Genomic DNA, 111,696 nt, shown 5'->3' on the forward strand with positions numbered 1-111,696 from the left:
CGCCGCCCAGTAGCGCACAGCGTCGGAGCCGTGCTTCTCCAGGATGTCGGCCGGCGTGACGACGTTGCCCTTGGACTTCGACATCTTCTTGCGGTCGGGGTCGACGATGAAGCCGGAGATCGCGGCGTTGGACCACGGCGCGACGCCGTGCTCGAGCTGCGAGCGCAGCACCGTCGAGAACAGCCAGGTGCGGATGATGTCCTGGCCCTGCGGGCGCAGGTCGAACGGGTAGACCGTCTGGAAGAGCTCGGGGTCGTCCACCCAGCCGCCCGCGAGCTGCGGGGTCAGCGAGGAGGTCATCCAGGTGTCCATCACGTCGTGCTCGCCGACGAAGCCGCCGGCCTGCCCGCGCTGCGACTCCTGGAACCCCGGCGCCGCGTCGGAGGACGGGTCGACAGGGAGGTTGTCCTCAGCGGGCAGGATCGGCTGGTCGAACAGCGGGTTGCCGACTCCGTCGAGCGGGTACCAGACCGGGATCGGCACGCCGAAGAAGCGCTGGCGCGAGATCAGCCAGTCGCCGGTGAGCCCGTTCACCCAGTTCTCGTAGCGGACGCGCATGAAGTCGGGGTGCCAGTCGAGGCTTCGGCCGAGCTCGATGAGCCGCTCGCGCAGCTTCTCGTCGCGGGCGCCGTTCTTGACGTACCACTGGCGGGTCGAGACGATCTCGAGCGGCTTGTCGCCCTTCTCGAAGAACTTGACCGGGTGCTGGATGGCCTTCGGCTCGCCGACCATGTCGCCGGAGGCGCGCAGCAGCTCCACCACGGCCTGCTTGGCCGAGAACACGGTCTTGCCGGCGAGCTGCGCATAGGCCTCCCGGCCACCGTGGCTCTCGATCGCCGCGGGCGGCTCGGTCTGGATGCGGCCGTCGAAGCCGATGATCGCCCGGTTCGGGAGGTCGAGCTCGCGCCACCAGGTCACGTCGGTGATGTCGCCGAAGGTGCAGATCATGGCGATGCCGGTGCCCTTGTCGGGCTGGGCGAGGTGGTGGGCGACCACGGGCACGTCGACGCCGAAGACCGGGGTGCGCACCGTCGTGCCGAACAGCGGCTGGTATCGCTCGTCGTCCGGGTGCGCCACGAGCGCCACGCACGCGGGCAGCAGCTCGGGACGGGTGGTCTCGATGTAGATGGGGCCGTCGGCGCCGTGGAAGCCGACCCGGTGGTACGCGCTCGGCTGTTCGCGGTCCTCCAGCTCGGCCTGGGCGACGGCGGTGCGGAAGGTGATGTCCCACAGCGTGGGAGCGAGCGCCTGGTACGCCTCGCCGCGGGCGACGTTGCGGACGAAGGCGAGCTGCGAGGTGTGCAGCGCCTCGCGGCCGATGGTCCGGTAGGTCTGCGACCAGTCGACGGAGAGCCCGAGTGTGCGCCAGAGCGCCTCGAACTGCTTCTCGTCCTCCACGGTCAGCCGCTCGCACAGCTCGATGAAGTTGCGGCGCGAGATCGGCTTCTGGTCGGCTGCCTTGGCGCTCTTGTTGTCGCCGCCCTCGAACGGCGGCACGAAGTCGGCCTCGTACGGGAGTGACGGGTCGCAGCGCACGCCGTAGTAGTTCTGGACGCGCCGCTCGGTGGGCAGGCCGTTGTCGTCCCAGCCCATCGGGTAGAAGACGCGCTTGCCGCGCATGCGCTGGAAGCGGGCGACGATGTCGGTGTGCGTGTAGCTGAACACGTGCCCGATGTGGAGCGAGCCGGAGGCCGTGGGCGGCGGGGTGTCGATCGAGTAGATCGCGGCGCGGCCGGCGGCGAGGGCGCCGTCCCGATCGAATTCGAAGGTGCCGTCCTGCTGCCAGCGACCGCCCCAGACGGCCTCCAGGCCTTCGAGTGCTGGCTTGTCGGGCACGGGGTTCGCGGCGGTCATGGCTCTCCGATTCAATATGTGCGGCACCGCGTCAGGGGTGCCTGAGTGTAGGGATCCCTTAAAGCGTACCGGAGCACGCCGAAGGGCACGTCGTTGTCACTTCCGGGCGCGGGAAGTGACAACGACGTGCCCTTCGCGGGTCAGGCTGCTGCGGCTTCCACGGCCTCTATGGTCTGGGCGTCGGTGGTGCCCTCGTCGATGATCGGCGTGCGGCGGGCGGCAGCCCACGCGGCGACCAGCGTGATGATCGACATGACCGCGAGGACCACACCCGGGTGCCACCACGCGTTGTGGACGGCCTGCCCGAACACCAGCGTCAGCGTCGGCACGAACGAGGTGACCAGCGCCGCGACGCTGTACGCGACCGAGAGCGCGCTGTAGCGGATCGGGCTCGGGAACAGGTCGGACATCAGCCCGCCGAGGCCCGCCCACGACAGGGTGGGCAGGATGCCGCCGATGATCATGCTGGCGACGAGCACGCCGAACGACGCGCTCTGCAGCAGGAAGTACATCGGGAACGCGACGACGAGCGTGCCGATCGCGCCGATGGCGACGACGCGGGCCGAGCCGATCTTCGCCGCCCACAGCCCGAACAGCGGGATCGTGACGAGCTGGAGGAGGCCGCCGATCGTGGTCGCTACGAGCAGGTCCTGGAACTTGAACCCGAGCACGGCGGTGCCGTAGTCGACCATGTAGGTGTTCATCAGCGAGTAGGAGCCGATGCCGAGCACGGCGGTGCCGATCGCGATGACGAACGCGACCGGGGCCTTGGTGAAGACGTCGAGGACCGGGAAGCGGTCGCGCCGGCCGGTCTCGATGAGCTTGCGGAACACCGGCGTCTCATCGATCGACCAGCGCAGGTAGAGGGAGACCAGCAGCAGCGGGAACGCCGTGAGGAACGGGATGCGCCAGCCCCACGAGGCGATGTCCGCCGGCGACATGGTCAGCGTCAGGACGATGAAGACGACGGCGCTCAGGATGGAGCCGACCGGCGATCCGAGCTGGGGGAGCGCGGCGTAGAAGCCGCGGCGCTTCGGGTTGGCGTACTCGGTCGCCAGCAGGATGGAGCCGCCCCACTCGCCGCCGAGCGACAGGCCCTGCACGAGACGCAGGACGATGAGCGCCACGCCGCCGAACCAGCCGGCGGCCGCATAGGTCGGCAGGAGGCCGACGAGGCCGGTGGAGATCCCCATCAGGAGGATCGTCATGAGCAGCACCGGCCGCCGGCCGATACGGTCGCCCAGGTGGCCGAAGACCACCGCGCCGACCGGGCGGATCACGAAGCCCGCGGCGATGGCCAGGAAGCCGGCGAGGACGCCGCCGAAGGCGCCCAACGGGGTGAAGAACAGCGGGCCGACGAAGAACGCGGCGAAGTACGCATAGAGGTAGAAGTCGTACGATTCGAGGGAGGTCCCGACGAACGATGCGATGGCGACGCGGCGAGCGGTGCCCGGCGTGATGCCAGGGCGATCGGTCTCGTTGACCGCGAGCGTGGGGGTGGAGGTCACTGGTGTCCTTCTGACGGGGGTATTTGAACCGGGTCCAATATTAGGCGTGAGGAGACAACGCATCGTGACGCCGCACCATTCCAAGCTGACGGCACAGCCCGTGCAGCCCGGGCGCCCGCGGGCGTCGTCCCGCGGGATGCTCGCGGAGGCCGCGGGCGAGCTGTTCCTGGAACAGACCTACGCCGGCACCACCGTCGACGACATCGCCCGCCGCGCAGGGGTCAGCCGGGCCACGTTCTTCAACTACTTCGCCGCCAAGAGCGACCTGCTGTGGCTGGAGGTGGATGAGTCGCTCGCGGCGTTCCCCGCCATGCTGGCCGAGGCCGACGACGACGTGGAGCCGATGGCCGCCGTCCGGGAGGCCGTGGTCCGGCTCGCGGAGGGCTTCGGCCCCGATCGGCTGCCGCTCGCCGTGACACAGGTCGAACTGATGGGCACCGACGCCGAGCTCCAGGCCTCCGCGCTGCCGCGCTTCCTCGCGGTCGTCCGGCTGGTCGCCGCGGCGATCGCGCGCCGGGCGGGGGAGGACCCGGACGGACTGCTTCCGCGCGCCGCCGCGACGGCGGTGGTCGGGGCGGCGGTGGCGGCCGCGGGCGTCTGGGCGCGGGCGGGCGTGCGGCGCGGGCCGCTGGCGCCGCTGGTGCGCGCGGCGGTCGAGCCGGTCTGCGCCGGCTACGCGACCGCCTTCGGGTCCGAATAGCGCCGATCACCGGATAGAATGGTGCGAACGACGTCGACCCGGCCATCACCGGCGAGTCTTCGGAAGAACGGCGGGCCCTCGCCCGCTCACTAGAACCGAACGGGGCAGGCCCGTCACAGCCGCAGAACGAGAGGCTTCATCCGGCGCCGCAGGCGGAGGGGGCAAGCGGGGTGGTACCGCGACGGGCGTGCAAGCGTCCGGCGTCCTCGTGCAGATGACGACTGCCAGGAGAGAGATGCCGTACCCCAAGTCCGCACCGGACGGTGCGCCCGAGCCCACGGGACCCGACGCCGAGCAGCGCCGCCCCCAGGACGTCACGCCCTCCCCGGCCTTCCCGGAGATCGAGACCGACGTCCTCGCCTTCTGGGCCGAGGACGGCACCTTCCGCGCGTCCGTCGAGAACCGCGAGGGCGCGCCGGAGTGGGTCTTCTACGACGGCCCGCCGTTCGCCAACGGCCTCCCGCACTACGGCCACCTGCTGACGGGCTACGCAAAGGATGTCTTCCCGCGCTTCCAGACGATGCGCGGCAAGAAGGTCGAGCGCCGGTTCGGGTGGGACACCCACGGGCTCCCGGCCGAGCTGGAGGCGGAGCGGCAGCTCGGCATCACCGACAAGAGCCAGATCGAGGAGATGGGCCTCGCCGCCTTCAACCAGGCCGCGAAGGACTCGGTGCTGCGCTACACGCGCGAGTGGCAGGAGTACGTCACCCGCCAGGCGCGCTGGGTGGACTTCGACAACGACTACAAGACGCTCGACACCTCCTACATGGAGTCCGTGATCTGGGCGTTCAAGCAGCTCCACGAGAAGGGGCTGGCGTATGAGGGCCACCGCGTCCTCCCGTACTGCTGGCGCGACCAGACCCCGCTGTCGAACCACGAGCTGCGCATGGACGACGACGTCTACAAGATGCGTCAGGACCAGACCGTCACGGTCACATTCCCGCTGACCGGCGCGAAGGCGGAGGCCCTGGGCCTCACCGGCGTCCGGGCCCTGGCCTGGACGACGACGCCGTGGACTCTGCCGACCAACCTGGCGCTCGTCGTCGGGCCGGACATCGAGTACGCGGTCGTCCCCGCCGGACCCAACGGCGCAGCGGACGTGCACGGGCGCGCGAGCGGCCGGCACAGCGCCGGGCTGCGCGAGGAGGACTCGCTGAGCGGCGAGTACCTCCTGGCGGTCGATCTCGTCGGCAACTACGCGAAGGACCTCGGCTACGGCTCCCCGGAGGCCGCGCGCGAGGCGGTCAGCCGCACCGTCCGCGGCCGCGAGCTGGAGGGCGTCACCTACGACCGGCTCTGGGACTACTACGCCGACACCGAGAAGTTCGGCACGCAGAACGCGTGGCAGATCCTCGTCGACGACTACGTGACCACCGAGGACGGCACCGGCATCGTCCACCAGGCGCCCGCCTACGGCGAGGACGACCAGCGCGTCTGCGAGGCGGCCGGCATCCCCGTGATCATCTCGGTGGACGACGGCGCGCGGTTCCTCGCCGAGGTGCAGGACGTCGCCGGCCTCCAGGTCTTCGAGGCGAACAAGCCGCTGACCACGCTGCTGCGCGAGGACGGCCGGCTGCTGCGCCAGGCGAGCTACGAGCACTCGTACCCGCACTGCTGGCGCTGCCGCAACCCGCTGATCTACAAGGCGGTGTCGAGCTGGTTCGTGCGCGTCACCGAGTTCCGCGACCGCATGGTGGAGCTGAACCAGGGCATCAACTGGGTGCCGGAGAACGTCAAGGACGGCCAGTTCGGCAAGTGGCTCGCCGGCGCCCGCGACTGGTCGGTGTCGCGCAACCGCTACTTCGGCTCGCCGATCCCGGTGTGGAAGAGCGACGACCCGGAGTTCCCGCGCGTCGACGTCTACGGCTCCCTGGAGGAGCTGGAGCGCGACTTCGGCAGGCTGCCGGTCAACGCTGCGGGCGAGCCCGACCTGCACCGCCCGTTCATCGACGAGCTCACCCGGCCGAATCCGGACGACCCGTCCGGACGCTCGACCATGCGCCGCATCCCGGACGTTCTCGACGTCTGGTTCGACTCCGGCTCGATGCCGTTCGCCCAGGTGCACTACCCGTTCGAGAACCATGACTGGTTCGACAGCCACAACCCGGCCGACTTCATCGTGGAGTACATCGGGCAGACCCGCGGCTGGTTCTACCTACTGCACACGCTCGGCACCGCGCTGTTCGACCGGCCTGCGTTCACGAACGTGATCTCGCACGGCATCGTGCTCGGCAGCGACGGCCAGAAGATGTCCAAGTCGCTGCGCAACTACCCGGACGTGAACGAGGTCTTCGACCGCGACGGCTCCGACGCGATGCGCTGGTTCCTGATGTCGAGTCCCGTGCTGCGCGGCGGCAACCTCATCGTGACGGAGGAGGGCATCCGCGAGGGCGTCCGCCAGGTGCTGCTGCCGCTGTGGAGCACGTGGTACTTCTTCTCGCTATACGCGAACGCCACCGGCTACGAGGCGACCCGATCGACCGCGTCCACCGACGTGCTCGACCGCTACCTTCTCGCCAAGACGCGCGACCTCGTGGAGGCCGTGACCGCCGACCTGGAGGGGCTCGACTCGACGCTGGCCGCGGCCAAGCTGCGCGACTTCGCCGACGTGCTGACCAACTGGTACGTGCGCCGCTCGCGTGACCGGTTCTGGACCGGCGTGGCCGAGGACGGTTCGGGCGCCGAGGCGTTCGACACCCTCTACACGGTGCTGGAGACCCTCACCCGGGTTGCCGCCCCGCTGCTCCCGCTGATCAGCGAGCGCATCTGGAAGGACCTCACCGGAGGCCGCAGCGTGCACCTCGCCGACTGGCCGGAGGCGGCCGAGTTCCCGGCCGACGACGCGCTCGTCGACGCGATGGACCGCATCCGCGCGATCAGCTCGACCGTGCTCTCGCTGCGCAAGCAGTCCGGCCGCCGCGTCCGCCTGCCGCTCGCCTCGCTGACCGTGGTCGCGGCCGGCGCGGACGCCCTGCGGCCGTTCGAGGGCATCCTGCGCGACGAGCTCAACGTCAAGACAGTCGAGCTGGTCGAGCTCGCCGACGACAGCGCGGACGCCTACGGCATCACCAGCAAGCTGACCGTGAACGCCCGCGCCGCGGGACCGCGGCTCGGCAAGCAGGTGCAGCAGGTCATCCAGGCCGCCCGAGCCGGCGACTGGTCGGAGCACGACGGAGTCGTTACCGTGGGCGGTGTGGAGCTGGTCGCAGGCGAGTACGAGCTGGTCCTGGAGACCGCTCAGGCCGACGACGAGGCCACCTCGGCGCTGGCACTGTTGCCCGGCGGCGGCTTCGTCCTCCTCGACACGGCCACGACGCCGGCGCTGGAGGCCGAGGGCCTGGCGCGGGACGTCATCCGCGCAGTGCAGGACACCCGCAAGGCCGCCGGGCTCGACGTGAGCGACCGGATCGAGCTGAGCGTCGCGTTCGAGCACGACGACGACGTGGCGGCCATCGCGCTCGCGGGCGAGGCCGTCGACATCGCGGCCGAGACCCTGGCACTGGCGTTCGAGTTCGTCTCGGCGGGCGACCGCGCCGGCGACGGCCGCGACGACTTCAGCAAGGACTTCGCCGCAGGGCTGTATGCGAACGCGGGCCGGTTCACGGTCGGCGTGACGAAGGTGGAGGTGACCCGATGACCGACGACGACGACCTGCGCGAGGAGGCCGAGGCCGTCTACCAGGCGCTCCTCGCCCGCGTCGGCGAGGGCGCCCCGGAGCGCCGCCTGGACGCGACCCGCCGCGCCGTCGAACTGCTCGGCGACCCGCAGCGGGCGTACCCGATCATCCACATCACCGGGACGAACGGGAAGACCTCGACCAGCCGCATCGCCGAGAGCATCCTGCGCGCCTACGGCCTCCGAACCGGACTGCTGACCAGCCCGCATCTGGTGCGCTTCAACGAGCGAATCATGATCGACGGCGTGCCGATCACCGACGAGGCCCTGGTGAGCAACTGGGAGGACGTCCGCCCGTACCTGGAGATCGTCGACGCCGAGCTGGCCGAGCAGGGCAAGGCGCCGCTGACCTTCTTCGAGGCGCTGACCGCGCTGGCGTTCGCCGCCTTCGCCGACGCCCCGGTCGACGTCGCCGTGATCGAGGTCGGAATGGGCGGCGAGTGGGACTCCACCAACGTCGGCGACGGCCAGGTGGCGGTCTTCACCCCCATCTCGCTCGACCACACCAAGCAGCTCGGCAACACGGTGCGCGAGATCGCGCGCACCAAGTCGGGCATCATCAAGCCGTCCGCCGACGTCGTGACCTCGGCGCAGGCCCCGGAGGCCATGACCGAGCTCGAGGAGGCCGCCCGGCTCACCGAGTCGACCCTCGCGGCCCAGCCGCAGGCGTTCGACGTGGTGAGCACGCAGGTCGCCGTGGGCGGACAGCTCGTCACCGTGCGCGGCCGCGCGGCCACCTACGAGGACGTCTTCCTCCCGCTCTACGGCGACCACCAGGCGCAGAACGCCGCGGTGGCGATCGCGGCGGTCGAGACCTTCCTCGGCCGTGGCACCCAGCCGCTCAAGACGGACCTGGTGGAGGAGGGCTTCGCCACCGCGACCTCGCCCGGCCGCCTCCAGCTCATCGGAGTGGAGCCGACCATCCTGGTCGACGCCGCCCACAACCCGGCGGGCGCCGCGACCCTCGCGGACGCCATGCGCCGGTACTTCGACTTCGACGAGCTCACGTTCGTGGTCGGCAGCCTGGGCGACAAGGACGCCCGCGGGGTCATCCGCGCCCTCACCCCGGTCGCGTCGCAGTTCTTCGTGACGGAGCCCGCGTCCGACCGCGCCCTGCCCGCCGACGACCTCGGCGACATCGTGCGCGAGGAGGCCGGCGACGAGGCGACGATCGTCTACAGCGACGGCCTGGACGCCCTGGAGGCCGCCCGCGAGTGGGCAGGCGAGGAACCGCGCCGCGCCGTGGTCGTCACCGGCTCCATCGTGCTGGTCGGCGCCGCGATGGCGTACGCCGACGAGCAGGGCTGGAAGGACGCGACCGCGTGAGCGACGCCAAGCAGCCGCGCGCCCGCCGGCAGCGCTCCCTGCGCGAGAGCCTCGGCTCGATCGTGCTCGGCTTCGAGCTGATCGTGGTCTTCCTCGGCGCGCTCGTGCTCTTCGGGCTGAACGCCCTGCCTGCCTGGGCCGCGCTCGGCGGGGGAGCGCTCGTCGTCGTGCTGATGATCGCGGCCATCGGGCTCATGCGGAATCGCGTCGGCGTCGTCCTCGGCTGGATCGTCCAGCTCCTCGTCGTCGCCGCCGGCTTCCTCCAGCCCGCCTTCTTCATCGTGGGGGCGATCTTCACGGCCATGTGGACCTACTGCATGATCGTCGCCTCCCGCATCGACCGGAACAACATCGACCGGAACAACCGAACGGAGACCAGATGACCACCGCCGTCGAAGAGACCCTCGTCCTCGTCAAGCCCGACGGAGTCGCCCGCAACCTCACGGGCGAGATCCTGCGCCGCATCGAGGCCAAGGGCTACTCGCTCGTCGACCTCCGCATGCTGCAGGCCGACCGCGAGCTGCTCGCCAAGCACTACGCCGAGCACGAGGGCAAGCCCTTCTACGAGCCGCTCGTCGAGTTCATGGAGTCCGGCCCCGTCGTCGCCCTGCGCGTCGCGGGCAACCGCGTGATCGAGGGTTTCCGCTCGCTCGCCGGCGCGACGGACCCGACCACCGCGCTGCCCGGCACGATCCGCGGCGACCTGGCCCGCGACTGGGGCCTCAAGGTGCAGCAGAACCTGGTGCACGGCTCCGACTCGCCCGAGTCGGCGCAGCGCGAGCTCGCGCTCTGGTTCGACTGAGCGCCGATCCCGACGAGAACGGCTCCCGACCTCATGGTCGGGAGCCGTTCTGCGTGTTCGAGCGGATCAGACGAACGCGCGGTGGATCCAGTCGAGCTGGATCTGAGCCAGCACCGCGACGATCGCGTAGCTGACGATCGTGATCAGCGGCACCCAGCTGTAGAGCGTGCCGAAGAACCGGCGCGCACGCTCGGGCACGGGGATGTGCCCCTCCTTGAGGTTGTAGAGCGTCACAGCCCAGAAGGTCGGGATGGTGACCGTCCAGGTGACCATGCACCAGGGGCAGAGCACATTGAGCACGGTCAGCGACTCGGTGATGAGGAAGATCACCAGCACCAGGGCGAGCACGACGCCGACGTTGAACGCGATCCAATACCAGCGGGCGAAGCGCCCGGCGGCGAACAGCCCGACGCCGACCGCGATGGTCGCCGTCCAGCCGGCCAGGCCGAGGAGCGGGTTCGGGAAACCGAGGAGGGAGCCCTGCCACGAGTTCAGGTTCTTGGCGCAACCGACGAGCACGTTGAAATTGCAGGAGAGCTGGGCGTGCGGGTTCTCGAGCAGGTGGAACTTGTCCTGGGTCAGCATGAACGCGGCCCAGAAGCCGATGAGGCCGGCGACGATCAGGAAGATCGCGAGTGCGGTCGGGCGGCGGTACGCCACGGGAGCGTGATCGGTCGTCTGGTCGGCGGTCGCGGTCTTCGAGGCAGGCACAGTCGGATTATGGCATGACGCGGCGCGCCCGTTCTGTGAACGCGGGTTGCGCCGGTCCACGGCCCCCGACATGCGATAATCATTGGATAAGTCGTCCCGGCAGCACGCCGGCCGACCGAACAGAAGGCTTGAGGGCGCCAGGTGCGCCCGAATGAGAAGCCGGCCGTGCAGGCCGGCACAAGACAAGGGAGAGCCGGACGCAGGTGCCACGAGCACCGGCAGTCCGAGCCAGGATTACGGCAGGCGCCGAGCGGCGCCTCCGACGGAGAGTACCCGGCGAGCGGGTTGCCGCCACCGGTCGAGGAGTGCACCAGCGATGGTGGAAAACGAGAATATCGACAGCACGAACAGCAACGATCAGGGAACGGGAGGACGCAGGCGCCGGGGCATCTTCGGCAGCAGACGGGTGACCCGTCCTGCCGGGACCGCCGAGACGCCGGTGTTCGCCGGTGAGCGGGAGATCGCCGAGCAGGAGGTCGTCGCGGAGCAGGTGGACGCCGTCGAGGAGTCCGCCCCGGCCGCGACCGACGTGCCCGCAGCGACCGTCGCCTCCCCGGAGTCCGCGGTCGACGTGGCGACGCTCGCCGCCGACGGCCACGAGCCCCCCGCGCTGCCCGAGCGCCACGACGACGAGCTGGAGGCGGCCGGCGCCGTCATCCCCGGCCTGCCGCCGACGACGCTGCTGTTCCAGGCCCCTGACATCCTTCCGCTGCCCCCGCTCCCGGACGAGGAGCCGACCGGAACGATGCGCCGCCGCTCGCGCCGCCGTGCGGGCGAGAACGGCCGCACCGAGGCGAACGACCCGGCGAACACCGTCGTCAAGGTCCGCACGCCGCGCGAGCCGGAGCTGATCACCGAGCCGCAGAAGGTCAAGGGCTCGACCCGCCTGGAGGCCAAGAAGCAGCGCCGCCGCGACGGCCGCGACGCCGGGCGCCGCCGCCCGGTCATCACCGAGGCGGAGTTCCTGGCGCGCCGCGAGTCCGTCGACCGGCAGATGGTCGTCCGCTCGAAGGGCGGCCGGATCCAGATCGGCGTGCTCGAGGACAAGGTCCTGGTCGAGCACTACGTCGCCCGTTCGCAGGAGGCGTCACTCATCGGCAACGTCTACCTCGGCCGCGTGCAGAACGTGCTGCCCAGCATGGAGGCGGCCTTCGTCGACATCGGCCGCGGCCGCAACGCCGTGCTGTACTCCGGCGAGGTCGACTGGGACGCCGTCGAGACCGGCAACCAGCCGCGCCGCATCGAGCTCGCCCTCAAGGCGGGCGACCGCGTGCTCGTCCAGGTCACCAAGGACCCGGTCGGCCACAAGGGCGCGCGCCTGACCAGCCAGATCTCGCTGCCCGGCCGCTACCTCGTGTACGTGCCGAACGGCTCGATGAACGGGATCAGCCGCAAGCTGCCCGACACCGAGCGCTCGCGCCTCAAGAAGATCCTCAAGGAGGTGCTCCCGGAGAGCGCCGGCGTCATCGTGCGCACGGCCGCCGAGGGCGCCACCGAAGAGCAGCTCACCCTCGACGTCACCCGGCTCACCGCGCAGTGGGCGGACATCAGCCGCCAGGTCGAGACGCAGCAGGCGCCCGCGCTCCTGCACAGCGAGCCCGACCTCCTGATCAAGATCATCCGCGACGTCTTCAACGAGGACTTCCAGAAGCTGGTCATCGCCGGCGACGACGCGCGCCAGACGATCGAGAGCTACCTGCGCCAGGTCGCCCCCGACCTGATCGACCGTGTGGAGGCCTACACGGGCGACCGCGACGCGTTCGACGAGTTCCGCATCACCGAGCAGATCGAGAAGGCGCTGGAGCGCAAGGTCTGGCTGCCCTCCGGCGGCTCGCTGGTCATCGACCGCACAGAGGCCATGACCGTGGTCGACGTCAACACCGGCAAGTTCGTCGGTTCCGGCGGCAACCTGGAGGAGACGGTCACCAAGAACAACCTGGAGGCCGCGGAGGAGATCGTCCGCCAGCTCCGGCTGCGCGACATCGGCGGCATCATCGTCGTCGACTTCATCGACATGGTGCTGGAGTCGAACCGCGACCTGGTGCTGCGCCGCCTCATCGAGTGCCTGAGCCGCGACAGGACCAAGCACCAGGTGGCGGAGGTCACCTCGCTCGGTCTCGTCCAGATGACCCGCAAGAAGCTCGGCCTCGGCCTCCTGGAGACCTTCAGCGAGGCCTGCGAGGTCTGCGCCGGCCGCGGCGTGATCGTGCACCACGACCCGGTCGTGAAGCACCGCCAGCCGCAGCAGCCGCAGAGCGAGCGCCGTCGCGGCCGTGGCGGCAACACGAACGGCAACGGCAACGGCAATGGCGGAGGCCAGCAGCAGGCCGGCGCGCCGCACACCAGCGGCACGCACGCGATCACCGACGACGCCAAGAACGCGCTCGCACAGATCGCGGCCTCGACGATCCATCCGCACCACGAGGGCCAGCCGCACCAGGACGGGGAGGCCGCCCCGGCCGCCGCACCCGCTGCCGAGACGCCTGCCGCGGACGCTGCGCCCAAGAAGCGCCGCCGCAAGGGCAAGGGCCCGCGCGACGAGCAGCGTCCGGCCGAGACCCCGGCCGCGGCCGCCGAGGCTCCCGCCGAGCCGGTGGCTGCGCAGCAGTCCGCTCCGGCGGCCGACGAGCACCCGCACCTGGACTTCCCGATGATCGAGCTCCCCGAGCCGACCGCTCCTGCGGTTCACGCTCCGGTCGCGACGGCGGTGGAGACCGAGCTGCTGCTCGACTCCGTGCTGGACTCCCTCCCGCAGCCGAAGGCGCCGGGCCAGGGTCGCCGTGGCAGCCGCCGTGCGAGCACGGCCGTCATCACCGGCGGCCAGATCGCCGGGGACCAGCGCGAGGACTGAGACCGTCTCCCGTGCGCCGTCGCCGACCCGGTCAGTGACGGCGCACGCGGTCGCGCGCCCGCACGCGCAAGCCGCTGGCGATGAGCCGGGCGACCAGCTCCTTGCCGCCGACCGCCTCCGCTCCCGCCGCCACGAGCTCGTCGTAGCGGCGGTCAGGAACGTCGTAGTGGTCGAGGTCGAACGCGCGCGCCGGGATGTCCGCCGCGGCGGCGAACGCGTGCAGCTCGTCCAGCGAAGAGTCGCTGACCAGGTGCGACCACAACATGCCGTGGGCGGGCCATGCCGGGGGATCGATCAGGACCGTCATACAATGATTGTAGGAACCGGTCCCGTCCAGGGTTCCGGTCGGTCTCGACGCCCCCTCGCTGAATTGACGGGTCGTGCGGCGTCGGGTAAAGTTGACCGTTGGTGTGTGCCGGTAGCCTGGTACACCTCCACGGTTTTCTGAGAGCCACCCGCCGCCATCGGCGGGCGAGAGCTCGCCAGTAACTCCCTGAACAAACAAGAGCAGGACAGGTCCACGGCATCGCCGGGGGAACTGGTCCCCGACGAAAAGGTACGTGAAAGTGGTTTACGCAGTTGTGCGCGCCGGTGGCCGGCAGGAGAAGGTCGAGGTCGGCACCATCGTGACGATGGACCGCATCAAGGCCGACAAGGACGGCAACGTCGAGTTGGCCGCTGTCCTGCTCGTCGACGGTGACAAGATCACCTCCGACGCGAAGTCCCTCGCCAAGGTGAAGGTGACCGCCGAGGTCCTCGACGACCTGCGCGGCCCGAAGATCCACATCCAGAAGTTCAAGAACAAGACCGGCTACAAGAAGCGCCAGGGCCACCGTCAGGAGCTCACGCGCGTCAAGATCACCGGCATCAAGTAGCCGACAGAGAACCTCTCGAGGAGAAGAAGAGATGGCACACAAAAAGGGCGCGAGTTCCACTCGCAACGGTCGTGACTCCAACGCGCAGCGTCTCGGCGTGAAGCGCTTCGGCGGCCAGACCGTCAACGCCGGCGAGATCCTTGTCCGCCAGCGCGGCACGCACTTCCACCCGGGCGCCAACGTCGGCCGCGGTGGCGACGACACGCTGTTCGCCCTGGAGGCCGGCGCGGTCGAGTTCGGCACCAAGGGCGGCCGCAAGGTCGTCAACATCGTGGCCGTCGAGGCCTGAGCCTCACCCCACGACAGCACTTCCACGGATGGGCGGGCTTCGGCCCGCCCATCCGTCGTTTCACCGATCTAGAGGAGCACCCATGGCCACGTTCGTGGACCGCGTGACATTGCATCTGCGCGCGGGCAACGGCGGAAACGGGTGCGTCTCGGTCCGCCGCGAGAAGTTCAAGCCTCTCGCCGGCCCCGATGGCGGCAACGGCGGGAACGGCGGCGACATCGTCCTCGTGGCCGACCCGCAGGTCACCACCCTGCTCGGCTACCACCGCGCACCGCACCGCTCCAGCGACAACGGCGGTTTCGGGATGGGCGACCACCGCAGCGGGACCACCGGCGGCGAGCTGGAACTCCTCGTCCCGGTCGGCACCGTGGTCAAGTCGGCCGACGGCCAGGAGCTCGTCGACCTGGACGAGCCCGGCATGCGCTTCGTCGCCGCCGCCGGCGGTCTCGGCGGACTCGGCAACGCCGCGCTCGCCACCACCAAGCGCAAGGCGCCCGGATTCGCGCTGCTCGGCACGCCGGGCTGGGAGGGCGACGTCCTCCTCGAGCTGAAGACCGTCGCCGACGTCGCGCTCGTGGGCTACCCGTCCGCGGGCAAGTCCAGCCTGATCGCCGCGCTCTCGGCGGCCAAGCCGAAGATCGCGGACTACCCGTTCACCACGCTGCACCCGAACCTCGGCGTCGTCCAGGCCGGCGACGTGCGCTACACGGTCGCCGACGTCCCCGGCCTGATCGAGGGCGCGAGCGAGGGCCGAGGCCTCGGACTGGAGTTCCTGCGCCACGTCGAGCGCTGCTCCGCCCTCCTGCACGTGCTCGACTGCGCCACGCTGGAGCCCGGCCGCGACCCGCTGACCGACCTGGAGGTCATCCGCGGCGAACTGGCCGCCTATCCGGTGCCCGAGGGGCAGGTGCCGCTCCTGGAGCGACCGCAGCTCATCGCGCTCAACAAGATCGACGTTCCAGAGGGGCGGGAGCTGGCCGAGTTCGTGCGTCCGGACCTGGAGGCGCGCGGCTACCGCGTGTTCGAGATCTCCAGCGTCAGCCACGAGGGCCTGCGCGCTCTGTCGTTCGCGCTGGCCGAGCTGGTGGAGGAGTCCCGTGCGGCCGAGGCGGCCGAGGCGGAGATCCGTCCCCGCATCGTCATCCGGCCCAAGGCCGTGAACGAGGCCGGCTTCACCGTCAAGGTCGAGGGCGGATCGGACGGCCCCGTCTACCGCATCCTCGGTGCGAAGCCCGAGCGCTGGGTCGCCCAGACCGACTTCGCCAACGACGAGGCCGTCGGCTACCTGGCCGACCGGCTCGCCAAGCTGGGCGTCGAGGACCGCCTGTTCACCGCGGGCGCCGTGGCCGGCTCCACGGTCGTGATCGGCCGCGACAACGGCGTGGTCTTCGACTGGGAGCCCACGCTGACCTCGACGGCTGAGCTGATCGCCTCGCCGCGCGGCACGGACGTGCGCATCGACGCGAGTGCGCGCCCCACCCGCAACCAACGCCGCGAGGAGTACTTCGAGCGGATGGACGGCAAGGCCGAGGCCCGTGCCGAGCTGCTCCGCGAGAAGGAGGCCGGGCTCTGGCAGGACGACGACTACGACGACTACGACGGCCAGGACTCCGGATCCCGGGGTGAGGCGGAAGGCAGGACGGGCAAGGAATGACGATCGACGAGCGCGCCCAGGTCCCCACCGCCCGACGGATCGTCGTCAAGGTCGGCTCGTCGTCGATCAGCGGCGACAACGCGGGGCAGATCGGCCCGCTCGTCGACGCCCTCGCCGAGGCCCACGGTCGCGGCTCGCAGGTCATCCTGGTGTCCTCCGGCGCGATCGCCACCGGCATCCCGTACCTCTCGCTCGATGGCCGCCCCACCGACCTGGCCACCCAGCAGGCGGCCGCCGCCGTCGGCCAGAACGTGCTCATCTACCGGTACCAGGACAGCCTGGATCGCTACGAGATCGTGGCGGGGCAGGTGCTGCTCACCGCGGGGGACATGGAGAACCCGACCCACCGCAGCAACGCCAAGCGCGCGATGGAGCGGCTGCTCGACCTGCGCATCCTGCCCATCGTCAACGAGAACGACACCGTGGCCACCCACGAGATCCGGTTCGGCGACAACGACCGGCTCGCCGCGCTGGTGGCGCTGCTGGTGGAGGCCGACCTCCTCGTGCTGCTCTCGGATGTGGACGCGCTCTACACGAAGCCTCCGCAGGAGCCCGGCGCCGAGCGCATCCGGCACGTCGGCTGGCAGGACGAGCTCGCCGGCGTCGAGATCGGCTCCACCGGGCTGTCCGGGGTCGGAACCGGGGGAGCGCTGACCAAGGTGTCGGCCGCGCGCCAGGCCGCCGAACGGGGGACGGCCGTCATCCTCACGGCGACGACCCTCGTGGCGGAGGCGCTGCGCGGCGAGACCGTCGGCACCTGGTTCGCGCCGGCGCCGAGCTCGGACGCCGTGGCGGCCCCCGCTCCGGCGCACGACCCCGAGGCCGCGGAGCCCGCCACAGCCTAGACTTGACCCATGTCCTCGACTGTCGCCGCCCCCACTTCGCTCGCCGATCGCCTGAGTGCGGCCAAGGCCGCGTCGCTGCCGCTGGCGACGGCGACAACCGAGCAGAAGAACGCGGCGCTGCGAGCGATCGCCGACGGTGTCGTCGCGGCCGAGCAGAGCATCCTCGCCGCCAACGAGCTCGACCTCGCCAACGGGCGTGAGAACGGGCTCTCCGCCGGCCTTCTCGACAGGCTCACGCTGACCCCGGCCCGGCTGCAGGGCCTCGCGGACGCGGTGCTGGAGGTCGTCGGACTCACCGACCCTGTCGGTCAGGTGGTGCGCGGCAGCGACCTCCCGAACGGCGTGAAGATCGCCCAGACGCGCGTGCCGTTCGGCGTGGTCGGCGCGATCTACGAGGCCAGGCCGAACGTCACCATCGACATCGCGTCGCTCGCGATCAAGAGCGGCAACGCCGTCGTCCTGCGCGGCGGCACCGCGGCGCTCTACACCAACGCCGTGCTCGTGGAAGTCGTCCGCGACGCCCTGGCGAGCGCCGGCCTCCCCGCCGACGCCGCGCAGACCATCGACGAGTTCGGCCGCGACGGAGCCGCCGAGCTGATGCGCGCCCGCGGCCTGGTCGACGTGCTGATCCCGCGGGGGAGCGCGGACCTCATCCAGGCCGTCGTCACGCAGTCGAGCGTCCCGGTGATCGAGACCGGCGCCGGCGTCGTCCACATCGTGCTGGACGAGAGCGCGCGCGAGGACTGGGCGATCGACATCGTCCGCAACGCCAAGGTCCAGCGTCCCAGCGTCTGCAACGCCGTGGAGACCCTGCTGGTGCACCGGAACGCGGCTGCGCGCCTGCTGCCCGCCGTGCTCGGCGCGCTGGCGGAGGCCGGCGTCACCATCCACGCCGACGAGACCGCGCTGGCGTACGCCCCCGGCGGCGTCCCGGTGACGGACGAGGACTACGCGACGGAGCACATGAGCCTCGACATCTCGGTGCGGGTCGTGGACGACCTGGACGCCGCGATCGCCCACATCCGCCGGTACTCCACGCAGCACACCGAGGCGATCGTCACCAACGACCTCGGCAACGCCGACCGCTTCCTCGCGGAGGTCGACTCGGCGGTCGTCATGGTCAACGCCTCCACCCGGTTCACCGACGGCGGCGAGTTCGGCTTCGGCGCGGAGGTCGGCATCTCCACCCAGAAGCTGCACGCGCGCGGCCCGATGGGGCTGCCCGAGCTGACGAGCACCAAGTGGATCGTGCGCGGGTCCGGCCAGATCCGCGGCTGAACGACCGCTAGACTGAGAAACGGCCTCGCGCCACCGCGCCTTCACCACAGCGCCCGAAAGGAACACCACCGATGTCCCAGTTGACGACCATCATCGCCGCGGCCGCCGCGGAGACCCACGTCGACCTGCCCATGCCCACCTGGGCCTACGGCACGATCGCGATCGTCACCTTCCTGGTCCTGCTCGGTGTCATGTTCAGCTTCCGCGACGTGGCCAACCGCCACGCCCACCGCTCGGCGCCCGACGCCGCGTCGCACGCCGCAGCCCCCGGCGCCACCCACCACGGCACCGGTCACCCGACCCAGGGGCACTGAGGCCTCACCGACGCCCACACATGGAGCTGACCGAGAAGAGCCGTCCACGCATCGGCGTGATGGGCGGCACGTTCGATCCGATCCATCACGGCCACCTGGTCGCCGCGAGCGAGGTCGCGCAGTCGTTCGACCTCGACGAGGTGGTCTTCGTGCCCACCGGTCAGCCGTGGCAGAAGGGCGAGGTCACGACCGCCGAGCACCGCTATCTGATGACGGTGATCGCGACGGCCTCCAACCCGCGGTTCACCGTCAGCCGGGTGGACGTCGACCGCGTAGGGCCCACCTACACGATCGACACCCTCCGCGATCTGCGTCGGGAGCGACCGGACGCGGAGTTCTTCTTCATCACCGGCGCCGACGCCATCGCGCAGATCCTGAGCTGGCGTGATTTCGACGAGCTCTGGAAGCTCGCGCACTTCGTTGCTGTGAGTCGCCCGGGACACGACCTCAATATTTCTGGATTGCCGAAACAGGACGTAAGCTTGTTGGAAGTTCCGGCCCTGGCGATCTCGTCCACCGACTGCCGGAGCCGGGTGAGCAGGGGATTCCCCGTCTGGTACCTCGTCCCCGACGGGGTGGTCCAGTACATCTCCAAACATCACTTGTATCGGAGCGTGGAATGACGTCATGGCCTGAACAGCCAGCGGAAGCGAGCCAGCCGCCGCAGACACGGCGACAGGCCAGAGAGAGTGAGCGTACGGCGGCTCGTCAAGCGTCGCGCCGTGCGGGCACCTCCGAGGCGACCCCGGCGGGGGAGATCCCCGAGACGTCGTCGACCCCCGGCACCGACGCTCAGCCCGCGGACGAGGAGCAGGCTCCCGCCATCCCCGCCTCGGCGTTCGCCGAGCCCGGCGTCTCGTCGGGCGGCAGCTTCGACAACCTCCTGTTCAGCGCCCCGAATCGTCCGGCAGCGGACCCCAGCGCCGACGCGTCGTCGTTCGACCTGTTCCGGCAGGCGCCGGACCCGGCCAAGCCCGAGCCTGTCACCCAGCCGATGTCCGTGCTGCCGGGGGCCGCTCCCGTACGCGCGACGTCGCAGCAGATGACCACGGCGCCGTCGACCGCTTCGGACGACGAGTCCGACCCGACCGGCGAGCGCACGCTCACCCGTCGCGAACTGCGGGCGATGCTGCAGGCGCAGGCCGCGAACCAGGCGAACCACTCGCCGGCCATCGCCGAGCCGATCGTCCCCGTGACGTTCACCGATGAGGCGGCCCCGGTCTCCGCGGCGCAGCAGACGGACGCCGCGGTGACGTCCTCTCCGACGTCCGTCTTCACCGGCTTCGGGTCGCAGGCCGCAGCCGCTCCGGCTGCCGCAGCAGCGCCCGCCGAGGCAGAGGACGTCTCCGCCCAGGAGCGCCGTCCCTTCACCCCGCCGACCGGTCACTGGTCGACGGCGGCCGAGCTGGAGGACGGCTCCGAGCCGATCACCTCCCGCAACGTCGGCCATTCGACCGCGGCCACCACGACCAACGCGCTCATCCTCCCGTCGCTGCCGCAGGCGGACGCGACCGGCCCGCTGACCAGCACCGGCGAAATCCTCGTCACCGGCTCGATCGACCTCCCGCGCACGCTCGGAGCGACCGGCGCGCACGACCGCATCGACTCCTCGGACATCGACCGACTCCTCGATAGCGAGGAGAACGAGTTCAACACCTCCGAGGTCGCGCCGGTGCGCGCATCGCGTGCGATCAGCACGCACACGTCGACGCGCGGCGTGATCGCGCCGCCGAAGAAGCGCGGCAACGCCCTCCCCGTCGTTCTCATGGTGACCGCGGGTGTTCTCGCCGTCGGCGTGATCGGCCTGCTGATCGCGGCGTACGTGCTGCACGTCTTCTGATGACCCGCGAACACCTCTGCTCGACCCGCACTCTTTCGAAGGACTCTTTGTGACCGCAACCCCGCACGCCCGGGAAATCCTCCAGCTCGCGGCCGAGGCCGCCGACTCGAAGGGCGGCGTCGATCTGGTGGCGCTCGACGTCTCCGGCCCGCTGCCGCTGACGGACGCCTTCCTCCTGGTCTCCGGCTCGGTCGAGCGCAACGTGATCGCGATCGCCGGCGAGGTGGAGGACCGCCTGAACGACGCGGGCGTCCGCACGCTGCGCCGCGAGGGCAAGTCGGAGGGCCGCTGGATCCTCCTCGACTTCGGAGACCTGGTGGTGCACGTCTTCCACGAGGAGGACCGGATGTACTACGCCCTCGAGCGCCTCTGGAAGGACTGCCCGGTCCTCCCGCTCGAGCTGCCCGTCCACAGCGCGGAGTAGCCACCTGCGCTCACACGCCCGGGCTGCACGGCCGATTTACGTTGCGCAGCACGGGTGTAGTACGCTTGATGAGTTGCCCGGGGGAGCCCGGTCAACGCGAACAAACTGAATACGGGTCTGTGGCGCAGCTGGTAGCGCACCTGCATGGCATGCAGGGGGTCAGGGGTTCGAGTCCCCTCAGATCCACTTCTGGAAGGCCGACTTCCGCGTGATCACGCGAAAGTCGGCCTTTTTGTTTTCCGGCCGCGCCGCCTCATTCTCACGCTGTCAGGCTCAAGTCACGGCGTACGACAACGCGGGCAGGTGAGTCCCGGGCCCGTCAGACGTCGCGGAGCGTCTGCGACGGCAGCACCCCGTAGGCCGCGCGGTAGCGGCTAGAGAACCGGCCCTGGTTGAAGAATCCCCAGGCCGCGCTGACCTGCGCCACGGTCGTCGTGCCGGGGACGCTGGCCACGAGCTCGCGATGGGCTCCGTCCAGCCTGGCCCGGACCAGGTAGGCGCCGGGGCTCGTGCTGAGGTGGTCGCTGAACCCTCGATTAAGAGTCCGGACGCTCGCCCCGACGGCCGCCGCGATGTCGGGCACCGTGATCGGTTGCTGAGCGTTCTGGTCGATGAAGTCGACGGCGCGCCGGATGATGGCCGGCGGCACGGGCAGCGCGGGCTGGTCGAGAGCGTCCCGGAACTGATGGGCGGTGGCCAGGAGCAGGCCCGTCATGAGCGCACTCGTCAGCTGTGCGATGAACAGCCGGTTGCCGGCGAGTCCGTCCGAGCTCTCGAGCGAGGCGAACAGCAGCCGGGCCAGTCGGGCCCATTCCGCGCCGCGGCCGGAGCGGAGGTCCATCAGGTACGGGAATCGGATCTCGCCGACCGGGTCGGTGCCGAGCATCCGGCTGAGCTCGGTCTCCAGCATGGTCCGGGTGAACTTGAGATGGGCGAGCCGGTCGTCCGGCGTGTCCCATCCGGTGGCTTTGAGCTCGCCGACGGGCCCGATGACGGCGGCCGCATCGGGTGACGCGATGAACTCGTCGGCGCCGATGTGGAGTTCGAGCGGTCCGCGCGTCGGCAGGCTGACGCCGTAGGAGCCCTCCAGGCCTCCGAACTCGACCGTCACGCCCGTGCCGAAGCCCACCAGCCCCAGGGTGGCGGATCCGAGCTGGGCGCCGGTCGCCACGTAGGAGAAGCCGGCCGCTCTCCCGGCGGGGAGGATGCGGTGACCGTAGAACATCCGCGATCCGACCTCGACGGCCTCGTCCAGGTCCGTCGTCGAGAAGGTCGGGAGGTGGCTACCGACCGCCACGGGAGTCCATCACGATCATGGCTCCATGCTGGGCGCAGGAGGCGCCGATGAGCTGGAGCTCGCTGGGGAACGATTCCATGCCACCAGTATGCCTCGCCGACCGGTTGCAGGCCCCGCTCACTCGGCCGCGACGGGCGGCACCCGGCGCGCGCCCGTGTGCCGGGACGGCGCCTTCTCCCGTCGCCGTCCGAACACGATCACCGCGACGAGGGCCGCCACGTACGTCGCCACCGCCGCGATGCCCAGCGGAGTCCTGGCCGCGAGCGCGATCGTCCCGGCGACCGGGATGACGCCGACGAAGCTGCCCACCGACGAGACCACGTACGGCAACGGGTCCGCTGTCGCGTTGGCGTCGCCCTTCAGGTGCAGCGTCGTGACGCCGCCCTTCGTGGTGATCTCCGTGATCCGGTGGGTGATGAGGCCCGTGCCGCCGTCCTGCCGCGGGACCGTCACGATGTCCCCCTTCGAGACCGCCGTCGCGGGGACCGTGCGGTAGAAGATCAGCGATCCGACCGGCAGCGTCGGCTCCATCGATCCGGAGATCACGACGACCGGGCGCAGGCCGAACACCGCGCAGACGGCGACCGTCACGATCGCGATCACGCCGAGGATGGCCGAGAACGTGAGCAGGGCGGAGCCGAGCCAGTGCCACAGCGAGCGACGGGGACGCTCACGACGTCGAGGCGCCATCGAACTCCACCTCCAATGCGGTCGCACCGAAGTTGTAGGCGACGGTGGCCGACGTGTCCGGGTAGTACAGACTGATCGCGAGGTCGTGCCGGCTGCCGGCGTTCCCGGCCGCCCACGTGCTCCCGTCGCTGAGCGCGGGCCCTCCGCGCGGTGCGAGCCGGCCGATCACGCCCGAGGCGTTCGCCACGGGGACGCCCTGGGTGGGGTCCGTCGCGCTGCCGCCCACCAGGACCTGCCCGGTCGTCGTGTCCACGACGGTGACGAGGATGAACCAGGTGATGTTGGGGCTGCTGCCCGATTCGCCGTACCCGTCCGGATCCGACGGCTTGACGGCGACCGTCACGGCCGCGGCGAGGTCGGGGGAGTTGTTCGCGACGCCGAGGTTCATCGTGATCGTGCGGCCGGGGACGAAACTGTCGTCCCCGGGGATCGGCACCGTAACGCCCTGGCCCGGGAGCGCCTGGGCGACCTGCTCGCCGGGGAGGACGGAGACGATGTCGAAGGGCTCGGAGCCGACGCCGTCCGGGCCGATGTTCAGCATGGACGCGTCCGTGAAGGCGCTCATGGTCTGTCCGGCCGTGAGCAGCGTGGCGGTCACCACCAGCGTGCCGGCGGCGACGGTGGCCAGAGCGATCCGTCTCCTCGTCGTCTTCCTGTGCTTCATCACGCCCCCGGTGGAATCATGGTCGTCAGCCCCTGGACAGCGTTCGTCGGGGCGGTGTTCGCCGCCCAGCTGTTGATGATGGACGAGTACGTGTTGTTGTTCCCGCCCGCGGTCCCTCCGCCCCAATTGACGTAGGAGCCGTCGGCGTTCAACGCCGTGCCGGAGTAGCCGAATGCGCCGATCGCGGTGACCGTGCTGCCGAGCGGGAGGATCTGCGCGGGGGCGACGATGTTCGTCGTCGACGGTGTTCCGAGGGTCGGGTCCGGCCCCCGGCCGAACGAATAGCGGCCGAACATGTAGACCTGACCGGATTGGCCGAGCACCTGCACGTAGTCCTGGCTGGGTGCGACCGCTTCGACGGGATCGTTGTTCGGCATGGTCAGCGCCAATGGCTGGGCGCTGACGGCACCCGAGACGTACGGCCGACCGGTGCCCTGGTTGCTCGCGTCGCCCCAGGTCACCAGGTGACCGCCGTCCAACACGAGCTGGTTGCCGAAGTAGTGGCCGGTGAGAGACCTGATCGTGCAGGTGTCGGCGGCCGAGCCCATGACGACGCCGACGGTGTCGCACCCGGACTGCGCGAACGGCGACAGGTTCGTCGATCGGAACGGGGCGTTGCGGTTCGTGCCCAGGTTGTCCCCGGACGGGTCGGACGCGTAGGACGATCCCGCGTTCGCCCAGCCCCACCAGAACACACCCGTGGTCGAGTCGTTGACATCGAAGTCGCCGCGGATCGCCCAGCCGTTCCACATCCCGGCGCCGATGCTGTGCACGCCCGACATGATCAGCGACGGCGTCGGCGAGGACGCGGTCGGCGTGCCCTGGCCGGTGATCCCGCGGCCCTGCGGATTGCCCCAGGTGTAGAGGTCTCCAGTGCTGGTGAGCGCCATGAAGACGCCGGACGACGAGCGCAGGTCCACGACGGCGCCGGGGATGGAGACCGGACCGGGCTGCGTGTACGGGATCGGCGAGCTCGGCCTGCCCATCACATTGTTCGTGCTGCTGCCGCCCCAGGTGTAGACCACGCCGTCGTCGGACAGTGCGGCCAGCCCGGTGTAGTTGATGTCGGTGGGGTAGTAGTCGTCGAGGCTCGTCCCCGCGACCCGCACGATGTAGCGGTGATTCGCTCCGGTGTAGCCGTCGTTGGGGAGGATGACGGGTGTCGGCGGCGCGGTCGACGGGACGGTCAGCGTCCCGTTCCCGGCGAGCCCGTTGCCGCGGAAGCCCCACACCCAGAGCGTGCCGTCGTCCTGGAGCGCGGTCGCGGTGTTGGCGAGATAGGTGTTCGTCGGCGTCATCCGCGTCGACGCGGTGAGCAGCGGCGACTGGTCCGCCGAGGTCTGCGCCTGAGCGGTGTCCCGGTAGGCGGCGGCCGTGGTCGGCACGAGGGCGAGTGTGGCGAACGCGACGGCGACGAGGCCGGCGAGACGGCTGACGCGAGGTCCTGTGCGTGTCCGCACCGGACGTCTCCGTTCCGCTGGACCGTTCGATGGGCGCTTCATAGCTGTTCACCGGCCTTTCGACGGCGGAGTCGGAGCAGGACGCCCGCGACGATGAGTGCGAGCGGGACGCCGACGCCGATCACCGTGAGCCCGGTGTCGGCGAGCGGAGGAGTCGGGGCCGGGGCGGCCTCCATCGAGCTCAGCCGGAGTGTGAACTGTGCGCTCAGCCCCAGGTACTCGTTGCCCGCGGCCGAGCTGAGGACCACGTCGCCCGAGACGGTCGTGACGCCTCCGCCCGCGACGGTCCCGAGTGGTACGGCGTCGCCTCCGATCAGCCGGCGCAGCGGGGTCTGCGGGATCACGGTCACTCCGTCGACCCGCACGCTGACCTGCAGCGCGTCGTCGATCCCGGAGGCGCCGCCGGTGACGTCCAGCACCGCGAGGGAGACCGTCGACGGGGAGGACGCGGGGTTCTGCACCGTGGTCGACCACTCGCTCTGGTGGCCCGGCCCCGGCATCTGCACGGTCACGAGCTGCGTGGCCCCTGGTTGCCCGGCGGCCGGCACGGCGGCGGCCGGCAGCGCGCCGGACAGGCTGAGCAGCGCGACGGCGGCGACGATGACGGCCCGCCTCACGAGGTGCTCCCGTCGAAGCGGACGCCGAGCACGAGGGTCCGGTTGAAGACGTAGGGGTTCCCGATCGCGTGCGGCACGGACACCTGAACCTCGATGGTCTTGGGCACCGACTGGGTCCAGCCCGTGACGAACGGCGGGGACGCGTTGATCGCGGCGGAGGTGGACGCGGTCGCGACAGGCGTCCCGTCGACCGTGATCGTGTAGAGCGCGTAGTCGTACGGGTCGGCGCCTGGACCTGTCCCGCCGGGGTCGCTCGGCCTGCTGCCGGGGTAGGCGTTGTAGAGCGTGATCCGGACAGGTCCGGTGGCCGGGGTCGTCGTGACGACCTGCATGTCCACCGTCGCGGCCGACGCGAGCGTGATGGCACCGCTTCCCGAGCTGTCGAGCGCGAACGGCGTGGGATTGCCCTCCTGGACAGCCCCTGCCGAGTCGAGGAACGCGATGTTGTAGCCGCCTCCGATTGCGCCGTTCGTCCCGAGCTGGGGAACCGACTGATCGGTGAACGCGGCGGAGGTGGTGCCGATCGCCGAGGCGCAGAGGACGACGCTGAGGCCCAGGAGGCCGGTCGCGGCCACCGCGCCGCGGCGGGGTCGGGTGGCCGTCGAGCGGACCCGCCGCCCGGTCACAGGCTCGCCCCCGTGAACATGAGCTGGATGGGGGTCGTCGAGCCGTTCACCGACGCCGGCGCGTCGGCCGGGAGGGTGACCTCGACGTCCAGCACCCGATCGCCGCCGGGCGCTGTGGCCCCGGTGAGCGGGATGTCCGCCGCCCCGGTGGGCGGTACTGCGGCCGCGTACACGTGGCCTCCTTCGGAGATGGTGAAGCGCAGCTCGGGGAACAGCGTGTTGGGGGACGCCGGGTCGACCAGGTGGACGCTGATCGCTCCGGCGAGTCGCGGACTGTTGTTGCGGACGGCCACCCGGGCCTGGACGGCCGAACCGGGTTCGAGCACAGTGGCCGGCAGCGCGACCACGACCGGGTCGGGGCGGCCCTGCTGCCATTCGGCGGCGGTCGGCGCCCAGCCGGGCAGGTCGCTGCCCGCCACCTGCAGATCGAAGGTGTTGTCGGTTCCGTCCAGTGCGACGGTGACGTCGGTCCAGTTCACGGTGCTGGCGGCGGTGACGGCGATCGCCGAGGCGACGCAGACTCCCACCAGCGACAGTGCAGGACGACGCCACCGACGCGCCGGCATGGTGGATGAGGGCATCAGGTCAGGGAGTCGAGGTGCCGTTGAACTGAGCCTGGATGTATGCCTTGGATCCGTTCAGGTCGTTGTCGGTGTAGGTGGACCCCGACTCCGCCTGGGTGAGCAGCCGCACCTCGATCGTGACATCCGACTGCTCGCCGGCGGCCAGGCCGTTGAGCGCGAGCGTGCTGAGCTGGGCGTACGTCTGGTCGGTCACACTGATCGGCGTCGCCCCCAGGGAGGTCGCCGGCTGCGTGATCGTGAACCGCAGGCTGGCCAGGTAGTTCGGATCGGTGATGTCCGTGGCGGTGTCCGGGAGCTGCATGAGTCCGAGCGACAGCGTCGAGTTCAGCGTCGCCGAGGCGTTCCTGACCGGGATGTCGACGGAGATCGGCGTGCTCCCGGGGAAGAGCGTGTTCGCTCCGACCAGCTCGATCGGCGCGCCGGCCGGGGTGTCGGCCTCCTGCCACGAGCCGGGGATCTGCGCTCCGGTGACGGGGTCCGTGTCGACCACCTGGATGTTGTACTGATCGGCGCCGATCCCGTTCGCCCCGAGGTTCAGGTTCGCGAAATCGGTGAAGGCGGCGGCCGTGACCCCGGCCGCGATGGCGACGACGGCGCCGAGGCCGATCACCGCCTTGGTTCTCCTGGACATTCCGCGCTTCTCGGGCGCGGCGGCTTGCTGCGTCATTGCTCTCCCTTGGTGTGTCTCGGACGGCCTCGCGGTCGTCAGGGACGTGACGGTAGCACCGCGTCTTTTCGGTGCTCCGGCGCGGAAATACGGGATTCTTCGGGGATGGGACGGGCCGCGATCACCAGCGGGAGGCGCGGGAATCGTCTGGGCTTTCACCCTCGCGAGCCCGGGCGTGTCGGCGGCATACCGCGTGCCCTCGCCTCGCCGGAAAGCGGCCATCGCTTAGGATTCACCCATTCCGTTCTCTTCGAACCGCACCGGGGGATCCGCATGACCGACCTGCCTCGCCGTCAGCAGCGTGCCCGCGGGCCCGCGCCGGTGCGGCACGGCAGGCTGCCGCGGCGGAGGCTGGTCGCGTCCGTCCTCAAGCTGCTCGCGGGCGTCGTCGCGGTGGTCGTGGTCAGCAGCTTCTCGGTGGCGGCGTACGCGGTGTGGGATGTCGCGCGCTCGGTGAAGCACGGCGTCACCCTCGTCACGCTGCCCGGGCACACGGCAATCCCGCAGGACATCCCGAATGTGGGGGCCATCCCGGGCGGCGTGAACCTGCTGCTGGCGGGCACCGACACCCGCAGCGGTCTCGGCGGTGTCTACAACTCCGCCGCGGAGCAGGACGCCAGCACAGGCGAGGGCAACAACGACGTCACGATGCTGCTGCACATCGCGCAGGACCACAAGAGCATGATGGTGGTCAGCTTCCCGCGCGACCTCATGGTGCGCATCCCGACCTGCCCGACACCGGACGGCAAGGACACGGTGAGCGGGTCGTCCTACGCGCAGTTCAACACCACGCTGTCGCGCGGCGGGCTCGCCTGCGTGGTGCTGACGGTCGAGAAGCTCACCGGTGTGACCATCCCGTTCGGAGCGGTGATCAACTTCGACGGCGTGAGCGCGATGTCCACGGCCGTCGGCGGCGTGACGGTCTGCCTGGCGACGAAGGTGAAGGACAACTACACCAACCCGCCGCTCAACCTCCCGGCGGGGGAGAGCACGCTCGTAGGGGACCAGGCGCTCTCGTTCCTGCGCAGCCGGCACGGCGTCGGAGACGGCAGCGACCTCGGCCGCATCTCCAACCAGCAGGTCTTCCTCTCCGCGCTCGCGCGCAAGATCGTCAGCGGGGGAGTGCTCGGCAACCCGGTGCAGCTCTACGCGCTCGCCAAGGCCGCCGTGCAGAACGTCACGCCGTCCGAGACGCTCACCAACCCGACGACGCTGGTGGAGATCGCGCTCGCGCTCAAGGACACCGGGCTGCAGAACATGGTCTTCCTGCAGTATCCGGCCGTGTCCGATCCGCAGAACGTCAACCGCGTCATCCCGGACGAGGAGGCCTCCACCGCGGTGAACAACGCGCTGGTCAACGACCAGCCGGTGACCCTGACCGGCTCGACCGGGCGCGCTGCGGAGGACCCGAGCGCGACGGCGACGCCGACGCCCACCGCGACGGAGACTCCGGCCGCGCCGGCCGCGCCTGCGACGCCGACCGGCACCGGGACGCCCGCGCCGACGAACTCGTCCGGCTCGGTCGATCTGCCCTCCAATGTCACCGGTCAGACGGCCGCGCAGCAGACCTGCACGAAGGGCAACAACTAGTCACACGGTCGGCGGCGTGACCAGGAAGTGCCAGCCGATCCACCACCAGAACAGCAGGATGGTGACCCGCGCCGCCCGGTCGGCCATCACGCGGTCGAGGAGGCTGCCGAGCGGGGCGATCCGGTCGGGGCGGCGCCGGGACTGGACGACGAGCGCCACGATCAGGAGGCCGCACAGCACGAAGCCGCCGATGGTGACCCACCTCATGACCGCCTCCCGTTCATGACCGCCTCCCGTTCATGCCGGCCTCCCGCGCTGAAGCAGCGCGTACCCGCCGAGCAGCCAGCACGCGACCAGCAGCACCCGCGCCGGCGGCCAGGCCAGCAGCGGGTCGATCAGGTCGGAGAGCGCCGGGTAGGCGGTCGTGCTCCCCGAGAGGTCGCGGCCGAGGAAGAACACGCCGATCTCCCACACGCAACCGGCGACGATGACGATCGACCACAGGACGGCCGCGCGGCGCAGGGCCGATCCGGGCGGCCCGGAGTCCGCTCGGGCTCGGTCGGCCCAGGCCACCGGCAGCAGCAGCACGCCGAGCCCGACGACGATCGCCGTGTCCGCCGGGCTGTAGAGCGGGGTGAAGCCGAGAGTCAGGGAGGCGACCGCGATCAGCGTCCCGGCGAGGACGCGGCGGGAGACGGTGTCACGGCCCGCGGGCATCCGGAGCGGGACGCGCAGCCATCCGAGCGCGTCGAGCGTGAGCACCACCGCACCGGAGACGTAGATCGCGGCGTCCACGGGCGCTCCGCGCACGGCGTGGAAGACGGCCGTGATCACGAGCACGCCGATCCAGCCGACCTGCATGATCGCGGTCGGGGTCGGTCGGCGCCGGCCGGAGGATCGCTCGGAGTGCGACAGCTCTGACACGAGGCAAACCGTACGCCCGGCGCGCGTGCTTGCGCGATCAGCACGCCGGGACGTTGAATGAGCACATGGCCACCGAGAAGATGACGTCCCTGCAGCTGCGTGTGCTGCTGATCGCGATCCTGGCCAGCTTCGTCGCGTTCCTCGACGGGGCCGTCATCAACGTGGCGCTGCCCGCGATCGACCGGGAGCTCGGCGGCGGCCTGCCGCTGCAGCAGTGGGTGGTCGACGCCTACCTGGTCACGCTCGGCTCGTTGATCCTGATCGCCGGGTCGCTCTCGGACGTGTTCGGGCGCAAGCGCATCCTGTACGTCGGGCTGATCGGGTTCGGGATCACGTCGCTGCTGTGCGCGTTCGCGCCGACCGGGGTGTTCCTGGTGCTGTCGCGGGCCCTCCAGGGTGTGGCGGGGGCGTTGCTCGTCCCCTCCTCGCTGGCCATCATCATCTCCCGGTTCGAGGGGCCCGCCCAGGCCAAGGCGATCGGGCGCTGGACGGCGTGGACCGGCATCGCCATGATCGCGGGCCCCGTGGTCGGCGGGTTCTTCGTCGACGCGCTGTCCTGGCGCTGGGTGTTCGTCATCAACGTGGTCCCGATCGCGGTGACGCTCGTGCTGATGTGGACGCTCGGCGACACCGACAAGGGGATGGGCGGCCGCGTCGACATCATCGGTGCGGTGCTCGGGTCGGTCGGTCTGGCCGGGACGGTGTTCGCGCTGATCGAGCAGGGCACCTACGGCTGGGGGAGCCCGCGGGTCTGGATCCCGTTCGTGGTCGGAGTGCTGTCGCTCGTCGCCTTCTTCATCGTCGAGACGCGGGTGAAGCAGCCGATGCTGCCGCTCGGCCTGTTCTCGGTGCACAACTTCTGGGTGGGCAACCTGGCCACGGCGTTCGTCTACGGCGCGCTGTCCTTCGGGCCGCTCATGGTGACGCTGTTCCTGCAGCAGGTCGCCGGGTTCTCGGCGTTCGTCGCGGGCTTCGTGTTCATCCCGTCGACGCTCTGCATGCTGCTGCTGTCCAGCTACTTCGGCGGCCTGGCCGGGAAGTACGGCCCCCGGTTCTTCATGGCCGCAGGCCCGATCGTCGCCTCGGCCGGCTTCCTCTGGCTGCTGATGGTCGGGACCGACGTGAACTACTGGTTCGAGCTGCTGCCCGCTGTCCTGCTGTTCGGCGTCGGGCTCTCGATGACGGTCGCGCCGCTGACCAGCGCGATCCTCGGCTCCATCCACCCGGGCCAGGCGGGCATCGGCTCCGCGGTCAACAACGCGGTCGCCCGCATCGCCGGCCTGTTGACGGTCGCGATGGCCGGTTTCGTGATCGGCGAGAAGCTGGACGTGGACGGGATGCACCGGGCGATGCTCGCGACGGCGGGCCTGCTCATCGTCGGCGGCGTGGTGTCGGCCATCGGCATCCGCAACCACGAGCCGGCCGCCGCGCCGATCGCGGTCGCGGCGGAGAAGCCTCCCGCTATCCCGAAGTGATCGACTGGCCGGCCAGGGCCAGCATCGCCACGTCGACGAGCGCGCAGGTCATGATGAGCTGCATGAGCAGCCGGGTCGGGCTGCGCCGCAGCAGCAGCACGACGCCCGCGACGACCGCCGCCAGCCCGATCACGAGGCCGACGAGGAGCAGCGGGCGCACCGGGAACCCGGGGCCGAATGTGATCAGCACGGTCGCCACCCCGAGGCAGCCGAACGCCAGCAGGCCACTGGCCCGCGCGCCGAGGCGGTGCGGAAGGCCGCGGATGCCGGTGCGGGCGTCGTCGGCGAGGTCGGGCAGCACGTTGGTGACGTGCGCCGCGACGCCGAGCAGCGCGCCGGCCGCGAGGACCCAGGGCGCCGGCCACGCCGGCTGCTCCTGACCGAGAGTCGCGATGGCGGGCAGGAGCCCGAAGCTCACCGCGAACGGGACGAAGGAGGCGGCGGTCGACTTGAGCCCCAGGTTGTACGCCCAGCCGCCCGAAATCGCGACCGCGTGCGCGATCAGCGCGCCGGCGCCGAGGAAGGCGGTGACGGCCAGGGAGAGGGCGAGCGCGACGAACGCTGACGCGCGCACGAGGCCGAGCGGGACGTCGCCGCGGGCCGCGGGCTTGTCCGCCCGCGCGACCTCCCGGTCCCTGGTGGCGTCGAGCCAGTCGTTGGACCAGCCGATCGAGAGCTGGCCGAGCAGGATCGCGAGCGCCAGGACGGCGAGCCGTCCGGGCGGGTAGCCGAGGCCGACGCCGAGGCCGACGGCGACGACCGTCACCACCGCGGTGGGCCCGGGGTGGCTGGCGAGCAGCAGCGAGATCGGCTTGGACGCCATTCCGCCATCGTAGGGCGCGTCACTGCGGGAGAGCGACGGCATGGCCGGGACTCGCGACAGGAGCACCAGTGCAAGCGATTTGCGTTGATCTGCAAGAGTTTGCGTACACTATCCCCATGTCGAAACGTCTGGCGGAAGTGGCGCGCAAGGTCGGAGTGAGCGAGGCGACGGTGAGCCGCGTGCTCAACGACAAGCCGGGCGTCTCCGACGCGACCCGGCAGGCGGTGCTGACCGCACTGGACGTGCTCGGCTACGAACGTCCGAGCAAGCTGCGCGGGGAGCGGGCGCGCCTGGTCGGGCTGGTGCTTCCCGAGCTGCAGAACCCGATCTTCCCGGCCTTCGCCGAGATCATCGGCGGCGCGCTCGCACAGAACGGCTACACCCCGGTGCTCTGCATGCAGACGGCAGGTGGCATCTCCGAGGCCGACTACGTCGAGCTGCTGCTGCAGCAGCAGGTGTCCGGCGTCATCTTCGTCGGCGGCGCCTACGCACAGCAGGACGCGTCGCACGAGCACTACTCGCGGCTCACCGAGCTGCACCTCCCGACGGTGCTGGTCAACGCGCCGGTCGACGCGCTGCACTTCGCCACGGTCTCCTGCGACGACTCCGTGGCCACGGCGCAAGCTCTCGGCCACCTGCGCTCGCTCGGCCACGAGCGGATCGGGCTGTTGCTCGGGCCGCGCGACCACGTCCCGTCGCAGCGCAAGCTCGCCGCCGCCCGGCGCATCTTCGCCGAGACCGGCCACGAGCTCGACGAGGAGCTGGTGGTGCATTCGCTGTACTCGCTGGAGGCGGGACAGGCGGCGGCCGCCCGGCTCCTGAAGGCCGGGGTGACGGCGATCGTGTGCGCGAGTGACCCGATGGCGCTCGGCGCGATCCGCGCCGTCCGGCGGGCCGGGCTGAGCGTGCCGCGCGACGTGTCGATCGTGGGCTACGACGACTCCGCGCTGATGAACAGCACGGAGCCTCCGCTGACCACCATCCGGCAGCCGATCGAGCCGATGGGCCGAACCGTCATCGAGCTCCTGCTCCGCCAGATCTCGAGCGACTCCGCCCTGCGCGACGAGCTGCTGTTCGAGCCGGAGCTGGTCGTGCGCGGGTCGACCGGACCGGCTGCGCACACGGTCTCGTAGCGCAATTCAGCGCAAAAGTACGCAAACAAATTACGTTCTGTTGAGTTCTTGCGTCATTCTGTCGCTATAGCTACATTCGGTGAGCAACGCGGCCCGCCCGGGCCGACTTCCGAAGCGAAGGGCTCACTGTGGACCTCTCCGTGCTGGCCGCGACGGCTGCGCATCCCTCACCGCCGGCCGACGATCCGGCGTGGTGGCGCAGCGCGGTCATCTACCAGATCTACCCGCGGAGCTTCGCCGACGGGAACGGGGACGGCGTCGGCGACCTGGCCGGAGTGCGGCAGCACCTCGGTTACCTGCGCGACCTCGGGGTCGACGCGATCTGGTTCACTCCCTGGTACGACTCGCCCCTCGCCGACGGAGGCTACGATGTCGCGGACTACCGCCGGATCAACCCCGCGTTCGGCGACCTGGCCGAGGCGGAGGCGCTGATCCGGGAGGCGCTGGAGCTCGGCATCCGCACCATCATCGACATCGTCCCCAACCACGTCTCCGACCGGCACCCGTGGTTCCAGGCGGCGCTGGCGGCCGGCCCCGGCTCGCCCGAGCGCGAGCGGTTCTGGTTCCGGCCCGGCCGCGGCGAGCGCGGCGACGGGCTGCCGACCGGCTGGGTGTCGAACTTCTCCGGCGACACCTGGACCCGCACGGCGAATCCCGACGGCACGCCGGGGGAGTGGTACCTGCACCTGTTCAGCCAGCAGCAGCCCGACCTCAACTGGAACCACCCGGACGTCCGGCGCGAGCACGAGGACATCCTGCGGTTCTGGTTCGACCGCGGCGTCGCCGGCGTCCGGATCGACTCGGCCGCCCTCCTGGTCAAGGATGCGGCGTTGCCGGAGGTGCCGGAGGCGCCCGGCCCTGGCGAGCACCCGAACCAGGACCGCGACGAGCTGCACGACATCTACCGCGGCTGGCGGGAGCTCGCCGACTCCTACGAGGGCACGCGGGTGCTCGTGGGGGAGCTCTGGCTGCCCGATATCGACCGGTTCGCGAAGTACCTGCGTCCGGACGAGCTGCACACGGCCTTCAACTTCGACTTCCTCGCCCGGCCGTGGGACGCCGACGAGCTGCGGGCGTCCATCGACCAGACCCTGGCGGCGCACGCTCCGGTCGGCGCGCCGAGCACCTGGGTGCTCTCCAACCACGACGTGACCAGGCCGGTGACCCGCTACGGGCGGGAGGACAGCTCCTTCGCCTTCGCGACGAAGCGCAGCGGGACCCCCACCGATCTCGAGCTCGGCCGTCGCCGCTCCCGCGCGGCCGCCCTCCTGACCGCCGCGCTGCCCGGCTCGCTGTACCTGTACCAGGGCGACGAGCTCGGCCTCCCCGAGGTGGAAGACCTGCCCGCCGACCGCATCGAGGACCCGATGCACTTCCGCTCCGGCGGCGTCGATCCAGGGCGGGACGGCTGCCGCGTGCCGCTGCCCTGGCGCGGTACGGCCGCTCCGTTCGGCTTCAGCCCGGACGGCGCGAGCGCAGAGCCGTGGCTCCCGCAGCCGTCGGGCTGGGCCGCGCTCACGGTCCAGGCGCAGCAGAGCGACCCGGCGTCGATGCTCTGGCTGTACACGCAGGCCCTGCGCATCCGGCGCGCTGAACCCGGCCTCGGCGACGGGCCCCTCACCTGGATCCCGGCGCCGGAGGGCGTGCTCGCGTTCGCCCGCGGCGACGCCTTCCTCAGCGTCACCAACCTCTCGGCGGCCCCGGTCGCGCTGCCCGCGCACGCCGCCATCCTGCTCAGCAGCAGCCCGCTCGACGGCGGGATGCTGCCTCCCGACTCCACGGCGTGGCTTCGAACACAGCACTGAGCCGCCGGAGACACCTCACCACACCCACTGAAAGGACAGTTACGACAATGAAGTCACCAAGGACGATCGCGGCCGTCGCCGCGGTCACCATCGCCGGGGTGGGGCTCCTGGCCGGATGCTCGTCATCCGGCTCGGACTCCAGCGACGGCAAGGTCCACATCACCGTCGCGAGCCTCATCCCCGGCAGCGACAAGGCTGCGTTCAAAGCCTTCGACGACCGGGTCAAGGAGTTCGAGAAGGCCAACCCGAACATCGTGCTCAAGTCCGAGGAGTACCAGTGGACCGGGCCGACGTTCGCGACGCAGCTCGCGGGCGGAACGCTGCCTGACGTGTTCAACGTCCCGTTCACCGACTCGCAGTCGCTGCTGCAGGCCGGCCAGCTCGCCGACATCACCGCCGAGGTGAACAAGCTGCCGTACGCGAGCAAGTTCAACGAGAACGTGCTCGCGGTCGCCAAGAGCGGGGACAAGATCTACGGGATCCCCTACGGCCCGTACGCGATGGGGCTGTCGTACAACCGCGACATCTTCCAGAAGGCCGGGCTGGACCCGAACAAGCCGCCGACGACCTGGGACGAGGTCCGCGCGGACGCCAAGATCATCTCCGAGAAGGTGCCGGGCGTCGCGGGCTACATGCAGATGACGCAGGGCAACACCGGCGGCTGGGAGCTCACCACCACGACGTACGCGCGCGGTGGCCGGATGGAGACCGTCGAGAACGGCAAGACGAAGGTCACCGCCGACAACCCGGTCACCAAGGACGCGCTGCAGTGGCTGCACGACCTGCGCTGGAGCGACAACTCGGTCGGCAGCAACTTCCTGCTCGACTGGAGCGGCATCAACCAGGCGTTCGGCGCGGGCCAGATCGCGATGTACCCGTCGGGCTCCGACGTGCTCACCGCCCTGGTGCAGCAGAACCACGTCGACCCGAAGAGCTACGGCCTCACGATGCTGCCCGTCGACACCAGCGACAAGAACGCGGGCGTGCTCGTCGGGGGCAACGTCGCGGCGGTCAGCCCGAAGTCGTCGCAGGCGCAGAAGGACGCCGCTGTGAAGTGGATCGACTTCTACTACATGCAGAAGCTCCTCAACCAGGACCAGGCCGTCGCCGACGCGAAGGTCCTGGCCAAGTCGGGCCAGCCGGTCGGTGTGCCGACGCTGCCGGTCTTCGACAAGGCCACCTACGACCAGAACATGCAGTGGATCAAGGACGAGGTGAACATCCCGCTCGACAACGTGGCGCCGTTCACCGACAAGATCTTCGACGCCAACCTGGTCCCGGAGCCGAACAAGCACACGCAGGAGCTGTACGGCGCGCTCGACTCGGTCGTGCAGGCCGTGCTGACGGACAAGAACGCGAACATCGACCAGCTCCTCAGCACGGTTGACAGCAACATCCAGAAGCTCGTCGACGCCGACAAGTAACGGCGCCGCCGGGACACCTCACCACGACGCCGGCGGGATGCGCGCACCACGCATCCCGCCGGCACCCCTGCACAGAAAGCCCCCCATGACTGCGATCGACAGACCCAGCTCCGTCCGCCGGAGGAGCCCCCTCACCTGGGTGCGCGGCGGCGGCCTCAGCACCCTGCTCTTCCTGACCCCGATGCTCGTCATCTTCGGCGTCTTCTCCTGGTGGCCCATCGTCCGCAGTGTGGTGATGAGCTTCCAGCACACCAACCTCGTCTCGCCGCCGACCTGGGTGGGCTGGGACAACTTCGTCCAGGTGGTGAACGACCCGCTGTTCTGGACGGCGGTCGGCAACACCGCCTGGTTCGCCCTCCTCGCGCTCATCCTCGGCTACCCGGTGCCGCTGGTCGCGGCCGTGCTGATGAGCGAGGTCAAGCGGGCGAAGGGCCTCTACAGCGCGCTGGCCTACCTGCCGGTGGTGGTGCCGCCGGTGGTCGCCGTGCTGCTCTGGAAGTTCTTCTACGACGCGCGGCCGGACGGCGTGTTCAACACGATCCTCGGCTGGGTCGGCATCCCGCCGCAGCCGTGGATCCAGTCGGCCACGCAGGCCATGCCCTCCCTCGTCGTCGAGGCCACCTGGGCGGCAGCGGGCGGCACCATCATCATCTACCTGGCCGCGATCACCGGCGTCGCTCCCGAGCTCTACGACGCAGCGGAGGTGGACGGCGCCGGGATCTGGCAGAAGATCTGGCACGTCACGCTGCCGCAGCTCCGCGCCGTCCTGCTCATCACCCTCATCCTGCAGATCATCGGCACAGCGCAGGTCTTCCTGGAGCCCTTCCTGTTCACGGGAGGCGGCCCGGTGAACTCGACGGTCACGATCCTGCTGCTGATCTACCGGTACGCGTTCCAGAACTCGCTCGGCGGCGACTACGGCGCCGCGACCGCGCTGAGCCTGATGCTCGCGGCGTTCCTGGCCGTGCTGTCGCTCGTCTACTTCCGTCTCACCAAGTCCTGGAGCCAGAATTGACCACCTCGACCCAGCTCCCGCCCGAAGTCCGGAAGGTCGTCACCGACGTCGTGGAGGACGGCGACCGCATCGAGCCGCGCCGCCGCCGCCCGCGGCGCCGGCGTGGCCAGGACTCCGCAGACCGCGGAATCCTCTCGATCTCCGACCGGCGCAAGCGGGGAGTGCGCTGGGGCAGCAGGAGCGTCAACACCGTTCTGCTGATCGTGCTGCTGATCGTCGGGCTCGGCCCGCTGCTCTGGCTGGCGAAATCGGCGATCACCCCGACCCAGGACACGCTGGCCACGCCGATGGCGCTCTGGCCGCACGGCGTCGACTGGGCCAACCTCTCGACGGCGTGGTCGACGGTGCACATCGACGTGCAGTTCATGAACACGATCTGGGTCGCGGCAGGCTCCTGGGCCATGCAGGTGCTCGTGGCGACGACCGGCGGCTACGCCCTGAGCGTCCTGCGGCCGAAGTACGGCGCGGTGCTCTATGGACTCATTCTCTGCACGCTGTTCGTGCCGTCCGTGGTGCTGCTCGTACCGCTCTACCTGACCATCCTCGACCCGCCGCTGCTCGGCCAGTCGCTGATCAACAGGTTCTGGGCGGTGTGGCTGCCCGCGGGAGCCAGCGCGTTCAACCTCGTGCTGGTGAAGCGGTTCTTCGACAACCTGCCGCGCGAGGTGTTCGAGGCGGCGCGGACCGACGGCGCCGGACCGTTCCGGCTGTTCTGGTCGATCGTGCTGCCGATGTCGAAGCCCATCCTCGGCGTCGTGTCGGTGTTCGCGATCATCGCGGCGTGGAAGGACTACCTCTGGCCGCTGCTCGTGCTGCGCGACCCGGGCATCCAGCCGCTGTCGGTGCGGTTGCCCACGCTGCAGGCGGCGATCGAGCTCGACGTGTACCTGGCGGCGCTGGCGATCTCCACGCTCATCCCGATCGTGCTGTTCCTGGTGTTCCAGGGGCTGTTCCTGCGCTCGGCCGGGCTCGGAGGGGCCGTCAAGGGCTGAGGGTTACCATCGGGTGATGCGCCGCGCCCGAGGGACGACGGCCGCCGCCCTCCTGGTGCTCGCGACGACGCTGCTCGTGTCGACATTGGGTGGATGCGCGGCCAGCGGTTCGGCGCACCCTCGTGAGGCCGCTCCGACCCCGTCGGCCACAGCGTCGGCGACGATCGACCCGGTTCAGGGCTACGCGGACGAGCGCCTCCGGAACCTGACGCTCCGCCAGAAGGTGGCGAGCCTGTTCATGCTGCACGCACCGGGCACCGATCCGGCCGCGCTGCGCCAGTTCGTCGACCGCTACGGGCTGGGCGGCGTCATCCTGATGCCGGACAACATCCCCGCCACGCCTCAGGCGCTGGCGGCCGAGACCGCGGCGACCCGGGCCTCCGATCCCGGCCTGCCCCCGCTACTCGGGATCGACGAGGAGGGCGGCGACGTCACCCGGCTGCCCTGGGACCGCCTGCCCGGCGCCGAGGCGCTGCGCGCGCTCCCGCCGGCGGCGACCCAGCAGGCGTTCGCGCAGCGCGCAGCGCTCCTGAAGCAGGCCGGCGTGAACCTCAACTTCGGGACCATCGCCGATGTGACGGCCGACCCGTACTCGTTCATCGCCGACCGCATCCTCGGGACCGATCCGGCCTCCGCGGCCGCACGCGTCGCCGCGTCGGTGACGGGGGAGCGGGGGACGGTGCTCAGCACGCTCAAGCACTTCCCCGGCCACGGCGAGACGGACGCCGACTCGCACCGCACCGTCCCGACCGCCGCCGCCGACCACGCCCGCTGGGCCGCGCAGGACGCGCCGACCTTCCGCGCGGGCATCGCGGCGGGCGCGGAGGTGGTGATGTTCGGCCACCTCGCCTACAGCGGGGTGGACGCGGCGCCGGCTTCCCTGTCGCCCGCCTGGCACCGGATACTCACGGACGAGCTCGGCTTCCACGGTGTGAGCATCACCGACGACCTCCGGATGCTGCAGGACACCGGCCTGCCGCAGTACCAGGACGCGGGCGCGAACGCGGTCGCCGCCGTTGCGGCGGGCAACACGATGGTCCTGATGATCCAGGGCGCCCAGGACCCGGACGCCCTCATCGACGCGGTCGTCGCCGCTGTGCATTCGGGACGCATCCCGCTCGCGCAGGTGGACAGGGACGCCCGCGCGCTGCTCGTCCTGCGGCTGTCGCTCGCAGCGCGCGGGTGATTTCTCCGGGCGGTCGGAGTCAATACTCGATGAGCCACATCGCGCGGTACTTCGGGAACCGCGGGAAGCTCCAGGTGAAGAACGCCGATCCGCCCGGGTTGGCGGTGTTCGACCGGATTCCGCGGACCGCGGGGACGACCCTCATCAGGATGAGTCCGCCTACGCTGGAGCTGCGTCCGGATTGGAAGGTGCCGCCGATGGGCATCCCGGAGAACGCGAAGCCGGCCTGCTCCTTCCAGCGCAGATTGGGGCTCGCCGTCGTGTGGACGTCCAGCCGCCAGTCGATGCTGCCGGTCAGCGCCTTGGGGTCGGCGAAGCCCCCCCGCCGAAGAGGGTGCCGGCCGGGGTGAAGGTGTTCGAGGCGGAGGTCGACGCGTACTGCCACCGTCCGGTCCAGGTGTCGGTGATCGTCCCGTCGCCCGAGACGGTGCGGGTTCCGGTCGAGGTCGTCGGGGTCAGCGTGTTGTTCGACGACGAGACGCCGAACGGAGCGTTGCGCGCCATGAAGAACAGGCCGTCGTCGAAGGTGACGGTCAAGGTGGTGGTGGCGGGCAGGTACCCGGGCGCGCTGACCGTGATCGTGGTGGAGCCGTTGCGGTCGAGGCCGGTCACGGGGAGGGCGATGAGGGTCGTGCCGCCGGTGGCGACGACGGTCGGGCCGTCGACGATGCCGGGCGTGCCGTACCGGACGGCGACGGTGGCCGGCGGCTTCTCGCCCGGCGCGGGGGTGAGCCGGACCGCGAGCTGTGCGGTGTGACCACTGCCGATCAGGTCCTCCGGGGCCACGAAGGCGATGACGCCGGGGGTCGACGCCGCGTGCGCCGGGGAGGCGGTCGTGAGCGCGATGGCCGGGGCGGCCCATGCGGCCGCGCCGACGATCGTCCGGCGTGTCGGTCGCGAAGCCGGGCTGTCGGGGAAGGGTGTCGACATGGTCGGTTCTCCTCAGAGTCATGTGGCATGAAAGATAACAACACTAGAAATAGTACGGATCGCGAACCGAGGCGCATCCGTCTCCGGGATGAGAATAGGTGTCGTGTCAACTTTTTTTGCCGAGTTCGGAATAGCCGATGAATCCATGCGGTTGCATGAACCTGACAGCGTCCGACAGCGCAAGCTTCGAGCAAGGAGAAACCGAATGAGCATCGACATCCCCGGATACAAGGCCGGCACCTGGACCATCGACCCCGTGCACAGCGAGGTCGGCTTCAGCATCCGCCACCTCATGATCAGCAAGGTCAAGGGCGTCTTCGAGAACTTCGACGCCACCTTCGTCACCGCCGAGAACCCGCTGGAGTCGACCGTCTCCGCCAAGGCGTCGGTGGCCTCCATCAACACCAAGAACTCCGACCGCGACGCGCACCTGCGCACCGGCGACTTCTTCCTCGCGGAGGAGTTCCCGACCATCGACTTCGTCTCGACCGGCGTGCGCCACGAGGACGGCGAGTTCCTGGTCGACGGCGACCTCACGATCAAGGGCGTGACCAAGCCGGTCACCTTCGAGTTCGACTTCGGCGGCTTCGGCCAGGACCCGTACGGCAACTACAAGGCCGGCGCGACCGCGAAGACCAAGGTCAACCGCGAGGACTTCGGCCTCACCTACAACGCCGCGCTCGAGACCGGCGGCATGCTGCTCGGCGACGACGTCACCATCACCCTCGAGCTCCAGGCCGTCCTCGCCCAGGCCTGAGCCTCGTCTCCCTTCCCGAGGGGCACGTTGTTGTCACTTTTTCCCCGTGAAAGTGACAACGACGTGCCCCTCGGCGTTTCCGGGGTCAGCGGAAGTCTCGGGAGGCGGTGCGGATGGCGGTGTCCAGGGGCTCCAGGCGGTCGGCGATCACGTTGACCACGCCCTCCTCGCTGCGTTCGAGGATGCCGCGCACGATCATCGCGGGCGCCTGCCTGGCGACCCGGCGGTAGTGGTTCCACACCCCGACCGGGCAGATCACGTTCACGAGGCCGGTCTCATCCTCCAGGTTGAGGAAGGTCACCCCCGCCGCCGTCGCCGGCCGCTGCCGGTGCGTGACCACGCCGCCCACCTCGATGCGGCGCCCCGACTCGGCGACCGCCAGCGTGTCCGCCGGCCGCACACCGCGGGCCGCCAGCGCCGGGCGCAGGAAGCGGATCGGGTGGTCGTCGGTGGAGATCCCGGTGGCCCACAGGTCGCTTGCGAGCTGCTCGGCGGGGGAGAGCATCGGCAGCAGCGGAGGCTGCACCGTGATCGCGGTGCCCGCCAGGAACTCCGGACGCTCCTGGGCGGCGTTGCCGGCCTCCCAGATCGCCTGCCGCGGGGACAGCCCGAACCCCTCGAAGGCGCCGGCCGCGGCGAGCGCCTCCAGCTGCGCCACCGTCAGCCCGACCCGGCGGGAGAGGTCGCTCAGGTCGCGGTACGGCCCTGAGGCCTCGCGCTCGGCCACGATCCGCCCCGCGAGCGTCTCGCCGATGGAGGTCACCCCGGCCAGGCCCAGCCGCACCGCGTGCCCGGCGTCGCGGCGGTGCGCGGCGAAGTCGAGCGGCACGGCGCGGTCGAAGCCGCCGACCGGGGGCTGGTCGCGCTCCAGACACGGGTCGGTGCCGGTCGGTCCCTGCCGCGCCGGGTCGATGGCCTCCAGCAGCGGGAACACCCCGGAGAGCTGGATGTCCGGCCGGCGCACCACCACGCCGTGCCGCCGGGCGTCGGCCGTGAGCGTGCGCGGCGAGTAGAACCCCATCGGCTGCGCGCGCAGCAGCGCCGCGAGGAACGCGCCGGGGTAGTGCAGCTTCATCCACGAGCTGACGTACACCAGCAGCGCGAAGCTGATCGCGTGGCTCTCGGCGAAGCCGAAGTTCGCGAACGCCTCGATCTTCTCGTAGATCGCGTCGGCGTCGTCCCCGACGATCCCGTTGTGCGCCATCCCCTCGTAGAGCTTCGCCCGCAGCGCGCCGATCTTCTCGACGCCTCGCTTGGAGCCCATCGCCCGGCGCAGCAGGTCGGCGTCCTCCGCGGTGCAGTCGCCGATCGCGACCGCCATCTGCATGAGCTGCTCCTGGAACAGCGGCACGCCCAGCGTCCGCTTCAGCACCGGTTCGAGCGCGGGGTGCAGGTAGGTCACCTCCTCCTTGCCGAGCTTGCGGCGGATGTACGGGTGCACGGCGCCGCCCTGGATGGGACCGGGCCGGATCAGCGCGATCTCGATCACGAGGTCGTAGAAGCTGCGCGGCTGCAGGCGCGGCAGCGTGCCGATCTGTGCGCGGCTCTCCACCTGGAACACCCCGATCGAGTCGGCGCGGCACAGCATGTCGTAGACGCCGGCCTCCTCCTTCGGGATGCTGTCCAGCGTCCACGCCTCGCCGAGCGTCGCCTCGATGGTGCGCATGGAGTAGTCGAGCGCGGAGAGCATCCCGAGCCCGAGCAGGTCGAACTTGACCAGGCCCATCCACGCGCAGTCGTCCTTGTCCCACTGCAGCACGGTGCGGTTCTCCATGCGGGCGTGCTCGATCGGGCACACCTCGCCGACCGGCCGGTCGGTGAGCACCATCCCGCCGGAGTGGATGCCCAGGTGCCGCGGGAACTTCAGCACCTGCTGGGCGAGGTCGACCACGGCCTCGGGGATGTCGTGCTCGTCGGTGGTGGTGACCTTGCTCCACGAGTCGATCTGCTTGCTCCAGGCGTCCTGCTGCCCGGTGGAGTGGCCGAGCGCCTTCGCCATGTCGCGCACGGCGTTCTTCGGCCGGTAGGTGATGACGTTGGCGACCTGGGCGGCGTTGTGCCTGCCGTACTTGGCGTAGACGTACTGGATGACCTCCTCGCGCCGGTCGGAGTCGAAGTCGACGTCGATGTCCGGCTCCTCCTCGCGCATGGAGGAGAGGAAGCGCTCGAACGGCAGGTCGTACTTGATCGAGTCGACCGCGGTGATCCCGAGCAGGTAGACGACCGCCGAGTTCGCCGCCGAGCCGCGGCCCTGGCAGAGGATGCCGCGCTCGCGGGCGAACCGGACGATGTCGTGGACGATGAGGAAGTAGCCGGGGAAGTCCTTGGCCTCGATCACGTCGAGCTCGCGCTCGATCCGCTCCCGCTTGGCCGGGTCGCGGTCGAGGTCGGGGTAGCGCTCCGCGGCGCCGCGCCAGGTGAGCTCGCGCAGCCAGCTCATCGGGGTGTGACCCTCCGGGACCTCCTGCTTCGGCAGTCGCGGCCGGGCGCTGCGCAGCCGGAACGCCAGGTCGTCGGCGATCTCCGCCGTGCGCTCGACGGCGCCGGGGTAGCGCGCGAACCTGGCGGCCATCTCCCGGCCGCTGCGCAGGTGGGCGGCGGCGGAGGCCGGCAGCCAGCCGTCCATCTCGTCCAGGCTGCGGCGGGCGCGCACCGCGGAGACCGCCGTCGCGAGCGGGTACTGGGCGGGCGTGGCGTAGTGGACGTTGTTGGTGGCGACGACCGGGAGGCCGAGCCGGCCGGCGATCCGGGCGAGCACGTCGTTGTCGGTGGTGTCGCGCGGGGCGCCCTGGTCGATCAGCTCCACCAGGACGTTGTCGTGGCCGAACAGCTCGGCGAGGCGGGCGACCTCCCGCTCGGCGGCGCGTTCGCCGTGCTCGGCCAGTGCGAGGCGCACGTCGCCCTTGCGGCAGCCGGTGAGCACCATCCACTCGCCGCCGGACTGCTCGGCGAGGCTCGGGAGGCCGTACACCGGCCGGCCCTTCTCCTCGCCGGCGAGCTGGCCCGCGGTGATGGCGGCGGCCAGCCGGTGGTAGCCGGGCTGCTGCCGGGCGAGGACGACGAGGTGGCTGCCCTCCGGGTCGGCCTCGCCGTTCTGCGGCCGGCTGAGCGAGAGCGACAGCTCGGCGCCGAACACGGTCTTGACGCGCTCGTAGGCCTCCGCGGCCTCGGCGAGGCGGACGACGCCGTACAGGCCGTCGTGGTCGGTGAGGGCGAGGCCGTGCAGCCGCAGCCGGGTGGCCTCCTCCAGCAGTTCCTCGGGCGCGCTGGCGCCGTCGAGGAAGCTGAAGGTGCTGTGCGTGTGCAGCTCGGCGTACGGGACGTGGCCCTCGTCCGGCTCGTCGGACATCGGCTGCGCGACGTACTTCTGCCGTTTGCGGGAGGAGGGCCGTTCCGGCTGCTCCTGCTCGCTGGTGCGGCGCCCGCTCAGCCGCCGCTCGAACTCGGCCCACGGGATCGGCGGGTTGTTCCAGCCCATCAGTCGCGTCCCCTCTGCATCCAACTGACAGGACATGCCGTCTCGACGGCCGTCCACGCGGCGTGTCCTGTCAGATAGGTGTCAGTCATAACGCGCCTCGGCGAACCAGGCGGTGCCGGTGAGGGAGAGCAGCCAGGCCGTGCCGTCGGCGTCGACGAGCTGGAAGCGGTGCATGGCGCGGGCAAGTGTCGCGTCCCACCAGCGCTCGCGCACCGGCCACGGGCCGGCCCAGGAGTCCACCGGGCGGGCGTCGCGGGCGGCGCCGGTGGGGGAGAACGCCGCGATCGGCGCGGTGACGTCGCCGCGGTCGGTGACCTCCACCGTCTCCCCGGACGCGTTCAGCACCGCCACCGGCCGCGGCACCTCGAACACGGTGGAGGGCGCCGGCGCTGGCAGCGACCCCGGCCAGGGCCGGTCGGAGCGGGCGACGCCCACCGGCCGGTCGCCCCACGGCACGAGCACCTGCCGGTCGGACAGCGCCCGGCCGCCGCCGATCGTCGCGGTGACGACGGCGTCGTGGCCGAGCATGCCCTGCACACGGGTGAGGCCGTGGTGGATGCGCTCGTCCGCCCCGCCGCCCCACAGACCGTCCTCGTGGTGGCCGATGTCGTCCACGGCCTCCGGGGCGACCGCGACCTTGGCGATCGGCGAGGCGAGCCCGGAGTCGATGGAGCCGGAGCCCTGCAGCTGCCAGCGCACCCGGTCGACCACGTCGGAGGCCGAGAACAGCCGGGGGTGCTGCCAGCTCCGCTCGCTCACCCTGCCGCGCTCGTCGGTGACCTCGATGCGCAGCGACGTGCACACCAGCCCCGCTTTGGTGAGCCCGGCCACGAACTGCTCGGCCGTGCCGCGGAACGCGAACGTCACCTGATCGACCCGGTCGAGGGGAGGCTCGAACTCGATCGCCCTGTCCAGGACCTTCGGCGGGGTGCGCGGCACCACGGCGGCGCCGTCCATCCCGCTGGCGAGGTCGTGGGCGTGCTCGCCGCGCTCCCCGAACCGCTCCCGGACGTCCAGCCGGTCGAGCCGGGCCAGGTCGCCGAGGGTGCGCAGGCCGAGCCGGCGCAGCAGCGGGGTGAGCTCGGTGAGGCCGAGCTGGGCGACCGGCAGCGGGGCGAGGAAGGCGGGGGAGCCGCCGGGAGGGATGATGCGGACGCGGGGCGCGGTCTGCGCGACCCCCGTCGAGCGTGCCGCCTGCTCGGCGGCGAACGGCCCGTCGGCGATCCCGATCCGCACATCGCCGAGCGCGAGGCCGAGCTCGTCCTCCAGCCCTTCCAGGCAGCGCAGCAGCTCGGCGGCCGCAGCCTCCTCGCCGCCGTAGTAGCGCGCGGGACCGCGCGCCCGCAGCACGCAGGTGCCCGGCCGCACCGCCTGGACGCCCGGCGTGATCTCCTCGATGGCGGTCAGCACCGGCTCGAAGGCGCGCGCGTCCAGCACCGGGTCGTAGAGGACGATCTCCAGCTGCGGGCAGCGCGACTGCGCCTCCCTGACCCGCAGCCCGCGGGTGACGCCGTCGGCGCGGGCGTGGGAGGAGCAGGCGAACACCATCCCCTTCTCGACCAGCGCCAGCGGCACCTCGGCCGGCAGCTCGAGACGCTGCCGGGCGGCGATCACCGGCCAGTCGGGGCACCAGAGCACGATCGCGCGGGTGACCTGCCGCATCTAACTCACCGCCTCCAGGCGCGTGGGCGCGGAGGCCCGGAACGTCTCGTCGACCGCGGGCAGCCAGAGCTCGGCCCTGCGCCGCGGTCCCGCCCCGCCGCGCGGCGCGGCCTCCACCGTCACCCGCCGGGCGGAGAGGTAGCCGGCGCCGGCGGCCAGGCCGTCCCAGCCGCTGCGGACGACGGAGAGCGCCGCCTCCGCCTGCGGCCAGTCGCCGGCGACGACGAGCGTGGCCTCCCGCTGCCGCAGCCGCGCGGTCAGCCGGGCGACGTCGCCGCTCTTCGGGCGCTCCGGGGGCGCGACGGCGATCACGCCGAGCACGTCGGCCATCGCGGCGGTGACGGTCAGCCACTGCTCCCCGGGATGCGGCACCAGCACGAGCCGCTCCAGGTCGATGCCGAACCGCCCGGCGGCCTCCGCCCCGAAGTCGGGCATGCCGACCACCCCGCACCAGGCGCCCGCGGCGCTCGGCCCGGCGAGCATCGCCATCAGGAGCGTGGTGGAGCCGTGCACCGTGTAGGCGGCGCCGGCCTTCAGCGCCCCGCCGGGCAGCAGCGCGGCGAGCGCGGGATGCGTCTCCAGCCGCCGCGCGTCGAGCTTCGTCGCCTGCATCTGCCGGATGCGCGACTGCAGCTCGTGCACCTGCGCCCGGTCGGCGACCGGGTCGGGGAAGGCGGGTGCGACGGCAAGGGACATACCTCTATTTTCGAACACATGTTCGAATACCGCAAATGTATTCTGGTGCGCTGAAGTGCGCGGCCGCGTTCGCCTTCTAGCGGGAGACGGGCTCCGTCACGAAGTCGATCAGCCGCTCCACCCGCCCGAGCAGCTCCGGCTCCAGGTCGGCGAACGTCCGCACGCGGCCGAGGATGAGCTTCCAGGCCCGCGCGATGTCCGCCTGCGTCTCGTGCGGCAGCCCGAGCGCCGCGCAGATGCCGTGCTTCCACTCGACGGAACGGGGGATCGGCGGCCAGGCCTCCAGCCCGACCCGCGCGGGTTTCACGGCCTGCCAGATGTCGATGTAGGGGTGGCCGACGACGAGCACGTGCGCGCCGAACGGGCCGCGGGCGACCTTCTCGGCGATCCGGCTCTCCTTGGACCCGGGGACCAGGTGGTCGACCAGCACACCGACGCGGCGGCCGCGGTCCGGCGCGAACTCGCGCACGATCGCGTCCAGGTCGTCCACGCCCTCCAGGTACTCGACGACGACGCCCTCCACCCGGAGGTCGTCGCCCCAGACGCGCTCCACCAGCTCGGCGTCGTGCCGGCCCTCCACGAAGATGCGGCTGGCCCGGGCGACGCGCGCCTTCTGCTCGCCGACGGCGAAGGAGCCGGAGGCCGTGCGACCGCGACCGGCCGGCGCGCGGCTCGGCACGACCAGCTTCACGGCCTCCCCGTCGATCAGGAAGGAGGAGCCGATCGGGAAGACGCGCTTCGCCCCGAAGTAGTCCTCCAGCTCGACGGTCTGCGCCTCCAGCCGGACGATCGCGCCGCAGAAACCGGTGCCGGCCTCCTCGACCACGAGGTCGCGCACGGCCTCCACGGTCGGGAGGGTCTTGCGGCCGGCGTTCTTCCAGTCGGAGGCCAGCACATCGGAGCCGTAGCGGTCGTCGTCCATCACGTTGAGAGAGGCTAGGGGATGGGTGGGGTCGGAGGGCGGAGGCTCCCCGCTGGCGGGTGGATCAATCGAAGATCCGCACCAGCCGCCAGCTCCGGTCGTCCGCGTCGTGCCGCACGTCGAACACGTGCGCCACCCCGCCGTCGCTGGTGGCCTGGAACCGCCAGCCGCCGATCTCCCGCGGAAGCGCCCCGACGCCGTACCGGTGTTCGCCGAAGGGCCGCCACCATGCGCAGATCTCCGCCCACACGGTCGGGGTGTCGCTCACCCGGTAGCGGGTGGAACGCCAGACCAGGCGGGTCGGGATGCCGTCCTCGGTGGTCCACACGGCCACCGCCTCGTCGATGTCGGTCATGAGCGCAGGTTCCTCTCGATCGAACGTATGTTCGAAATGCAAGTGTAAACCTGCGCACCGACGGAGTGCACCGTGAATACGGTCCGCCTGCCATACTGACCGCATGACAGACTTCGGGGATCCGTCGAACGCGTCGTTGCGCCTCAGCCACGACGAACGGGAGCGCGCCGTCGCGGCGCTGCAGTCGCACGCCGCGCAGGGGAGGCTGAGCGAGGCCGAGCTGCAGGCGCGCGTCGCCGCCGCACGGTCGGCCGTCACGCGCGGCGACCTCCAGCCGTTGTTCTCCGACCTTCCCGGTGTGCTGCACCTGGACGGCGAGGGCGCCGCACCGACCACGCCGGCCGCCGCCGCGTGGCAGGCGTCGCAGCCCGGGCCGAGCACGTGGGGCTACCCGCCGGCGCCCGGGGAGCACGGCCGGACGGTCAGCCGCTGGGGGCTGCTCGTCGTCTCGATCATGCCGTTCGTCGCGGTCATCCTGTTCTTCCTGACCGGGATGGCCTGGGGCTACGCGTACAGCTGGCTGTGGTTCCTGCTCATCCCGCTCGCCGGCGCTCTGGTGTACGGCGTCGACGGGGGAGACCGCAGGAGGCGCTGACATTCGTCACGAATGTCGACTCTGACGGCGCCATTCACCGCATTCGGCACGAATGTGCGAGCGCGTCAGCCGACGGTGGCGCCGAAGAGCAGCCCCAGCAGGTAGGTGGCGCCCGCGGCGCCGTAGCCGATCGCGAGCTGCCGAAGCGCGCGTTTCAGCGGCGACGCACCCGACAGCAGTCCCACGATCGCGCCGGTCCCGAGCAGCACCAGGCCGACGAGGATGGCGGCCACCACGATCGCGGCCGTGCCGGTCAGCCCGAAGATGAACGGCAGGATCGGGATGAGCGCTCCGGAGGCGAAGAAGCAGAAGCTCGACACGGCGGCGCTCCAGCCGTTGCCGACGGCCTCGTGGTCGTCCTCCGTTGCGCCGGGCACCGCGACCGGCGACGTGTAGGCGCCGAGCGTCGTCAGCACCTGGTGCGCGTGCTCCTGGGCCTCCGCCTGATCCATGCCGCGCGCGCGGTAGACGAGGGTCAGCTCGTTCGCGTCCACGTCGAGGTGGGACAGCGCCGAGCTGGTCGCCGGGTTCGGGCTGGAGGCCTCCAGGAGCTCGCGCTGCGACCGCACGGACACGTACTCGCCCGCGCCCATCGACAGCGCGCCGGCGAGGAGGCCGGAGACGCCGGTGAGCAGCACGACGTGGCTCGGGACGCCGCTCGCGGCAACGCCGAGGACGAGCGCCAGGTTGCTGACCAGGCCGTCGTTGGCGCCGAACACGGCCGCGCGGAACGTCCCGGAGAGCCGCTGCCTGCCGCGGGCGGCGAGCGCGCGCACGACTTCTTCATGCACCTGCTCGTCCGCCGCCATCTGCGGCGTGGCGTCGGCGTCGTCCGCGTACGGCGAGCGCGCCTCCGCCCGCTGTGCGAGTGCGAGCACGAACACCGAGCCGAACCGGCGGGCCAGGAAGCCGAGCATCCTGGTGCGGATGTCGCCGCGCAGCGGGCGGCCGACCTGGTCGCCGAGGAGGTCGAGCCAGTGCTGCTCGTGGCGGCGCTCGGCCTCCGCGAGCGCGAGCAGGATCTCCCGCTCCTCGCCCTCCCGGCGGCCGGCGAGGTCGCGGTAGACGGCGGCCTCCGCGCGCTCGTCGGCCAGGTACTGGCGCCAGCGCTTGATGTCGGCATGCGTCGAGGTGCGCGGGATGGGGGAGGGCTCGGGGGTGCTCATCGGGTGACGAGTCTACCGGCGGCCGCGAACCGGTCGCCCCAGACGGCGGCCAGCTCGCGGACTTCGGGAGGCCCGTCGATGGTGAACGGCGCGGCGACCGCTGCGAGGCCGAACAGGGCCCACTCGGGGGAGTCCGCGGTGATGCGCACGCGGGTGCGCGCCGTCCCGTCCGCCGCCGGCGCCTCCGGCTCTGCCTCCGCCCAGCGTCCGATGGCCCGCTCCACGTCGGCGAGCGGAGCGGCGACCACGGCGTCCACGACGAGGGACTCGACCGCCCCGGCGAGCGACTCCCGCACGTATTCGGCGGCGTCGGCGGCCGGCAGGGTCCGTGGCCGGAAGCGCGCGCCGGTCGGCCGGGGCTGCGTCATCCGGTCGAGCCGGAAGCTCCGCCAGTCGAACCGGCCGAGGTCATAGGCGACGAGGTACCAGCGCCGCCCGACCGAGACCAGCCGGTGCGGCTCCACCGTGCGCTCCGACGCGTCCCCGTCGCGCCGCACGTACGAGAAGACCAGCCGCTCCTCGTCGCGGCAGGCCTGCGCGACGACGGTGAGCAGTTCGGCGTCGACCACCGGGCCAGGGCGCAGCTCGGAGGCGAGCGTGGCGACGCGGAGGGCGTCCACCCGGCGGCGCAGGCGCGGCGGCATCACCTGGACGATCTTGGCGAGTGCCCGGACGGACGCGTCCGCGACCCCGGCGACACCGCTCTGCGCGGCGGTGCGCAGGCCGACCGCCAGCGCCACGGCCTCCTCGTCGTCCACCACGAGCGGCGGAAGCGACGCGCCGGCGGCGAGCTGATAGCCGCCCGCGACCCCGCGCGTGGCGTCGACCGGATAGCCGAGGTCGCGCAGCCGCTCCACGTCGCGCCGGAGCGTGCGCGGCGACACATCCAGCCGGCCGGCGAGCTCGTGGCCTGGCCAGTACCTGTGGGTCTGCAGGAGCGACAGGAGTTGGAGGGTGCGCGAACCGGTGCTGGCCATGCACTCAGTCTGCCGCGGAAAGCGGTCGGACCATGACCTCAATAGGAGCTGCTCCGTTATCGGAGCGCCGCCGTGTCCGGCTCGCGCGGCACGAGCGCGGGCGCGCCCCGCCGGGAGAGCGTGAGCACCGCCTCCGCGACGTGCTCGTTGCGCATCAGTTCCTGCTCGACCGCGTACAGGTCGTCGGCGACGTCGGACTCCTTGTCGTCGCCCACCAGGTCGACGGCCGCGACGAGGAACACCCGCTCCGGTCCGACGTACTCCAGGTGCAGATAGGTGACCCTGTCGACCTCCGGATGCTGGAGCAGGGTGGCCAGGGCCGCCTGCTGCACCCGGTCCGGGGCCGGCTCGCCGATCAGGAACCGGCGGTTTCGGTCGATCAGCACGACCGCGACGACCGCGAGCAGGATGCCGACCAGGATGGAGCCGGCCGCGTCGTAGACCGCGTTCCCGGTGAGCTCGTGGAGCAGCACCCCGAGGAACGCGATGACCAGCCCGATCAGCGCCGCGGAGTCCTCCGCGAAGACCGCGCGCAGCGTCGGGTTCGAGGTGCTGAGGACGTGCTCCAGCGTCCCGGTGTCGCGTTCGGCCGCCTTCGACCTGGCCTGCCGGAAGGACTGGAGGAACGAGACGCTCTCGAAGACGAAGGCGATGGCGAGCACGATGTAGTTGATGAGGTAGTTCGAGTCCGGCTCCCCGGCGCCGAGCTGCGACACCCCGTGCAGGATCGAGACGACGGCGCCCGCGGTGAACAGCCCGACGGCGGCGAACAGCGACCAGACGTAGGCATCGCGGCCGTAGCCGGTGGGGTGGAGGTCGTCCTTCGGCCGGGCCGCGCGGCGCTCGGCCTGCAGCAGGAAGACCTCGTTGCCGGCATCCGCCCAGGAGTGCGCCGCCTCCGCGACCATCGACGCCGACCCGGTGAGCACTGCGGCGGCGGTCTTCGCGAGCGCGACGACGATGTTCGCGCCGAACGCGACGAGGACCGTGAGCAGACTCTGCTTCGACTGCTTCCCGGAGGCCATGCACGCCACCCTAGGCCCCTGCGGCGGACCGGGGAACGACGAAGGCCCCGATCTCTCGATCGGGGCCTTCGTGATGTGGTGTCCGAGGGGGGACTTGAACCCCCACGCCCTATACGGGCACTAGCACCTCAAGCTAGCGCGTCTGCCATTTCCGCCACCCGGACGGGTGTTTTCCGGCCGCCGAAGCTTCCGGCTGCCGAAGAAAGACATTAGCACGAAACCGACTTCCGCTCTGACATCGTCGCGCACCCCGGGCGTGGCGGGACGGGCCGCCCGGTAGCGTGGGGGGATGACCGACTCCACCGACACCGCCGCGACCGGGCTGGACGAGACCGCGATCATCGCGCGGGATCTGATCCGCTTCGACACCACCAACTACGGCGAGGGCCGGTCCAACGGCGAGACCGAGGCGGCCGAGTACGTGGAGGCGCGGCTGAGCGCGATGGGCCTGTCTCCCCAGCTCTTCGAGTCCGACCCTGGACGCACCAGCGTCGTCGCCCGGGTGGCGGGCAGGAACTCCGCCAAGCCCGCCCTCGTGGTGCACGGCCACCTCGATGTGGTCCCTGCCGACCCGCGCAACTGGTCGGTGGACCCGTTCGGCGGCGTCGTCAAGGACGGCCTGCTCTGGGGCCGCGGCGCGGTCGACATGAAGAACATGGACGCGATGATCCTGACCGCGGTCGGCGACATCCTGGCCGCGGGGGAGCAGCCCGAGCGCGACCTCGTGCTCGCCTTCTTCGCCGACGAGGAGGACGGCGGCCGGCGCGGCTCGCACTTCCTGGTCGAGACGCAGCCGCAGCTCTTCGCCGGCGCCACGGAGGCCATCAGCGAGGTCGGCGGCTACTCGATCGACCTCGCCGGTCAGCGCGCCTACCTGTTGCAGACCGGGGAGAAGTCCCTCGTCTGGATCAAGCTGATCGCCCGCGGTCGCGCTGCGCACGGCTCCCGGCTCATCAGCGAGAACGCGATCACCCGACTCGCCGAAGCCGTGCTCGCGATCGGCCGGCGCGAATGGCCGATCCAGCTCACCGACACCACGTCCCGGCTGATCGCCGAGCTCGGCCGGCTTCTCGACGTCGACCCGGAGCAGGTCGGTCCCGACGAGGTGGTGCTGCGCACCGGCACGGCGGCGGGCTTCATCCTCGCGACCCTGCGCGCCACCAGCAATCCCACGCTGCTGGACGCCGGCTACAAGCACAACGTCATCCCCGACACAGCGGAGGCGCTCATCGACATCCGCACGCTGCCCGGCGACGAGGACCGCGTCCTCGCCGAGGTGCGCGAGCTGGTCGGCGACGACGTGGAGATCCAGGTCATCCACCGCGACATCGGCCTGGAGGCGGAGTTCGGCGGGGAGCTGGTCGACGCGATCACCGGCACCCTGGAGCGGCACGACCCGGGCGCTCCGGTCTTGCCGTACCTGCTCTCCGGGGGCACGGACAACAAGGCGCTCAGCCTGCTCGGGATCACCGGCTACGGCTTCGCGCCGCTGCGGCTGCCGAGCGACCTCGACTTCCCCGGGATGTTCCACGGGGTCGACGAGCGGGTTCCGCTGGAGGCACTAGTGTTCGGCAGGTCCGTCCTGCGCGACCTCCTGCGCAGCTACTGAAAGAGCCTTCGTGGAATTCCTCAACGCCCTCATCCTGGGTGTCGTCCAGGGACTCACCGAGTTCCTGCCGGTCTCCTCCAGCGCCCACATCCGCATCGTCGGGACGCTGCTGGGGACCGGAGCAGACCCCGGCGCCCGCTTCACCGCGATCATCCAGCTCGGCACCGAGGCCGCCGTGCTGCTGTACTTCTGGCGGGACATCGCCCGCATCGTCACCCGCTGGTTCCAGTCCCTCCTCGGCCGTATCCCGCGCAACGACCCCGATGCCAGGACGGGCTGGCTGGTCATCGTCGGGAGCATCCCGATCGTGGTGCTCGGCCTGCTCTTCCAGAACGCGATCGAGACCACCTTCCGCTCGCTCTGGATCGTGGCGACGACGCTCATCGTGTTCGGCATCCTGCTCGGGATCGCGGACTGGGTGGGAGCGAAGACCCGGCGCCTCCGTGAGCTCACCTGGGGCCACGGCATCATCTTCGGTTTCGCCCAGGCGCTCGCCCTCATCCCGGGCGTCTCGCGCTCCGGCGGCACGATCACGGCCGGGCTGTTCATGGGCTACCAACGCCGGGCGGCCGCGCGGTACTCGTTCCTGCTCGCCATCCCCGCGGTCTTCGGCAGCGGTCTGTACCAGCTCTACAAGGCGTTCAAGGAGCCGTGCACCGCGGCGCTCGAAGCCGCGGGAACCTGCACCCCTGAGGTCTTCGGTCCCGTCGAGACGGCGGCCGCGACGGTCGTCGCATTCGCGGTCGGGCTCGTCGTGATCGCCTTCTTCATGGGCTACATCTCGCGGCGCAGCTTCCTGCCGTTCGTGATCTACCGGATCGCGCTCGGCGGGCTGCTGATGGTCCTGCTCGGGACGGGCGTGCTGGCCGCCTGACGGCCTCCCGACACGCCCGGGGAGCCCGTGCAGCCGGGTGAATTCACGCGGTAATCAGCCCCGGCGCGGGTCGTCGCCCGCCTTGCCGTCGCGCCCGTCGCGTCCATCCCGCCCGTCCCGGCCGTCGCCGCGGCGGCGCAGGTAGCGCTCGAACTCCTGCGCGATCGCCTCGCCGCTCGCCTCGGGGGAGTCGACGGTGTCGCGCGCCTGCTCGAGCTGCTGGATGTACGCCGCCATCTCCTCGTCGTCGGAGGCGAGCGCGTCGATCCCGGCCTCCCAGGCGGCAGCCTCCTCGACCAGCGACCCGCGGGGGATGGTGACGTCCACCAGCTCCTCGAGCTTGTCGATGAGCGCCAGCACGGCCTTCGGGCTCGGCGCGTTGTGCACGTAGTGCGGCACGGACGCCCAGATCGAGATGGTCGGGATGCCGACGTCCTCCGCGCCCTCGGAGAGCGCGCTGAGGATGCCGACCGGCCCCTCGTAGGTGGACCGCTCGATCCCCAGCTCGGCGCGAACGGCAGCCGACTCGCTGGTGGCGAAGACCGAGATCGGCCGGGTGTGCGGCACGTCCGCGAGCATCGCGCCGAGGAAGACGATCACGCCGATGTCCTCGGCGAGCGCCGCATCCATGATCTCGGCCGTGAAGCTCTTCCAGCTCCGCGACGGCTCGGTGCCGAGCAGCAGGAAGATGTTGCCGGAGTTGTCGCCGGTCACGTCGAGCTCGGCGTCGCCCGCGAGCGCGTCGCCGACCCGGCCGGGGCGGGCCGGGCCCATCATGACCGCGGACGGCCAGACCAGGCGACGGCGGCCGTCGTCGTCGGTGACGACAGGGCGGTTGAACTGGAAGTCGAAGTAGAGCTCCGGGTCCACCTCGGCGATCGGGACGACGTCGAGCTGCTCCTTGAGCGTCTTCACGGCGCCGCTGGCTGCTTCGCCTGCGTCGTTCCATCCTTCGAAGGCCACCACCAGGATGCGCCCGCCGAGGATGTTCTTCGCGTCAGTCACGTGGCCTACTCGTCCTCTCGTCGGCGCGCCGGTCGGCCGCCGTTCTCACCAGGATAGGCCCCGACCCCGTCGCGATAGACTTGCCGGTCGTGACCGATCTGACCACGAACCCGCTGCCGGCCGCTGTCTTCTGGGACATGGACGGCACCCTCGTCGACACCGAGCCGTACTGGATGGCCTCCGAGCTGGAGCTCGTCGGCTCGTTCGGCGGCGTCTGGACGCACGACGACGGTCTGCTGCTGGTCGGCCTCGGGCTGTGGAACTCCGCCGAGATCCTGCGTTCGCGCGGTGTGGCGATGGACGCGGACGAGATCGTGCACTGGCTGACCGACCGGGTGCGGCAGCGCCTCGACGAGCAGGGCGTGCCGTGGCGCCCCGGCGCGCGTGAGTTGCTCCGCTCGCTGCGCGACCAGGGCGTGCCCACGGCGCTGGTGACCATGTCGGTCCGGAGCATGGCGGAGCAGATCGTCGCGGCCATCCCGTTCGACGCGTTCGACATCATCGTCAGCGGCGACGAGGTCACCGACCCCAAGCCGCACCCGGCGCCGTACCTGCGCGCCGCCGAGCTGCTGGGCGTCGAGCCGCGCGACGCGGTCGCGATCGAGGACTCCCTGGTCGGGCTGTCCTCCGCCGTGGCCTCCGGCGCCGCGACGATCGGCGTACCGCACATCGTGCCGCTGCCGGAGTCGGACGAGCACACCCTGTGGGACACGCTGGAGGGCCGCACGGCCGAGGACATCGCGGCCGTGGCCGCAGGGCGGCGCGCCGCCATCAACGATAAGGACGCACGATGACCGAAGAGCGACGCAGTTCCGGACCGTTCCGGGTGGGCGACCGCGTCCAGCTGACCGGCCCCAAAGGCCGCATGAACACGATCACGCTGGAGCCCGGCAAGCTCTTCCACAGCCACCGCGGCGTCCTCGCCCACGACGCCATCATCGGGCTGCCTGACGGCTCGGTGGTCGTCAACAACGCCGGCGTCGAGCACCTCGCGCTCCGCCCGCTGCTCAACGACTTCGTGATGTCCATGCCCCGCGGCGCGGCGATCATCTACCCGAAGGACGCCGCGCAGATCATCGCCCTGGCCGATGTCTTCCCCGGCGCGACGGTCGTGGAGGCCGGCGTCGGCTCCGGCGCCCTGTCGCTCTGGCTGCTGCGCGCGATCGGTCCGCAGGGCCGCCTGCTGTCGTTCGAGCGCCGCGAGGAGTTCGCCGACGTGGCGCGCGCCAACGCCGCGACCTTCCTCGGCGGTGATCCGGAGAACTGGACCGTCACCGTCGGCGACCTCCAGGAGGAGCTGACCGCCGCCGTCGAGCCCGCGAGTGTCGACCGCGTCGTGCTCGACATGCTCGCGCCGTGGGAGACCCTGGACGCGGTCACCGCGGCGCTCAAGCCCGGCGGCGTGGTGCTCTGCTACGTCGCGACCGTCACGCAGCTCTCGCGCGTGGCCGAGGCGATCCGGGCCACCGGCCACTACACGCACCCGCAGTCGAGCGAGACGATGGTCCGCGGCTGGCACGTGGAGGGCCTCGCCGTGCGCCCCGACCACCGGATGATCGCCCACACCGGTTTCCTGATCACCGCGCGCCGACTGGCGCCGGACACCGTCCTCCCCGAGCTCAAGCGCCGCCCGTCGAAGAGCGACTACGACGACGCCGACGTCGAGGCCTGGACACCCGGCGCGCTGGGGGAGCGGCAGTCCAGTCCGAAGAGCCTGCGCAAGCGGATGCGGGAGGCCTCGGCCAGCGCGACGCTCGCACGCGAGGGAGCCGACGCGCCAGGTGACGAGCGCGACCCGCACGTCGACTAGCATGGTTGAGGTCGTGAGGCGTGTCGCCTGACGCGACAACCCCCACCGCTCGCATCGAAGAATGCTCGCATCGAAAGAGGACCCGTGCGCAGAGCTACCGCACTCGGAAGATCGTCCGTCGCCCTCCTCGTCGTCGGCATCGCCGCCGCCGCGCTGACCGGATGTTCGTCCAACCCAAACGCCGATTGCGGCTCCGCCCTCAAGAGCGGCCAGGCGTCCGATCTGGTGACGGCGACAGGTCCGATCGGCAAGCAGCCGAAGATCAGCTTCCCGACGCCGGTCGACACCACGAGCTCCGAGCGGACGATCATCAGCACGGGATCCGGCCAGCCGGTGATCAACGGCCAGATGGTCGAGATCCAGTACACGCTGCTCGACGGCCAGACCGGCCAGGTCGGCGAGAAGGGCAGCTACGGCGGCGACACCACGCCGATCACGATCGGCAACTCCAACGCCGCGATCAGCAAGGGCCTGCTCTGCGCGCCGGTCGGCTCGCGGGTCGCTGTCGCGATCTCGCCCAAGGACTCCGGCGGCGCCGGCTCCGGCAACACGACCATCCTGGTCGCCGACATCGTGCACGCCTACCTCCCGGCGGCCAACGGCGCGGTCCGTCCCTCTGTCTCCGGCTTCCCGACCGTCGTGCTCGCGCCGACCGGCCAGCCTGGCATCACGATCCCGTCCTCCGGCGGCGCCCCCAAGGCCGTCCGCACCGAGACGCTCAAGGAGGGCGACGGCGAGGAGGTCAAGGCCACCTCGCAGGTCGTCCTCCACTACACGGCGGTCGGCTGGGACCAGAAGAACGTCGTGATGAGCAGCTGGCAGAGCAAGTCGCCCGACATCGTGTCGATGAGCACCGGCCAGAGCGCGCTCAACCAGGCGCTGCCCCAGGAGGTCCTGAAGCCGCTGATCGGCCAGAAGGTCGGCTCGCAGCTCGTCATCGAGGCCCCGGCGAACGGCAACGTCCCCGCCGCCGCCTGGGTGGTCGACATCCTCGGAGTCCGCTGAGTCCCGACTAGGATGGTCGGGTGCCCCGATCCTCGTCTTCGCCCGCGCGCGTCCCGGTCGAGGAGCGTCTCTTCAGCCTCGTGCTGGCGCTGCTCGCGACCGAGAACGGCCTGACGAAGAACGAGATCCTCTCGACCGTCCAGGGCTATCGCCAGCGCTTCGAGGCGCACGGCGACAACAGCAGCCTGGAGCGCCAGTTCGAGCGCGACAAGGACGACATCCGCGAGCTCGGCGTGCCGCTGGAGACGGTGGAGTCGCCGGAGGCCGCCGGCAACAACCAGCTGCTGCGCTACCGCATCCCGAAGGGCGCATACGACCTCCCGTCGGACGTGGTGTTCTCCCCGATGGAGATCACCCTGCTCGGGCTCGCCGCCACCGTGTGGCGCGAGGGCTCGCTGTCGGGGGAGTCGCGCCGCGCGCTGATGAAGCTGCGCTCGCTCGGCGTGGAGGCCGACGAGCCGGTCGTCGGCTACGCACCGCGACTGCGGGCCCGCGAGAGCGCGTTCGAGCCGCTGAGCCAGGCGCTGGAGCGCAACGCGATCGTCCAGTTCCCCTACCTCAAGCCCGGCGAGAGCGCGTCGCGCGTGCGCACGATCGCGCCGCTCGCGCTCGTGCAGCACCAGGGCCGCTGGCATCTGCAGGGCATCGACCAGGAGGCGGGCGGCTCGCGCACCTTCCTGCTCTCGCGCATGGTCGGGCCGGTCAAGGTCACGAACCGCACGTTCACGCCGGAGGGCGACGACTTCGCCGAGCGCGCCCTGGAGGACCTGGAGCGCATCTGGGCCGCGAACGTCGCTGAGATCGAGGTGACGGCGGGCACCGACGCCGCGACCCGGCTGCGCAAGCGCTACGGCGACGCCGTCCCGGCCGAGCACGAGGGCGCGGCCTTCCGGCTCACCGTGAACTTCTCCGACATCAACATCCTCGCCGACCAGCTCGCGGCCTTCGGCCCCGAAGTGCTGGTGCTGGCCCCGGAGGAGCTCCGCGGCAAGGTGGTCGAGCGCCTGGTGGCGGTCGCCGAGGCGCACGAGAGCGCCGTGGACGCAGGGGAGGGGAGCGGCCGTGGCTGAGCGCAGGCGCCCGATGCAGGCGCAGGACAAGCTGGCGTTCCTTCTCGCGCTGGTCCCGTACCTGATGGACCGCGACCGGGTGACCGTCGCGGAGGCCGCGGAGCACTTCGGCGTGGACGAGGAGAGCATGCGCGACGCCGTGCGGCTCATCGCCGTCTCCGGCATCCCCGGCGAGACGAACGCGTACCAGCCGGGCGACCTGTTCGACATCTCCTGGGACGACTTCGAGGAGAACGACCGCATCATCCTCACCCACCAGGTGGCGATCGACGACTCGCCGCGGTTCTCCGCCCGGGAGGCCGCCGCGCTGATCGCCGGCCTCCAGTACCTCACCGCGCTGCCGGAGAACGCCGACCGAGACGTGATCGGCTCGCTGATGGCCAAACTGGCCCGCGGCGCGTCTGCGGCGCCCAGCCAGGTCGCGGTCGCGCGCTCCGAGTCGGACGAGGCCCTCGCGACCATCCGCGAGGCCGTCATCGCCGGCACCCAGCTCGAGTTCGACTACCTCAACTCCCGCGGCGAGCGCGAGCGCCGCCGCGTCGACCCGTTGCGCGTCGAGTCCGTCGACCAGGACTGGTACCTGCGCGGCTGGGACCACCTGCGCACCGCGATCCGCACCTTCCGCCTCGACCGCATCGACGGCCTGATGACGACCGCGGAGCCGATCACCTACCGGCCGGGCGACCTCAAGCTGCCGGAGACGCTCTTCGAGGGCACGCCGGAGGATCAGCTCGTCACCGTCGAGGTGTCCGCGTCAGCGATCCCCCTCATCGAGGACTACATCCCGGAGGGCGCGCTGCGCGAGGAGCGCGACGGCGTCATCCGCACGAGCGTGCGCGTCGCCCACTTCCACGGCCTCAAGCGCCTGGTCGCGGGCCTCGCCGGCGTGCTCACGGTGCTCGACCCTCCCGAGGCCCGCCGGACCGTCGCCGAATGGGCGCGTGCGGGCGCCGACCGCTACCGTTAGGCTCCGAGCATGCCGTGGTGGTCGTGGGTCGTCATCTGGGTCGTGCTCGTGCTCGGCCTGCTCGGCATGCTCGCGTTTTTCGCCTGGTGGCTGTTCCGCAAAGTGATGGCTGCCGGACGCGAGGCGAGCGCGCTGATCGAGAAGGCGGACGTCCTCAGGCAACGCTCGGATGACATGCGGTACACTGAGTTTCACAGCGCCGTCTTCGCCGATGCCGATCTGCTCCGTGCAGAGCGCGAACAGGCCGTTGCCGACCGCCAGGTCGCACGGCAAGCTCGCAGAGATCGCCAGGTTAGGCGCGGTAAAATACTCGTGAGGGCGGATCCGTTCCGCTACTCGTACTTGAACAGAAGGACGTAAATCATGCTCGGCGGCCTCACCGGATGGCACTTGCTCATCATTCTCGCGGTCATCCTCCTTCTCTTCGGTGCGCCCAAGCTTCCCGCCCTCGCGAAGAGCATCGGCCAGTCCATGCGCATCTTCAAGGGTGAGGTCGACGAGATGAAGAAGGACGGCAAGGACGACAGCGCGAACACCGACGCGTCGACCGCCGCTCCCACCACGTCTGCGCCTGCTGCGCCGACCGCCGCTGCGCCGACGACCACTGCGCCGATCAACGACTCGACCGAGTCCAAGCCGAAGCAGTAGCTGCGTGGCCTCCACCAAGCGAGGCAAGAACCGCGAAGGCCGGATGTCGCTGGCCGAGCATTTCGTCGAGCTTCGTAAACGTCTCTTCCGCGCTGCGCTCGGCCTCCTGGTCGGCGCGGTCGCGGGCTGGATCCTCGCCGGTCCCGTCATGGACGCGCTGCGCGAGCCGATCACGGCGATCGCGAAGCAGCAGGGCCGCGAGGCGCTGCTGAACTACGGCAGTATCACCGGGGCCTTCGACCTGAAGATGCAGATGGCGATCACCATCGGCATCATCATCTCCAGCCCGGTCTGGCTGTGGCAGATCTGGGCGTTCTTCGTCCCTGCGCTGACGCGCAAAGAGCTCAAGTACGCGTTCGGCTTCTTCTTCACCGCGGTGCCGCTGTTCATCGCGGGCGGCGTGGCCGGCTGGCTGCTCGTGCCGCACATGGTCAGCCTCCTGACCAGCTTCGCGCCGGAGCAGGACGCGGCGATCATCGACGCCAAGACCTACATCGACTTCGTGACCAAGCTCGTCCTCGCGGTCGGCGTCGCCTTCGTGCTGCCGGTGTTCCTGGTGCTGCTCAACTTCGTCGGCGTGCTGAGCGCCACGTCGATCATCGGCTCCTGGCGCTGGGCGATCATCATGATCGCGCTCTTCACCGCCATCGCGACGCCCGCGGCCGACGTGCTCTCGATGTTCCTGCTGGCCGTTCCGATGGTGCTGCTCTACTTCGGCGCCTACGGCGTCGCCTGGCTGCACGACCGCCGCGCGGCCAAGGCGGCGATGCGGCTGGAGGCCGAGCTCGCGGCATAGGCTGGTCGCGTGACCGACCAGCAGCAGCAGCTCTCCCCGGCCGAACGCTTCGCCGCCTCGCGGCAGCGGGCGCAGCAGCCTCTGCTGGAGACCTTCCGGGCGGGGCTGCGCTTCGACCTGGACCCCTTCCAGCGCGAGGCGTGCGCCAGCCTGGAGAACGGCAGCAGCGTGCTCGTGGCCGCGCCGACCGGTGCGGGCAAGACCATCGTCGCCGAGTTCGCGGTGTTCCTCGCCATGCGCGAGGCGAACGCGAAGGTGTTCTACACCACGCCGATGAAGGCGCTGAGCAACCAGAAGTTCCAGGAGTTCGTCGAGGCCTACGGGCCGGAGTCGGTCGGCCTGCTGACCGGCGACACCAACATCAACTCGCACGCCCGCATCGTGGTGATGACCACCGAGGTACTCCGCAACATGCTGTACGCCGACTCCGACCTCCTCGGTGATCTGGCCTACGTGGTGATGGACGAGGTGCACTACCTGGCCGATCGGTTCCGCGGGGCCGTCTGGGAGGAGGTCATCATCCACCTGCCGCAGGCGGTGCGGATGGTCTCGCTCAGCGCCACGGTCTCCAACGCCGAGGAATTCGGCGACTGGTTGCAGGCGGTGCGCGGCGACACCGACGTGGTGGTCTCCGAGGAGCGTCCCGTGCCGCTGGAGCAGCACATCCTGATGCGCACCAAGCTGATCGACCTGTTCGACTCGTCCGGCCTGGCGGCGACCAACCGGGTGAATCCGGAGCTCGTGCAGATGGCGCGCTACGGCGGCCGGGTGCTCTCCAGCCGGCAGACGCGCGACGTCGGGCGCTACCACTCGCGCGGCGGCCGTCCCGACACGTTCCGGATGAACCGGGCGGACTTCGTCCGGATGCTGAACGAGCACAACCTCCTGCCCGCGATATTCTTCATCTTCAGCCGTAACGGCTGCGATGCCGCCGTCCGCCAGACCCTGCGCGAAGGTGTGCGGCTCACCGAGCAGCGCGAGCGCGACGAGATCCGCGCCATCGTCGAAGAGCGCTGCCGCACCCTGCTGGACGAGGACCTCGCGGTGCTGGGCTACTGGGAGTGGCTGGAGGGCCTGGAGCGCGGCGTCGCCGCCCACCACGCCGGTATGCTGCCCGCCTTCAAGGAGGTGGTGGAGGAGCTCTTCCGCCGCAAGCTGGTCAAGGTGGTCTTCGCGACGGAGACGCTCGCGCTGGGCATCAACATGCCTGCCCGCACCGTCGTGCTGGAGAAGCTGGAGAAGTTCAACGGCGAGGCCCGCGTGCCGATCACCCCGGGGGAGTACACCCAGCTCACGGGCCGCGCCGGGCGCCGCGGCATCGACGTCGAGGGGCACTCCGTCATCCAGTGGGAGGACGGCCTCGACCCGCAGTCGGTCGCCTCGCTGGCCTCCCGCCGCAGCTATCCGCTCAACTCGAGCTTCCGGCCCACCTACAACATGGCCGTCAACCTGATCGACCAGTTCGGGCGGGTGCGCACCCGCGAGATCCTGGAGTCGTCGTTCGCGCAGTTCCAGGCGGACCGCGCGGTGGTCGACCTCGCCCGCAAGGTGCGCCAGCAGGAGGAGTCCCTCGCCGGCTACGAGAAGGCGATGGAGTGCCACCTCGGCGACTTCCGTGAGTACTCGCGCATCCGCCGTGAGCTCAGCGACCTGGAGAAGAAGGGTCAGCGCATCGAGAACGCCTCCAAGGCCGACCGCGAGCGGCGCCAGCGCCAGCTCGCCGGGCTGCGGAAGCGGATGCGGGATCACCCCTGCCACCGCTGCCCGGACCGCGAGCAGCACGCCCGCTGGTCGGAGCGTTGGTGGAAGCTCAAGCGCGACACCGACCGGCTGAGCGCCCAGATCCAGTCCCGCACGGGTGCGGTCGCGAAGGTCTTCGACCGCGTCTCCGACGTACTCCTCGAACTCGGCTACCTGACCGCGGAGGACGGCGAGACGGAGCTGACCGTGCACGGCCGCACTCTCAAGCGCATCTACGGCGAGCGGGACCTGCTCGTCGCCGAGTGCCTGCGCCGCGGCTACTGGAAGGAGCTCGACGCCGCGGGCCTGGCCGCGATGGCGTGCGCGCTGGTCTTCGAGCCGCGCCGCGACGACGGGCTCGCCCACGACCGCAACCTCCCGCGCGGCGCCTTCCGCCCGGCCCTGGAGCGCACGACCGATCTCTGGGCCCGACTGGACGACCTGGAGCGCGACAACCGCCTCCCGGGCAGCGAGCCCGTCTCCACGGCGCTGGCGCTGGCGATGCACCAGTGGGCGCGCGGGGCGGCGCTGGACGTCGTGCTGCGCGAGGCCGACATGGCCGCGGGCGACTTCGTCCGCTGGACGAAGCAGACGATCGACCTCCTCGACCAGCTCTCCCTGGTCGCGCAGGGGAACGTCGGTCGCACGGCACGTCAGGCGCTGGAGTCGATCCGCCGCGGCATCGTCGCGTACTCCGCCGTTGCGTGAGGGAGACCCGTTGCCTGAGAACGCAGGTCCCGTGGCTGTGCGGGACGCAGAGCGGGATGCTTTAAGCTCTCCCTTCGTGACCCGAACGCCGCGCGCCCGCCGATCGCGGCGCGCTGCGCTGCCGCCGGCGCCGCTTCCGCTCTGGCTCGCGGTCCTCGTCGCGATCGGCGCCGGTCCCGTCCTCGCCGCCGGCTTCCCCGGTCAGAACCTGTGGCCGCTGACCTTCGTCGGCATCGGGATGGTGCTCCTCGCGCAGCGCGGGCGGACATCCGGGAACGCGTTCCTGGTCGGCTGGCTCGCGGGCGAGGCCTTCTATCTGGTGCACGTCTCCTGGACGTCGCTGTATCTCGGCCCTGTGCCGTGGGTCGCGCTCTCGACGCTGGAGGCGCTGTTCTGGGGCGCGGGCGGCGTCCTCCTCACGCTGGCTTACCGCTGGGCGCCGAAGGCCTGGCCCGGCATCGCCGGCCGGCTCGGGATGACGCCCGTGATCGTCGCAGGGCTCTGGGTGCTGCGGGAGTACGTGACGGGCAACTGGCCGTACGGCGGCTTCTCCTGGGGCCGGGTGGCGGAGTCGCAGTCGCTCAGCCCGTACGCCCCGTTGGTCGCCTGGCTCGGCATCTCCGGCCTCAGCTTCGTGATGGTGTGGCTGGTGGCGCTCCTCCTCGAGCTGTTCTTCGCCGTGGACGTGCGAGCGCTCGTGCGCTGCGCTGTCGCGCTCGGCGCGATCGCCATTGTGCTGGCCGTTCCGTCCTGGCCGGCGACGACGCACGGCACCACCCGGATCGCCGCCGTGCAGGGCAACGGACCCGCCGGCTACTTCGACAACGCCCCGGAGGGCGCGGTGTTGGACACTCAGATCACCGAGACGCTGAAGATCCCGGCCTCGCAGTCGACCGGCGCGAAGAAGCTCGACATGGTGGTCTGGCCGGAGGGCGCCGCCCAGCCGGACCCGACACGAGACCCGGGCTCCGCCTCCGTCCTCGACGCGTTGAGCCGGAAGTTCGGCGCGCCCTTCATCGTCGGGACGATCACCTCCCGCGACGGCAAGTACTTCAACACGTCGCTGCAGTGGGAGGCCGGGAAGGGCGCCGTCGACTACTACGACAAGAAGCACCCCGTGCCGTTCGGCGAGTACGTGCCCGACCGGTCGTTCTGGCGGCCGTTCGCGCCGTCGCTCATCGACCTCATCGGCCGCGACTACACGCCGGGGACCCGCGACAACGTGTTCGATGTCGGGGGAGTGCGCGCCGGCATCTCGATCTGCTTCGACATCGTCGACGACCAGCTCCTCACCGACATGATGAACGACGACGCCCAGGTCATCCTGGCCCAGACCAACAACGCCGACTTCGGCAAGACCGACGAGAACGAGCAGCAGCTCGCCATCGCCCGGCTGCGCGCGATCGAGTCGGGCAGGGCCCTGGTCAACATCTCGACCGTCGGCAGCAGCCAGATCATCGCTCCCGACGGGAAGACGATCACCATGATCCCGCCGTTCCAGCCCGGCCACATGGTCGCGGACGTGCCGCTCGGCACCACGACGACGCCGTCCACGCTGCTCAGCCGCGGCATCGAGTTCCTCGTCGCGGGCCTCGGGCTCTTCGGCCTGCTGGCGGCCGCGCTGTGCCGGAGGCTGCCGGCGCCTGACACGAGAAAGCCGCTCCCACCGGAACGGTGAGAGCGGCTCAACAGGTGCCGAGTATCAGGCCGAGTACTTGTGCTCGGTCGTCCCGCGGCGTGCGCGCAGGTATTGCAGCCGCTCCTCGAGGAGCTCTTCGAGCTCGGCCCGGGTGCGGCGCTCCAGGAGCATGTCCCAGTGGCTGCGCGGCGTCTTGACGTCCGAGTGGTCGATCTCGACGGGCTTGTCGTCGACCAGCAAGCGGGCCTCGTGGCCGCAGTGCTTGCACTCCCAGCCCTTGGGAGGTTCGGCCTCGGCGGAGAAGACCATTTCGGTCTCCGTGCCGCAGTCGGGGCACAGGTAGGTGTAACGGGAACGCGGAGAGTAGACGACGCCTTCTTCGCTTTGTAAGCTCTGGGCGCCAAGCCTCATTCCGCGCAAGCTGCGATCTGCCATCTGTGTGGTCTCCTCTTCGCGCGAATCGTCACCATTTATAAACCAGCAAGCTGGGGATTCTCTTTCCGCGTGCTCCCTTCTCTCAGTGGGCTCACAGCGTCACTAAAGGGAAGGCGACTCACTTCGAGCGCTGACCAGGGCTTTCAAGAGGTCGCAGCGGTTGGTGACGATTCCGTCGACTCCGAGGTCGAGCAGCCGCGTCATGTCGGCGACGTCGTCGACCGTCCAGACGTGCACCTCGGCTCCCGCGGCCTGGATCGCGCGGACCGTGCGGGCGGTGACCAGGCGCACCGGGCCGCGGCGCTCCGGGATCTGCACGGCGGCGAACCCGCGCAGGGCGCGCCGGGTGAGCGGGCGCGTACCGAGTTTCGAGCCGATCAGCGCCGGCACGAACTCCGAGACGGAGGGCGACACCGCGACGTCCGGGAGGGCGGAGGTGGCGGCCCTCCTGCGCGCCGCCGAGAAGCTCGTGAGGAGGACCCGGTCGGCCGCGCGCGTCTTCACGATCGCGGCCGCAGTCGGAGCCGCGGCGCGCTCGTCCTTGATGTCGATGTTGAAGCGCGCCTCCGGAAAGGCGTCCAGCGCCTCGGCGAGCGAGGAGAAGGACTGGCCGTGGCCGAGCGGGATGCGCCGCAGCTCGGCCAGGGTGAGCTGGTCGACACGCACCTCGCGGCCGGCCACCCGGGACAGGTCGGGGTCGTGGCTGATCACCGCCTCGCCGTCCGCGGACGCGTGCACGTCCGTCTCCAGGTGGGTCGCACCCGCGCTCAGCGCCTTCAGGAAGGCGAGCAGGGTGTTCTCCGGCGCGTCCGACGCCAGGCCGCGGTGCGCGATGATGCGCGGCCGCGGCCCGTCGAGGAACGTCACGCCGGGGGAGCGGGCGGCGGAGTCGGACCCGTGGCGCCGGCGCCAGCCGCCTCCACGGACGGAGCGGCCTGAGCGGCTGCCGGGACCACGCCGAGCCCGGCCGCGGCCGCGCCCTTCGGGCCCAGCGCCTGACCGATGCCCTTCAGCGCCTCCGTGAGCTCGCTCGGGATGATCCAGAGCTTGTTCGCGGAGCCTTCGGCGAGCTTCGGCAGCGTCTGCAGGTACTGGTAGGCCAGCAGCAGGTTGTCCGGGTTGCCCTCGTGGATGGCGCTGAAGACGGTGGTGATCGCCTTCGCCTCGCCCTCTGCGCGCAGCACGGCCGCTTTCGCGTCGCCCTCCGCCTTGAGGATCGAGGCCTGCCGCATGCCCTCCGCGTTGAGGATCTCGGACTGCTTGGTGCCCTCCGCCGTCAGGATCACCGCACGACGGTCGCGCTCGGCGCGCATCTGCTTCTCCATCGAGTCCTGGATGGACAGGGGCGGGTCGATCGCCTTCAGCTCGACGCGGGATACTCGGATGCCCCACTTGCCTGTGGCCTCGTCGAGCACCAGGCGGAGCTGGCCGTTGATGTTGTCGCGGCTGGTCAGGGCGGCCTCGAGGTTCAGGCCGCCGACCACGTTACGCAAGGTGGTCGTGGTGAGCTGCTCGACGGCGCCGAGGTAGTTGGCGATCTCGTACGTCGCCGCACGGGCGTCGGTGACCTGGAAGTACACGACGGTGTCGATCGAGACCACGAGGTTGTCCTCGGTGATCACCGGCTGCGGCGGGAACGAGACGACCTGCTCGCGGAGGTCGATGAGCGGGCGCACCTTGTCGATGAACGGGACGACGACGTTGAGGCCTGGGGTGAGCGTCTTGTGGTACCGGCCCAGCCGCTCCACCACCCCGGCCCGCGCCTGCGGAATGATCCGGATGGCGCGGAACAGCGTGACCAGAACGAAGATCGCGATCACCAGGATGATGATCGAGACCACGATGGTCACGACGAGCTGGGTGACTTGGGTCACGTCAGGCTCCTCTCAGTGAGGTCGCCGGCTCCCGCCGACACCGGTGACGGGGCGACGACGGCCGTCGCGCCCTCGATGCTCAGGACGATGACGTGCTCGCCCGGCACCAGTTCGGCGGGGCCGGACTGGGCGGGCGAGAGCCGCGCGGTCCAGGTCTCCCCGACGGACAGCTTAACGAGTCCCGCGGTGCGCGAGACGGTCGAGACGACGACGCCGTTCATGCCGATCAGCGCATCGACGTTGCTCTTCGTGGGGTCGCCGCCACGCTTGAGCCTGTGCAGCAACGGCGGCCGGATGAAGAACACCAGGACCACCGAGATCGCGGCGGCGATGATGAGCTGCAGCCACCACGGCGCACCGAACAGCCCGGAGATCAGCCCTCCGAAGCTGCCGATCGCGATCATGAGGAAGACGAAGTCGAGCGTCAGCATCTCGATGATCACGAACACGAGGATGAGGACGAGCCAGGCGATCCACGCGAAGGACGTGATGTCCATGAGCGGCCCCCTCTCTACACATCACCATGTGTCTACACATCACTATGTACTTGCTAGAACGCTAGCATTCCCGCGGCCCACTGGACGGAACGCACTTGGTAGTCTCAGAAAGCCGTGTCGTCCAACGCTCTAGGAGTACCCGTGTCCAACGCTTCCGCGTCCGCCAGCCCGCTCGCGCAGGGCAGCCTCACCGGCAAACGCGCCCTCGTCACCGGTTCGTCGCGCGGCATCGGCGCCGACACCGTGCAGTACCTGGCCGACGCCGGCGCCGCGGTCGCGATCAACTACCGCAACAAGGAGGCGCGTGCGGTCAAGCTGGCCGACGCGATCCGCGAGCAGGGCGGCAGCGCGATCACCGTCGGCGCCGACCTGACCGACCCGACGTCGGTCGGCGCGCTGTTCCGGGCGATCGACACCGAGTGGGGCGGCCTCGACATCCTGGTCCTGAACGCCTCCGGCGGCATGGAGTCCGGGATGGCCGAGGACTACGCCATGCAGCTCAACCGCGACGCGCAGGTGAACGTCCTGACGTCGGCGCTGCCGCTGATGGCCGCCGGCTCGCGCGTCGTGTTCGTCACCAGCCACCAGGCGCACTTCATCCGATCGACGCCGACCATGCCCGAGTACGAAGCCGTCGCGCTGAGCAAGCGGGCGGGCGAGGACGCGCTGCGGTCGCTGCTCCCCGAGCTCGACGCGCAGGGCATCGAGTTCGTCGTCGTCTCCGGCGACATGATCGAGGGAACCATCACCGCGACGCTGCTCAACCGGCTGAACCCCGGCGCGATCGACGCCCGCAAGGAGGCAGCAGGCCGCCTCTACAACGTCGGCGAGTTCGCCGCGGAGGTCGCATCCGCGGTGGTCGACCCGGTGCCGGCCGACCACACCCGCCTCGTCGGCGACGTCTCCAGCTTCGAGCCGATCAGCGAATGAGGCCCGCCGACCTCGAGCTCCTGACCGGAGTCTCGCGCCCCACCGTCCACCCGGCAGGAGGCCGCGCGGTCGTCTCGGTCACGCATCCTTCGCTGGCCGCGGACGCGACGATCGGGCAGCTCTGGAACATCCCGCTGTCCGGGCACGCGGCGCCGCGGCGCCTCACGCGCGGCTTCCGCGACAGCGCCCCGGCGTTCTCGCCGGACGGGCGTCTGATCGCATTCCTGCGCGGCGGGCCGAAGTCGCCGTCGCAGCTCATGGTGGTCGACGCCGCCGGCGGCGAGCCGGTGGTCGCCACCGACCGCAAGCTGGGCGTGACCGAGTTCGCCTGGGCTCCGGACGGCCGTTCGCTCGCGTTCGTCAGCCGCGACCCCGAGCAGGGGCGCTACGGCACGGTGGAGGGCATCGACCCGAACGGGGAGCGCGCCCGCCGGATCGACACGCTGAAATATCAGTCGAACGGACTCGGCTACATCACCGACCGGCGCTCGCACGTCTACATCGTGTCCGTCCCGGACGTCTGGGCGGAGCCGCCGGTGGCGCCGATCGCGGAGGCCGACGGCTCGAGCCGGCCGGCGCCGGCGGTGGCGACGCCGCGTGCGCTGACCAGCGGGGACTGGGACGACTCGACGATCGCGTTCTCGCCGGACGGCTCGACGCTCGCGTTCGTCTCGGCCCGGCACGGCAGCCGGGACGACGACCTCCGCTCGAACGTCTTCCTGGTGCCTGTCGACGGCGGCAGGGAGCCCTCCGACGCGACGGGGGAGCACGGCAGCTTCTCGGTCGTCGCCGTAGCCTACGGCCTCAACGGCGCGCTCTACTTCAGCGCGCAGGACGTGGGGCAGGGCGGCAGGGACTTCGTGGCGAAGAACACCGCGCTGTACGTGATCGACCACCCGGGGGCCGCTCCGCGCCTGCTGACCGATCCGGAGACCGTCGACCTCACCGAGTCGGACATCGTCGCTTTCCGCGACGACAGCGTGCTGGTGTGCGACCGCCGCCGGGGCGCGCTCGTCCTGACCGAGGTGGAGGCCGACGGCGCCGCGCGCAGGCTCACCGACGACCTCGCCGTGGTGAGCGGCGCCGGCGCGGCAGGCGGGACGATCGTAGTGAGCGTCTCCGACGCCGCCACCGCGGGCGACGTCGCCGTGATCGACGGCGACGGCCTCCGGCGACTCACCGACTTCTCCCGCGCCCTGCGCGCGGCCGGCGTGATCGCCCCGCGCGAGCTCACGGTGACGGGCCGCGACGGCTATCCGATCCACGGCTGGGTCGTGGCCCCGGAGGGTACGGGACCGCATCCCGTGCTCCTGAACATCCACGGCGGGCCGTTCGCCGCCTACACCGCGGCGCTGTTCGACGAGGCTCAGGTCTATGCAGCGGCGGGCTACGCCGTGGTGATGTGCAACCCGCGCGGGTCGGCCGGCTACGGCCAGGACCACGGCCGCGTCATCCGGCAGCGGATGGGCACCGTCGACCTGGCGGACGTCCTGGACTTCCTGGACGGCGCGATCGCCGAGACCCCCGGCCTCGACGCCGAGCGCGTCGGCGTGATGGGCGGCTCCTACGGCGGCTACCTGACCGCGTGGACGATCGCCCACGACCACCGCTTCGCCGGGGCGATCGTGGAGCGCGGCTACCTCGACCCTGCCGCCTTCATCGGCACCAGCGACATCGGCAGCTTCTTCAGCGACGAGTACACCGGCACCGATCCGTCCGGGATCGCGGCGCAGAGCCCGCAGGCCGTGGTCGACAGAGTGCGGACGCCTACCTTGGTACTGCACTCGTCCAGCGACCTGCGCTGCCCGCTCGGCCAGGCCGAGCGGTACTACGCGGCCCTGAAGCGTGGCGGCGTCGAGGCCGAGCTCGTGATCTTCCCCGGGGAGGACCACGAGCTGAGCCGCAGCGGACGCCCGCGGCACCGTCGCGAGCGGTTCGAGATCATCCTGGACTGGTGGGACCGGCACCTGCCCGTGAAGGCGCGGCGCTAAGCGGCGTCCTGCATTAGGCGGCGGCGGGCGCGGCGGGCGCCGCGCTCGTCTTCAGCACCTCGCGGCCGAAGGTGAAGGCCCGGACGATCCCGATGATGCCGAGCACGATCAGCGCGATCGCGGCGAACAGGATCAGGAACACGGCCGACGACGCGGGCAGGAACAGCACCACGAGCCCCGCGACGATGCTGAGGATGCCGTACGCGATCGCCCACCCGGCGGAGCGCGCACGCCCGGCCTCCACCAGCGCCATGATGCCCTCGATGATCCAGCCGACGCCGATGAAGGCGAGGGCGAAGATCACCAGGACGGTCGCCGCGGTCGAGACGTTCTTCAGAGTCACGATGGCGAGGAACACCAGCAGCACGCCGAGGATGATGTTGAGCGTGCGGATGCCGCCCCCGATGCCGCGGGCGAAGATCCCGACGCCCAGCCGCATGATGCCGGCGATGAGGAAGTAGATGCCGAGGAACACGGCCAGCACGGCGATGGTCTTGGCGGGCCAGAACAGCAGCACGACGCCGAGGACGACCGCGACCGCGCCGCTGACTCCCATCACGGCTCGCATTGCGTTGATGGCTGAACGCGTCATCTCCGACGCGTCCAGCGAGAGGTCACGGACCGCGGAGTCGAGAGGATCGGTGGAGGACATCGCACGCACCCTTCTGTCGTTCGGCCACGTTGTCGGATGGCCGCTTACGCGCAGAATACTGAAAATCTCCTGTGCATATCAGACCCATTCTCGCGACGCCGCGGTCGCGGGGAGGGGAGCGGGTCGGAGGCACCTGGTTAGATCGGAAGCGACACCGAACGGACGGAGCACGGCGATGACCACGGCGACCAGCGCGACAACGGCCGAGGGCGGACAGGAGCGGGCGGACAGCCACGACGTCATCCGGGTCCGCGGCGCCCGTGAGAACAACCTCAAGGACGTCAGCGTCGAGCTGCCGAAGCGTCGCCTGACCGTGTTCACCGGGGTGTCCGGCTCCGGAAAGAGCTCGCTGGTGTTCGGGACGATCGCCGCCGAGTCGCAGCGCCTCATCAACGAGACCTACAGCGCGTTCGTGCAGGGCTTCATGCCGTCGCTCGCGCGGCCGGACGTGGACGTGCTGGAAGGGCTCACCACGGCGATCCTCGTCGACCAGGAGCGGATGGGCGCCAACGCGCGGTCCACCGTCGGCACGGTCACCGACGCGAACGCCATGCTGCGCATCCTGTTCAGCCGGCTCGGGCAACCGCACATCGGCTCGCCGCAGGCTTTCTCGTTCAACATCCCGACCGTGCGCGGCTCCGGCGCCATCTCCATCGAGGGCAAGGGGACGGTGAAGCGCAGCTTCGAGCAGACCGGCGGGATGTGCCCGCGCTGCGAGGGGATGGGCACCGCCTCCGAGATCGACCTGACCCAGCTCTACGACGAGTCGAAGTCGCTGTCCGGCGGCGCGATCACGGTGCCCGGCTACACCGCGGACGGCTGGTCGGTGCGGATGTTCAGCGAGTCCGGCTTCTTCGACGCGGCCAAGCCGGTCCGGGACTACTCGGAGACCGAGCTGCACGACTTCCTCTACAAGGAGCCGGTGAAGGTCAAGATCAACGGCATCAACCTCACCTACGAAGGTTTGGTGCCGCGCGTGCAGAAGTCGATGCTGTCGAAGGACATCGAGGCCATGCAGCCGCACATCCGGGCGTTCGTGGAGCGCGCGGTCACCTTCGCGCCCTGCCCGGAGTGCGGAGGGACGCGGCTCAACGCGGGCGCGCGGTCGTCGCTGATCCGCGGCGTCAGCATCGCCGACGTGGGCGCGATGCAGCTCAGCGACCTCGCGGAGTGGGTGCGCGGGCTGGACGAGCCGTCTGTGGCGCCGCTGCTGGCCGGCCTCCAGGGCACCCTCGACTCCTTCGTGGACATCGGCCTCGGCTACCTGTCGCTCGACCGGCCGTCCGGCACGCTGTCGGGCGGGGAGGCGCAGCGCACGAAGATGATCCGTCACCTGGGGTCGTCCCTCACCGACATCACCTACGTTTTCGACGAGCCGTCGGTCGGCCTTCACCCGCACGACATGCGCCGGATGAACGAGCTGCTCGTGCAGCTCCGCGACAAGGGCAACACCGTGCTGGTGGTGGAGCACAAGCCGGAGATGATCGTCATCGCCGACCACGTGGTCGACCTCGGGCCGCGGGCGGGCACGGCCGGGGGAGAGATCGTCTACGAGGGGACCATCGAGGGCCTGCGCGCGAGCGGCACGCTTACCGGGCGGCACCTGGACGATCGGGCGACGGTCAAGGCGTCGGTGCGCGCGCCGTCCGGGCGGCTGGAGGTGCGCGGCGCGACGTCGCACAACCTGCAGGACGTGGACGTCGACATCCCGCTCGGCGTGCTCGTCGTGGTCACCGGCGTGGCCGGCTCCGGCAAGAGCTCACTCATTCACGGTTCGGTGTCCCCGCGCGAGGGCGTCGTCTCCGTCGACCAGGCCGGCATCCGCGGCTCACGGCGCAGCAACCCGGCCACGTACACCGGCCTGCTGGAGCCGATCCGCAAGGCGTTCGCGAAGGCCAACGGCGTCAAGCCTGCGCTGTTCAGCGCGAACTCCGAGGGCGCCTGCCCGAACTGCAACGGCGCCGGCGTCATCTACACCGACCTCGGCGTGATGGCCGGCGTCTCGACGGTGTGCGAGGTGTGCGAGGGCAAGCGCTTCGACGCGTCGGTGCTGGAGTACCGGTTCGGCGGCCTGGACATCAGCGAGGTGCTCGCGCTGTCCGTGGAGGAGGCCGAGACGTTCTTCGCGAGCGGCGAGTCGCGCATCCCGGCCGCCCACGCCATCCTGCAGCGTCTGGCGGACGTCGGTCTCGGCTACCTGACCATCGGCCAGCCGTTGACGACGCTGTCCGGCGGCGAACGGCAGCGCCTGAAGCTGGCGACGCACATGGCCGAGAAGGGCGGCGTCTACGTGCTGGACGAGCCGACCACCGGCCTGCACCTGGCCGACGTCGAGCAGCTCCTCGGCCTCCTGGACCGGCTGGTCGACTCGGGCAAGTCGGTGATCGTCATCGAGCACCACCAGGCCGTGATGGCGCACGCCGACTGGATCGTGGACCTCGGCCCGGGCGCCGGCCACGATGGCGGCCGAGTGGTGTTCGAGGGGACGCCCGCGGAGCTGGTGGCGTCGCGCTCGACGCTGACCGGGCAGCACCTGGCGGAGTACGTGGGGGCGTGACGTCCTAGTGGGCCGCCACGGCGGTCCCGGTGAGCTCGTGACGCGAGAAGGTGTCGACGAAGCACTCGTAGGCGCGGTCTCCCGACGCCCACTGGTTGGCGCTGTTCGGATAGCGCAGCTCCACCTGGACGTCCTCGTTCCACACCGCGACCCAGTTCCAGTCCAGGATGCCGGGGGCGGTGCAGAGGTCGCCGACCTGTGTGTTGAGCGCCTGCGCGCCGGGGAACGGCGCGCCGGCGGACTGGGGGAGGGCGCCCTGCGAGATCACCTGGGCGATGTGCGGCGACGCGCAGTCGATGACGGGGTAGGAGCTCTCCCACGGCGAGGGGAAGACCTGGAGGCACGCGCCGGTGGCGATGCTGCCGACCGGCTGCTCCGGCACGGTCGCGACCGGCGGCGTGTGGGTCGGGCGCGGCGGCAGCCCGAGCGGCGTGGGAGCCGGATCGAGCGGGTGCGGGGTGCCGGACGGGGATGCCGTCAGGTCGGCCCGGGCGTGGCCGGCGGGGAGGCCGCCCGCGAAGGCGGCGACCGAGAGGAGGACGACAGCGGCGGCGGCGGTCGCGGCCACGAGGACGATCCAGCCGCGGCGCGACAGGCCGTCCGGGCTCGCGGGGGATCGGCGGTCTCTCACCGCCTCATCCTACGGTCGGCCGTCGAGATCGCGAGCAGTCATACGCGGGAGGCCCGGTCGGAGCGCGGTCGTGACGCGGCTGGGTAGCCTGGAGGGATGGAAGTCGCCGAACCGATCACGTTGACCGTCGGCGGAGCCTCCCGCACGGACCTGCGCACGGCCCTGAGATCGCACGGTGTCCTGCTGAACGCGCACGCCGAGACGCTGCTGGATCACGAGGCCTTCGACGCGCGGGATACGGTGGAGCTGACCATTGTCGAGCGCAGTGTGGGCGAGCTGGGCCTCGGCGACGGCGGGAACCTCCCGCAGGTCTTCGCAGCCGCGCGCGAGCAGGGACTGTGGTTGTGCCCGCCCGACACCGGCCCGTACCTCCGGCTGGCGATGCGGTCGCAGCCGAACGCGCCCGATTCGGTCCTGTCGGCGGGACGCTCGCCGGCCGGGTCGATCAAGGTGGCGGCCGCGCCGCTGAGCGAGGATGTCGAGTTCCCGAAGGGCTACTACCTGCGCGTGGTCGACGGGGTGCAGTGGCTGCGCGGCTACCGCTGCGACGACGAGTACCGGTTCTCCGCGGAAGACCGGTTCGCGTTCACGCTTCCGCCGGCCTCCTGACCGGCGTCACGACCGGTACTCGGGGTTCGGGAAGTCGAACCGGGTCCCCGCGTCCCACTCCTTGCGCTGGTTGCCGTAGTCGGGGAAGCCGCCGGCGTCCTTCAGCAGCCGGGCCAGGTGCAGGAGGTTCCAGGTGAGGAAGGTCGTGTTGCGGTTCGTGAAGTCGTTGTCGAACCCCACGCGGCGGCCGTCGCCGGCGTCGTCGCCGTAGCTGGGGCCCGGTCCGGCCTCGCCGATCCAGCCGGCGTCCGCCTGCGGAGGGATCGAGTAGCCGATGTGTTGAAGGCTGTACAGCACGTTGGATGCGCAGTGCTTGATGCCGTCCTCGTTGCCGGTGATGAGGCAGCCGCCCGTCCGGCCGTAGTAGAGCCACTGGCCTTTCTCGTTCAGCTCGCCCGAGTGCGCGTAGAGCCGTTCGATGATCTTCTTGGTCTCGCTGCTGTTGTCGCCGAGCCAGATCGGGCCGGCGATCACGAGGATGTCGGCGGCGAGCACCCGCGGGAAGAGGTCGGGCCAGGCGTCCACCTCCCAGCCGTACTCGCGCATGTCCGGGTAGACGCCCGTGGCGATCGGGTGGTCGACGGCGCGGAACTGATCGACCTGCACACCCTGGTCGGACATGATCGACGCGCTCACGTCGACCAGTGACTGGGTGTGGCTGCGGCCGGGGGAGCGGGTGAGGGTCGTGTTGATGAAGAGCGCTTTCAGATCGCTGTAGTCGATGTCCCGTGGGCTCATGGGTCTCACGGTAGAGAGCGGCCGCCGGGCTGTCCAGCGGTCCGATCAGGCGGTGGAGGAACTTTCTTCACGAATTGTGATCATTTGCAGCAAACGCAGATGTGCATTCGTGTATTGTTGCACTGCCTGCAAAAACCGTATCGCCTCCAAAGGAACCCGTCTTGTCTACAACCACCGCGCCCGTGAGGGTGCAGCCAGCGGCGCCCGCGCCGCGCGAATCGAAGCCGATCATGTCGCACCGGCAGATTCTCCTCGTCATCTACGGCCTCATGGCCGGAATGTTCCTGTCGTCGCTCGACCAGACGATCGTCGGTACCGCGATCCGCACGATCGGCGACGACCTCCACGGACTCAACGACCAGGCGTGGGTCACCACGGCGTACCTGATCACGTCCACGATCGCAGTCCCGATCTACGGCAAGCTGTCCGACATCTTCGGCCGCCGCCCGCTGTACATCTTCGGAATCGTCGTGTTCCTGCTCGGCTCCCTGCTCTCGGCGTTCTCGACGTCGATGATGATGCTGGCCGCGTTCCGCGCGTTCCAGGGGATCGGCGCAGGCGCGCTGATGTCCCTCCCGCTGGCGATCATGGGCGACATCCTCGCTCCGCGTGAGCGTGCCAAGTACCAGGGCTACTTCCTGGCCGTCTTCGGCATCTCGTCGGTCATCGGCCCGCTCATCGGCGGCCTGTTCGCCGGCGCCAACCAGATCCTCTTCGTCACCGGATGGCGCTGGGTCTTCCTCATCAACGTCCCGATCGGTATCGTCGCGCTTCTCATGGTGCTGGCGTTCCTGCACTTGCCGAAGTTCCACAAGGCCGCGAAGCCCCGCATCGACTGGTGGGGTGCGACCGCGGTCATCGTGACGCTCGTCCCCGTGCTGCTGGTCGCAGAGCAGGGGCGTGACTGGGGCTGGAGCTCCGTCGCCTCCATCAGCTGCTACGTGATCGCCGCGGTCGGCCTGATCTCCTTCATCCTCATCGAGCGTGCCATGAAGGACGACGCGATCATCCCGCTGCGCCTGTTCCGTTCGCGGGTGTTCTCGATGGCGACCGTGCTCGGAGTGCTTGTCGGCTTCGGGATGTTCGGTGCCATGCTGACCCTGCCGCTGTACCTGCAGATCGTCTTCGGGCTGAGCCCGACGGCCTCCGGCTTCGCCACACTGCCGATGATGGCCGGCCTGATGATCGCCTCGATCGCGTCGGGCCAGATCATCGCCCGCACGGGCAAGTACCGGATCTTCCCCGTCACGGGAACGCTGTTCACGGCGGCCGGCTTCTTCGTGCTGACCTTCCTCACCATCGACAAGCCGCTCTGGTTCCTGATGATCGCGATGTTCCTCATCGGGCTCGGACTCGGCCAGATGATGCAGACGCTCACCCTGGCCAGCCAGAACGCGGTCGCGCCGAACCAGATGGGCGTCGCCACCGGCGCGTCCACCTTCTTCCGCCAGATCGGTGGAACCCTCGGTGTCGCCGTGCTGCTCTCTGTGCTCTTCGCCGCCCTGCCGGGCAACATCGTCACGGCGACGGCCGACCAGAAGACCCTGAGCTCGGCACTGGATGCCGCTCTGACGCCGGAGGTCGCGACCGCGCCGCACAACAAGGCGATCATGAAGCAGCTCTGGACGCCGATCGTCACCCCGATCGAGGCGAGCATCCAGGACGAGCTCGCCGCCGGCGTGACGAAGGCGAAGGCCGCTGCCGACGCCGCCGTGACCGACAAGGTCACCGCCGCTGTCGACGCGCAGGTCGCCGCCGGGCACATCCCGGCCGAGGCCGCGGCGCCGATCATCGCCCAGCAGGTCGCGGCGGCCACGCCGCAGGCCGAGGCCGCAGCACTCGCCGCGGTCGCGAAGGCGGCGCACGCCACGGTCGTCGACGGGACGGTCGAAGTGAACTGGGCGAACGCGAGCCAGCGCGGCTTCTACGTCGACAAGCTCACCCCGACGCTGGCCGACAAGCTGAAGTCGGGCGACTCCAAGGCGAACAGCTCGACCAGCAGCTCGACGAGCGACACCTCGTTCCTCGACGGCGCGGACCAGCGTCTGAGCAAGCCGTTCATGGTCGGGTTCAACGATTCCGTGGTCCTGGTCTACACGATCGGCCTCGGAGTGATCCTGCTCGCCTTCGTCCTCACCCTGTTCTTCAAGGTGCCGCCGCTGCGGAAGACTTCCGCGCTGCAGCAGCAGGCCGACGAGGGCGGCGCGACCGTGACCGGAAGCATCCGGGCGGTGCCGGCCAACTGATCGGGGGAGTGGGCGGTGTCCTGTGACGCCGCCCACTCCGCTCGGTCGGAAGACATCAGATCGTGACCACAATCGACATCCACCCTGAGGCCGTCGGCCTCCGGGAGCGCAAGAAGCTCCAGACCCGCACTGCCATCCACGAAGCGGCCTTCCGCCTCATCGACTCGCAGGGGCTGGACGCGACGACGGTCGAGCAGATCTGCCACCAGGCGGACGTCTCGGGCCGGACCTTCTTCAACTACTTCCCCTCCAAGGCCGCAGCAGCCCTCGAATTCCAGGGCCCCGCCATCCACCCGGACGTGGAGCAGGCGTTCCTGGCTCACCCCGGCAGCCTGGTCATCGCCCTGTGCGAGGTGATCGGCAGCGGTTCGGAACACGGCCCTGACCTGGTCAGCATCAAGCGGCTCCTGAGCCGACGCCCGGAGCTGCTGACGACCGCGACCCGCATGATGGTCGAGGTGCGGGAGATGTACGTCGACCTCGCCGCTCAGCGCGCACGAAGCAGGTCCGAGGCGGAACTCGCCGTCGTCCTGGTGATGGCCGCGCTCAGCAAGACCCTGCACGACGACAACGCGCCCGATGTGCCGATCGGTGAACAGCTGAAGGCGACGGTGCGGCAGCTCCTCGCACTCGACTGCGACGAGGGGTGACGATCGCCGTCGACGCCGCGACAACGAAGACCGCGGCGCCGACGCCGATGGTCAGGCGGTAGCCGAGCAGCGTCGCCAGGAGCCCGGCGAGGAGGGCGCCCACGAAGAACACCACGCGGTTGACGGTCCGGATGGTCGAGTTCATCCGCCCTTGGATGGCGTCCGGTGCGACGGACTGCCGGTATCCGGTGTCGTTCGGGTCCTCGATGCCCATCGAGAGGCAGTAGACGAACTGGGCCGCCGCGACGAGCGCGATGCCGCCGCCGGCCGTGTCGACCGGCACGACGGCGACGGCGAGCCAGGGCACGACGACCAGTGCTCTGGCGAGAAAGATTGCCCGGCCGGCGCCGAGCCGGGCGCCGACCCGTGGCGCGATGAGCGCACCCAGGAACCCTCCGACGCCGCCGAATGCCAGGGCGAGCCCGTACGCCCAGGGCTGGAGCTGGAGCTCCCGGAGGACGAAGACCGCGAACACGGTCATCACGATGCTGTTGCCGAGGAACCAGGTGTGGATCGACAGGGCCAGCGGCCGCAGCGTCCGGTGGTGGTAGGTGTAGCGCATGCCCTCGGCGATCTCGTGACCGATGTGACGGCCGGCCACGCGTGGGCCGGGAGTGGGCTCGTCGACCCGGATCCGCGACTGGAGCACCGCCGAGACCGCCGTGAAGATGGCGTCGAAAGCGAAGAGGAGGGGCGCGCCGAGAACGTTCAGGAGCGCGCCGCCGAGCGCCGGCCCAGCGGTCCCGGCAACCGTTTCGCTCTGCCCGAGGCGCGCGTTGGCCATGACGAGGGATTCTCGGGGAACGATGCGGGGGAGCAGCGGCTGAGCGGCCGAGTCGGCGAACAGCACCAGGACGCCGAGCACTAGCGTCACCGCTGCGACCGACCAGAAACTGAGGGTGTTCGTGACGATCAGAACGGGGATCGCGGCCAGGGCGGCCGCGCGGCCGATGCTCGTGATGACCAGTGTTCGCTGACGACGCCACCGATCCATGAGGGCGCCGATGATCAGGCCGAGGAACAGGTACGGGACGACGCTCAACGCGCTCAGGACGCTGATCTGCACGGTCGTCGCGTGCAGCACGGAGACGACCAGGACGTTGAACGCGACACCGGAGACCGCGCCACCGAGCGCCCGGATGCTGCTGGCGCTCCAGAACAGGGCGAACGCCGGCCTGCGGAGGATTTCGGGCGGGGGAGAGACGACACGGGCTGGAGTTGAGGCGTCGTCGTCCACTCCGCCAGCCTAGCGAAGCGGCGACAGCGGGCCGCTGGACTGCGGCGGTCTGCACCATACGAGAACCCACACCTCGGCCTCCCGGCGTCCGTCGCGCCTGCGCAGTACGCTCGCCCCATCGGTGGGAGGAACCCGCCGCGAGCCTGGAGCAGAGCGATGTCGCAGCCGTCTTCCCCTACCGGAGCATCCACCTCCGCCACACCTGCCCCCGGGCGCCGCCGCCCGTTCCTCAGGCCCAGCCGGCTGCTCGCCAACGCCCCGCACGAGAAGTTGCATCCCGCGGTGCTCGCCGAGGCCGAACGCCGCGCGTCAAGCGTTCAGCTCCGGATCGCCGACGCGATCACCGCGTTCGCCGGGTCGATGATGTTCGTCTACCTGCACATCGTGCTCTTCGCGGTCTGGATGCTCGTGTTCGAGAAGAGCCCGTGGCCGACGCTGACACTCATCGTCTCGCTCGAGGCGATCTTCCTCTCGACATTCGTCATGATCGGGCAGAACCGTCAGGCCGCCTTCCAGCAGGCGAAAGCAGACCACGACTACATCGCCCAGCAGAAGCTGCTCGAGGAGAACACCGAGCTCACGCGCACGATCCATAAGCTGACGCAGGAGATTCACGCGCGGATGCCGGAGAGCGGTGCTCCCTCGGCCGGCGGGGCGCGATAACCCTAACGGGGGCGGTGGGATATCCGGTTGCTGAATGTAGCCTGAGTGAACGCGGCTCGAAACGCAGTGAACGGGAGTAGTTCGATGGCGGATCCTCAGACCGGCCGGACGCATCCGTTCGGGAGGCCGGTGCGGATTGTCGGCGGTTGGCGGGCTGGGTTCGTCGTCGTCTTCATTTGCGTGGTTATGGGGTATCTCTACTTGACCGAGTACGTTGTGGCCGCCTTCATCGATCCGGTAGCTGCAGACCTCGTGGCGCAGGCACTGATCCTCGGGTTCTGGACATGCGTCGTGCGCCTGTTTCGGGGCCGCGGCGAACCGGTCGGCCCTCCGCGCCCGTGGTGGCAGATGACACATCGAAGCCCGGCCTGCTGGTTCCTCGCTGTGTTGGCGGCGGCGGCGTTCGTGTGGAACGTGGTGTGGGTCACAACCGGGGGCGGCATCGTGCCCGGGGACCCGGCGGCGTGGGTTCTGCTGGTAGTCCTTCACTTGGTGACAAGCGCAGCGTTGGTCTCCCTGCTCATCAACTCCGCGATCCGTCTCGGCCGCGAGAGCGTCCCTCAGAACGCTGCTGACGAGCCGGTCAGATAGTCCTGACCGCAGGTCGGGGTATCACTGATAATGCACATTATGTCAGCTCGAAGACCTTTCGCCGGTTGTACGCTTCCAGAATGGTGGCCACAGACGACTTCCCCGGCGACGCCGAACTGACGCACATCCTGGTGGTGGCGGACGCCGATGCCTCCCGTGATTTCTACCGGGATGTCGTCGGCGCTGAGATCGTCCGCGAGTACGGCGGCACCAGTGTCGTCGCACGGCTGGCCGGCACCTGGCTCCTGCTGGTGACCGGTGGCGGCCCGACTCCCGACAAGCCGGCCGTGACGTTCTCCCCGCCCGATGACCCGGACCGGGTCAGCCACGCGATGACGTTCCGTGTGCCGGACTGCGCTGCAGCCTACGAGGTGCTCACGGCGCGCGGCGCCACCTTCCTGACCCCGCCCATCGACCATGGGCCGGAGGTCCGCTGCTTCTTCCGCGATCCGGACGGGCACCTGATCGAGCTCTCCGAATACCGGGGCTGATTCGACACTCTCCAACTGCCCCCGCGAGCACACCCTGTCGTATACGGACTGCTCCGGATGCGAGCGGTTCCGTCGAGACGAAGGAGCCTGACATGAAGAGAATCGCCGCGGCCGTCGGCCTGGCCGTCCTGTTCACGCTCACAGCCTCCGCGCCGGCCCTCGCGAACAACCCTCCCGGCCCTCCCGGGCCTCCCAGCCAGTCGTGCCAGTCCGTGGAGCCCTTCACCCCGGGGCATGCCGCGAACAGCCCGGGCTCCCCCTTCAACGAGCCCGGCATCAACAGCGCCAACGGCGGCATCGGAGGTCAGCACTACTCCGCTCGGTCGCAGTACGACGTGGCCTGCTACCAGCAGTCCGTCCACCAGAGGTGACGCGAAGCCATCGGGGACTCCGCGCCGCGGGGTTCCCGATCCCCCGCTAACGGACCACCTCGTACACGACCTTCTGCACCCCGTTCCCGTATGTCTCCCCCTCCACCACGGTCAGCTTCTGGATGCCGTGCTCCGAGCTGCTGAACAACCGCTCCCCCTCGCCCAGGAGCACCGGGAAGACGAGCAGGTGGTACCGGTCGACCAGTCCCGCGTCGGCGAGGGCGTGGCCGAGCGCCATGCTGCCGTGGACGATGATCGGGCCGCCCTCTGTCGCCTTCAGTGCGGCCACGTCGTCGAGCGAGCGCAGGATGGTCGCGGGCCAGCGCTCGTCGTCCTGCTCCAGCGTCGTGGAGACGACGTAGCGCGGCATCGCGTTGTAGCCGGCGAACTCCTCCATCGACGGCCAGACCGGGGCGAAGAGCTCGTAGCTCGTGCGGCCGAGCAGGACGGCGGTCGACTCCCCCTGCTCCCGGCCCTTCAGCTCGTAGGCGGCGGGGTCGAACTCGACGCTGTTGAAGGTCCAGCCGGAGTTGCGATAGCTCGCGTCGCCTCCCGGGGCCTCGGCGACGCCGTCGGCGGAGACGAAGGCGGAGATGATCAGGTCGCGCATGGGTATCAGTCCTCTCGGTGCGGATGAACGGCAGGCTGTATTTCCTGCTGCATTCAACCTACCAGTTCTGAACCAGTTAGTTCAATACCGAGAAGTGTGCGATCAGCCTTCCGCGAGCTCCCCGAGGACGTCGAGGAAGGTCTGCCAGCCGGCGATCGTCCCCTGCCGCTGCTCGTCCGAGAAGCCGGGCGTCTGCTGGGTCATGCGCAGGCGCGTCCCCACCGCGGACGGTGTCAGCTCGACCGTCAGGACGGCCCGCTCGGGAACGGCGGGACGATCGGTGAGCGTCATCACCAGGCGCGACGGCGGGTCGACCTCCAGGAACTCCCCCGCCCAGTCGATGGTGGCGCCGTCCGGCAGGACCATCATCGCCGACCAGGCCCGGCCGACCTCTGCGCGGTAGTCGAGCCCGTCGAGGGGAACCTGCACCTCGCGACCGCCGAACCAGCGGGCGAACGACTCGGGCGTCGTCCAGGCGGCGAACACCGCGGCAGGCGGCGCTGCGAACTCACGGTCGATCTCGATGCCGTCCTCGGTGATCCCGGTCACTCGTCGTCCGTCCGTTCGGCAGCGTTCGTGGCGGCGAGGAGGTCGTCGAGCGCCTCGAAACCGGCCTCCCAGAACCGCTGGTAGTCCTCGATCCACGCCGAGGCGGCCAGCAGCGGGCGGGCGTCGAGCATGGCGGGACGGTACTGGGCCTCGCGGCCGCGTGTGACGAGGCCGGCGCCCTCCAAGACCCGGAGGTGCTTGGAGACGGCGGCGAAGCTCATCTCGAACGGCGCCGCGAGATCGCCGACGTTCGCCGAGCCCTCCGCGAGCCGTGCGAGGATCGCTCGCCGCGTCGGATCCGCCAGGGCCGCGAAGGTCCGGCTCAACGGATCATCGATCGCCGTGGTCATAGCCACCTCCCCATCGACGTACTGAACCAAATGGTTCCATACCACGCCAACGGTAGCACGCGGGGTGCTCCCCCGCCGGGAGGCGCTAGGCGCTCAGGATGCGGGCCTTCTGCGCCTCGAACTCCGCCTCGGTGAGCACTCCGGCGGCGCGCAGCTCCCCGAGCTGGGCGAGCTGATCGAGCACTGACGACGCAGCGTCCGGGGTCGGCGCCTCGCTGGGGGCGGGCGGGTTCAGCCCGGCCGCCGCTGCGTCCTGGGCCGCCCAGCGCTGTTGCTGGCGTCGGTGGGTGCTTCCGATGACGCGGGTCGCGACGGAGGCGCGCGCGGCGGTGCGGAGGAGGCTCATCGGTCCGTTCCTTTCCGTTCGAGGGCGTCGGCGAGGTCGATGATGTCGACTCCGCCGGCGAAAAGTTCGGCGCCGCCCGCTGCGATCCAGGCGTCCGCGGCGGGAGCCAGGGAGCGGTCCTCGTAGACCAGTGCGATGGCGAAGGCGCCGGGCTCCAGCGCGTCAACGACCCGCTGGACATCCTCAGCGTCGAGGATGCCGGAGTAGGCGCCCGCGAAGCCGTCGAGGCTCGGGAGCTGGTCGAGCGGCTGCCGGACGGACGCGCCGGAGTCGTCCACGCGGATCAGCTCGAGGTCGAGGACCTCGATGATCCCGTCATCGACTCGGCGCAGCACAGCGGCGAGGCCTGCGCTGACAGAGGCCTCGGCGGGGAAGGCGAACACGAGATAGTCCACGGGTCCGGCGAAAGCGTCGTTGGCCATGACGGTCCTTTCGTTGAGAGGGCACAGCGAAGGCGACGCTAGCGGCGGATCGAACGTGCTCCCCCGCCATCGGCCCGGCTGCTGCGCGACCGCGGCCGAAGTTTCACCGGGGAGGCCATCCCCCGCCCGGCGTCGTGTCCTGCGCGCTCACCCGGGCAGCGCTCACGTCCTCCGGCCGCCGACCCCCGGCCGCGAGGTGATCTGCCGCATCCAGTCCGCGACCTGACTCTCGTCCAGGTCCGCGAGCGACGCCAGCTCCACGCCGCGAGTGGCCTTGCCCATCGCCACGGGCGTCACCGGCGGCACGGGCTCGAGGGTCGTCCCGTTCACGAACATCAGCTTCACGAGGTCGTCGAATGCGCCGCAGCAGAAGCACCAGCCGTCGCCGACGCCGTAGTACGACATCCCCCACTTGATCGAGCGGGTGAGGCCGGGCAGCGTTCGCGCGGCCAGGTCGTCGACGGCCTGGGCGATCGCGCGCTGGGCGTCGGGGAGGCTCGCGATGTAAGCGAAGACCGGCTTGTCGCCGACCGCCGCCTTGGCCGGGCTCGCGCGGCCGGTCATCGCTCGTGAACCGTGTAGGTCAGGTGCGTCGCGCGCGGCGACGCCTCCGAAGCGGTCTGCTCCAGCCTGATCCGGGAGTCGTCCACGGACTCGAAGAGACGGATGCCCTTCCCGAACAGCACGGGTGAGAGGGCGATCGAGAACTCGTCCACCAGGCCCGCATTCAGGAACTCCACGATTATCGCTCCGCCCCCGGCGATCCGGACGTCGCGCTCCCCCGCGGACTCGCGCGCCCGGTCCAGCGCTACCCGGAGGTCGTCGACGAAGTGGAAGGTGGTGCCGCCGAGGCGCTCCCAGGGGTCGCGGCGCTCGTGGGTGACCACGAACACGTCACTGTGGAACGGCGGGTCCTCCGGCCAGGAGTGCTCCCCGGCCTCGAACATCCGCTTCCCCATCACGCTGGCGCCGGTGCGCTCGAAGGTGCTGCGCGCGATGTCGTTGTCCAGTCCCTCCTCGCCGCCGGGGCCGAGCCCCAGGTTCTGCCGGAAGAAGAGGGTCGGGAACACCCAGTGCTGCAGCTCCATCCACTGCGTGCCCATCAACTCGTCCGGGGAGTCCGGAGCCATGAACCCGTCCAGCGACATCGAGACGCTGAAGAACACCTTCCCAGCCATCAGTCCTCCTTCTCATTGCTCATCGTGGTCTCGACATAGCCGGCCAGTTTGGCCAGCGTCTGCCTGCCTCCCTCGGCGGCGTGCGAGCGCTCGAGCGCCTGGTCGCGCAACTCGGCCGTCGGGAAGACCGTCCGCAGCTCGATGCGCGTGGCGGCGCCCTCCGGCGTGAAGATCAGCGCGGACTCGAACAGGTCGGGGTCGTCGCGGCGCTCGCCGTGGAGCATCTCGATCCGCTCGGACGGGACGATGGCCGTCCAGGTGATCCACTCCGGATGGACCGTGCCGTCCGGCCCGCGCATCGTGAAGACCCACTCCCCGCCCACGCGGAAGTCGAACGACCGGGTGGTCGTGCTGAAGCCCTCGGGACCCCACCACCGTGACAGGTGCCTCACCTCCGTGAACGCCTCGAACACCAGCTCGGGCGGCGCGTCGATCACGCGGGTTACCACGATCTCGCGATCGGCGGTCGACGACTCCACTGCTTCCGGTTCCCCCACTGGCTACTCCCCTGCCCTCTCGGCCTTCAGCTCTTGCATGTACGCGTCGAGTCGGGCGAAGCTCTCGTTCCAGAAACGTTCGAAGCCGCCCGTCCACTCGTGGACCGTGCGGAGGCCGCCGGCGTCGAGGCCGTAGACCCGCTGCTTGCCGGCGCGGCGGTCTTGCACGAGCCCGACCTCTTTGAGCACCCGGAGGTGCTTGGATGCGCCGGGCTGCGGCATCCCGAGCGCGGCTGCCACCTCGTTCACCGGCCGCTCGCCGGACCGCAGCAGCATCAGGATGTCACGACGGCGCGGCTCCGCGATCGCGTTGAAGACGTCCGAGGTCGTCGCTGCCCGTGCCATGCGATCGATCATATACCCATATGGGTGCAGATGGACAGGTGAAGATCGTCGTTAAAGCTCCTTTCCGCTGAACGGAAGGATGTGCTCAGTCCCGCGGAACGACGAGGGCCGGCGGCTCGATCCGCCGCGTGACGTCGGTAGCTTTCGACGGTCATTTCACCGACGGGGAGGCATCGATGAAGTTCTTCACACGCAGGCGTTCGAAAGCGCTTGCCGCGCTCGTGAGCCTGGTGATGGCGGTGGCCGGCGTCATCGTCTTCTCGCAGATGGCGGCGGCGGCGCCCACGGACCAGCAGTGCTCGTATGCGGACGCCGGCACCGGGACGTACGCGCGCACGCTGTGCTGGCTCGACCAGAGCGGATACGACCAGGCGGCGGCCGCCAGCCTCGGCGGCCAGCAGATGAAGGTCGCGCTGCCCGGCGGCTACACGCTCGGATACACGGCCTACGCGACCGGCCGTGCGGTGGTCCCCGCAGCCCTCCCGACGTACGTGGCCGCCTACCTCGGCCGCAGCGACGGCGCGTACCGCGGTGTGGCGGGTATGCCGGCGCTGTACCAGGCGGGCGCGACGGGCGCCAACTCGTCCGTCCTGATGAGCGGCATCACGGTCACGGATGCCGACGGCAACCCCGTCAACGCGTTCTCGATCGTCATGGCGGACGCCGAGTCCACCGACCAGGGCGAGGCGCTGCAGTTCGCGTCCGATCAGCCGCTGCGTCAGATCGCGCCGCTGGGCAACGCGTGCGAAGCAGGGTTCACCGGGGTCGGCACGAACGCAGTGACGTGCTCCAGCAACGAGAGCGTCTGGAGGACCGGCACCGCGATGCTGGCGGCCGACGCGCCGCATGCCGTCTCGATCGAGTTGGACTCGGGCCGGCGCCAGGGTGTCGCGTTCGGCATCCTGCTGTCGAAGGTCGTCCTGTCCAAGACCGTCGCCAGCCGGGTGAGCCCGTCCGACTCGTTCGGACTCGGCGTCACCGCCCCCGGCGGCATCCAGCTCGCCAGTGCCAACACGGGCACGGCGACCACCGCCACGACCGGCGAGGTCGAGACCATCGGCGCCGCCACCACCTCCCCGTTCACGCTCGCGGAGACCGCGACCGGCACGACGCCGATCGGCGCCTACGCGCAATCCTGGGCGTGCACCAGGAACGGCTCGGCCGATCCCGCTCTGCCCTCGGGCGCCGCCGGCCCCTCCGCCTCGGTCACGCTCGCGATCGGCGACCTGGTCAACTGCACCATCACGAACACGGCGCTCGCCGGGAACCTCCTCCTTCAGAAGGAGGCCGGACCCGTCAACGACGTCAACGGGAACGGCGTCCGCGACGCGGGCGACACCATCCCCTACTCCTTCGCGGTGACGAACACCGGGCAGATGACCGTCGAGAACCTCGTGGTCAACGACCCCGCGGTCGGCGCGGTGACCTGCCCGACGACCACGCTCGCCCCGGGGGCCTCCACCCGCTGCACGGCGAACTCGGTGTACACCATCACAGCCGCGGACGTCGCCTCCGGCGCCTTCACGAACACCGCGACGGCGCAGGGCAACCCGCTCGGCGGAACGACGGTGATCCGCTCCAACACCTCCGCGACCACGACGACGCTCGAGGCGGCGAACGCCGCGCTGACGCTCAGCAAGACCGTCACCCCGTCGGCCGCGTCGACCGCCGGGACCGCGGTGACCTACGACTACAGCGTGACGAACACCGGCAACGTGGATGTGCACGCGCTCGCGATCGTGGAGAGCTCCTTCTCCGGCAGCGGGACCGGCCCGTCGCCGGTCTGCCCGGTGACGTCGCTCGCCCCCGGAACCTCCACGGTCTGCACCGCGACTTACACACTGACCCAGGCGGACGTCGACAGCGGCTCGGTGACGAACACCGCGCACGCGACGGCGTCCGACCCCGAAAGCGGCACCGTCGACTCCCCCAGCTCGTCCGCGACGGTGACCTCGGCAGCCGCGCCCGCGATCACGCTCGAGAAGTCGGCGTCGCCGGACGACGCCGCGTCGTTCGTCGTCGGGCAGGTGCTGACCTACTCCTTCGTCGCCACCAACACCGGCAACGTGACGCTGACGAACGTCGGCATCGCCGAGCAGGGCTTCACCGGCACGGGAGGCGCGGTGAACCCGGTCTGCCCGGCGAGCGCCCCGATCCCGCCGGGCGGCCAGGCGACCTGCACGGCGACCTACACGCTGACGCAGGCCGACATCGACCAGGGCGACGTGACGAACACAGCGACCTCGCACGGCACGCCGCCGACCGGTCCCGCTGTGAGCTCGGCGCCGGACACGATCAGCGCCCCGGGCAACCCGGCCCCGGCCATCACCGTCGATAAGACCGCCACGCCCGCGACGGTCGCGGCGCAGGGCGACGTCGTGAGCTACCAGTTCGCCGTCACCAACAGCGGGAACGTGACCCTGAAGGACGTCACGGTCGACGAGACGGCGTTCTCCGGCAGTGGCGCGACCCCCGCCGTGACCTGCCCCGCGGAGGCCGCCACGATGGTCCCCGGCGCACGGGTGGTCTGCACCGCCAGCTACACGCTGACCCAGACGGACGCCGACCAGTCCCAGCTCATCAACACCGCCACCGCGACCGGCACCCCGCCGGCGTCAGCGGGCGGACCCGTGACGAGCGCGCCCTCGACGGCGACCGTCGCGGTCGCCGAGAACCCGGCGCTCGCGCTGGTGAAGACGGCGAGCCCCCTGCACGCGACGGCTGCGGGTGACGCGATCACCTACTCGTTCGCGGTGACCAACACCGGCGACACGACGGTGAACGGCATCGGGATCGCCGAGGGCGCGTTCTCCGGCACCGGCACGGCTCCGTCGCCGACCTGTCCGGCCGGCGCGGCCTCCCTCGCGCCAGGCGCGACGGTGACCTGCACGGCGACCTACACGGTCACCCAGGCGGACGCGAACGCCGGCGGCATCGACAACACCGCCGCCGCGACGGGCACGACAGGAAGCGGCGCCGCCGTGACGTCGGGCGACTCGCAGACCGTGGTGCCGATCCTGGCGGACCCGGCAGTGACCCTCCAGAAGACCGCCACCGTGCGGAGCGTGACGGCCGCCGGCCAGACGATCACCTACGAGTTCGTAGTCACCAACACCGGGAACGTGACGCTCCAGAGCCCCCAGGTCGTGGAGGCCGCGTTCAGCGGGTTCGCCGTGCTGAGCCCGGCGTGCCCGGCCGGGGTCACTTCCCTGGCGCCCGGCCAGTCGGTGACCTGCACGGCCGACTACGTCGTGACCCAGGCCGACATCGACAAGGGCGGGATCACCAACCGAGCCGTGGCGACGCTCCAGACGCCGGGCGGAGCCACCATCACCGCTCCCCCGTCGGAGGTCGACATCACCGCCGACCCTGCGCCGGCGTTGACGATGGAGAAGACGGTCGACCCCACCGCGATCACCGCGGCGGGACAGCCGGTCACCTACTCCTACCTGGTGACGAACACGGGCAACGTGACGCTCACCGACATCGGCGTGGCCGAAGGCGAGTTCACCGGCAGCGGCGGCACGCCGGCGCCGAGCTGCCCGGCCGGCGCGGCCTCCGTCGCCCCGGGCGCGACCGTCACCTGCACGGCGGCGTACACGCCGACCCAGGCCGACGTCGACGCGGGCACCGTGACCAACACGGCGACCGCGAGCGCCACGCCGATCGGCGGAGGCGCAGCGGTGGACTCCGAGCCGTCGTCGACCACCTTCAGCGCCACCGCGTCGCCGGACATGACGATCACCAAGACGGCCGACCCGGCCACCATCACACGCGCCGGTCAGACCGTGACCTACAGCTTCGTGGTGACGAACACCGGCAATGTGACCATGTCCTCGGTCGAGGTGATCGAAGGGACCTTCACCGGAACCGGCGTCGCCCCGGCCGTCCAGTGCCCGGCGTCGCCGATCGTCCTGGCCCCCGGTGACACGGTGACCTGCACGGCGACCTACATCGCGACCCAGGCGGACGTGGACGCAGGGACCGTCGACAACACGGCGACGGTGCAGGGCACGATCCCGTCGGCTCCCGATGTGCCGATGACGTTCGGGCCGGCGGGCAGCACCGTCGACGCACCGGCCGATCCGGCGCTGACGATCGTCAAGTCGGGCACGCCGAGCGACGCCGCGTCCTTCACGACCGGGGCGGTGATCACCTACAGCTTCGTGGTGACCAACACCGGCAACGTGACGCTGGACGACATCCAGGTGGCCGACTCGGGCTTCACGGGCAGCGGCCCCGCCCCGGTGCCGGACTGCTCCGGTGAGCCGACCTCACTGGCGCCGGCCGCGCAGCTGACCTGCACGGCGACCTACACCGTCACGCAGGCGGACGCCGACGCCGGAGGCATCACCAACACGGCGACGGCGAGCGGCGTCCCGCCCGCGGGCGGCGAGCCCGTGGAGAGCGAGCCGTCCACGGTCACGCTGCCGCACGACAGCGCGCCCGCGCTCGACCTGGTGAAGAGCGCCACGGTGAACGCCTCGACGATCGACTACCGCTTCACGGTGACCAACACCGGGAACGTGACGGTCACCGGCGTGTCCATCGCGGAGGGCGACTTCACCGGCACCGGTGGGTTCCCGGGCATCGGCTGCCCGGACGGGGCGGCCTCGCTGGCTCCCGGCGCGTCGATCCTCTGCACGGCGACGTACACGCTGACGGACGCCGACCGGAAGGCGGGAACCGTGGCCAACACGGCGGTCGCGGACGGCCAGTCCGGCTCCGGACGGGTCTCCTCCCCTCCGTCGACGGCTCGGGCCGCGCTCGGCGGGCTCGCCTCGACGGGGCTGGACATGGACACCCTCGTCTGGTTCGGCGCGGTCCTCCTGGCCCTCGGCGGAGGCGCCATCGGATTCCGGTTCCTGCGGCGACGCCGGGCCTGACCGGGAGGCGAAGAAGGCGGGGACGACTCAGGTCGTCCCCGCCTTCCGTCGTTCGCCGCCAGCCGTGGTTCTCAGGCGTCGGCGCGCGCCATGAACGGCTCGTGGTGGTAGCCGTCGTCGTTGAGGATCGCCACCGTGGACTCCCCCACCTCCACGAACGCGCCGGGGATGTCGTTGAGCGGCTCGGACACCACGACCTTCGCCCTGTCCCCGAACACCTCCAGGCGGGCGGCGTCCGGGTACATCTCGCGCAGCTCCGGGATGGCGACCGAGTGGTACAGGGTGCGGCTGCGGCCCGAGGTGGAGTGCCGGAACGCCCACAGCGTCCCGCCGTCGGAGATCGCGATCGTCCCCTGCATCGGGAACTGGACGCCGTTCGCCTCCCCCACCTCCTCGATGCGCTGGACGGTCTTCGTCATCGCGCCGATCGGGTCGTCCTGGAGGCCGAACGTGAGGGCCAGGTAGAACATGACCTCGGAGTCGGTGGTCCCGTGGATGAGCGGGTAGAGCGACGGGTCGACCGAGAAGGTCAGGTCGCGCTTCATCTGCGCGAAGCCCCCGAGGAAGCCGTTGTGCATGAACATCCAGTTCTCGTAGCGGAACGGATGGCAGTTCGTCTGCTGGATCGGCGGGCCGCCCGCCGCCCGCACGTGCCCGAAGAACAGCGGGCTCGCGATCGAGTTGGTGAGCTCACGCAGGTTCTCGTCGTTCCAGGCGGGCTCGGTGGAGTGGAACAGCGCGGGCGTGCTGCCCGCCTTCGAGCCTTCCGGGTACCACCCGAAGCCGAAGCCGTCGCCGTTCACCGTCTCGGCGCCGAGCGGCGAGTTCAGCGATTGCGCGACCAGCGAGTGTTGCGCGTCCAGGATCAGGACGGCGGGTTTCAGCGCCTCCCCGGAGTACGCGAGCCAACGGCACATGACGTCTTCCCTCCCGGATCGACCGGCTCGATCCGCGAGCACCATAACGCCGCGGACCCTCCCCCGGGAATGGGCGGTGGAGTGACTCCCAGGACCGCTCTCAGGCGGTCGGCGCAGCCCCGGCGATGTTCACCAGCCACTGCACGCCGAACCGGTCGACCAGCATCCCGAAGCTGTCGCCCCACGGCGCCTTGGAGAGCGGCTCGACGACGGTGCCGCCGTCGACCAGCTTCTCGTAGTAGCCGGAGAGCTGGGCCTCGTCGTCGCCGCTCAGCGACACCGAGATCTGCGAGCCCTCCTTGAGGTCCATGTGGGCGGGAACGTCGGCCGCCATGATCGTGAAGCCCGCGTCGGTGGTGAGCTGCGAGTGCATGATCAGGTTCGCGTCGTCCGGGTCCTGGCTCATCCCGAACTCGGAGAAGGTGCTCTGCTGAAGGGTGCCGCCGAAGACGGACTGGTAGAAGTCCATCGCGTCGCGGGCCTGCGTGCGGAAGTTGAGGTACGGGTTCAGGATCGACGGCATCGTGGGATCTCCCTTCGTGCGCGCGCACGGTGCGCGGCTCAGGATTCAGGCTAGTCAGTGGGCCGCCCGGGCGGGAAGGCCGCAAGCGAGCGGCGCGTCAGGCGAGGTACGCGGCGACGAACAGCTCGCCGCGGATCGCGCCCAGGGCCGCCAGGACGCGCTCGACCACCGCGTCCGTCACCCCGGACGCGACGACGTCGTTGGGGCCGAGCGGCGCGAGCGGCGAGCAGCGCACCCGCACGACCTCCCAGCCCGCGGCGCGCAGCAGGCGGTCCTTGCGGCGGTCGGAGGCCTCCCGCGGGCCGACGTGCTCCAGCCCGTGCCGGCCGATGGTGTCGTACTCGATGGCGACGCGCAGCTCCGGGACGACGATGTCAGGCCACACCTCCAGCTGGTTGTAGAACGGCCGCGCGACCCGGACCGCGTTGAGGCTCAGGTCGACCGCGAGCCGGGCGGCCAGGCGGCGCTTCAGCTCGGGCTCGGCCGCCGACGCGGGGCGCGGAGCCAGCTCGCTGAGGAAGGCCTCCCCGACCGGCACCCGGTCCGCCCCGCGGCGCGCGTTCCGGCAGACCGGGCAGCGGCGGCCGCCGAGGATGCGCTCGACCGTGGCCGAGTAGCTCGGATGCCCGTTCGAGCACTGCCACGAGTAGCGGGTGGCGGTGCCGTTCTCGTGCGAGAGCGCGACGCGCGAGCCAGGCGCCGCCAGCGCGATCAGCTCCTCCCGCGTCATCGACGTGCGGTCGAGCCTCCGGCAGAGGTAGCAGCGGTCGTCGTCCGGGTCGTTCTCGATGCGGCGCAGGTCGCGCGCGTGGCCGCAGACGTGCAGCCCGGCGTCGGGCTCCGGCGTCCGGACGCGGCGCGGGACGGCCTCCTCGCTGCACCACGGACACCAGGCCGACCGCCGCCGGGTGCCGCCCGGACGGGAGCGCTGCTCCTCCGGCGTGGCGATGAAACGGTGGCCGGCGTCGCACTCCCACTGCACGTAGACATCGGCGGCGGGCGGGATCTGGCTGAGCACGATCCCGGCGTTGAGCTCCGGATGGAATTGGCGCACCACGGTCGGATAGCGCTGCCAGTCGGCGCGGTAGGTGCCCACGGCGTAGGGCACCGGGAGGCCCTTCGACCACTGCCGGCGTGCCCACCACTGCGCGACGTTCTCGGTCACGTCACCCCGTCCTTCACACGCCAACGATACGGCGGGCATCCGACAGCGGGGGTATCACGACGGTGACGTCACAGCACGAACGGCAGCAGGGCGTGGCGGTCGGACGGGTAGTCGGGGAAGGTCTCCCGGTACCAGCGGTGGTTCGCCATCGCCCGCGGCGCGAGGTTGGCGACGGTGTAGAGCGCGAATGCGAGCCCCGCGAGCGACCAGGTGGCGACGGCCCAGCCGGTCCACTCCACCATCTCGCCGAGGTAGTTCGGGCTGGACACGAACCGGAAGCCGCCCCCGTACGGGATGCGGTACCCGGCGCCGGTCCTCCGCAGCCTCCGCAGGATCCGGTCGGAGCCGACGTTGAGCGCGTAGCCCGCCGCGAACAGCGCGACACCGATCCAGAACCGCGGATCGCCCAGCCACGACACCGGGTAGACGCCGTACTCGGAGATCCACCGCGCGTTCACCCACGCATTGAGCAGATTGAAAAGGATGGCCAGCAGCATCACGAGCACCGGCATCCGCGAGCCCGAACGCATGAGCAGCGGGTAGACGAAGGCGCGCTGCACGTAGTGCGCCTGCCAGAGCAGCAGGAAAAGCAGGGGCACGAGGTCGGCGCGGTGCGAGCCGAGCAGGTAGAAGGCCAGGAAGGCGAGGCTCGCGGGCGCCTCCATCACGATCCAGCCGACGCGCGCCGGGACGGTCGGGCCCCAGCCCGGGCGACCATGGCGTCCGCCGTAGGGCGCGATGACGAAGAGCAGGGCGACGAAGGTCACGGCCGCGAGGATGAGCTCGGCGATGACGAACCAGCGATAGGGGCCGGGCGGCATACGTGGGAGCTTAGAGGAGTGGGCCCTGCCGGGTTCGAACCGACGACATCCACGGTGTAAACGTGGCGCTCTACCAGCTGAGCTAAAGGCCCTGGTCGCGTCCCAGCCTAGCGGGGAAGGCGCACCCTCACACGTGCGCCGGCAGCAGCTCCAGCGCGGCCTTGTACGCCTCGATCGACCGGGCCTCCCCCGGCGCCGTGATGAACGACGCCCGGATGATGCCGGTCTCGTCGATCAGGAACGTCGCACGGTTGGCGAAGCCCTTCTCCGGCAGGAAGACGCCGTACTCCTTGGCGATGTCCCCGTGCGGCCAGAAGTCGGCCAGCAGGCTGAAATCGTAGCCCTCCTGCTCGGCCCAGGCGCGCAGCGTGTACTTGGAGTCCACGGAGATCGCCAGCAGCTCCACCCGGTGGTCCTGGAACATCGCCAGGTTGTCGCGCAGCGCGCACAGCTCACCCGTGCAGGTGCCCGAGAACGCCAGCGGGAAGAAGACGAGCGCGACGGCCTTGGAGCCGCGGAAGTCGCTGAGCCGGACCGAGCGGCCGTGCTGGTCGAGCAGTTCGAAGTCGGGAGCCTGGGTGTCGTTCTCCAGAGCCATGAGACGTGTCCTTTCACGCGCTCCGGGGACGATTCCACCCGGCCGGCGCACGAGGACACAGCATAGACCCGGACGCTCGGAGCGCCAACCCGTGGCGGCCTCGCAAGCGGTCACCGGTGGTCCCGAGTTGCGGCTAGGCTGAACGATGGTGCCCGCAGATTTGTCGTGACCCGACAAGCGGATGCGCTCCTTCCACGATCCATCCGACACAAGAAAGAGGTCGAGGGTGACTGTAAACGACCAGGACCCGTACTCGATGAATAACATCGACTCGGACCCCGAGGAGACCGCCGAATGGCGCGAGTCCCTCGACGCACTGGTTGCGGCACACGGCCACGAGCGCGCTCGCGAGATCATGCTCAGCCTGCTGAAGCGCTCGAAGGAACTCCACCTCGGCGTGCCGATGGTGCCGACCACCGACTACATCAACACGATCTCCCCGGAGAACGAGCCGGACTTCCCCGGCGATGAGGACATCGAGCGCCGCTACCGCGCCTGGATCCGCTGGAACGCGGCCATCCTGGTGCACCGCGCGCAGCGTCCCGGCATCGCCGTCGGCGGCCACATCTCGACCTACGCGTCGAGCGCCGCCCTGTACGAGGTCGGCTTCAACCACTTCTTCCGCGGTCAGGACCACCCGGGCGGCGGCGACCAGATCTTCGTCCAGGGCCACGCCTCCCCCGGCACCTACGCCCGCGCCTTCCTCGAGGGCCGGCTGAGCGCCGACCAGCTCGACGGCTTCCGCCAGGAGAAGTCGCGCGCGGGCGGCGGCCTGTCGTCGTACCCGCACCCGCGGCTCATGCCCGAGTTCTGGCAGTTCCCGACCGTGTCGATGGGCCTCGGCCCGATCAACGCGATCTACCAGGCGCAGCTCAACAAGTACCTCACCAACCGCGGCATCAAGGACGCCTCCGACCAGCACGTCTGGGCGTTCCTCGGCGACGGCGAGATGGACGAGGTGGAGTCGCGCGGCCAGCTCCAGGTGGCGGCGAACGAGAAGCTCGACAACCTGACCTTCGTCATCAACGCGAACCTGCAGCGCCTCGACGGCCCGGTGCGCGGCAACGGCAAGATCATCCAGGAGCTGGAGAGCTACTTCCGCGGCGCCGGCTGGAACGTCATCAAGGTGATCTGGGGTCGCGAGTGGGACGACCTGCTCGCCCGCGACACCGACGGCGCGCTGGTCAACCTGATGAACCAGACGCCGGACGGCGACTACCAGACCTACAAGACCGAGAACGGCGCATACGTGCGCGAGAACTTCTTCGGCCGCGACCCGCGCACGCTCGAACTGGTCAAGGACTACACCGACGACGAGGTCTGGGGCCTCAAGCGCGGCGGCCACGACTACCGCAAGGTCTACGCGGCCTTCAAGGCGGCGGTCGAGCACAAGGGTCAGCCCACCGTCATCATCGCGAAGACCATCAAGGGCTACGGCCTTGGTCCGTCGTTCGAGGGCCGCAACGCGACCCACCAGATGAAGAAGATGACGCTGGACAACCTCAAGACGTTCCGCGACGCCATGCGCATCCCGGTCACCGACGCGCAGCTCGAGGAGAACCCGTACCTGCCGCCGTACTACAACCCGGGGCCGGACGACGAGGCGATCCAGTACCTGCACGAGCGCCGGGCGGCCCTCGGCGGGTACGTTCCGGAGCGCCGCGTCAAGTACACGCAGCTGAACCTCCCGGACGACTCGGCCTACGCCATCGCCAAGAAGGGCTCCGGCACGCAGGAGATCGCCACCACGATGGCGTTCGTCCGCCTGCTGAAGGACCTGCTGCGGGCGAAGGACTTCGGCCACCGCATCGTCCCGATCATCCCGGACGAGGCGCGCACCTTCGGCATGGACGCGTTCTTCCCGAACGCGAAGATCTACAACCCGAACGGCCAGCACTACACCTCGGTCGACCGCGAGCTGCTCCTGGCCTACAAGGAGAGCCCGCAGGGCCAGATCATCCACGTCGGCATCAACGAGGCGGGCGCCCTCGCGGCGTTCACCAACGTGGGCACGTCGTACTCGACGCAGGGCGAGCCGCTCATCCCGGTCTACGTCTTCTACTCGATGTTCGGCTTCCAGCGCACCGGCGACGCGATGTGGGCGGCGGGCGACCAGATGGCGCGCGGCTTCATGATCGGCGCGACCGCAGGCCGCACCACGCTGACCGGCGAGGGCCTGCAGCACGCGGACGGCCACTCGCTGCTGCTCGCCTCCACGAACCCGGCTGTCGTCTCCTACGACCCCGCCTACGGCTACGAGATCGGGCACATCGTCCGCGCTGGGCTGGAGCGGATGTACGGGGAGTCGCACCCGAACCCGAACGTCATGTACTACCTGACGGTCTACAACGAGCCGATCGTGCAGCCGGCCGAGCCGGAGGGCGTGGATGTGGACGGCATCGTCCGCGGCATCCACAAGCTCCGCGTCGGCGAGACCGGCGGCCCGAAGGCGCAGCTCCTCGCGTCCGGCGTCTCGGTGCCGTGGGCGCTGGAGGCCCAGCACCTGCTCGCGCAGGACTGGGGCGTGTCGGCCGATGTCTGGAGCGTCACATCGTGGAGCGAACTGCGCCGCGACGGCCTGGCGGCGGAGGAGCACAACTTCCTCTACCCGCAGCAGGACAAGCAGGTGCCGTACGTCACCCGCAAGCTGCAGGGCGCAGAAGGCCCGTTCGTCGCCGTCACCGACTACATGCACGCCGTGCCGGACCAGATCCGTCAGTTCGTGCCGGGTGAGTACGCCACGCTCGGCGCCGACGACTTCGGCTTCTCCGACACCCGCGCCGCCGCGCGCCGGTTCTTCAAGATCGACGGCCCGTCGCTCGTGGTCCGCACCCTGGAGCTGCTCGCGGCCCAGGGGAAGGTCGACCCGAATGCCCCGGCCTGGGCGATCGAGAAGTACCTGCTGCACGACGTCAACGCCGGCACCACCGGCACGGCGGGCGGCGAGGCGTAACGACGCCCGTGGCGACTGCGACGGAGAGGACCAAGGCCGAGACGCTTGCGTGGCTGCGCAAGATCTCGGGCGAGCTCGCGACGACGACGCTGAAGCGGCTGGAGGACACGCTCCCCTGGTACCGGGACATGCCCCCCGGCCGCCGCAGCGCCGTCGGCCTGGTCGCCCAGGCGGGCATCTCGTCGTTCATCTCGTGGTTCGACGACCCGCGCTCGACGCCGTGGATCGCGGCCGACGTCTTCGGGGCGGCTCCACGTGAGCTGCTCCGGAGCGTCAGCCTGCAGCAGACCCTCCAGCTCATCAAGATCACCGTGGAGGTGGTCGAGGAGCGCGTGAAGAGCGGCGGCAACGAGTCGCTGAAGGAGGCCATCCTCCTGTACTCGCGTGAGATCGCCTTCGCCGCGGCCGACGTGTACGCCCGCGCCGCCGAGGCCCGCGGCCTCTGGGACGCACGCCTGGAGGCGCTGGTGGTCGACAGCATCCTCACGGGCGAGTACGACGACGAGCTGCCCAGCCGGATCGCCGCGCTCGGCTGGCACGGCCACGGCGAGGTCAGCGTCCTGGTGGGCACCGCCCCCAAGATGCTCGACGTGGACCAGCTCCGCCGCACAGCCAGGCACATGTCCGCGGACGTGCTGATCGGTGTGCAGGGCAGCCGGCTGGTGCTCGTCATCGGCCGCGCCGTCCCGGCCGACGCGGCGAACGAGGACGCCATCGGGGCCACGCCGGCGGTCAGCTTCCTGGAGATCGCGCAGCAGCTCGAACCGGGCTTCGGTGCGGGTCACCTGGTGCTCGGCCACGAGGTCGCCAGCCTGGTGGACGCCTCCAAGAGCGCCAAGGCCGCGCTGGCCGGCTTCGCCGTCGCCAAGGCGTGGCGTAACTGCCCGCGGCCGGTGCACGCCGACGATCTGCTCCCCGAGCGGGCGCTCGCGGGCGACGGTCTCGCGCGGGCCACGCTGATCAGCCGCATCTACCGGCCGCTGCAGGCGTACTCCACGGAGCTCTTGACGACGCTGTGGTGCTACCTGGACAACGGCAGGTCGCTGGAGGCCACCGCGCGCGAGCTGTTCGTGCACCCCAACACGGTGCGTTACCGGCTGAAGCGCGTCTCCGAGGTGATCGGCTGGGACGCCACCGGGGCCAGGGAGGCGCTCATCCTCCAGGCTGCGCTCATCGTGGGCTCGATCAACGAGCCGGACGCGCCGCGGAAGCACTGATATCCGCCCGTTGTAGACATCCACAAAGCTTCGACGCATAGTTCATCCACATCCGACACATCCGCGCGGCGGAAGATTGGCAGACTTGAACCCGTGATCGTCATCGCGTGCCCGGGGCAGGGTTCCCAGACCCCCGGCTTCCTCGACCCGTGGCTCACCGAACCGTCGTTCCGTGACCAGCTCACCCGCATCTCCGACGCGGTCGGCATCGACCTCGTCGCGCACGGCACGGTGAGCGACGCCGACACCATCCGCGACACCGCGGTGGCCCAGCCGCTGATCGTGTCCGCTGGGCTGCTGACGCTGTCGGCGCTCCTCGCCGACGGCCGCCGCGAGAAGGTCGGCGGCATCGCCGGGCACTCGGTCGGCGAGCTCACGGCCGCGGCCGGCGCCGGTGTGCTGTCCGAGACCGACGCGGTCGCGTTCGTGCGGGAGCGCGGCGCCGCGATGGCCCGCGCCGCTGCAGAGGTGCGCACGGGGATGAGCGCGGTGATCGGCGCCGACGAGGATGAGCTGCTCGCAAAGCTCGACGCGCTCGGCCTCTCCCCCGCCAACTACAACGGCGGCGGCCAGATCGTCGTCGCGGGCGACCTCGACGCACTCGCGAAGCTCGCCGAGGACCCGCCCGCCCGCGCCCGGGTCATCCCGCTGCAGGTCGCGGGCGCGTTCCACACGCGCTACATGGCCCCCGCGGTCCCCGCGCTGGAGGAGTTCGCCGCCGGCCTCGCCACGAACGACCCGACGCTGCGGCTCTGGACGAACAAGGACGGCTCCGAGGTCACCGACGGCGCCGAGTTCCTGCGCCTGCTCGTCGGCCAGGTCTCCTCGCCCGTGCGCTGGGACCTCGACATGGCGGCGTTCCAAGAGGCCGGCGTGACCGGCATCATCGAGGTCGCTCCCGCCGGCGCGCTCGTCGGGCTCGCCAAGCGCGGCCTGAAGGGCGTCCCCGCCGTCGCGGTGAAGACCCCCGACGACCTGCCCGCCGCGTTCGACCTCATCGACCAGGCCGCCTAGGAGGACCGCAGATCATGACCCACCCCACCCTGCAGCAGTCCCACGGGCCGCAGTACACCCGCATCCTCTCCATCGGCGCCGCCCGCGGCGACCTGGTGGTGCCCAACGACGACCTGGTCGGGCCGATCGACTCGTCCGACGAGTGGATCCGGCAGCGCACCGGCATCATCACCCGCACCCGCGCCAGCCACGACGTGTTCGCCGTCGACCTCGCCACCGAGGCGTCGAAGGAGGCGATCGAGAAGTCCGGCGTCGACCCGAAGCTGATCGACGCGGTGATCGTCGCGACGATCTCCAATCCGCAGCAGACGCCCTCCGTGGCCGCCGTGCTCGCCGACCGCGTCGGCGCCAACCCGGCCGCGGCCTACGACATGAACGCGGCCTGTGCCGGCTACGCCTACGCCGTCGCCCAGGCCGACGCGCTCATCCGCACCGGGCAGGCGCACTACGCGCTCGTCGTCGGCGCCGAGAAGCTCTCCGATGTGGTCGACCCGACCGACCGGACCATCTCGTTCCTGCTCGGTGACGGCGCGGGCGCCGTGGTCATCGGCCCGAGCGAGTACCCCGGCATCGCCAAGACGGTGTGGGGCTCGGACGGCTCCAAGGCCGGCGCGGTCGGGATGGACGGCACGCTCACCGCCTTCCGCGACGGCGAGACCCCGTGGCCGACCCTGCGCCAGGACGGCCAGACCGTCTTCCGCTGGGCCGTCTGGGAGATGGCGAAGGTCGCCAAGCAGGCCCTCGACGCCGCCGGCGTCACCCCGGACCAGCTCGCGGCGTTCATCCCGCATCAGGCGAACATGCGCATCGTCGACGAGTTCGCCAAGCAGCTCAAGCTGCCGGAGACGGTCGCGATCGCGCGTGACATCGAGACGACGGGCAACACGTCGGCCGCCTCGATCCCGCTCGCCACGCACCGGCTCCTGCAGGAGCACCCCGAACTGTCCGGCGGCCTCGCGTTGCAGATCGGCTTCGGCGCCGGTCTGGTATTCGGCGCGCAGGTCGTCGTGCTCCCCTAGGGCCTGCCCTAGACTGATCAACGGTCAAAACGACACCCCCTCAAGGAGAAAACAATGGCATTGTCCACCGAAGAAGTTCTTGCCGGCCTGGCCGAGCTCATCAACGACGAGACCGGCATCGCGACCGACACGGTTGAGCTGGACAAGTCGTTCACCGACGACCTCGACATCGACTCGATCTCGATGATGACCATCGTGGTCAACGCCGAGGACAAGTTCGATGTGAAGATCCCGGACGAAGAGGTCAAGAACCTGAAGACCGTCGGTGACGCTGTCGAGTTCATCGTCAAGGCGCAGGACGCCTAAGCACCGCACGAAGAAACTTCCTACGCGCGGGCGGGCCTCCCCCGAGGTTCCGCCCGCGCGGGGAGCAGCGCGCTGCGCGTTGCACCGTTGTTCCTAACTACACGGAGTTGCCGTTATGACCAAGAAGATCGTCGTCACCGGCGTGGGCGCATCCTCCCCGCTCGGTGGCACCGCCCCCGAGAGCTGGGCCGGCCTGCTGGCCGGGAAGTCCGGCGCCCGCAGCCTCACCCACGACTGGGTGGCCGAGCTGGAGCTGCCCGTCACCTTCGCCGCTGAGGCGCTCGTGCGGCCCGACACCATCCTCGACCGGCCGACGGCCAAGCGCCTCGACCCGTCCAGCCAGTTCGCGCTGGTCTCGGCGATGGAGGCCTGGGCCGACGCCGGCTCCCCCGAGGTCGCCCCCGAGCGCCTCGGCGTCGACTACGCCACCGGCATCGGCGGCGTGTGGACCCTCCTCGACGCGTGGGACACCCTGCGCGAGCGCGGCCCCCGCCGCGTCCTGCCGATGACGGTTCCGATGCTGATGCCCAACGCCGCCTCCGCCGCGGTGTCCATGCACTTCGAGGCGCGCGCGTTCGCCCGCACCGTCGCCTCTGCCTGCGCGTCGAGCACCGAGTCGCTCGTGAACGCGTACGAGCACCTCCAGGCCGGACTCGCCGATGTCGTCATCGCCGGCGGCACCGAGTCCGCCATCCATCCGATCACCGTCGCCTCGTTCGCGTCGATGCAGGCGCTGTCGCGCCGCAACGACGACCCGGCGACCGCCTCCCGCCCGTACAGCGTCGACCGCGACGGCTTCGTCATGGGCGAGGGCGCGGCCAGCCTGGTGCTGGAGACCGAGGAGCACGCGCTCGCCCGCGGCGCCCGCATCTACGCGGAGATCGTCGGCGGCGGCGTGACGGCCGACTCGTACCACATCACCGCGAACGACCCGGAGGGCCGCGGGGCCATCCGTGCACTGCGGCTCGCCCTCGAGAAGGCGGGCGCCTCGCCCGACGAGGTGACCCACATCAACGCGCACGCCACCAGCACCCCGGTCGGCGACCCGGCCGAGTACGTCGCGCTGCGCGAGGTGTTCGGCGAGCGGGTGCATGACATCCCGGTGTCGGCCACGAAGGCGTCGACCGGTCACCTGCTCGGCGGCACCGGCGCGCTGGAGGCCGTCTTCACGATCTTCGCGCTGCGCGACCGCGTCGCCCCGCCGACGATCAACATCACGGAGCAGGACCCGGCGATCCCGCTGAAGGTCTCCGGCGAGCCGCAGCCCCTCGGTGACGGCCCGCAGCTCGCGATCAGCAACTCGTTCGGCTTCGGCGGCCACAACGCCGTCGTGGCGATCCGCTCGGTCTGAGCACGAACGTGAAGAAGGCCCCGGTCGGATGACCGGGGCCTTCTTCTGTTCACCGCGTGCGGGCGGCTGAGCCTGGCCCGTCGCGGGAGTCCTGCTAGCCGACCTTGTGCAGCCAGATCACCGAGGGTGTCGTCGTGGGCGCGTCGGAACGGCTCCAGCTCGTCATCCCACGCCTGGCCGAGCGCGAGCCGCAGCTCGCGGTGCAGTTCGAGCGAGTTGGAGCCGGCTACCTCCATCGCGTACCGGATGCGGTCCTCCGGCACCACGGTGTTGCCCGCAGTGTCGGTCTGGACGAAGAAGATGCCGAGATCGGGCGTGTGCATCCAGCGGCCGCCGTCGGTGCCGAGGCCGGCGTCCTCCGTCACCTCGAAGCGGAGGTGCTCCCAGCCGCGCAGGGCTGTCGCCAGGCGCGCTCCGGTGCCCTGGGGGCCGTCCCAGAAGAACTCGGTGCGCTGGGCGCCCTTCAGCACCGGCTGCGTCTCCCAGGTGAAGTTGACGGCGCGACCGAGAGCGCGTCCTGCCGCCCACTCGATGTGAGGGCAGAGCGCGCCGGGAGAGGAGTGCACGTAGAGCACTCCTCGAGCTGCGTGAGCCGTCATGGTTTTCCTCCTTCGTCGGTACGTCTTCCCCTACGACCGCGAACGAGTGCCATGACTTCTATGAAGTTGACTACCGCGATTATGCCGGAGAACGCGCCCGAGTTACAAGATTGTGATTCGGCGATTCCTGCGTGCCACACGGCAGCGAGCGGAATAGCATACCGGGTATGTCGGTTCAGTATGGTTTCCTCGCGGTGCTGACCCAGGGCCCCGCTTACGGCTCCCAGCTCCAGAACGAGTTCCTCCTGCGCGCGGCCAACCGCCGCACGCTCAACGCCGGGCAGGTCTACTCCACGCTCGACCGGATGACCGAGCAGGGGCTGATCGAGTCGGCGGGTGAGACCGATGACGGTCTCCCGCTCTACCGGCTCACGGACACGGGAGCCGAGGAGGCCACGACGTGGCTGACCGCCGGCCCGCGGGACGTGCGTCCGGACTGGGACGAGATGCAGGACCAGGTGCTGGTCGCCGCATCGCTCGACGGCGCGGACGCGGCGGTGGTCGTCGCGGACTATCGGGCAGCATTCGCCGAGCGCATCCGGGAGCTGACGCACGACGCGGACTCGCGGGCGGTGCTCGCCGCCAACCGAGCCGCCGAGCTCGGCGCGCGCGCCGCGATCGAGTGGCTGGACGAGGTCGCCAAGGCCCTCGCCGCGCACCCCGGCGCGCTGGTGCAGCCGCGCTGCCCCGAGCGCCCCCGCCGCGGCCGCAAGCCCGCCGCGGCCCTCGACTGACGCGTCTCCCTCACGCCGAAGGGCACGTAAACGCCCCTACAACGCGGTTTTAGGGGCGTTTACGTGCCCTTCGACCACTGGGGTCAGTGGAGGAGGGCGCCGTCCTTGTTCAGGACGTTCTTCTCGCCGGCCTCGATGGGGACCGCGAAGCGGTTCTGCGCAGGAGGCAGCGGGCAGTTGAAGTTGTAGCTGAACGCGCACGGCGGCAGAACGGCGAGGTTGAAGTCGAGCGTCACCGTGCCGTCCTCGTTCGGGACGACGAAGAGGAAGCGGCCGACCGAGTAGGTGCTGTCGCCGTTCGTGGTGTCCGAGAACACGAGCTGCAGCGCGCGACCCGCCTTGAACGCGGCGAGGTTGTAGTCGACGCCGTCCTTGCTGAAGGTGATCTCGCCCGGGATGACCATGTCCCTGGTCGCGCCGTCGTCCTTGAGGTGCTCGAAGCCGACCGTCTTGCCGCCCTCGATCGGCGAGAACGTCGCGGTGATGATCCACTCGGGGCTGAACGGGAAGGCGTCGATCGAGCCGAAGTTCTGGATGTCCTCGGACTGCGCATCCCACACCCGCAGCGCGTACTCGCCCTGCTCGTTCGCGATGACGAAGCCGGTGACGGTGTCGCTGAAGCGGACGGCGCCCGGGTTCGGGTCGTCCTTGCCGCGCACGATCGCGGAGCCGTCGACCAGCACCTCGTCCACGAAGACGTTGTCCGTGGCGACCGCGGTGACCTTCAGGCCGGACTGGCCCGCCGGCAGCGGCGACCAGAGTCCGGGAACGCCCCAGACCGGCTGCTCGGAGTCAGGCTCACCGGTGATCCACTGCGTGTTCACGAGCGCCAGGTTGCCCTGCGGGGCCGTGACGGCCTGCTCGCGGCGGGAGTGGTAGCGCGCGAGGACGGCGTCGGGGTCGGCGAGGGCTGCGGTGTCGGTCATGGTCTCCATCCTCTGTCAGGTCGGTGGGTGCAACCAAGCGCGACACTCCCCCATTCCCGCGCCAGGGACGGGTTCACTTGGCCTCGCCGTAGCTGTCGACCACAGCGGCGGTGACCGGGAAGTCGACAGGGAAGCCGCCGAAGAGCAGTCGCCCAGCGGCCTCCGCAGAGGCGCGGACCTCGGCGGCGACGGCCTCCGCCGACTCCGCCGGGGTGTGGACGATGACCTCGTCATGCAGGAAGTACACCAGGTGCGGGCCGGCGGCGAAGTCGGCGCCCACCGGGGTGAGCCGGGCGAGCCGGTTGCGCAGCTCGGCCATCCAGCACAGCGCCCACTCGGCGGCGCTGGCCTGGACGACGAAGTTGCGCGTGAAGCGGCCCCAGTCGCGCGCCTGGCTGCGCGCACGGCGTTCCTCGGCGGGCGTGGACTCGGCTCCGGAGGCTGCCGACTGCGCGGCCTGCCAGCTCCCACCGGGCCGCGGGGAGCTGCGCCCGAGCCGGGAGGTCACGATGTCGCCCCGCTCCCCGGTGCGCGCCGCCTCCTCGACGAGCCGCACGGCCCGCGGGTAGGCGCGCGCCAGTCGCGGCATGAGCCGGCCGCTGTCGCCCGTCGTCGCGCCGTACATCGCGCCGAGCATGGCCACCTTGGCTTGGGCGCGCTCCTCCACCGCCCCGCTGGCCACGATGCCCGCGTAGAGGTCGCGGCCGCGCCCGGCCTCAGCCATCGCCGTGTCACCCGCGAGGCCGGTGAGGATGCGCGGCTCGAGCTGGGCGGCGTCGGCGACCACGAGCTTCCACCCCGGGTCGGCGACGACCGCGCCGCGGACCTCCTTGGGGAGCTGGAGGGCGCCGCCGCCGCGCGTGGCCCAGCGCCCGGTGACGACGCCGCCCGGGATGTAGTCGGGCCGGAACCGGCCGTCGCGCACCCAGGCGTCGAGCCAGCTCCAGCCGTTCGCCGCGTGCAGCCTGGCGAGCTTCTTGAACGTCAGCACCGCCGGGATCGCAGGGTGGTCGACCTCGCGCAGCTCCCACGACCGCGTCGAGGTCACCATCAGGCCCGCGCGCTGCAACGCTTTGAGCAGCTCTGGCGGGCTGTCGGGGTTGAGGTCGGGCGCCTCCAGCGCCGTGCGGATCTCCGCCGCCAGGGTCTCGAGCGCCTCTGGCCGCCCGTAGCGCGGGCGCGGGCCGAGGAGGGCGCGCAGCAACTCGTCGTGCCGCTCGACGCTGTACGGGAGGCCCGCGTGCTGCATCTCGGCCGCGATCAGCGCTCCTGCCGACTCGGCGGCGAGCAGGAGGCGGAGCCGGCCGAGCTCAGCGCTGCCCGCGACGGCCTCCTGCTGCGCGGCGTACTCCTGCTCAATGGAGGGCCGGGTCGTCTCGGACGGGTGGTCGAGCTCGAAGAGGGTCGCGGCTGCCGGCTCGGGCGCGTCCTCCAGCACGCGGGCGGCGTCCCACGGTCCGGGCGCGGCCGTCGCGAGTGCAGAACCCGCGGTGAGCGTGGAGGCCCGCAGGATCGCATGGCTGAGGCGCAGGTCCACGCAGCGCTCGACGCGGACGCCCGCCTGAAGCAGCCGCGGGTACCAGGCGCGGGTGTCGTCCCAGACCCAGCGCGGCCGCGACACGGCCTCCTCGCGCCGGACGAACTCCGGCAGGTCGGCCTCCGCGAGCTCGGTGCGCTCGGCGTCGTCGCTGTCCGGACGGATCGCCACGACCCGCCCGGGAGCGACGCGGTCGAGGAGGATCTGCACTCCTCAATTCTGCATGCGACGGACGACACTTCCCGCTATAGTGAGAAAACGTCACTTTAAGCGATGCCGACCCGAAAGGCGAGCGACGATGACAGAGTACCTGCACGACTCCCAGGGAGTGTGGATCGCGTACCGACCCGATCCGCAGTCGCGCTGGCTGTTCAACTCCGAAGGCGACTGGATCGGCTGGTTCCCCTGGTCGGACGACATCGCGGTGACCCCGGGTGGCTCCTACCTCGGAACCGTGCACGGCGACCGCCTGTTCATGGACGACGAGCACCCGTACCGCGGGAACCCGGGCTACCCGGGAGCGCCGGGCTACCCCGGTCAGGCACCGTACCCGGGCGCAGGGCCGTACGTCGGGCTGCCGGACGGCTGCGACGACGTCGCGCCTGCGCTGCTCTGGCCGCGCATCGCGTCCTGAGCGGCAGGAAGGCTCAGCCCGCCAGGGCCGCCAGTCGCGACCGCAGCTCCGGCCAGGCCGCGCCGAAGCCGGGATGCAGCGGCAGGTCCGCGACCTCCGGGACAGACACCCAGCGCAGTTCGATGCTCTCCACGTCGGCCATGTGCGCCTCGAACGCGCGCACGGCCTGTGCGACCACGGTCGTGTACGACCAGAAGCCGAGATCGAGCACGCTCTCGAACAGCACCTGAACCGCGTCCGCGGGCACGGCCGCCTCCTCCGCGGCCTCCCTCAGCGCGCCCTCCACGGCGGTCTCGCCCTCGTGCCTGGCGCCGCCCGGGAGGCCCCAGGTGCCGCCGAAGTGGCTCCAGTCGGCACGGTGCTGGAGCAGCACGCCGCGCCGCAGGTCGTGGACGAGCAGGCCAGCGGCGCCGAAGCGGCCCCAGAAGCGCTCGCCGTTCGGACCTTCCACCCATGCGTCGCCGGAGTTCACGTCTCCACGTTAGCCGCACGGCCGAAGCCGGTGACGTCGCGTGACGGTTCTCGCAGACGGTCCTACTGTGTGGACATGACACTCCAACGCTGGCGCCACCTCACCGAGTGGCCACTCACCGCGGCCGCCGCGGTGTTCCTCGCCGCCTACGCCTGGGAGGTCATCGGCGACCTCCACGGGGCGCAGCTCGTCGTCGCGGAGACGGTGATCTGGATCACCTGGGTCGTCTTCCTGCTCGACTACTTCGTGTGCCTCGCCCTCGCCCCGCAGCGCTGGCGCTGGTTCTACACGCACCTGTTCGATCTCGCCATCGTCGTGCTGCCGATGCTGCGCCCGCTGCGGCTGCTGCGGCTGGTGACGATCCTCGCCATCCTTCAGCGCAGCGCAGGCGCCGCGTTCAGGGGACGCGTGATCGTCTACGTCGCCGGTGCGGTCGCCCTCCTGGTGTTCACAGCCGCCCTGGCGGCGCTGGACGCCGAGCGCGGGAGTCCGCACGCGCACATCGAGACCTTCCCGCAGGCCATCTGGTGGGCCTTCGAGACCATCTCGACGGTCGGCTACGGCGACTACGTCCCGGTCACCGAGGTGGGCAGGCTCGTCGCGGTCGGCCTGATGATCGGCGGCATCGCGACACTCGGCATCGTGACGGCGACGCTGGCCTCCTGGATCGTGGAGCGGGTCGCGCAGACCGAGATCGACATGCGGGCGGCCACCCGTGGGCAGATCCGGGAGCTGTCGACCCAGCTGGCGGAGCTGAAGGCCCTGCTCGAGGAGAGGTCGGCCTGATGGCGGTGCGCAGTGCGGCGATCCTGCTGCATCGCCGTGGGACGGCCGGCCAGGAGGTGTGGATCGCGCACATGGGCGGCCCATTCTGGGCGCGGAAGGACGAGGGCGCCTGGACGCTGCCGAAGGGGCTGGTCGAGGAGGACGACGTCGACGAGCTCGCCGCGGCCCGGCGGGAGTTCGCCGAGGAGATGGGAACGCCCTCTCCCGACGCCGTATACGTCCCGCTCGGCGAGTTCCGTGCGTCGAGCAAGACCTTCGTCGTGTTCGCCGCCGAGGCCGATTTCGCGCTCGCGGAACTGGTCAGCAACGAGTTCGAGCTGGAGTGGCCGCCGCGCTCCGGCGTCGTCCGGACGTACCCGGAGGTGGACGACGCCGGCTGGTATCCGGTCGCGATCGCGCACGGGAAGCTCGCGAAAGGGCAGCGGCCCATTCTGGACGCACTCGTGCGGCTCCTCGACGAATCCGGATCCGACTAGCGCGCACGGCACCCCCTCGGTCGTATCGTTGGCTGCACGTGCCGGACGGGACGAAGGAGGAGCAGGTGGCGAAGAAGAAGGCGGAGAAGGACGCCGAGAAGGCCCTGATCACCGCGAGGGCCGCTGTCGACGAGGCGCAGCGGCTGGTGAAGAAGCTCGACAAGAAGACCCGCAAGGAGGCCGAGGACCTCGCAGCCGCGCTGGAACAGGCCGCGAAGGACGCGAAGAAGGCCTCGCTCCGGGCCCGCAAGACGGCGGAGCAGGCGGCCAAGGACGCCAAGGCGAAGGCGCAGGCGGCGCGCGAGCGTGCGCGCACGGCCGCATCGGCCCCGGCGGCGAGCACGGGCATCCCCACGTTCCGCGATCTGCGCGACCGGGCGAAGGCGCAGGGCATCCAAGGCTACTCGCGGATGAACAAGGCCCAGCTCCTGCACGCGCTCGGTGAGGGCTGACGTTCACCGGCCGGTAACCGGCTGCTTCTACGGTTGCCGCCGTGACTGACACCACCGCCGAGCCCGCGATCCTCTCGGCGCTGGACCGCGCGCCGGAGCCGCGGACGCTCATCGACATCCTGCGGGAGTCCGCCGCCGCCAACCCGCAGGGTTCGGCGATCGAGGACGCCCGCGGCGCGCTGAGCTACCGCGAGCTGCTCGCCCGCGTGCTCGCCACGGCGGCGCGGCTGCGCGAGGCCGGGGTGCGCCGCGGCGACCGCGTCGGCGTGCGGATGACCTCGGGCAGCCGGGACCTCTACCTGGCGATCCTCGGCGTGCTCGCCGCGGGCGCCGCCTACGTGCCGGTGGACGCCGACGACCCGCAGGAGCGCGCCGACCTCGTCTTCGGCGAGGCGGAGGTGCGCGGGGTCATCACCGACGACGGCTACCTCGCCACGGCCGCCGCGGACGGTGCGGACGCCGTCGACGTGCCGGCCGGACCGCTCGCCGTGCAGGGCCAGGAGCCGCACCCGAGCACCTCCAGCCTCCCTGTGGTCGACCCGCCCACGCCGGAGGACG

111 protein-coding genes, 3 tRNA genes and 1 pseudogene (2 of these 115 cut by a window edge) are annotated in these 111,696 nt (G+C 70.6%); 61 read left to right on the forward strand and 54 right to left on the reverse strand.

Features of this window, described 5'->3' with window-relative positions; translation table 11 throughout:
* Both valS and ABH923_RS00560 read right to left on the reverse strand, forming a co-directional pair.
* Window positions 1-1,854, reverse strand: partial view of a valine--tRNA ligase gene (valS, locus tag ABH923_RS00555; protein WP_370053063.1) — the 5' portion only. The gene continues 756 nt to the left of window position 1, outside the view; only the first 1,854 of its 2,610 coding nucleotides appear in the window; the start codon lies at window positions 1,852-1,854; its stop codon lies beyond the left edge, outside the window.
* Window positions 1,855-1,994: 140 nt separating this feature from the next.
* Window positions 1,995-3,362 carry an MFS transporter gene (locus ABH923_RS00560; protein WP_370053065.1) on the reverse strand — a complete coding sequence of 456 codons (1,368 nt, stop codon included), beginning with the start codon at window positions 3,360-3,362 and terminating at the stop codon, window positions 1,995-1,997.
* A gap of 46 nt (window positions 3,363-3,408) precedes the next feature.
* Between ABH923_RS00560 and ABH923_RS00565 the strand changes: the two genes are divergently transcribed.
* From ABH923_RS00565 to ndk, 5 genes are all read left to right on the forward strand, one after another.
* Window positions 3,409-4,062, forward strand: a complete 654-nt coding sequence (locus tag ABH923_RS00565; RefSeq protein WP_370053067.1) for a TetR/AcrR family transcriptional regulator — start codon at window positions 3,409-3,411, stop codon at window positions 4,060-4,062.
* Between the two features lie 235 nt (window positions 4,063-4,297).
* A complete protein-coding gene (ileS, locus tag ABH923_RS00570; protein WP_370053069.1) occupies window positions 4,298-7,699 on the forward strand; it encodes an isoleucine--tRNA ligase in 3,402 nt (1,133 codons plus the stop codon).
* A complete protein-coding gene (locus ABH923_RS00575; RefSeq protein WP_370053071.1) occupies window positions 7,696-9,063 on the forward strand; it encodes a folylpolyglutamate synthase/dihydrofolate synthase family protein in 1,368 nt (455 codons plus the stop codon). Before ileS ends, ABH923_RS00575 begins: the two co-directional genes overlap by 4 nt.
* Window positions 9,060-9,446 carry a DUF4233 domain-containing protein gene (locus tag ABH923_RS00580; protein ID WP_345839211.1) on the forward strand — a complete coding sequence of 129 codons (387 nt, stop codon included), beginning with the start codon at window positions 9,060-9,062 and terminating at the stop codon, window positions 9,444-9,446. Before ABH923_RS00575 ends, ABH923_RS00580 begins: the two co-directional genes overlap by 4 nt.
* Entirely contained in the window at window positions 9,443-9,865 is a 423-nt protein-coding gene (gene ndk / locus ABH923_RS00585) for a nucleoside-diphosphate kinase (protein ID WP_370053072.1), read from the forward strand. The genes ABH923_RS00580 and ndk overlap by 4 nt, the downstream gene beginning before the upstream one ends.
* Window positions 9,866-9,931: 66 nt before the next feature.
* Here the strand turns inward: ndk and ABH923_RS00590 are convergent, their stop codons facing one another.
* Window positions 9,932-10,576 (reverse strand): vitamin K epoxide reductase family protein, encoded by a 645-nt coding sequence (locus ABH923_RS00590; RefSeq protein ID WP_370053073.1) that lies wholly within the window; start codon window positions 10,574-10,576, stop codon window positions 9,932-9,934.
* A gap of 316 nt (window positions 10,577-10,892) precedes the next feature.
* Here ABH923_RS00590 and ABH923_RS00595 point away from each other — a divergent pair, with 316 nt between their 5' ends.
* The gene (locus ABH923_RS00595; RefSeq protein ID WP_370053074.1) at window positions 10,893-13,427 is read left to right on the forward strand and encodes an Rne/Rng family ribonuclease; all 2,535 of its coding nucleotides are present in this window, start codon (window positions 10,893-10,895) and stop codon (window positions 13,425-13,427) included.
* Window positions 13,428-13,458: 31 nt separating this feature from the next.
* Here ABH923_RS00595 and ABH923_RS00600 read toward each other — a convergent pair whose 3' ends face one another.
* Window positions 13,459-13,734 (reverse strand): DUF4031 domain-containing protein, encoded by a 276-nt coding sequence (locus ABH923_RS00600; RefSeq protein WP_370053076.1) that lies wholly within the window; start codon window positions 13,732-13,734, stop codon window positions 13,459-13,461.
* Window positions 13,735-13,993: 259 nt separating this feature from the next.
* On the opposite strand from ABH923_RS00600, the gene rplU reads away from it, so the two are divergent.
* The 10 genes from rplU (at window position 13,994) to ABH923_RS00650 (ending at window position 21,132) form a co-directional block, all read left to right on the forward strand.
* The gene (gene rplU, locus ABH923_RS00605) at window positions 13,994-14,302 is read left to right on the forward strand and encodes a 50S ribosomal protein L21 (protein ID WP_370053078.1); all 309 of its coding nucleotides are present in this window, start codon (window positions 13,994-13,996) and stop codon (window positions 14,300-14,302) included.
* Between the two features lie 31 nt (window positions 14,303-14,333).
* A complete protein-coding gene (gene rpmA, locus ABH923_RS00610) occupies window positions 14,334-14,591 on the forward strand; it encodes a 50S ribosomal protein L27 (protein WP_369963520.1) in 258 nt (85 codons plus the stop codon).
* Window positions 14,592-14,673: 82 nt separating this feature from the next.
* Window positions 14,674-16,245 (forward strand): GTPase ObgE, encoded by a 1,572-nt coding sequence (obgE, locus tag ABH923_RS00615; protein WP_370053080.1) that lies wholly within the window; start codon window positions 14,674-14,676, stop codon window positions 16,243-16,245.
* Window positions 16,242-17,090 (forward strand): glutamate 5-kinase, encoded by an 849-nt coding sequence (proB, locus tag ABH923_RS00620; RefSeq protein WP_370053082.1) that lies wholly within the window; start codon window positions 16,242-16,244, stop codon window positions 17,088-17,090. Before obgE ends, proB begins: the two co-directional genes overlap by 4 nt.
* Before the next feature lie 9 nt (window positions 17,091-17,099).
* Window positions 17,100-18,368 (forward strand): glutamate-5-semialdehyde dehydrogenase, encoded by a 1,269-nt coding sequence (locus ABH923_RS00625; protein ID WP_370053084.1) that lies wholly within the window; start codon window positions 17,100-17,102, stop codon window positions 18,366-18,368.
* 71 nt (window positions 18,369-18,439) lie between these two features.
* Entirely contained in the window at window positions 18,440-18,682 is a 243-nt protein-coding gene (locus ABH923_RS00630) for a hypothetical protein (RefSeq protein WP_370053086.1), read from the forward strand.
* Window positions 18,683-18,702: 20 nt separating this feature from the next.
* Window positions 18,703-19,305: a nicotinate-nucleotide adenylyltransferase gene (gene nadD / locus ABH923_RS00635; RefSeq protein ID WP_370053088.1), complete on the forward strand. Its 603-nt coding sequence runs from the start codon at window positions 18,703-18,705 to the stop codon at window positions 19,303-19,305.
* Complete coding sequence (locus ABH923_RS00640) at window positions 19,302-20,522, forward strand: hypothetical protein (protein WP_370053089.1); 1,221 nt, start codon at window positions 19,302-19,304, stop codon at window positions 20,520-20,522. The genes nadD and ABH923_RS00640 overlap by 4 nt, the downstream gene beginning before the upstream one ends.
* Before the next feature lie 49 nt (window positions 20,523-20,571).
* A complete protein-coding gene (gene rsfS, locus ABH923_RS00645) occupies window positions 20,572-20,946 on the forward strand; it encodes a ribosome silencing factor (RefSeq protein WP_370053091.1) in 375 nt (124 codons plus the stop codon).
* A gap of 113 nt (window positions 20,947-21,059) precedes the next feature.
* Window positions 21,060-21,132 (forward strand) — tRNA-Ala (locus tag ABH923_RS00650).
* A gap of 133 nt (window positions 21,133-21,265) precedes the next feature.
* On the opposite strand, the gene ABH923_RS00655 is transcribed toward ABH923_RS00650, so the two are convergent.
* The 8 genes from ABH923_RS00655 to ABH923_RS00690 form a co-directional block, all read right to left on the reverse strand.
* Window positions 21,266-22,243: an AraC family transcriptional regulator gene (locus ABH923_RS00655; RefSeq protein WP_370053093.1), complete on the reverse strand. Its 978-nt coding sequence runs from the start codon at window positions 22,241-22,243 to the stop codon at window positions 21,266-21,268.
* Between the two features lie 117 nt (window positions 22,244-22,360).
* Window positions 22,361-22,933, reverse strand: coding sequence for a signal peptidase I (locus tag ABH923_RS00660; RefSeq protein ID WP_370053095.1), 573 nt, complete (start codon window positions 22,931-22,933; stop codon window positions 22,361-22,363).
* Window positions 22,914-23,600: a hypothetical protein gene (locus ABH923_RS00665; RefSeq protein ID WP_370053097.1), complete on the reverse strand. Its 687-nt coding sequence runs from the start codon at window positions 23,598-23,600 to the stop codon at window positions 22,914-22,916. Before ABH923_RS00665 ends, ABH923_RS00660 begins: the two co-directional genes overlap by 20 nt.
* Window positions 23,597-25,057, reverse strand: coding sequence for a hypothetical protein (locus ABH923_RS00670; protein WP_370053099.1), 1,461 nt, complete (start codon window positions 25,055-25,057; stop codon window positions 23,597-23,599). Before ABH923_RS00670 ends, ABH923_RS00665 begins: the two co-directional genes overlap by 4 nt.
* 38 nt (window positions 25,058-25,095) lie before the next feature.
* Window positions 25,096-25,674 carry a hypothetical protein gene (locus ABH923_RS00675; RefSeq protein WP_370053101.1) on the reverse strand — a complete coding sequence of 193 codons (579 nt, stop codon included), beginning with the start codon at window positions 25,672-25,674 and terminating at the stop codon, window positions 25,096-25,098.
* Window positions 25,671-26,300 (reverse strand): hypothetical protein, encoded by a 630-nt coding sequence (locus tag ABH923_RS00680; protein WP_370053103.1) that lies wholly within the window; start codon window positions 26,298-26,300, stop codon window positions 25,671-25,673. Before ABH923_RS00680 ends, ABH923_RS00675 begins: the two co-directional genes overlap by 4 nt.
* Window positions 26,297-26,881 (reverse strand): hypothetical protein, encoded by a 585-nt coding sequence (locus tag ABH923_RS00685; protein WP_370053105.1) that lies wholly within the window; start codon window positions 26,879-26,881, stop codon window positions 26,297-26,299. The genes ABH923_RS00680 and ABH923_RS00685 overlap by 4 nt, the downstream gene beginning before the upstream one ends.
* Before the next feature lie 4 nt (window positions 26,882-26,885).
* Window positions 26,886-27,515, reverse strand: coding sequence for a hypothetical protein (locus ABH923_RS00690; RefSeq protein WP_370053107.1), 630 nt, complete (start codon window positions 27,513-27,515; stop codon window positions 26,886-26,888).
* Between the two features lie 309 nt (window positions 27,516-27,824).
* On the opposite strand from ABH923_RS00690, the gene ABH923_RS00695 reads away from it, so the two are divergent.
* On the forward strand, window positions 27,825-29,141 hold the full coding sequence (locus ABH923_RS00695) for an LCP family protein (RefSeq protein ID WP_370053108.1): 1,317 nt from the start codon (window positions 27,825-27,827) through the stop codon (window positions 29,139-29,141).
* On the opposite strand, the gene ABH923_RS00700 is transcribed toward ABH923_RS00695, so the two are convergent.
* Window positions 29,142-29,348 carry a DUF6186 family protein gene (locus ABH923_RS00700; RefSeq protein ID WP_370053110.1) on the reverse strand — a complete coding sequence of 69 codons (207 nt, stop codon included), beginning with the start codon at window positions 29,346-29,348 and terminating at the stop codon, window positions 29,142-29,144. It lies immediately after the preceding gene.
* Between the two features lie 30 nt (window positions 29,349-29,378).
* Window positions 29,379-30,005 carry a hypothetical protein gene (locus ABH923_RS00705; protein ID WP_370053111.1) on the reverse strand — a complete coding sequence of 209 codons (627 nt, stop codon included), beginning with the start codon at window positions 30,003-30,005 and terminating at the stop codon, window positions 29,379-29,381.
* Between the two features lie 65 nt (window positions 30,006-30,070).
* Here ABH923_RS00705 and ABH923_RS00710 point away from each other — a divergent pair, with 65 nt between their 5' ends.
* Window positions 30,071-31,480 (forward strand): MFS transporter, encoded by a 1,410-nt coding sequence (locus ABH923_RS00710; protein ID WP_370053113.1) that lies wholly within the window; start codon window positions 30,071-30,073, stop codon window positions 31,478-31,480.
* On the opposite strand, the gene ABH923_RS00715 is transcribed toward ABH923_RS00710, so the two are convergent.
* Complete coding sequence (locus ABH923_RS00715) at window positions 31,467-32,303, reverse strand: UbiA family prenyltransferase (protein ID WP_370053115.1); 837 nt, start codon at window positions 32,301-32,303, stop codon at window positions 31,467-31,469. The genes ABH923_RS00710 and ABH923_RS00715 overlap by 14 nt on opposite strands.
* A gap of 116 nt (window positions 32,304-32,419) precedes the next feature.
* Here ABH923_RS00715 and ABH923_RS00720 point away from each other — a divergent pair, with 116 nt between their 5' ends.
* The 6 genes from ABH923_RS00720 to ABH923_RS00745 all read left to right on the forward strand — a co-directional run bounded on the left by ABH923_RS00720 (window position 32,420) and on the right by ABH923_RS00745 (window position 39,858).
* Window positions 32,420-33,436, forward strand: a complete 1,017-nt coding sequence (locus ABH923_RS00720; protein WP_370053116.1) for a LacI family DNA-binding transcriptional regulator — start codon at window positions 32,420-32,422, stop codon at window positions 33,434-33,436.
* 128 nt (window positions 33,437-33,564) lie between these two features.
* Window positions 33,565-35,241, forward strand: coding sequence for a glycoside hydrolase family 13 protein (locus tag ABH923_RS00725; protein WP_370053118.1), 1,677 nt, complete (start codon window positions 33,565-33,567; stop codon window positions 35,239-35,241).
* Window positions 35,242-35,288: 47 nt separating this feature from the next.
* Entirely contained in the window at window positions 35,289-36,665 is a 1,377-nt protein-coding gene (locus ABH923_RS00730) for an extracellular solute-binding protein (RefSeq protein WP_370053120.1), read from the forward strand.
* Window positions 36,666-36,750: 85 nt separating this feature from the next.
* Window positions 36,751-37,680, forward strand: a complete 930-nt coding sequence (locus ABH923_RS00735; RefSeq protein ID WP_370053122.1) for a carbohydrate ABC transporter permease — start codon at window positions 36,751-36,753, stop codon at window positions 37,678-37,680.
* Window positions 37,677-38,672: a carbohydrate ABC transporter permease gene (locus ABH923_RS00740; protein ID WP_370053124.1), complete on the forward strand. Its 996-nt coding sequence runs from the start codon at window positions 37,677-37,679 to the stop codon at window positions 38,670-38,672. The genes ABH923_RS00735 and ABH923_RS00740 overlap by 4 nt, the downstream gene beginning before the upstream one ends.
* Window positions 38,673-38,688: 16 nt before the next feature.
* Window positions 38,689-39,858 carry a glycoside hydrolase family 3 N-terminal domain-containing protein gene (locus ABH923_RS00745; RefSeq protein WP_370053126.1) on the forward strand — a complete coding sequence of 390 codons (1,170 nt, stop codon included), beginning with the start codon at window positions 38,689-38,691 and terminating at the stop codon, window positions 39,856-39,858.
* A gap of 19 nt (window positions 39,859-39,877) precedes the next feature.
* Here the strand turns inward: ABH923_RS00745 and ABH923_RS00750 are convergent, their stop codons facing one another.
* The gene (locus ABH923_RS00750; RefSeq protein ID WP_370053128.1) at window positions 39,878-40,243 is read right to left on the reverse strand and encodes a hypothetical protein; all 366 of its coding nucleotides are present in this window, start codon (window positions 40,241-40,243) and stop codon (window positions 39,878-39,880) included.
* Window positions 40,153-40,788 carry a hypothetical protein gene (locus ABH923_RS00755; protein WP_370053130.1) on the reverse strand — a complete coding sequence of 212 codons (636 nt, stop codon included), beginning with the start codon at window positions 40,786-40,788 and terminating at the stop codon, window positions 40,153-40,155. Before ABH923_RS00755 ends, ABH923_RS00750 begins: the two co-directional genes overlap by 91 nt.
* A 205-nt stretch (window positions 40,789-40,993) precedes the next feature.
* On the opposite strand from ABH923_RS00755, the gene ABH923_RS00760 reads away from it, so the two are divergent.
* Entirely contained in the window at window positions 40,994-41,545 is a 552-nt protein-coding gene (locus ABH923_RS00760) for a YceI family protein (RefSeq protein ID WP_370053132.1), read from the forward strand.
* An 85-nt stretch (window positions 41,546-41,630) separates the two neighbouring features.
* Here the strand turns inward: ABH923_RS00760 and ABH923_RS00765 are convergent, their stop codons facing one another.
* From ABH923_RS00765 to ABH923_RS00785, 5 genes are all read right to left on the reverse strand, one after another.
* Window positions 41,631-45,023, reverse strand: coding sequence for an error-prone DNA polymerase (locus tag ABH923_RS00765; protein WP_370057250.1), 3,393 nt, complete (start codon window positions 45,021-45,023; stop codon window positions 41,631-41,633).
* A gap of 81 nt (window positions 45,024-45,104) precedes the next feature.
* Entirely contained in the window at window positions 45,105-46,685 is a 1,581-nt protein-coding gene (locus ABH923_RS00770) for a DNA polymerase Y family protein (protein WP_370053134.1), read from the reverse strand.
* Window positions 46,686-47,381 (reverse strand): hypothetical protein, encoded by a 696-nt coding sequence (locus ABH923_RS00775; RefSeq protein ID WP_370053136.1) that lies wholly within the window; start codon window positions 47,379-47,381, stop codon window positions 46,686-46,688.
* Between the two features lie 76 nt (window positions 47,382-47,457).
* Window positions 47,458-48,303 carry a DUF3097 domain-containing protein gene (locus ABH923_RS00780; RefSeq protein ID WP_370057252.1) on the reverse strand — a complete coding sequence of 282 codons (846 nt, stop codon included), beginning with the start codon at window positions 48,301-48,303 and terminating at the stop codon, window positions 47,458-47,460.
* Window positions 48,304-48,367: 64 nt separating this feature from the next.
* The gene (locus ABH923_RS00785) at window positions 48,368-48,658 is read right to left on the reverse strand and encodes a DUF6504 family protein (protein ID WP_345835143.1); all 291 of its coding nucleotides are present in this window, start codon (window positions 48,656-48,658) and stop codon (window positions 48,368-48,370) included.
* A gap of 103 nt (window positions 48,659-48,761) precedes the next feature.
* On the opposite strand from ABH923_RS00785, the gene ABH923_RS00790 reads away from it, so the two are divergent.
* On the forward strand, window positions 48,762-49,253 hold the full coding sequence (locus tag ABH923_RS00790) for a DUF1707 domain-containing protein (protein WP_370053138.1): 492 nt from the start codon (window positions 48,762-48,764) through the stop codon (window positions 49,251-49,253).
* A gap of 65 nt (window positions 49,254-49,318) precedes the next feature.
* Here the strand turns inward: ABH923_RS00790 and ABH923_RS00795 are convergent, their stop codons facing one another.
* The 4 genes from ABH923_RS00795 to ABH923_RS00810 all read right to left on the reverse strand — a co-directional run bounded on the left by ABH923_RS00795 (window position 49,319) and on the right by ABH923_RS00810 (window position 52,585).
* The gene (locus ABH923_RS00795; protein ID WP_370053139.1) at window positions 49,319-50,419 is read right to left on the reverse strand and encodes a VIT1/CCC1 transporter family protein; all 1,101 of its coding nucleotides are present in this window, start codon (window positions 50,417-50,419) and stop codon (window positions 49,319-49,321) included.
* Window positions 50,416-51,396: a helix-turn-helix transcriptional regulator gene (locus tag ABH923_RS00800; protein ID WP_370053141.1), complete on the reverse strand. Its 981-nt coding sequence runs from the start codon at window positions 51,394-51,396 to the stop codon at window positions 50,416-50,418. The genes ABH923_RS00795 and ABH923_RS00800 overlap by 4 nt, the downstream gene beginning before the upstream one ends.
* Before the next feature lie 56 nt (window positions 51,397-51,452).
* Window positions 51,453-52,421, reverse strand: a complete 969-nt coding sequence (locus ABH923_RS00805) for a cation diffusion facilitator family transporter (RefSeq protein ID WP_370053143.1) — start codon at window positions 52,419-52,421, stop codon at window positions 51,453-51,455.
* Between the two features lie 76 nt (window positions 52,422-52,497).
* Window positions 52,498-52,585 (reverse strand) — tRNA-Leu (locus ABH923_RS00810).
* Between the two features lie 125 nt (window positions 52,586-52,710).
* Between ABH923_RS00810 and ABH923_RS00815 the strand changes: the two genes are divergently transcribed.
* Together ABH923_RS00815 and ABH923_RS00820 are read left to right on the forward strand one after the other, a co-directional pair.
* Entirely contained in the window at window positions 52,711-54,030 is a 1,320-nt protein-coding gene (locus tag ABH923_RS00815; RefSeq protein WP_370053144.1) for a M20/M25/M40 family metallo-hydrolase, read from the forward strand.
* Between the two features lie 10 nt (window positions 54,031-54,040).
* Window positions 54,041-54,904, forward strand: coding sequence for an undecaprenyl-diphosphate phosphatase (locus ABH923_RS00820; RefSeq protein ID WP_370053146.1), 864 nt, complete (start codon window positions 54,041-54,043; stop codon window positions 54,902-54,904).
* Window positions 54,905-54,958: 54 nt separating this feature from the next.
* Here the strand turns inward: ABH923_RS00820 and ABH923_RS00825 are convergent, their stop codons facing one another.
* Window positions 54,959-55,909 (reverse strand): proteasome assembly chaperone family protein, encoded by a 951-nt coding sequence (locus ABH923_RS00825; RefSeq protein WP_370053147.1) that lies wholly within the window; start codon window positions 55,907-55,909, stop codon window positions 54,959-54,961.
* An 89-nt stretch (window positions 55,910-55,998) separates the two neighbouring features.
* On the opposite strand from ABH923_RS00825, the gene ABH923_RS00830 reads away from it, so the two are divergent.
* The 10 genes from ABH923_RS00830 (at window position 55,999) to lnt (ending at window position 66,331) form a co-directional block, all read left to right on the forward strand.
* Window positions 55,999-56,703 (forward strand): HAD family hydrolase, encoded by a 705-nt coding sequence (locus ABH923_RS00830; protein ID WP_370053148.1) that lies wholly within the window; start codon window positions 55,999-56,001, stop codon window positions 56,701-56,703.
* Window positions 56,700-57,719 (forward strand): tRNA (adenine-N1)-methyltransferase, encoded by a 1,020-nt coding sequence (locus ABH923_RS00835; protein ID WP_370053150.1) that lies wholly within the window; start codon window positions 56,700-56,702, stop codon window positions 57,717-57,719. Before ABH923_RS00830 ends, ABH923_RS00835 begins: the two co-directional genes overlap by 4 nt.
* A gap of 84 nt (window positions 57,720-57,803) precedes the next feature.
* Window positions 57,804-58,724, forward strand: a complete 921-nt coding sequence (locus tag ABH923_RS00840; protein WP_370053152.1) for an FKBP-type peptidyl-prolyl cis-trans isomerase — start codon at window positions 57,804-57,806, stop codon at window positions 58,722-58,724.
* A gap of 20 nt (window positions 58,725-58,744) precedes the next feature.
* Complete coding sequence (locus tag ABH923_RS00845; protein WP_370053154.1) at window positions 58,745-59,794, forward strand: helix-turn-helix transcriptional regulator; 1,050 nt, start codon at window positions 58,745-58,747, stop codon at window positions 59,792-59,794.
* Complete coding sequence (locus ABH923_RS00850) at window positions 59,787-60,761, forward strand: helix-turn-helix transcriptional regulator (protein ID WP_370053155.1); 975 nt, start codon at window positions 59,787-59,789, stop codon at window positions 60,759-60,761. Before ABH923_RS00845 ends, ABH923_RS00850 begins: the two co-directional genes overlap by 8 nt.
* A 9-nt stretch (window positions 60,762-60,770) precedes the next feature.
* A complete protein-coding gene (locus ABH923_RS00855; RefSeq protein WP_370053157.1) occupies window positions 60,771-61,121 on the forward strand; it encodes a hypothetical protein in 351 nt (116 codons plus the stop codon).
* Between the two features lie 3 nt (window positions 61,122-61,124).
* Window positions 61,125-61,409, forward strand: coding sequence for a Sec-independent protein translocase subunit TatA (gene tatA, locus ABH923_RS00860; protein ID WP_370053159.1), 285 nt, complete (start codon window positions 61,125-61,127; stop codon window positions 61,407-61,409).
* Between the two features lie 43 nt (window positions 61,410-61,452).
* Entirely contained in the window at window positions 61,453-62,205 is a 753-nt protein-coding gene (gene tatC, locus ABH923_RS00865; RefSeq protein ID WP_370057254.1) for a twin-arginine translocase subunit TatC, read from the forward strand.
* Window positions 62,206-62,214: 9 nt separating this feature from the next.
* Complete coding sequence (locus tag ABH923_RS00870; protein WP_370053161.1) at window positions 62,215-64,653, forward strand: DEAD/DEAH box helicase; 2,439 nt, start codon at window positions 62,215-62,217, stop codon at window positions 64,651-64,653.
* 76 nt (window positions 64,654-64,729) lie between these two features.
* Window positions 64,730-66,331 carry an apolipoprotein N-acyltransferase gene (lnt, locus tag ABH923_RS00875; RefSeq protein WP_370053163.1) on the forward strand — a complete coding sequence of 534 codons (1,602 nt, stop codon included), beginning with the start codon at window positions 64,730-64,732 and terminating at the stop codon, window positions 66,329-66,331.
* A gap of 24 nt (window positions 66,332-66,355) precedes the next feature.
* On the opposite strand, the gene ABH923_RS00880 is transcribed toward lnt, so the two are convergent.
* From ABH923_RS00880 to ABH923_RS00895, 4 genes are all read right to left on the reverse strand, one after another.
* Window positions 66,356-66,727, reverse strand: a complete 372-nt coding sequence (locus tag ABH923_RS00880; protein ID WP_370053165.1) for an RNA polymerase-binding protein RbpA — start codon at window positions 66,725-66,727, stop codon at window positions 66,356-66,358.
* A gap of 102 nt (window positions 66,728-66,829) precedes the next feature.
* The gene (locus tag ABH923_RS00885) at window positions 66,830-67,594 is read right to left on the reverse strand and encodes a glycerophosphodiester phosphodiesterase family protein (RefSeq protein WP_370053167.1); all 765 of its coding nucleotides are present in this window, start codon (window positions 67,592-67,594) and stop codon (window positions 66,830-66,832) included.
* A complete protein-coding gene (locus ABH923_RS00890) occupies window positions 67,591-68,577 on the reverse strand; it encodes an SPFH domain-containing protein (protein ID WP_370057255.1) in 987 nt (328 codons plus the stop codon). The genes ABH923_RS00885 and ABH923_RS00890 overlap by 4 nt, the downstream gene beginning before the upstream one ends.
* Window positions 68,578-68,597: 20 nt before the next feature.
* Window positions 68,598-69,098 carry an NfeD family protein gene (locus tag ABH923_RS00895; protein ID WP_370053170.1) on the reverse strand — a complete coding sequence of 167 codons (501 nt, stop codon included), beginning with the start codon at window positions 69,096-69,098 and terminating at the stop codon, window positions 68,598-68,600.
* 141 nt (window positions 69,099-69,239) lie between these two features.
* Between ABH923_RS00895 and ABH923_RS00900 the strand changes: the two genes are divergently transcribed.
* Both ABH923_RS00900 and ABH923_RS00905 read left to right on the forward strand, forming a co-directional pair.
* The gene (locus tag ABH923_RS00900) at window positions 69,240-70,028 is read left to right on the forward strand and encodes an SDR family oxidoreductase (protein ID WP_370053172.1); all 789 of its coding nucleotides are present in this window, start codon (window positions 69,240-69,242) and stop codon (window positions 70,026-70,028) included.
* Window positions 70,025-72,019, forward strand: a complete 1,995-nt coding sequence (locus ABH923_RS00905) for a prolyl oligopeptidase family serine peptidase (protein WP_370053174.1) — start codon at window positions 70,025-70,027, stop codon at window positions 72,017-72,019. The genes ABH923_RS00900 and ABH923_RS00905 overlap by 4 nt, the downstream gene beginning before the upstream one ends.
* A gap of 13 nt (window positions 72,020-72,032) precedes the next feature.
* Here ABH923_RS00905 and ABH923_RS00910 read toward each other — a convergent pair whose 3' ends face one another.
* The gene (locus ABH923_RS00910; protein WP_370053176.1) at window positions 72,033-72,671 is read right to left on the reverse strand and encodes an HdeD family acid-resistance protein; all 639 of its coding nucleotides are present in this window, start codon (window positions 72,669-72,671) and stop codon (window positions 72,033-72,035) included.
* 175 nt (window positions 72,672-72,846) lie between these two features.
* Here ABH923_RS00910 and ABH923_RS00915 point away from each other — a divergent pair, with 175 nt between their 5' ends.
* Window positions 72,847-75,228: an ATP-binding cassette domain-containing protein gene (locus ABH923_RS00915; RefSeq protein WP_370053178.1), complete on the forward strand. Its 2,382-nt coding sequence runs from the start codon at window positions 72,847-72,849 to the stop codon at window positions 75,226-75,228.
* 4 nt (window positions 75,229-75,232) lie between these two features.
* Here ABH923_RS00915 and ABH923_RS00920 read toward each other — a convergent pair whose 3' ends face one another.
* Entirely contained in the window at window positions 75,233-75,859 is a 627-nt protein-coding gene (locus ABH923_RS00920) for a septum formation family protein (protein ID WP_370053180.1), read from the reverse strand.
* Window positions 75,860-75,955: 96 nt separating this feature from the next.
* Between ABH923_RS00920 and ABH923_RS00925 the strand changes: the two genes are divergently transcribed.
* The gene (locus ABH923_RS00925; RefSeq protein WP_370053181.1) at window positions 75,956-76,468 is read left to right on the forward strand and encodes a hypothetical protein; all 513 of its coding nucleotides are present in this window, start codon (window positions 75,956-75,958) and stop codon (window positions 76,466-76,468) included.
* Between the two features lie 6 nt (window positions 76,469-76,474).
* Here the strand turns inward: ABH923_RS00925 and ABH923_RS00930 are convergent, their stop codons facing one another.
* Window positions 76,475-77,206, reverse strand: coding sequence for a flavodoxin family protein (locus tag ABH923_RS00930; RefSeq protein ID WP_370053182.1), 732 nt, complete (start codon window positions 77,204-77,206; stop codon window positions 76,475-76,477).
* Window positions 77,207-77,436: 230 nt separating this feature from the next.
* Here ABH923_RS00930 and ABH923_RS00935 point away from each other — a divergent pair, with 230 nt between their 5' ends.
* Together ABH923_RS00935 and ABH923_RS00940 are read left to right on the forward strand one after the other, a co-directional pair.
* Entirely contained in the window at window positions 77,437-79,452 is a 2,016-nt protein-coding gene (locus ABH923_RS00935; RefSeq protein WP_370057256.1) for an MDR family MFS transporter, read from the forward strand.
* A 62-nt stretch (window positions 79,453-79,514) separates the two neighbouring features.
* Window positions 79,515-80,102: a TetR family transcriptional regulator gene (locus tag ABH923_RS00940; RefSeq protein ID WP_370053184.1), complete on the forward strand. Its 588-nt coding sequence runs from the start codon at window positions 79,515-79,517 to the stop codon at window positions 80,100-80,102.
* Here the strand turns inward: ABH923_RS00940 and ABH923_RS00945 are convergent.
* Window positions 79,999-81,339 carry an MFS transporter gene (locus ABH923_RS00945; protein WP_370053186.1) on the reverse strand — a complete coding sequence of 447 codons (1,341 nt, stop codon included), beginning with the start codon at window positions 81,337-81,339 and terminating at the stop codon, window positions 79,999-80,001. The genes ABH923_RS00940 and ABH923_RS00945 overlap by 104 nt on opposite strands.
* Before the next feature lie 156 nt (window positions 81,340-81,495).
* Between ABH923_RS00945 and ABH923_RS00950 the strand changes: the two genes are divergently transcribed.
* The 4 genes from ABH923_RS00950 to ABH923_RS00965 all read left to right on the forward strand — a co-directional run bounded on the left by ABH923_RS00950 (window position 81,496) and on the right by ABH923_RS00965 (window position 83,455).
* The gene (locus ABH923_RS00950) at window positions 81,496-82,002 is read left to right on the forward strand and encodes a DUF1003 domain-containing protein (RefSeq protein ID WP_370053187.1); all 507 of its coding nucleotides are present in this window, start codon (window positions 81,496-81,498) and stop codon (window positions 82,000-82,002) included.
* 84 nt (window positions 82,003-82,086) lie between these two features.
* Window positions 82,087-82,593: a hypothetical protein gene (locus ABH923_RS00955; RefSeq protein WP_370053189.1), complete on the forward strand. Its 507-nt coding sequence runs from the start codon at window positions 82,087-82,089 to the stop codon at window positions 82,591-82,593.
* 80 nt (window positions 82,594-82,673) lie between these two features.
* A complete protein-coding gene (locus ABH923_RS00960; RefSeq protein ID WP_370053190.1) occupies window positions 82,674-83,084 on the forward strand; it encodes a VOC family protein in 411 nt (136 codons plus the stop codon).
* 92 nt (window positions 83,085-83,176) lie between these two features.
* Complete coding sequence (locus tag ABH923_RS00965) at window positions 83,177-83,455, forward strand: hypothetical protein (RefSeq protein ID WP_370053191.1); 279 nt, start codon at window positions 83,177-83,179, stop codon at window positions 83,453-83,455.
* Between the two features lie 46 nt (window positions 83,456-83,501).
* Here ABH923_RS00965 and ABH923_RS00970 read toward each other — a convergent pair whose 3' ends face one another.
* The 9 genes from ABH923_RS00970 to ABH923_RS01010 all read right to left on the reverse strand — a co-directional run bounded on the left by ABH923_RS00970 (window position 83,502) and on the right by ABH923_RS01010 (window position 87,752).
* Complete coding sequence (locus ABH923_RS00970) at window positions 83,502-84,065, reverse strand: dihydrofolate reductase family protein (RefSeq protein ID WP_370053192.1); 564 nt, start codon at window positions 84,063-84,065, stop codon at window positions 83,502-83,504.
* A 102-nt stretch (window positions 84,066-84,167) separates the two neighbouring features.
* The gene (locus tag ABH923_RS00975; RefSeq protein WP_370053194.1) at window positions 84,168-84,614 is read right to left on the reverse strand and encodes an SRPBCC domain-containing protein; all 447 of its coding nucleotides are present in this window, start codon (window positions 84,612-84,614) and stop codon (window positions 84,168-84,170) included.
* Window positions 84,611-84,964: an ArsR/SmtB family transcription factor gene (locus tag ABH923_RS00980; protein WP_370053196.1), complete on the reverse strand. Its 354-nt coding sequence runs from the start codon at window positions 84,962-84,964 to the stop codon at window positions 84,611-84,613. Before ABH923_RS00980 ends, ABH923_RS00975 begins: the two co-directional genes overlap by 4 nt.
* A gap of 85 nt (window positions 84,965-85,049) precedes the next feature.
* Window positions 85,050-85,310 (reverse strand): SHOCT domain-containing protein, encoded by a 261-nt coding sequence (locus ABH923_RS00985; RefSeq protein ID WP_370053198.1) that lies wholly within the window; start codon window positions 85,308-85,310, stop codon window positions 85,050-85,052.
* Entirely contained in the window at window positions 85,307-85,732 is a 426-nt protein-coding gene (locus tag ABH923_RS00990; protein ID WP_370053200.1) for a DUF6325 family protein, read from the reverse strand. The genes ABH923_RS00985 and ABH923_RS00990 overlap by 4 nt, the downstream gene beginning before the upstream one ends.
* A gap of 162 nt (window positions 85,733-85,894) precedes the next feature.
* The gene (locus ABH923_RS00995; RefSeq protein WP_370053202.1) at window positions 85,895-86,296 is read right to left on the reverse strand and encodes a DUF1801 domain-containing protein; all 402 of its coding nucleotides are present in this window, start codon (window positions 86,294-86,296) and stop codon (window positions 85,895-85,897) included.
* Window positions 86,293-86,910, reverse strand: coding sequence for a dihydrofolate reductase family protein (locus tag ABH923_RS01000; RefSeq protein ID WP_370053204.1), 618 nt, complete (start codon window positions 86,908-86,910; stop codon window positions 86,293-86,295). Before ABH923_RS01000 ends, ABH923_RS00995 begins: the two co-directional genes overlap by 4 nt.
* Window positions 86,910-87,407 carry an SRPBCC family protein gene (locus tag ABH923_RS01005; RefSeq protein ID WP_370053206.1) on the reverse strand — a complete coding sequence of 166 codons (498 nt, stop codon included), beginning with the start codon at window positions 87,405-87,407 and terminating at the stop codon, window positions 86,910-86,912. The genes ABH923_RS01000 and ABH923_RS01005 overlap by 1 nt, the downstream gene beginning before the upstream one ends.
* Window positions 87,408-87,410: 3 nt before the next feature.
* Entirely contained in the window at window positions 87,411-87,752 is a 342-nt protein-coding gene (locus ABH923_RS01010) for an ArsR/SmtB family transcription factor (RefSeq protein WP_370053208.1), read from the reverse strand.
* 176 nt (window positions 87,753-87,928) lie between these two features.
* On the opposite strand from ABH923_RS01010, the gene ABH923_RS01015 reads away from it, so the two are divergent.
* Window positions 87,929-92,638 (forward strand): beta strand repeat-containing protein, encoded by a 4,710-nt coding sequence (locus tag ABH923_RS01015; protein WP_370053210.1) that lies wholly within the window; start codon window positions 87,929-87,931, stop codon window positions 92,636-92,638.
* A gap of 71 nt (window positions 92,639-92,709) precedes the next feature.
* Here the strand turns inward: ABH923_RS01015 and ABH923_RS01020 are convergent, their stop codons facing one another.
* The 6 genes from ABH923_RS01020 to ABH923_RS01045 form a co-directional block, all read right to left on the reverse strand.
* Window positions 92,710-93,555: a class II glutamine amidotransferase gene (locus ABH923_RS01020; RefSeq protein WP_370053212.1), complete on the reverse strand. Its 846-nt coding sequence runs from the start codon at window positions 93,553-93,555 to the stop codon at window positions 92,710-92,712.
* Window positions 93,556-93,655: 100 nt separating this feature from the next.
* Entirely contained in the window at window positions 93,656-94,078 is a 423-nt protein-coding gene (locus ABH923_RS01025) for a VOC family protein (RefSeq protein WP_370053214.1), read from the reverse strand.
* Between the two features lie 97 nt (window positions 94,079-94,175).
* Complete coding sequence (locus ABH923_RS01030; RefSeq protein WP_370053216.1) at window positions 94,176-95,243, reverse strand: hypothetical protein; 1,068 nt, start codon at window positions 95,241-95,243, stop codon at window positions 94,176-94,178.
* A 68-nt stretch (window positions 95,244-95,311) separates the two neighbouring features.
* Window positions 95,312-96,064, reverse strand: coding sequence for a 3-oxo-5-alpha-steroid 4-dehydrogenase (locus ABH923_RS01035; RefSeq protein WP_370053218.1), 753 nt, complete (start codon window positions 96,062-96,064; stop codon window positions 95,312-95,314).
* A 19-nt stretch (window positions 96,065-96,083) separates the two neighbouring features.
* Window positions 96,084-96,156, reverse strand: a tRNA-Val gene (locus ABH923_RS01040).
* 35 nt (window positions 96,157-96,191) lie between these two features.
* Window positions 96,192-96,662 carry a peroxiredoxin gene (locus ABH923_RS01045; protein ID WP_370053220.1) on the reverse strand — a complete coding sequence of 157 codons (471 nt, stop codon included), beginning with the start codon at window positions 96,660-96,662 and terminating at the stop codon, window positions 96,192-96,194.
* A 226-nt stretch (window positions 96,663-96,888) separates the two neighbouring features.
* On the opposite strand from ABH923_RS01045, the gene aceE reads away from it, so the two are divergent.
* The 6 genes from aceE (at window position 96,889) to ABH923_RS01075 (ending at window position 104,522) form a co-directional block, all read left to right on the forward strand.
* Entirely contained in the window at window positions 96,889-99,615 is a 2,727-nt protein-coding gene (gene aceE, locus ABH923_RS01050; protein ID WP_370053222.1) for a pyruvate dehydrogenase (acetyl-transferring), homodimeric type, read from the forward strand.
* A gap of 8 nt (window positions 99,616-99,623) precedes the next feature.
* Window positions 99,624-100,832, forward strand: coding sequence for a PucR family transcriptional regulator (locus ABH923_RS01055; RefSeq protein WP_370053223.1), 1,209 nt, complete (start codon window positions 99,624-99,626; stop codon window positions 100,830-100,832).
* A gap of 93 nt (window positions 100,833-100,925) precedes the next feature.
* On the forward strand, window positions 100,926-101,846 hold the full coding sequence (locus ABH923_RS01060; protein WP_370053225.1) for an ACP S-malonyltransferase: 921 nt from the start codon (window positions 100,926-100,928) through the stop codon (window positions 101,844-101,846).
* A 14-nt stretch (window positions 101,847-101,860) separates the two neighbouring features.
* A complete protein-coding gene (locus ABH923_RS01065) occupies window positions 101,861-102,865 on the forward strand; it encodes a beta-ketoacyl-ACP synthase III (protein WP_370053227.1) in 1,005 nt (334 codons plus the stop codon).
* Between the two features lie 54 nt (window positions 102,866-102,919).
* The gene (locus ABH923_RS01070) at window positions 102,920-103,171 is read left to right on the forward strand and encodes an acyl carrier protein (protein ID WP_021765217.1); all 252 of its coding nucleotides are present in this window, start codon (window positions 102,920-102,922) and stop codon (window positions 103,169-103,171) included.
* A 115-nt stretch (window positions 103,172-103,286) separates the two neighbouring features.
* Window positions 103,287-104,522, forward strand: coding sequence for a beta-ketoacyl synthase (locus ABH923_RS01075; protein ID WP_370053229.1), 1,236 nt, complete (start codon window positions 103,287-103,289; stop codon window positions 104,520-104,522).
* 94 nt (window positions 104,523-104,616) lie between these two features.
* Here ABH923_RS01075 and ABH923_RS01080 read toward each other — a convergent pair.
* Window positions 104,617-105,121: pseudogene (locus ABH923_RS01080) on the reverse strand (DUF3145 domain-containing protein).
* A gap of 167 nt (window positions 105,122-105,288) precedes the next feature.
* Here ABH923_RS01080 and ABH923_RS01085 point away from each other — a divergent pair.
* Window positions 105,289-105,855, forward strand: coding sequence for a PadR family transcriptional regulator (locus tag ABH923_RS01085; RefSeq protein ID WP_370053231.1), 567 nt, complete (start codon window positions 105,289-105,291; stop codon window positions 105,853-105,855).
* Between the two features lie 83 nt (window positions 105,856-105,938).
* On the opposite strand, the gene ABH923_RS01090 is transcribed toward ABH923_RS01085, so the two are convergent.
* Both ABH923_RS01090 and ABH923_RS01095 read right to left on the reverse strand, forming a co-directional pair.
* Window positions 105,939-106,781: a DUF1684 domain-containing protein gene (locus ABH923_RS01090; protein WP_370053233.1), complete on the reverse strand. Its 843-nt coding sequence runs from the start codon at window positions 106,779-106,781 to the stop codon at window positions 105,939-105,941.
* Window positions 106,782-106,854: 73 nt separating this feature from the next.
* Window positions 106,855-108,528 (reverse strand): bifunctional 3'-5' exonuclease/DNA polymerase, encoded by a 1,674-nt coding sequence (locus ABH923_RS01095; protein WP_370053235.1) that lies wholly within the window; start codon window positions 108,526-108,528, stop codon window positions 106,855-106,857.
* A gap of 88 nt (window positions 108,529-108,616) precedes the next feature.
* On the opposite strand from ABH923_RS01095, the gene ABH923_RS01100 reads away from it, so the two are divergent.
* Entirely contained in the window at window positions 108,617-108,952 is a 336-nt protein-coding gene (locus tag ABH923_RS01100) for a hypothetical protein (RefSeq protein ID WP_370053237.1), read from the forward strand.
* A 13-nt stretch (window positions 108,953-108,965) separates the two neighbouring features.
* Here ABH923_RS01100 and ABH923_RS01105 read toward each other — a convergent pair whose 3' ends face one another.
* Window positions 108,966-109,424 carry an NUDIX domain-containing protein gene (locus ABH923_RS01105; protein WP_370053238.1) on the reverse strand — a complete coding sequence of 153 codons (459 nt, stop codon included), beginning with the start codon at window positions 109,422-109,424 and terminating at the stop codon, window positions 108,966-108,968.
* Window positions 109,425-109,499: 75 nt separating this feature from the next.
* On the opposite strand from ABH923_RS01105, the gene ABH923_RS01110 reads away from it, so the two are divergent.
* From ABH923_RS01110 to ABH923_RS01125, 4 genes are all read left to right on the forward strand, one after another.
* Window positions 109,500-110,210 (forward strand): potassium channel family protein, encoded by a 711-nt coding sequence (locus ABH923_RS01110; RefSeq protein WP_370053239.1) that lies wholly within the window; start codon window positions 109,500-109,502, stop codon window positions 110,208-110,210.
* Window positions 110,210-110,686 (forward strand): NUDIX domain-containing protein, encoded by a 477-nt coding sequence (locus tag ABH923_RS01115; RefSeq protein ID WP_370053241.1) that lies wholly within the window; start codon window positions 110,210-110,212, stop codon window positions 110,684-110,686. Before ABH923_RS01110 ends, ABH923_RS01115 begins: the two co-directional genes overlap by 1 nt.
* A 65-nt stretch (window positions 110,687-110,751) precedes the next feature.
* Entirely contained in the window at window positions 110,752-111,138 is a 387-nt protein-coding gene (locus ABH923_RS01120; protein WP_370053243.1) for a hypothetical protein, read from the forward strand.
* 41 nt (window positions 111,139-111,179) lie between these two features.
* Window positions 111,180-111,696, forward strand: the beginning of a protein-coding gene (locus ABH923_RS01125) for a Pls/PosA family non-ribosomal peptide synthetase (protein WP_370053244.1). Its footprint extends 3,443 nt past the window's final position; 517 of the gene's 3,960 nt are visible here — the first part of the coding sequence; it begins with the start codon at window positions 111,180-111,182; the stop codon falls past the right edge of the window.

It is taken from the genome of Leifsonia sp. EB41, from assembly GCF_041262565.1.
In the GTDB taxonomy this organism is placed as follows: Bacteria; Actinomycetota; Actinomycetes; order Actinomycetales; family Microbacteriaceae; genus Leifsonia.

What these genes read in the sequence shown, in the direction of transcription:
- ABH923_RS00955 (WP_370053189.1), top strand. Translation starts at nt 82,087, where the DNA reads ATGGCGGATCCTCAGACCGGCCGGACGCATCCGTTCGGGAGGCCGGTG.
- ABH923_RS00690 (WP_370053107.1), bottom strand. Translation starts at nt 27,515, where the DNA reads ATGTCCAGGAGAACCAAGGCGGTGATCGGCCTCGGCGCCGTCGTCGCC.
- ABH923_RS00880 (WP_370053165.1), bottom strand. Translation starts at nt 66,727, where the DNA reads ATGGCAGATCGCAGCTTGCGCGGAATGAGGCTTGGCGCCCAGAGCTTA.
- ABH923_RS00910 (WP_370053176.1), bottom strand. Translation starts at nt 72,671, where the DNA reads ATGTCCTCCACCGATCCTCTCGACTCCGCGGTCCGTGACCTCTCGCTG.
- ABH923_RS00990 (WP_370053200.1), bottom strand. Translation starts at nt 85,732, where the DNA reads ATGGCCAACGACGCTTTCGCCGGACCCGTGGACTATCTCGTGTTCGCC.
- ABH923_RS00815 (WP_370053144.1), top strand. Translation starts at nt 52,711, where the DNA reads ATGACCGACTCCACCGACACCGCCGCGACCGGGCTGGACGAGACCGCG.
- ABH923_RS00625 (WP_370053084.1), top strand. Translation starts at nt 17,100, where the DNA reads ATGTCCTCGACTGTCGCCGCCCCCACTTCGCTCGCCGATCGCCTGAGT.
- ABH923_RS01025 (WP_370053214.1), bottom strand. Translation starts at nt 94,078, where the DNA reads ATGCCGTCGATCCTGAACCCGTACCTCAACTTCCGCACGCAGGCCCGC.
- ABH923_RS00640 (WP_370053089.1), top strand. Translation starts at nt 19,302, where the DNA reads ATGACGTCATGGCCTGAACAGCCAGCGGAAGCGAGCCAGCCGCCGCAG.
- ABH923_RS00960 (WP_370053190.1), top strand. Translation starts at nt 82,674, where the DNA reads ATGGTGGCCACAGACGACTTCCCCGGCGACGCCGAACTGACGCACATC.
- ABH923_RS00660 (WP_370053095.1), bottom strand. Translation starts at nt 22,933, where the DNA reads ATGGCGCCTCGACGTCGTGAGCGTCCCCGTCGCTCGCTGTGGCACTGG.
- ABH923_RS00925 (WP_370053181.1), top strand. Translation starts at nt 75,956, where the DNA reads ATGGAAGTCGCCGAACCGATCACGTTGACCGTCGGCGGAGCCTCCCGC.
- nadD (WP_370053088.1), top strand. Translation starts at nt 18,703, where the DNA reads ATGGAGCTGACCGAGAAGAGCCGTCCACGCATCGGCGTGATGGGCGGC.
- ABH923_RS00855 (WP_370053157.1), top strand. Translation starts at nt 60,771, where the DNA reads ATGCCGTGGTGGTCGTGGGTCGTCATCTGGGTCGTGCTCGTGCTCGGC.
- ABH923_RS01115 (WP_370053241.1), top strand. Translation starts at nt 110,210, where the DNA reads ATGGCGGTGCGCAGTGCGGCGATCCTGCTGCATCGCCGTGGGACGGCC.
- ABH923_RS00715 (WP_370053115.1), bottom strand. Translation starts at nt 32,303, where the DNA reads ATGGCGTCCAAGCCGATCTCGCTGCTGCTCGCCAGCCACCCCGGGCCC.
- ABH923_RS00905 (WP_370053174.1), top strand. Translation starts at nt 70,025, where the DNA reads ATGAGGCCCGCCGACCTCGAGCTCCTGACCGGAGTCTCGCGCCCCACC.
- ABH923_RS00735 (WP_370053122.1), top strand. Translation starts at nt 36,751, where the DNA reads ATGACTGCGATCGACAGACCCAGCTCCGTCCGCCGGAGGAGCCCCCTC.
- ABH923_RS00630 (WP_370053086.1), top strand. Translation starts at nt 18,440, where the DNA reads ATGTCCCAGTTGACGACCATCATCGCCGCGGCCGCCGCGGAGACCCAC.
- obgE (WP_370053080.1), top strand. Translation starts at nt 14,674, where the DNA reads ATGGCCACGTTCGTGGACCGCGTGACATTGCATCTGCGCGCGGGCAAC.
- ABH923_RS00795 (WP_370053139.1), bottom strand. Translation starts at nt 50,419, where the DNA reads ATGAGCACCCCCGAGCCCTCCCCCATCCCGCGCACCTCGACGCATGCC.
- ABH923_RS00980 (WP_370053196.1), bottom strand. Translation starts at nt 84,964, where the DNA reads ATGACCACGGCGATCGATGATCCGTTGAGCCGGACCTTCGCGGCCCTG.
- ABH923_RS01090 (WP_370053233.1), bottom strand. Translation starts at nt 106,781, where the DNA reads ATGACCGACACCGCAGCCCTCGCCGACCCCGACGCCGTCCTCGCGCGC.
- ABH923_RS00755 (WP_370053130.1), bottom strand. Translation starts at nt 40,788, where the DNA reads ATGTCGACACCCTTCCCCGACAGCCCGGCTTCGCGACCGACACGCCGG.
- ABH923_RS00775 (WP_370053136.1), bottom strand. Translation starts at nt 47,381, where the DNA reads ATGTCCCTTGCCGTCGCACCCGCCTTCCCCGACCCGGTCGCCGACCGG.
- ABH923_RS01075 (WP_370053229.1), top strand. Translation starts at nt 103,287, where the DNA reads ATGACCAAGAAGATCGTCGTCACCGGCGTGGGCGCATCCTCCCCGCTC.
- ABH923_RS01085 (WP_370053231.1), top strand. Translation starts at nt 105,289, where the DNA reads ATGTCGGTTCAGTATGGTTTCCTCGCGGTGCTGACCCAGGGCCCCGCT.
- ABH923_RS00745 (WP_370053126.1), top strand. Translation starts at nt 38,689, where the DNA reads ATGCGCCGCGCCCGAGGGACGACGGCCGCCGCCCTCCTGGTGCTCGCG.
- ABH923_RS00915 (WP_370053178.1), top strand. Translation starts at nt 72,847, where the DNA reads ATGACCACGGCGACCAGCGCGACAACGGCCGAGGGCGGACAGGAGCGG.
- ndk (WP_370053072.1), top strand. Translation starts at nt 9,443, where the DNA reads ATGACCACCGCCGTCGAAGAGACCCTCGTCCTCGTCAAGCCCGACGGA.
- ABH923_RS01010 (WP_370053208.1), bottom strand. Translation starts at nt 87,752, where the DNA reads ATGGCACGGGCAGCGACGACCTCGGACGTCTTCAACGCGATCGCGGAG.
- tatA (WP_370053159.1), top strand. Translation starts at nt 61,125, where the DNA reads ATGCTCGGCGGCCTCACCGGATGGCACTTGCTCATCATTCTCGCGGTC.
- proB (WP_370053082.1), top strand. Translation starts at nt 16,242, where the DNA reads ATGACGATCGACGAGCGCGCCCAGGTCCCCACCGCCCGACGGATCGTC.
- ABH923_RS01035 (WP_370053218.1), bottom strand. Translation starts at nt 96,064, where the DNA reads ATGCCGCCCGGCCCCTATCGCTGGTTCGTCATCGCCGAGCTCATCCTC.
- ABH923_RS01070 (WP_021765217.1), top strand. Translation starts at nt 102,920, where the DNA reads ATGGCATTGTCCACCGAAGAAGTTCTTGCCGGCCTGGCCGAGCTCATC.
- ABH923_RS01015 (WP_370053210.1), top strand. Translation starts at nt 87,929, where the DNA reads ATGAAGTTCTTCACACGCAGGCGTTCGAAAGCGCTTGCCGCGCTCGTG.
- ABH923_RS00965 (WP_370053191.1), top strand. Translation starts at nt 83,177, where the DNA reads ATGAAGAGAATCGCCGCGGCCGTCGGCCTGGCCGTCCTGTTCACGCTC.
- ABH923_RS00935 (WP_370057256.1), top strand. Translation starts at nt 77,437, where the DNA reads ATGTCGCACCGGCAGATTCTCCTCGTCATCTACGGCCTCATGGCCGGA.
- tatC (WP_370057254.1), top strand. Translation starts at nt 61,453, where the DNA reads ATGTCGCTGGCCGAGCATTTCGTCGAGCTTCGTAAACGTCTCTTCCGC.
- ABH923_RS00970 (WP_370053192.1), bottom strand. Translation starts at nt 84,065, where the DNA reads ATGCGCGACCTGATCATCTCCGCCTTCGTCTCCGCCGACGGCGTCGCC.
- ABH923_RS00895 (WP_370053170.1), bottom strand. Translation starts at nt 69,098, where the DNA reads ATGGACATCACGTCCTTCGCGTGGATCGCCTGGCTCGTCCTCATCCTC.
- ABH923_RS00710 (WP_370053113.1), top strand. Translation starts at nt 30,071, where the DNA reads ATGGCCACCGAGAAGATGACGTCCCTGCAGCTGCGTGTGCTGCTGATC.
- ABH923_RS01020 (WP_370053212.1), bottom strand. Translation starts at nt 93,555, where the DNA reads ATGTGCCGTTGGCTCGCGTACTCCGGGGAGGCGCTGAAACCCGCCGTC.
- ABH923_RS00780 (WP_370057252.1), bottom strand. Translation starts at nt 48,303, where the DNA reads ATGGACGACGACCGCTACGGCTCCGATGTGCTGGCCTCCGACTGGAAG.
- ABH923_RS00765 (WP_370057250.1), bottom strand. Translation starts at nt 45,023, where the DNA reads ATGGGCTGGAACAACCCGCCGATCCCGTGGGCCGAGTTCGAGCGGCGG.
- ABH923_RS00950 (WP_370053187.1), top strand. Translation starts at nt 81,496, where the DNA reads ATGTCGCAGCCGTCTTCCCCTACCGGAGCATCCACCTCCGCCACACCT.
- ABH923_RS00805 (WP_370053143.1), bottom strand. Translation starts at nt 52,421, where the DNA reads ATGGCCTCCGGGAAGCAGTCGAAGCAGAGTCTGCTCACGGTCCTCGTC.
- ABH923_RS01065 (WP_370053227.1), top strand. Translation starts at nt 101,861, where the DNA reads ATGACCCACCCCACCCTGCAGCAGTCCCACGGGCCGCAGTACACCCGC.
- ABH923_RS00575 (WP_370053071.1), top strand. Translation starts at nt 7,696, where the DNA reads ATGACCGACGACGACGACCTGCGCGAGGAGGCCGAGGCCGTCTACCAG.
- ABH923_RS01045 (WP_370053220.1), bottom strand. Translation starts at nt 96,662, where the DNA reads ATGGCTCTGGAGAACGACACCCAGGCTCCCGACTTCGAACTGCTCGAC.
- ABH923_RS00685 (WP_370053105.1), bottom strand. Translation starts at nt 26,881, where the DNA reads ATGCCCTCATCCACCATGCCGGCGCGTCGGTGGCGTCGTCCTGCACTG.
- ABH923_RS00720 (WP_370053116.1), top strand. Translation starts at nt 32,420, where the DNA reads ATGTCGAAACGTCTGGCGGAAGTGGCGCGCAAGGTCGGAGTGAGCGAG.
- ABH923_RS00995 (WP_370053202.1), bottom strand. Translation starts at nt 86,296, where the DNA reads ATGACCGGCCGCGCGAGCCCGGCCAAGGCGGCGGTCGGCGACAAGCCG.
- ABH923_RS00930 (WP_370053182.1), bottom strand. Translation starts at nt 77,206, where the DNA reads ATGAGCCCACGGGACATCGACTACAGCGATCTGAAAGCGCTCTTCATC.
- ABH923_RS00730 (WP_370053120.1), top strand. Translation starts at nt 35,289, where the DNA reads ATGAAGTCACCAAGGACGATCGCGGCCGTCGCCGCGGTCACCATCGCC.
- ABH923_RS00985 (WP_370053198.1), bottom strand. Translation starts at nt 85,310, where the DNA reads ATGAGCCTCCTCCGCACCGCCGCGCGCGCCTCCGTCGCGACCCGCGTC.
- ABH923_RS00695 (WP_370053108.1), top strand. Translation starts at nt 27,825, where the DNA reads ATGACCGACCTGCCTCGCCGTCAGCAGCGTGCCCGCGGGCCCGCGCCG.
- ABH923_RS00600 (WP_370053076.1), bottom strand. Translation starts at nt 13,734, where the DNA reads ATGACGGTCCTGATCGATCCCCCGGCATGGCCCGCCCACGGCATGTTG.
- ABH923_RS00700 (WP_370053110.1), bottom strand. Translation starts at nt 29,348, where the DNA reads ATGAGGTGGGTCACCATCGGCGGCTTCGTGCTGTGCGGCCTCCTGATC.
- ABH923_RS00770 (WP_370053134.1), bottom strand. Translation starts at nt 46,685, where the DNA reads ATGCGGCAGGTCACCCGCGCGATCGTGCTCTGGTGCCCCGACTGGCCG.
- ABH923_RS00790 (WP_370053138.1), top strand. Translation starts at nt 48,762, where the DNA reads ATGACAGACTTCGGGGATCCGTCGAACGCGTCGTTGCGCCTCAGCCAC.
- ileS (WP_370053069.1), top strand. Translation starts at nt 4,298, where the DNA reads ATGCCGTACCCCAAGTCCGCACCGGACGGTGCGCCCGAGCCCACGGGA.
- ABH923_RS00835 (WP_370053150.1), top strand. Translation starts at nt 56,700, where the DNA reads ATGACCGAAGAGCGACGCAGTTCCGGACCGTTCCGGGTGGGCGACCGC.
- ABH923_RS00760 (WP_370053132.1), top strand. Translation starts at nt 40,994, where the DNA reads ATGAGCATCGACATCCCCGGATACAAGGCCGGCACCTGGACCATCGAC.
- ABH923_RS01000 (WP_370053204.1), bottom strand. Translation starts at nt 86,910, where the DNA reads ATGGCTGGGAAGGTGTTCTTCAGCGTCTCGATGTCGCTGGACGGGTTC.
- ABH923_RS00785 (WP_345835143.1), bottom strand. Translation starts at nt 48,658, where the DNA reads ATGACCGACATCGACGAGGCGGTGGCCGTGTGGACCACCGAGGACGGC.
- ABH923_RS01110 (WP_370053239.1), top strand. Translation starts at nt 109,500, where the DNA reads ATGACACTCCAACGCTGGCGCCACCTCACCGAGTGGCCACTCACCGCG.
- ABH923_RS01100 (WP_370053237.1), top strand. Translation starts at nt 108,617, where the DNA reads ATGACAGAGTACCTGCACGACTCCCAGGGAGTGTGGATCGCGTACCGA.
- rpmA (WP_369963520.1), top strand. Translation starts at nt 14,334, where the DNA reads ATGGCACACAAAAAGGGCGCGAGTTCCACTCGCAACGGTCGTGACTCC.
- ABH923_RS00595 (WP_370053074.1), top strand. Translation starts at nt 10,893, where the DNA reads ATGGTGGAAAACGAGAATATCGACAGCACGAACAGCAACGATCAGGGA.
- ABH923_RS00800 (WP_370053141.1), bottom strand. Translation starts at nt 51,396, where the DNA reads ATGGCCAGCACCGGTTCGCGCACCCTCCAACTCCTGTCGCTCCTGCAG.